The organism is Dokdonella fugitiva, assembly GCF_004342425.1.
GTDB classification, from domain to species: Bacteria; Pseudomonadota; Gammaproteobacteria; order Xanthomonadales; family Rhodanobacteraceae; genus Dokdonella_A; species Dokdonella_A fugitiva.
The window spans coordinates 875,567-989,145 of record NZ_SLWQ01000001.1 but is presented as its reverse complement, the minus strand read 5'-3'; the positions used below and the strand labels follow the sequence as shown (position 1 = coordinate 989,145).

The following is a 113,579-nucleotide window of genomic DNA, read 5'->3' as shown; positions in this document are numbered from 1 at the left end:
CGTCCGGCGTCAGCGCCCGGTCGCGGGCGGCGGCGCGGTAGACGTGCCGCATCGGCAAGGCCATGACCGGGTTGGCCTGGATCAGGCCACAGGTCAGCGCGTAGTCGAACATGCGCTTGAGCAGGCCACGCACCTGGCCAGCGGCGGCGTCGAAACCTTGCGCCTTCTTGCGCCAGATGACGCTGCGCACATCCTCGGCGGTGATGTCCCTGACCGGCTTGCTGCCGATGTGCGGCAGGATGTCCTTTTCCAGATAGCGCCGGGACATGGTCACGTTCTTGCGATCGCGTGACTGGATGTCCTTGAAGAAGCGCTCGGCGAACTCGGCCACGGTAGCGTCTTCTGCTCCAGCCACTTTCTCCTGCTGCTTCTTCTTTGCCGGCGACTCTCCCATCGCCACTTGGTGGGCCGCTTCGTCCCGCTTCAGCCGGGCGTTCTTCAGGGTAAGGGCCGGGTACTTGCCGAGTGTGAGCTTTTCCCGTTTGCCGTCCAGCCTATAGCGATAACGCCAGACGATGCTGCCACTCGGCAGCACCTCGACGTACAGCCCGCGATCGTCGCTGACGATGTACGAGGCGTCCTTGGGCTTGAGCGCCTTGAGTGCGGTATCTGTGAGAGACATGGACCCTCCTTTGGGTCCATGAAAGTCAATAGTCAGGCCATTCGGTGAACTTGCACCCATATATGGACCCGAACAGCGATGGCTTTGACTGCATCACCAAATCACTCAGTAGACAAAAATCCCTTTGTTTACGCGGATTACAGGCACATTAGCAGACTCCAGTAGATGTCCCTGGACCCAACCTCACTTCCCGATGCAGAACGACGAGAAGATCTCGCCGAGGAGATCGTCGGCGCTGACTTCGCCGGTGATCTCGCCGAGCGCGTCGTGCGCGCGGCGCAGGTCTTCCGCGGCCAGTTCACCGGCGTTGCGCTCGGCGAGCGCGGCGACCGCTGCGTCGAAATGCGCGCGGGCGCGCTCGAGCGCGGCGACGTGGCGCGCCCGCGCGGTGAACGCGCCGGCGTCGCTTTCGCCTGCTCCGGCATGACGTCGCAGTTCCGCGACGAGGCCGTCGAGGCCTTCGCGCGAGCGCGCCGACAACCACAGGTGGACGATGCCGTCGCGCTCCTCGCGATGCGCGCGCGTGCCGGCGAGGTCGATCTTGTTGTGCACGACGACGCGCACCGCACGCGACGGGATCGTGCGCAGCAGATCGAGGTCGCGCGCCGCATCGCCGTCGTCGCTGACGAGCACCGCGAGGTCGGCGCGTTCGAGCTCGCCGCGTGCGCGGCGGATGCCTTCGCGTTCGACCACGTCGGCAGCGTCGCGCAGGCCGGCGGTGTCGACCAGGGTCAGCGCGATGCCATCGAGGTCGATCGTTTCGCGCAGCACGTCGCGCGTGGTGCCGGCGACGTCGGTGACGATCGCGCGCTCGCTCGCGGCGAGTGCGTTGAGCAGGCTCGACTTGCCGACGTTGGGCCGGCCGACGATGACGACGTGCAGGCCGTCGGCGAGGCGCACGCCGCGGCGCGTCTCGCCGAGCAACGCGTGCAGGTCGCCGCGCGTCGCGTCGACTTCGGCAGCGAGTTCCGGCGCCTTCAGGAAGTCGATCTCCTCTTCGGGGAAATCGATCGCGGCTTCGATCCACACGCGCAGGCGCACGACGCGCTCGGCGAGCGCGTGCACGCGCGTGGAGAACTCACCCTCGAGGCTGCGCTGCGCCGCGCGCGCGGCCGCTTCCGAGCCGCTCGCGATGAGGTCGGCGACGGCTTCGGCCTGGGCGAGGTCGATGCGGCCGTGGAGGAATGCACGTTCGGAAAACTCGCCCGCGCGCGCGTGGCGCGCGCCGAGTTCGACGAGGCGCGCGAGCAGCATGCGCAGCACGACCGGGCTGCCGTGCGCCTGCAGTTCGAGCACGTCTTCGCCGGTGTAGGAATGCGGCGCGGGAAACCACAGCAGGATGCCGCGATCGATGACGCCGCCGTCGGCGGCGCGGAACGCGGCGTAGTGCGCGTGTCGCGCGCGCGGCGCGCGGCCGAGCACGGCGCGGGCGATCTCGCCGGCGCGATCGCCCGATACGCGCAGCACGCCGACGCCGCCCGCGCCGGGCGCGGTCGCCACGGCTGCGATCGTGTCGGCGCGCCCGCTCATCGCATCAGGCCGCGGCCGCCTTCTCGCCGGCGTCGATGCGGCGCGTGATGATCCACTGCTGCAGCAGGCCGAGGCCGCCGTTGACCGTGTAGTAGAGGACGAGGCCGGCGGGGAAGAACGCGAACAGCACCGAGAACACGACCGGCATGATCTTCATCATCTTCGCCTGCGTCGGGTCCATGCCCGCGCTCGGCGTGAGCATCGTCGTCGCGATCATGACGAGGCCGTTGAGCACGGGCAGCACGTAGTAGGGATCGGGCGCGGTGAGGTTCTGGATCCAGCCGATGAACGGCGCCTGGCGCAGCTCCACGCTCTCCAGCAACACCCAGTACAGGGCGAAGAATACCGGGATCTGCACCAGCATCGGCAGGCAGCCCGCGAGCGGGTTCACCTTTTCCTTCTGGTACAACTCCATCATCGCCATGTTCATCTTCTGGCGATCGTCGCCGTAGCGCTCCTTCAGCGCCTGCATTCGCGGCTGCAGCTTGCGCATCTTCGCGCCGGAGCGGTACTGCGTCTCGCTGAGCTTGAAGAACAGCGCCTTGATGATCAGCACGAGCAGTATGATCGCGAAACCCCAGTTGCCGGTGAGCTTGTGCAGTTGCGCGAGCAGCCAGTGCAGCGGCTCGGCGATCACCGTGAACATGCCGTAGTCGACCGTGAGGCTGAGGCCCGGGGCGATCTGGTCGAGCGTGCTCTGCAGCTTCGGGCCGACATAGAGGCGCGCGGCATCGGTGTAGGTCGCGCCCGGCGCGACGCTGATCGGCGGCGACTGCGTGCGGATGAGATAGCGGTTGGCCGCGCTGCCGTCGGCCGCGTGGGCGACGTAGGTCTTGGTCGAGTACTGGTCGTTCTCGCCCTGCGCGGGGATCCATGCCGCGAAGAAGTAGTGCTGCAGCATCGCGGCCCAGCCGTCGGCGATCGGCTTGTCGAGCGGCTCCTTGGCGAACTGGTCGAACTTGAGCTTCTGGAACTTGTCGGCCGGGCTGTACCACGCCGCGCCGACGAAGCTGTAGCGCTCGATGTTGCTGTAGCCCTTGATGCCGCTGGTGTCGATGACGGGCGGCACGCGCTGCAGCTGGCGATAGGCATTGCCGCTCCACGCCACGCCGCCCTTGTTGCTGATTTCCTGGCGCTGGTCGATGACGTAGCTGCCGCGCTTGAATACGAACACCTTGCGCACGGCGATGCCGGATGCATCGCTCCAGCTCAGCGGCACCTCGATCGTGTCGCTGCCGTCGGCGAGCGAATAGGCGTTCTTTTCCGCGCTGTATTGCGCCTGGTGGTCGGGCGCCGCGCCGCCCGCGCTGACGAGGCCGCTCTGCGCGACGAAGAAGCCCGCCGCGCTGCTGTCGAGCAGGCGCTTGGGATGGGCGTAGTCCTTCGGCTGCAGCGGGTAGGCGAGCAGGTCGGCGACGACGACGTTGCCGCCGCGCGTGTCGATCTCGACGCGCAGCACGTCGGTGGTGACGACGACGCGCTCGCCCGATGCGTTCGCCGCGGCGTCGGGCGTGGCCGGCGAGGGCGCCGGGGCGGCGCTGCCGCTCGCGCTCGGCACGTCGGCGCCATCAGGAACCGTGACCGGCGCGGTCGGCGCGCCGTCGACCGCCGCGGCAGGCGCGCCGGCGGTGGTGGCGGGAACCTTGTCGTAGTCCTCCTGCCACTGCATCCAGAGCAGGTAGCCGATGAACAGCAGGGCGATCAGCAGGAAGTTGCGCGGACTCGTCATAGGAACGTTCGGCCTGGGCATGTGGCGCCGGGCGGCAGGCGGTCGCGCGTCGCGCTGCCGTCACTGCCTGGGGGCTGGATCGAAAGTGCTCGCGCCTGAAGCGCGGCGCTGGAAAGTCAGTCGCGCATTGTGCCGGCCGCATCCGCGCCGTTCAACGCCGCGATGCGCTGCCAGAGGCGTGCGAACTCGGCGTGCAGGCTCGGGTTGTCCTCGAGGTCGGCACTGCTGCGCGCGATCACGAGGATGTCGACCGCCGGCAGGCTGTCGCGGTGGCGTCGGAAGCTGTCGCGCGCAATCCGCTTGATCCGGTTGCGATGCACCGCGCTCTTGGAAACCTTGCGGGAAACGGCGAGGCCGAGGCGCGCACCGTCCGTGTCGCGCGTGGCGACTTGGGCGGTGAGATGGCGGGTGGCGACGCGCCGGCTGTCGCTGCGCAGCCGGGCGAAATCACGAGGGGTCAGCAGGCGCGCCGCGCGCGGGAAGGTTGCGGGCGCCATCCGGAGCTTCGCGGCCGCGTCAGACGGCCAGGCGCTTGCGACCCTTGGCGCGACGGGCGTTGATGACCTTGCGGCCGCCACGGGTCTTCATGCGCGCACGGAAGCCGTGGTCGCGGACGCGCTTGAGGTTGCTCGGCTGGTAAGTGCGCTTGGTGGCCATGTGGGTACGCCAACTTGCTGAATGGAAAAGGGCGCGGATGGTAGGCGGCGGCCCGGGTCCGTGTCAAGGCGAGGGACCGGCGCGGCGCCGGTCTGCAGGCGGGTCCATGCCGGCGTGCTGCTAGACTTTCGCATCTTGCCCCATTCCCGCGCGAGCCACCGTTCCGGTCGGCTCGCTGCCCGCATCCGGAAATACACCCTGCAATGAGCGAACTTTGGCGCCGCTGTCTATCCCGCCTCGAGGCGGAATTCAGCGCAGAGGATCTGCATACCTACCTGGCCCCCCTGCAGGTCAGCGAGGAGGAGTCCGGCTTCACGCTGTGGGCGCCGAACGCGTACACGATGGAGACGGTGCGCGAGCGATTCCTGGCGCCGATCCTCGAGGTGCTCGAACACCTGTGCGACGGCCCGGTCGCCGTCGACGTGCAGGTCGGTGCGCGCTCGCCCGAGCGTGGCGTCGGCCGGCCCACGGCGCGACCGCGCAACGCGCCCGAGCGCGCGGCCGTTCCCGATTCCAACCTCGATCCCAATTACACGTTCGAGAACTTCGTCGAGGGCAAGTCGAACCAGCTCGGCAAGGCCGCCGCGACCCAGGTCGCGATGAATCCGGGCCGCGCCTACAACCCGCTGCTGCTGTACGGTGGCACCGGCCTCGGCAAGACGCATCTGATGCATGCCGCGGGCAACCTGATGCGCACGAACAAGCCGGGCGTGAAGATTCTCTACCTGCGCTCGGAGCAGTTCGTGAGCGGCATGGTGCGCGCGCTGCAGCAGAAGGGCATGGACGATTTCAAGCGGCGGTTCCGCTCCGTCGACGCCCTGCTCATCGACGACATCCAGTTCTTCGCCGGCAAGAACACGACGCAGGAAGAATTCTTCCACACGTTCAACGCGCTGTTCGAGGGCAAGCAGCAGATCATCCTGACCTGCGATCGCTACCCGAAGGAAGTCGACAACCTCGAGCCGCGACTGAAGTCGCGACTTGGTTGGGGCCTGTCGGTCGCGATCGAACCGCCGGATTTCGAAACGCGCGCCGCGATCGTGCTGGCGAAGGCCCAGGCGAAGGGCGTCGAGTTGCCGGAAGAGGTCGCCACGCTGATGGCCAAGCGCATGCGCTCGAACGTGCGCGACCTCGAGGGCGCGCTCAATACGCTCGTCGCGCGCGCGAACTTCGAGGGGCGCCGCATCAGCAGCGAATTCGCGCAGGAAACGCTGCGCGATCTGCTCACCGTGCACGCCCAGGCGATCACGATCCCTAACATCCAGAAGACCGTGGCAGACTACTACCAGCTGCGCCTGGCGGACCTCTTGTCGAAGAAGCGCAGCCGATCGATTGCGCGGCCGCGGCAGATGGCGATGGGACTCGCCAAGGAGCTGACCGAGCACAGCCTGCCTGAAATCGGCGACGCATTCGGCGGCCGCGACCACACGACGGTGCTGCACGCGTGCCGCACGATCCGGGACTTGCGGGAAACCGACGGCAAGCTGCGACAGGACTGGGAAAAACTCGTGCGCACGCTGACCGAGTGAAGAAGTACGGGCGTAGCCTGTGGAAAAGCTGTGCCGGACGGTCGACGCGAATATTATCCACAGTTGACCCACAGGCGGCACGGCAGGTTCTACAGTGCGTCATTTCTCCGTAAGCGTATGATTTTTACAGATTAATTGCGCTTCGGCAGGTTGTACACAGCACCAGCAGCCACCAACGCTCCACATAAAAACCAAAGACAGGAACGGCAGACCATGCGATTCAGCATCCAGCGCGAAGCTCTCCTCAAGCGGCTGCAACACGTGGTTGGCGTGGTGGAACGGCGGCAGACGCTGCCGGTCCTGGCTAACCTGCTCGTCGTTGTCGACGGCAGTGGCGTCGCGCTGACCGGAACCGACCTCGAAGTCGAAATGGTTGCGCGGACCGAAGCCGACGATCTCGACGCCGGCGAAGTGACGGTTCCGGCCCGCAAGCTGTTCGATATCTGCCGCGCGCTTCCTGACGGGTGCCGCATCAAGTTCGAGCAGAACGGCGAGCGCGTCACCGTGAGCGCCGGGCGTAGCCGCTTCACCCTTGCGACGCTGCCGGCGACGGAGTTCCCGACGATTGATTCGATCGAGCTCGTCGAACGGGTGGCGCTACCCGAAGCTACCCTGAAGGAACTGATGGACCGCACCAGTTTCGCGATGGCGCACCAGGACGTGCGTTACTACCTCAACGGCATGTTGCTCGACCTGCGCGAACAGGCGCTGCGCTGCGTCGCGACCGACGGCCATCGGCTTGCGCTCGCGGAAGCGAAGCTCGAGTCGAAAGTCGCGTCGCCGCGCCAGGTGATCGTGCCGCGCAAGGGCATCAACGAACTGCAGGGCCTGTTCGAAACCGGCGATGGCGTGGTCGAGCTCGAGTTCGCACGCAATCACCTGCGCGTGCGGCGTGGCGACGTCACGTTCACGTCGAAGCTCATCGATGGGCGCTTCCCGGACTACGAGGCCGTCATCCCGATCGGCGCCGACAAGGAAGTACGCCTGCAGCGCGACGAGATGCGCGCGGCGCTGCAACGAGCGGCGATCCTTTCGAACGAGAAGTACCGCGGCGTGAAGATCGAGGTTGCGCCGAACCGCGTGCGCGTCGTCGCCCACAATCCGGAGCAGGAAGAAGCGGTGGAGGAGGTCGAGGCACGCACCGGCGTGTCCGATCTCAGCGTCGGCTTCAACGTCAACTACCTGCTCGACGCGCTCGGCGCGGTCACGGGCGACGAGGTCCTGCTGTGCCTGCGCGACGGTCAATCGAGCTGCCTCGTGCGCAAGCCCGACTCCGACGACACGCGGCACGTGATCATGCCGCTGCGCCTCTGACGCAGGACGGCGCGCCACTTGGGGGCGCATGCAAAAGCGTGCGCCGCCCGGCATGAACCTGCGCGAACTACGAATCGAAAACCTGCGCGTCCTCGCGCGTGCCGAGTTCGCGCTTGCGCCGGGCTGGAACGTGTTCACGGGACCGAACGGCGCCGGCAAGACATCGCTGCTCGAGGCAGCGTATCTCCTGTCCCACGGCCGGAGCTTTCGTACCGCGGCGCGCGAGGCGCTCGCGCGCGACGGCAGCGGTGGTTACGCCGTCTTCGGCGAGGTCGAATTCGCGGGCGGGCGCAGCCGGGTGGGCCTCGCGCGCACCGCACGGGGGCTCGTCGCCAAGGTCGATGGTGCGGACGTCGCGATTGCCGACCTGCTGCGTCGGACCGCGGTGCTCTGCTTCGAACCGGGTTCGCACGAACTCATCGCGGGCGCATCGGATGAGCGGCGCCGCTACCTCGACTGGGGAGTGTTCCACGTGGAACATGCGTTCCTGTCGGTGTGGCGCCGATACCAGCGTGTGCTCAAACAACGCAACGCCCTGCTGCGCCGCCTGGTCGATCGGAGCGAGCTCGCACCCTGGGATCACGAGCTCGCCCGTGCGGCCGAGCCGCTCGCGGCAATGCGACGCGCCTATTTCGACACCCTCGTGCCGTATGTACGCGGGCTGCTGGTCGAGCTGTTGCCGGAACTTGGCGAACCGACGATCGAGTTCGAGCCGGGCTTCGATGATTCCGCCTCGCTGGAGCGTACCCTCGCCGACCGCATGGAGCGCGACCTCGCGCGCGGACACACGAGCCGCGGGCCGCACCGGGCGGACTGGTCGGTGGGGTTCGAGGCTGCTCGCCGGCGCGATCACCTTTCGCGCGGACAGCAGAAGCTCGGCGCGTTCGCTTTCGTGCTGGCGCAGGCGCGTCTTTTCGCCGCGCAGGAAGGGGAGTGGCCGATCATCTGTCTGGACGACCTCGCTTCGGAGGTCGATGTGGAACACCAGCGCCGCCTGCTGCGCTCGGTGGCCCGGAGCGGCGCCCAGGTGTTGCTGACGGGCACCGAGGAGCCTTCGGCCCTCGAAGGCATCGTGCCGGACCCGGCGAGGTTCCACGTGGAACAAGGTCGCGTGGAGCGGCTGTCATAGGCGCACGGCTGCTATAATTGTTCGATTGAATATCCGGCTTTGGCTCGCTACCGGCGGGCTGGGCCCGTCGCGCCCGGAGACCGAATGACCGACCAATACGATTCAAGCAAGATCAAGGTCTTGAAGGGCCTCGAGGCCGTGCGCAAGCGGCCGGGCATGTACATCGGCGACACCGATGACGGCACCGGCCTCCACCACATGGTGTTCGAGGTCGTCGACAACTCGATCGACGAGGCACTGGCGGGCTATTGCGACCACGTTGTCGTCACGATCCATTCGGATGGCTCGGTCAGCGTCGCGGATAATGGCCGCGGCATTCCCGTGGACATCCAGCCGGAAGAGGGCCGCTCCGCTGCCGAAGTGGTCATGACCGTGCTGCACGCCGGCGGCAAATTCGACGACAACAGCTACAAGGTGTCCGGTGGCTTGCACGGCGTCGGCGTCTCCGTCGTCAACGCGCTGTCCGACCACCTGTGGCTCACGATCTACCGCGACGGCCACGAACACCAGCAGGAATACGCGCTCGGCGAGCCGATGTATCCGCTCAAGGTCGTCGGTCCCTCGACGAAGCGGGGCACGACGGTGCGGTTCCATCCGAGCCCGGCGACGTTCTCGACGGTCGAATTCCACTACGACATCCTCGCCAAGCGCCTGCGCGAACTGTCGTTCCTCAATTCGGGCGTCAAGATCGAGCTCATCGACGAGCGCACCGACAAGTGCGACGTCTTCGAGTACGAGGGCGGCATCCGTTCGTTCGTCGAGCACCTGGCCCAGCTGAAGACGCCGCTGCATCCGCAGGTCGTCGGCTTCAGCGCGCAGCACGAGGGCACCACCGTCGACGTCGCCATGCAGTGGACCGACGCCTACCAGGAGACGGTGTTCTGCTTCACCAACAACATCCCGCAGCGCGACGGCGGCACCCACCTTGCGGGCTTCCGCGCGGCGCTCACGCGCACGCTGTCGAACTACATCGAGTCGGCCGGCCTGCAGAAAACCGCCAAGGTCGCGCTCTCGGGCGACGACATGCGCGAAGGCCTGATCGCCGTGCTGTCGGTGAAGGTGCCCGATCCCAAATTCTCGTCGCAGACCAAGGACAAGCTCGTCTCGAGCGAGGTCAAGGGCATCGTCGAGTCGATCGTCAACCAGAAACTCGAGGAATTCCTGCTCGAGAACCCGAACGAGGCGAGGGCGATCGCGGCCAAGGTCGTCGACGCGGCCCGCGCGCGCGAAGCGGCGCGGAAGGCGCGCGAAATGACCCGCCGCAAGGGCGCGCTCGACATCGCCGGCCTGCCGGGCAAGCTGGCCGACTGCCAGGAGAAGGATCCCGCGCTGTCGGAACTGTTCATCGTCGAGGGTGACTCGGCGGGCGGTTCGGCCAAGCAGGGCAGGAACCGCAAGAACCAGGCGATCCTGCCGCTCAAGGGCAAGATCCTCAACGTCGAGCGCGCGCGCTTCGATCGCATGCTGAGCTCGGCCGAAGTCGGCACCCTCATCACCGCGCTCGGAACCGGCATCGGCAAGGACGAATTCAACGTCGACAAGCTGCGCTACCACCGCATCATCATCATGACCGACGCGGATGTCGACGGTTCGCACATCCGCACGCTGCTGCTCACGTTCTTCTACCGCCAGATGCCGGCGCTGATCGAACGCGGCCACGTGTACATCGGCCTGCCGCCGCTGTACAAGCTCAAGCAGGGCAAGCAGGAGCTCTACCTCAAGGACGATACCGCGCTCAACGCGTATCTCATCTCGAATGCAGTCGATGGGGCCGAACTCGCCTACAGCGCGGACGCACCGCCGGTGAGCGGCGCCGGACTCGAGAAGCTCATGGGCGTCTACCGCGCGGCGCTCGACCAGATCGATCGCCTCTCCTTCCGCTTCGACGCCGCGTTCCTGCATGCGCTCATCGACGCGCCGTTCACGAGCGAAGGCTGGCAGGATCCCGTCGCGCTGCAAGCGTGGACCGACCGCCTGTCCGCCGCACTGTCGAGCTCAGGACTCGGTCGCCCGCGCTACACGTTGCGGGTCCAGCCCGCGACGGCCGAGCACGCCGCCGCGCTGGTCGTGGAGCGCGACCAGCACGGCCTGCGCCATACCCAGCTGTTGCCGGCGACCTTCCTCGCCGCCCCCGAGTTCCGGCCGATCGTCGATGCCGCGACTCAGCTCGCGGGGCTGATCCAGCCGGGTGCGCAGGTGCGCCGCGGCGGCAAGGTCCGCGCCGTCCCGAACTTCGGCGAAGCCTACGAATGGCTCATGGAGGAAGCCAAGCGCGGCCGGACGATCCAGCGCTTCAAGGGCCTCGGCGAAATGAACCCGGAGCAGCTGTGGGATACCACGGTCAACCCGGACACGCGCCGCCTGTTGCAGGTCAGCATCGAGGACGCGGTGGCCGCCGACCAGATCTTCTCGACGCTGATGGGCGACGTGGTCGAGCCGCGCCGCGACTTCATCGAACAGAACGCGTTGCGCGTCGCCAACCTCGACGTCTGAATGGGGGCGTGGCCGCATGCGGCCACGCTCCATGCTGCGCAGCAGCATGTGAAGTCCTGTATGCGTGCTTGTGCAGTTCGCGCGCACAGGGGTACCCTCTGCGCCCCGTTTTCGTCGCCCACTCATGGACGACGTCCTTCGTATGTTCAGGAGTGCATCGACATGAAACTCTCCAAGTGGCTCATCGTCGCGATATGCAGCGCCGCCATGGCCTGCGGCTCGGTTGCATTTGCCAAGGACAAGAAGGGAGAAAACAAGTACCCGAATGCGACGCGGCAGGAGCCGAAGGTCAGCATGTCGTCGGGCGACCAGCGCGCGCTCAACAAGGCGGCCGACCTCGTCAACGAGAACAAGCCCGACGAAGCGCTGCCGCTGATCCAGAAGGTCATCGACAACGGCAGCGCGAGCAAGTACGCGCAGGCCTTCGCGCATCAGCTGCTGGCGCAGATCTACTGGGACCAGGAGAAGGGCGCGCAGTCGATCGACGAATACAAGAAGGCGATCGCGTTCGACGCGCTGCCGAACGACGGCCAGTTCCAGCTCGTGTTCGCGCTCGCGCAGACGCAGATTCAGGAAGAGAAGTACCAGGACGCGCTGGCGACGCTCGCCGAATGGGAAAAGCTCACCGGCGCGCAAACCGCCGACGAGCTCGCGCTGAAGGCGAATGCGTACTACCGCGTCGACCAGTTCCAGCAGGCCGTCGACACGATGAAGAAGGCGCTGTCGATGACCGACAAGCCGAACGACAGCTGGACGCAGATCCTCATGGCGAGCTACTTCGAACTGAACCAGTTCGACCAGGCCGCCGAACTCATCAAGGGCCAGCTCGCCAAGGACCCGAACAACAAGAAGCTGATCAACCAGCTCGCGACCGTCTACATCCAGGGCGACAAGGAGCAGTTGGCGCTCGACCTCATGGCGAAGGCGAAGAGCCAGGGCCTGGTCACCACCAACGACGACTACGTCCAGCTCGCCAAGCTCTATGCGCAGGCCGACAAGCCGAAGGACGCGGCGGCGACCATGAAGGAAGGCTTCGCCAAGGGCGTGCTGCAGGGTACCTACGACAACTACAAGCTGCAGGGTGACGTCTGCACCCAGGCCGAGGACGACCCGTGCGCGATCGAGGGCTACGGCAAGGCCGCGCCGATGTCGAAGGACGGCAACGTCGACTACCAGCTCGGCTACCTGCTGTTCTATTCCGGCAAGTCGCAGGACGCCATTGCTTCGCTCGACAAGGCGATCTCGCGCGGCGGCCTGCGCCAGGAAGGCGAGGCCTACCTGCTGCGCGGCGATGCGAAGAACGACCTCGGCCAGGGCGCGGCCGCGGCCGCGGACTGGCAGAAGGCGGCCGGCTACGCGAGCACGAAGACGATGGCCGAGCAGCGTCTCCGGGCCGCCAAGGGCGGCGTGAAGATCAAGCGCGCCACCAAGTCGAAGAAGTGAGCAACGCGTTCCGCGCACGCGCTGCAACCCGCAATCGCGTGCGTGGAACGATAATGGGGACGAGGGCCGTCAAACCCCGCGCAGGGCTGACGGCCGTTGGAACCTGGGGTTCCACCGAAGAACGTTACACAACTCCATAATCACGTGCAGGTCGTCCGCTGCAACCGCTTGTCCTGAAGGCACTCGCTGTTGTACCGTGGCCAGCTCTCGCGCCTACGCCTCTCGGGGTTTGCAATCGGGGCGAAGCGACGGCGTCGCCACGACGGCCGCACAGACACAATCTCGTTGGTCAATACTGATGGCAGATACCAATCAATCTGGCGGCGATTTCAGCTGGCGACGCGTTACGGCGTTTGCAAGTGCATTCGCTCTGCACGCCTTCGCGTTCGCGATGATGATGGCCCCGGTCGCCCCGCCGCCGCCGAAGGACAAGACCATCGACAAGAAAGTGATGGTCGAGTTCATCGAGCCGCCGCCGCCGCCGCCGCCGCCGCCGCCTCCGCCGCCGGAGCCGCCGAAGAAGCCGCCGCCGAAGATCATCGAAAAGGTGCAGCCGCCGCCGAAGGCGCCGCCGCCGCCGCCGGCCCCGCCGATCGTGACGGAGGAAGCGACGCCGATGTCGACGCCTGCGCCGCCGCCGGCGCCACCGGCACCGCCGCCGCCGCCGGAAGATATCGCACCGAGCGAGAACATCAGCTACCGTAAGATGCGTCCGCCGCGCTATCCGCCGCAGGCCGCTCGCCAGCATCAGCAAGGCAAGGTGCTGTTGAAGGTCCTCGTCGGTGTCGACGGCTCGCCACAGGAAGTGACGGTCGAAAAATCCAGCGGCTCGCGCTTGCTGGACCAGGCAGCGATCGAAGCCGTGAAGACCTGGAAGTTCAATCCGGGCTCAAAGGGTGGCAGACCCAGTGCCGGGTATGCCTTGGTTCCCATCGAATTCAATTTGACCGAGTAAGGTAACGCCATGCAGCAAGATGCCTCTCAGACCCCCGCAGCGGCTCAGCCTGCTGTCGTTCCCGCTCCCGGCGGCGGCAGCAATGCCGCGGCCATGAGCCAGATGGGCTTCCACGATCTGATCCAGAACTTCGACGTGCTCGGCTGGATCGTCTTCATCACGCTGTGCGTGATGTCGATCTCGTCGATCTATTTCGTGGTCGCCAATTTCCTGCGCAACGGCATGATCCGTGCGCGCATGGAGAAGGTCATCAACACGTTCTGGGACACGCCGTCCGCGCAGGACGCCGTGCGCTTCCTCGAGGAACAGCCCAAGGGCGAACCGTTCTCGAAGATCGCGCTCGACGCCGCCCAGGCCGCCGCGCATCATCAGCGCAACGAAGGCAGCCGCCTCGTCGAGGCTCTGAACCGTTCCGAGTTCATCGATCGCTCGCTGCGCCAGGCCGTCGCCCGCGAGAGCCTGCGCCTCGAAGGCGGCATGACGGTGCTCGCCACGGTCGGTTCGTCGGCGCCGTTCGTCGGCCTGCTCGGTACCGTGTGGGGCATCTACCACGCGCTGATCAAGATCGCCGCGTCGGGCAACGCCTCGATGGAAGCGGTCGCCGGCCCGGTGGGTGAAGCGCTGATCATGACCGCGTTCGGTCTGTTCGTCGCGATCCCGGCCGTGCTCGCGTACAACTTCTTCGTGCGCCAGAACCGCGTGATCTACGCGCGCTTCGACGAGTTCGCGCACGACCTGCACGATTTCTTTGCGACCGGTTCGCGCGTCGACGGTGGCGCTGCTCCGGTTGCCGTCGCGAGGAAGTAAGCCATGGCAATGACCACGGGTGGTTCGGGCGGCGGCCCGATGGCGGAAATCAACGTCACGCCGCTCGTCGACGTGATGCTGGTGCTGCTGATCATCTTCATGATCACGGCGCCCCTGATGTCGCACAAGATCCGGATCGACCTGCCGCAGGCCAATCCGAACGTGCAGCAGGAAAACCCGCCGGAGCCGATCGACCTGGCCATCAAGGAGAACGGCGACCTGTTCTGGAACGACGAACCTGTCACCGATGCGATCCTGCAGGCCCAGCTGCGCGTCGCCGCGCAGAAGAGCCCGCAGCCGGAGCTGCAGATCCGCGCCGACAAGCCGACGCAGTGGCAGAAGATCGCCACCGTGATGGCGGAAGCGAAGGCGGCCGGCATGGTCAAGCTCGGCTTCATGACCACCGGCGGCAACGACCAGTAAGACGGTCGGCCAACACGGGAACTACCGAACGGCACCGCGGCAACGCGGTGTCGTTTTTTTTTCGTCCTTGATCGCAGCTTTGACGAACGGCATGACGAGGCGTGTAGCGCATCAGGCTCGTGGATCCAGAACGGCCATTGCTGGCCGCACATCTCACGAACAGCGCTTCGTCCTTGCGTCGGCGTCGTCGTCCGTGGCGTGGATGGCGCGATGCCGATTGCGTGGTCGCGAGCGGGAGGCGTAGGCTCGGGTTGCCCGACCACAGCCGACGGAGACGACGATGACGACCGATGCGTTTCGCTCCCACGCCGCCGCGACCCAGGTCGAGATCAATGTCACGCCGCTCATCGACGTGCTGCTCGCCCTCGTCGTGATCCTCATGGTCACCGCTCCGCTCGCCATCAAGCGCCTGCCGTTGCCGCTCGGCAGCCAGCCGATCGATGCGCCGATGCCGCGGACGCTCGGGCTGTCGGTGCTGTCGACCGGCGAGCTCTATCTCGAAGGCCACGCCGTGTCGCGTGCCGAGCTTGCCTCCGCGCTTTCGCTCGAAGCGCGGATGCCCAAGCCGGCCATGCTCGAGATCCGTTCCGATGCGGACACGCCCTACGCGAAAGTCGCCGACGCGCTCGCCGTCGCGCGTGGCAGCGGCATCGAGGGTATCCAGATCGAAGGAACCCGCGCGAAATAGGCGCGCGCGTCTGCGGCCGCCGCTGCGGCCGCAGCGCAGCACGAGATTCAATCGGCGAGGATCGCGAGGTACGCGCGCACGGTCGGCGCGAGCCCGGCGTAGAGCGCTTCGCCGATCAGCGCATGGCCGATCGAGACCTCGGCGAGGAACGGTATCGCGCGCTTGAGCGCGCCGAGGTTGTGCTGGCTGAGGTCGTGGCCAGCATTCGCGCCGAGGCCGCAGGCGCGCGCCGCCTGCGCGGTGCGCACGCAGGCATCGAGCTCGCGCGCGTGGTTGCCGTTCGCGTAGGCGCGTGCGTAAGGCTCGGTGTAGATCTCGATGCGGTCGGCGCCGGCTGCCGCGGCGCGTTCCAGGGCGGCGGCATCCGTGCCGGCGTCGACGAACAGACTGACGCGGCAACCGAGCGACTTGAGCTCGGCCACCACCGGCGCGAGGCGCGCGGCGTCGGCGGCGAGGTCGAAGCCATGATCGGAGGTGATCTGCGCGTCACCATCCGGCACGAGCGTGGCCTGCGCGGGGCGCGCGCGGCGGACCAGTTCGACGAAGCCGGGATAGTCCCCGCGCGGCGGCGCGAACGGGTTGCCTTCGAGGTTGTATTCGATGGCACGCCCCCGCACATGCCACGCGGCGATCTCCGCGCCGATGCGCGCGACGTCGTCGACGCGGATGTGGCGCTGGTCCGGGCGCGGGTGCACGGTGATGCCCTGCGCGCCCGCTTCGATCGCGACGCGCGCGGCGAGCACGGGATCGGGTTCGGCATGGCCGCGAGAATTGCGCAGCACGGCGATCTTGTTGATGTTGACGCTGAGCGCGGTCATCGGGAAATGATCGCGCAAGCGCGCGCACCTGTCGATGCGCGCGCCCGGTACTTCAGTGGCACGCCTCCGCGGTCTGCTTCCACGCGACCGGATCCCAGTAGGCGCCGTCCTTCCATTCGCTGCGCTTGTCCTCGTTGAGCCGCGCCGCGATCAACACGGTCGTGTCCGGCGGCACGTCGACGTCGAGGGTCTTGTAGCGGTCGGAGCCGATCGCCGAATTGCGCGCGCGGTCGTTGAACGACAGGTAGCGGCTCTCGATCTGCTCGGCGACCTTGATCGAATGCCGCCCCGCGCTGACGCGGAAGGCGCGCGTGCCGGTCGGGCCGGGTGACACGCCGTCGATGCTGATGATCTTGGCCGCATGCAGGTGTTCGCCACGCGGTGCGACGTCGAAATCGCTGAGTCGACCGCAGCCGGCTTCGCCCGCAGGCATCGCGCCGGCGCCGCCATTGGACGCGAGCCGCGTACCGTCGCCGACGGTCAGGTGCATCGCCGGCAGGTACACGCTCGAAGGCGTTCCCGCGAGCGTTTGCCGGCGCCCGTCACGCTGCACCTCGAAGGCAAGCCGCGCGCCATCGGGCAACTGCTCGATCGACTGGCGCAGCGTTGCCGCCGCGCCGTCCGTGTTCGCAAGGGTCGTGCCGTTCACCGCCAGCAGCACGTCGCCGCTGCGCAAGCCCATCTTCTCGGCTGCGCCACCGGGGGTGATTCCGAGCACATGCACGCCGTCGCGATCGTCGCGCGCGCTGTCGACGAGCAAGCCGAGGTTGCTCACGCGCTGGGCCGGCGCATCGATGTCGAGACGGATCTCGTGAGGCGGCGCCGAACCGAACGCGCCGCTCTCGACGAGCTCGGTCATCACTGCGCGCAGCTCCGCACGCAGTCGCTGCTCGGCGCCGACGCTCGCGGCGGCGTCGCCGCGCAAGGCTGCGCCGGCGACACTGCCGGCGAGCGGCGTGGCGGCGTCGGCGTGTGCGCCGCCCGCGGCGACGGCGAGCGCCAGCGCCAGGGTGCGCGCCGCAAGGCGGACGGTAGTGTGGTTCTGACTGCTCATTTCGCTACCTCTGTCCTCATTCACAACTGCGTGATGCTGGATGCGCGCCCGTAGGCGCCGTCCTGCACCGACGCGATCAATCCGCGCAGCGCACGGTTGCGCTGCTGCCACAATGCTTCGAGTTCGTCGGCGCCTGCGCCGCGATCGTAGGCGGACTGCAGCTCGGCGTCGATCGCCCGCAGGCGCGTGGAACCCAGCGCGGCCGCCTGCGCGCCGACGAGGCGATGCCACTCGCCCTCGAGCGCGCGCGACTCGTCCTGCATCGCGGTGGTCGGGGCGGGTGACCCGGCCGGCGCGACGGCGGAGCGTCCGCCGACCAGCAACGCTGCCGCCAGCGAAGCCGCGATCGCCGTGCCGACGACCGCAGTGCGCCAGCGGCGGCGCGCCATGCGACGTTGCTGGGCCGCGGCGATGCGGGTCCACAGCGCCGGGTCCGGAGTGAACTCCGGCAACTGCCGTGGATCGAACCGGCGCACCGTCGCACCTTCATGCCTCATCCTGCACCTCCCGCGATCCCGCCGCGTCGTCGTTGAGTCGCTTCAACGCGCGCGCGAGGATCGACTTCGAATAACTCTCGCTCTGCCCGAACAGGTCAGCCAGCTCCTTGTGCGTGTAGCCTTCGACCTCGTGCAGCACCACCACCGCGCGCGCGCGTGGCGGCAACCGCATCAGCAGCGACCACGCGTCGACGCCTTGCTCCGCATCCGGGCCCGCCGACGGCATCGCGTCGAACAAGGCCTCGACATCGTCGCCCTGGAAGCGCTGGCGCGAACGCAGCACGTCGATCGTCGCGTTCGCGGTCAGTCGCTTGAGCCAGGCGCCGAACGGCGCGTCTCCGCGGAACCCGCCCACGGTGGCGAACATCTTGAGGAACACATCCTGCACGATGTCCTCCGCCGCCGCGGGCTCGCCGAGCACGCGCAGCGCGAGCGTGTAGCAGGCACTGGCGAAGCGCTCATAGATCGCCGCGAACGCGCCCATGTCGCCGCGCCGCGCACGTTCCAGCGTGACCCGGTCGAGTGCCTGGCCGAAGCCGGACCCCGAAGGGGCCGTTTCCACGTAGCTGGTCTGTCCGTCTGCCATCTGATGCAAGGGACGGTCCACGGCGACGGAACGTCGCGTCGTCACGGCGCGAACCGTAGCCGCTGCACGATCCGCGGCGGGCCGCGCCAGGCGAGGCAGCCCACGACCCCGGGCACGGGCTCGAGCGGCCGCAACTGCCATTCGCGCGGCGAGCCGGCCTCGGCGGCGAGCCGGTCGAGGCCGAGCACGCGGCCTTCGTCCGACAGCGCAAACTCGATGCGCTCGAGACCGAAGCCGAGGCCATCGCCGAGCGCCTTGAGCACGGCCTCCTTGTGCGTCCACAGTCGGAGGAACGCGGGCTGGCGCCGCTGCGCTTCGATCCGCGCGAGCGCGGCGGCCTCGGCGGCACCGAAGAACCGCGCCGCGACGCCGTCGACGGCGATGCGCCGGTCGAGCGGCTCGATGTCGATGCCGAGCGGCTGGTCGCGCGCGATCGCGACGGCGACGTGCGACCCGGCGTGGCTGAGGTTGAACTGCAGCCAGGGCATCCCCGGCACGAACGGCTTGCCGTGCGCGCCATTCGCCATCGCGGGCGGCAGTTCGCCGCCCGCATAGGCGCGCAGCAGCCGCTCCAGCACGGCGCGGGCCGCTTCCCGTACCGCACGCGGCCGAAGCTCGCAGGTGTCATGGATCCAGACGTGGATCGCGTCATCGCCGAGCGGCGGCGGGCTCGCGAGCGTCAGGAACGGGTCGGCGTCGTTGGACGGCATGCGCCGATGCTTCGCGCGGGGCGCCATGCCGTCAAGTCGGGCCGATCGCGCGCGTGTCCGCATGCCGAAAAAAGGCCGGCTTGCGCCGGCCCAGGATTGGCTCGAGCGCCGTTCAGGCTGCGCGTTTGAACAGGCCGATGAGCACGAGCAGGATGATCGCGCCGATCGCCGCATTGATGATCGCCGCGACGAGTCCGCCGCCGATCATGAGCCCGACGCGCGGCAGCAGGAAGCCGGCGAGGAACGCGCCGACGATGCCGACGATGATGTTGCCGACCAGGCCGAAGCCATGGCCCTTGACGATCTGCCCGGCCAACCAGCCGGCGACCGCGCCCACGATCAGAAAGACGAGCAGCGATTCGATGGTCACGCCAACCTCCCGTCACGGCGTCGCAGGATGCGACACGGGCGATTCTGCGTCAGTGGCGGACGCGACGCACGGTGCGGTGCGGCGTGGCTTCAGCGTTGGGGCGGCGGAGGCGGGGAAGGCGGCGAGGGCGCCCGTGTCGCGCCCGCGGCCGGCGGGCGCTGCGCCGGGGGCAGCGGCCGCGCCACGGGTTTGCGCATCGCGGCGAGGTCGGCCGGCGATGCCATCGACGTTTCCGGGCGTGAACTCGCCGAGACACGGTCCGCGGCGAGCGCGAACATGAACCCGATGAAGCCGCCGATGCCGAGCAGCAGGCCGATGCCGAGCAGCAGCGGACTGCGCGTGGTGAAGACGAAGATGAATCCAAGTATCGTAGCGGCGAGGAGGAGCCAACGGGCCATGGAGCACCAGGAACGGCAGCGCGGACGAGGGCGCCACGCTAGCAGAAACCGCGCAGGCCGCGCGCGCCCGTCGGTCGGTCGAACCGCGCCGGTCGCGCGGGAGGCGCACGCCTGATGGACGCGCTCTCGCAACTCGCGCTCGCCGGCGGCCTCGCCTGGGCCAGCGGCATCCGCCTGTACGTCACGATCCTCGTCGTCGGCCTGCTCGGCCGCCTCGGCTACCTGCATCTGCCCGAGCAACTGCTCGTGCTGCAGCACACATGGGTGCTCGCGGCCGCCGCGATCATGGCGGTCGGCGAATTCCTCGCCGACAAGATCCCGGCATTCGATTCCTTCTGGGACGCGCTGCACACGTTCATCCGCATCCCGGCCGGAGCGTTCCTCGCCTGGGGTGCCATGGGCGACGCGACGCCGGCGGCGCAACTCGCCGCCGGCCTCATCGGGGGCCTCGTCACCAGCGGCACGCACCTGGCGAAGAGCGGCGGGCGCGCCGCGATCAACACCTCGCCTGAACCCTTCACCAACTGGACCGCGAGCGCGGGCGAGGACGGCCTCGTGCTCGGCGGGCTCTGGCTCGCGATCGCGCACCCGATCGCCTTCCTCGTCGCGCTCGTGCTGTTCCTCGCACTGGTCGCGTGGTTGTTGCCCAAGCTGTTCCGCTTCGTCCAGCGCATGCTGCGGCGCCTGCTCGGGCGCGGAGCGCCCGCGGCGCAGGGCGGAGCGTTCGACGCGGCGGTCAGCGCAGCCGGCGATAGTCGCCGCGCATGAATTCGACATAGTCGTCCTGACCCGCGAAGCGGTTCTCGATGCGGAACACGAAGGCATCGTCGCCGAGCGCGAACGTGTAACGCGCGGCGCCGCGCGGCGTGTGCTTTTCCATGCGCAAGATGTCGCCGTCCCAGCGACCGCGTGCCGGCGGCTCGGGGGCGAAGCCGAGGCTGTCGAACCACCACCAGGCGATGCCCTGCGTGAGCGGGTCGACGATGAACACGCCATGCCCGCGGAACGCGACCCGCCCGTCCTTCTCTTCCTCGTAGTCCTGCAGCAGCGCCATGCCATCGACGCCGACGCGGAACTCGAAGCGACCGCTGGCGCAGCCTCCGGGGCCCCACGGCGATGGCGACAGGCGTTCCTCCCCGCTCCATGCGCCGACGAAGCGGGCGAGGCGGCCGTGGTCCGGGCCGGGTCCGGGCATGTCCATCGTGCTCTCTGTAGTGGCAGGGCGCCGGCCGTCGCTCAGCGTTCGGAATGTCCTGCTTCCCAGTAATCCCGGCGCATGAACAGGCCGGGACGCACGAGGTCGACGAACGCGCGCGCCTCGCTGCTGAGGTACTTGCCCTTGCGCACGACGACGCCGTAGCTGCGCTGCGGAAAGTACGCGCTCATGTTGCGGACGGCCAGACGCGCGCGGTCCTCGGCGCCGATGCAGATGCCGGTCACGATCGAAATGCCGAGGCCGAGCGCGACGTACTGCTTGATGACTTCCCAGCCGCCGACCTCGATCGCCACGCGGAACGGCACCTTGCGCTGCTGGAAGATGAGATCGACGAGGCGATACGTCGTCAGTCGCTGCGGAGGCAGGATCAGGCCGTACGGTGACAGGTCCTCGAGGCGCACGTCGGCGAGCTTCGCGAGCGGATGATCCGGCGGCGTGATGAGCATCGGGTCGTACGACTGCACCGGCTCGTAGCTGAGGTCGTTCGGCACGTCGAGCATCGAACCGATCGCGAAATCGACCTGGTCCGAACGCAGCAGCGCGAGCCCGTCCTTGCCGGTCACGTTGTGCAGCTGCAGCTTCACGCCCGGATGCTGCTCGCGGAAAGCGGCGACGAAGCCCGGCAGCAGGTACTGGATCGTCGACGTGCCCGCGGCGACGTGCAGCTCGCCTCCGGCGAGGCCCGAACGCAGCGCGTGGAAGCGCTGGTCGAGCTGGTCGAGCCCTTCGACGAGCGGCAATGCGAGGTCGTACAGCGCCTGTCCCTCGCGCGTCGGCGCGACACGGCGGCGGCGGCGCTCGATCAGGGTCGCCCCGAGCTCCTGCTCGAGCGCGCGCAACTGCAGGCTGATGGATGGCTGCGACAGGAACAGCGCCTCGGCCGCGCGTGACAGCGTGCCGAGTTTCACGATCATCAGGAACGCACGCAACTGCTTGAGGCGGCTGCCTTTGTAGTAGAAGCGCGGCGGCGTGGGCGCAGCACCTGCGGGTTCCCGCCGTGCGCCGCTACGGCGTTCCACCTTGCGTGCGCCACGAGCCCGGCCACGCGGGTTGCGTTCATCCTGCTTCATGCGCTGATTCAAACACTTGTTCGATATTTGACAACGCCAATGTATCGCATTGAAACGTTTGCTTTGTCAAAGCAACCGTGCATTGCCTAGGCTGGCCTTCCAGCACCACGAGATCGCCGATGAACGCCACCGTCGAAAACCTGCCCGGGCCCCGCCTCCGCCATGGGCTCGACGCGCAGCAGGCGGGCCTGCTCCACGCCGACGCACTCGCCTTCCTCGCCGACCTGCACGAGCGCTTCGAAGGGCGCCGGCGCGCCCTGCTCGCCGCCCGCCGCGAACGGCAGGCCCGGTTCGACGCAGGCGAGCTGCCGGGCTTCCTGCCCGAGACGCGCGCGATCCGCGAAGCCGACTGGCGCGTCGCACCGATCCCCGCCGCGCTGCGGGACCGGCGCGTCGAGATCACCGGGCCGGTCGACCGCAAGATGATCATCAATGCGCTCAATTCGGGCGCGAAGGTGTTCATGGCCGATTTCGAGGACTCGACCGCGCCGACGTTCGCCAACCTCGTCGACGGCCAGCTCAACCTGCGCGACGCCGTGGCCGGCACGATCGACTATCGCGCGCCGGACGGCCGTGCATACGCGCTCGGGCCCGACCCCGCCGTGCTCGTCGTGCGTCCGCGCGGTTGGCACCTGCCCGAGCGACACCTCGAGATCGGCGGCGAAGCGATCGCCGGCGCGCTGTTCGACTTCGGCCTGTTCGCCTACCACAACGCGCTCGCCCTGCACGCGCGCGATCGCGGCCCGTACTTCTACCTGCCGAAGATGGAAAGCCATCGCGAGGCGGTGCTGTGGAACGACGTCATGGACCACGTGGAGGCCGTGCTCGGCCTGCAGCAAGGCGCGATGAAGGCCACCGTCCTGATCGAGACGCTGCCCGCCGTGTTCGAGATGGACGAGATCCTGCACGCGCTGCGCACGCGCGTGGTCGGCCTCAATTGCGGCCGCTGGGACTACATCTTTTCCTACTTCAAGACCCTGCGCGCGCATCGCGACCGCGTGCTGCCCGAGCGCGGCCAGGTCGTCATGACCGTGCCGTTCCTGCGTCACTATTCGGAGCTCCTGATCCGCACCTGCCACCGGCGCGGCGCGTTCGCGATGGGCGGCATGGCCGCGCAGATCCCGATCAACCACGACCCAGCGGCGAACGCGGCCGCGCTCGCGAAAGTGCGCGCCGACAAGCTGCGCGAAGTGAGCGCCGGGCACGACGGCACATGGGTCGCGCACCCCGCGCTCGTCGCCGTCGCGCGCGAGGTATTCGACGCGCACATGCCGACGCCGAACCAGCTGCACGTCGCGCGTGCGGATGTCGTCGCCGATCGCGACACGCTGCTCGCGCCGAGCACCGGCACGATCACGCGCGGGGGTTTCGACGCCAACGTCGAGGTCTGCCTGCGCTACCTCGCGGCGTGGATGGACGGCCTGGGTTGCGTGCCGATCCACCATCTCATGGAAGACGCCGCCACCGCGGAAATCGCGCGCGCGCAGCTGTGGCAATGGCTGCACCACGCGGACGGAGGCATCGCGCCGCCGCTCGCGTTCGACGACGGCGCGCCGATCGACTTCGCCACGTTCGACGCGGTGCTGGCCGCCACGCGCGATCGCCTCGCCGCGACCGCGATGCCCGGACAGGCGCGCATCGGCGACGCGGCGACGCTGCTCGCCCGCCTCACGCATGCCGATGCGCTCGCCGACTTCCTCACCCTCGAAGCCTACGCAAGCCTTCGCGATCCCTGACCACGCGCACCTGCGGCCGCGGCGGCCGCGTTCCCACTCCGATCCATCCATCGCCACGAGGTAAGCCATGAAGACGCCACTGCCGACCGCCGAACAGATCAAGCTGGACTGGAGCAACAACCCGCGCTGGCACGGCGTCACGCGCAACTACACGGCCGAAGACGTCGTGCGCCTGCGCGGGACCGTCGCGGTCGAGCATTCGCTCGCCCGGCTCGGCGCCGAGAAGCTGTGGACCTCGCTGCACAAGGAGCCGTTCGTCAACGCGCTCGGCGCACTCACCGGCAACCAGGCGATGCAGCAGGTGAAGGCCGGCCTCAAGGCGATCTACCTCTCGGGCTGGCAGGTCGCGGCCGATGCCAATGTCGCCGGTGAGATGTACCCGGACCAGTCGCTGTACCCGGCCAACTCGGTCCCGATGGTGGTCAAGCGCATCAACAACACGCTGCTGCGCGCGGACCAGATCGCGCACGCGGAAGGCGACGACGGCATCGACTACCTGCAGCCGATCATCGCCGACGCCGAGGCCGGCTTCGGCGGCGTGCTCAACGCGTTCGAACTCATGAAGGCGATGATCGAAGCGGGCGCCGCGGGTGTCCACTTCGAGGACCAGCTCGCCTCGGTCAAGAAATGCGGCCACATGGGCGGCAAGGTGCTCGTGCCGACGCGCGAGGCGGTCGAGAAGCTCAATGCCGCGCGCCTCGCCTCCGACGTCTGCGGCGTGCCCACCCTGCTCGTCGCGCGCACCGATGCCGAAGCGGCCGACCTCGTCACCTCCGACATCGACGACAACGACAAGCCGTTCATCACCGGCGAGCGCACCGTCGAAGGCTTCTACAAGACGCGCAAGGGCCTCGACCAGGCGGTCAGCCGCGGCCTCGCCTACGCGCCCTACGCGGACCTCGTCTGGTGCGAGACCGGCAAGCCCGACCTCGCCTTCGCGCGCGCGTTCGCCGAGGCGATCCACGCGAAGTACCCGGGCAAGCTGCTCGCCTACAACTGCAGCCCGAGCTTCAACTGGAAGAAGAACCTCGACGACGCGACGATCGCGAAGTTCCAGAAGGAACTCGCGGCGATGGGCTACCGCTTCCAGTTCATCACGCTGGCCGGCTTCCACGCGCTCAACTACTCGATGTTCAACCTCGCGCACGGCTATGCGCGGCGCCAGATGAGCGCGTTCGTCGAATTGCAGGAAGCCGAATTTGCATCGGCCGAACGTGGCTTCACCGCGGTCAAGCACCAGCGCGAGGTCGGCACCGGCTACTTCGACGCGGTGACGCAGACGATCCAGCAAGGCCAGTCCTCGACCACGGCGCTCACGGGCTCGACCGAAGAGGAACAGTTCCACGGCACCACGTCGCGCGCCGCCTGAGCGGCGCCGGCATGCGGGCACACGAAGGCCGCCGCGGGGAGGGCGGCGGGCTTCGTGTTTCCGGGAGAGAGGACCGGAAGGTGCAGCCGACCGGCATCGGAACAGACCGGGAGAGAGGGAACCCGGGCAGCTGGGGAGTGCCCCGGGTCGAGCCGTTCCGATGCCGGCCGTGCCCTGGGTGCCGTGAGAGCGGCCGGGAGCCAGGGCGGCTGGCGATCAGGCCAAGCAAGAACCGGGCCTAACCTTCCCGAGCCTGCCCGGCCGGCGGGACAACCTGGAGACGGACCCCGCGCCGCCACGTCGCCTGCGGCGCCCTCTCGCAATCCCTGCAACAGTGTTCGCACGCTCGACGGGCGCTTGGCTCACAGCCGGAATAGCTGTTTTCTTACGACACTCCTTGTCACTCCGTGCCAGCCCGCCGGTCACATGCGTTACCATGACCCATAGGTCGGGCCCCGAGGGGGGAGGTTCGAGTGTCCAGCAAGGCAGAGTCGACCAGCGAACTCGCACACGCGCTCACGGCGGCCCCGCTGCGCCCGTCGCTGCTGCCCCGGCAGCTGTCGGAGGACGAATTCGCGCTGTTCGCCCGCGTTGGCGTCGCGCGCGAGGTGAGCCAGGGCGAGGTCATTTTCCGCCGCGGCGAGCTCGGCCGCAGCATGTTCATCGTCGAGGCGGGCCAGGTGCAGCTCGAATTCGGCGACGGCCTGCCCGACAAGATCATCGGCGCGCGCGAGTTCTTCGGCGAGCTCGTGCTGTTCATCGGCAGCCATACGCGCGTCGCCAATGCCGTCGCGTTCGGCGCGGCGACCCTGCGCATCGTCGACCAGGAAACCTTCGAACACCTCATCGCGACCGAACCGCGCCTGCTCGCGCAGTTCATGCGCCGCTCGTTCTCCTACCTCGTCGCGAGCGAACAGCAACTCATCCAGAGCCTCAAGCGCCGCAACGAGGACCTCATGGTCACGCTGGATTCGCTGCGCCAGACGCGCACCCAGCTGTCGACCGCGCAACGCCTCGTGCAGACCGACGAACTGTCCGGCCTGTGCAACCGGCGCGGCCTCTACATGTTCCTCGAGCGGCTCGGCGAGCATCGCCTGCCCGGGACCGTGCTCGCGCTGCTGCTCGTCGACCTCGACCGGTTCAAGCAGATCAACGACCGCTGCGGCCACCTCGTCGGCGACCAGGTGTTGCGCGCGATCGCCGAGGAAGTGCAGAACGCGGCCTCGTCCGTCGATGTGCCGTGCCGCCTCGGCGGCGACGAATTCGCCCTGCTCATGCAGGTCACCGGCGAAGAGGAGCTCTGCGCACGCGCGACGCAGATCATCGGCGCCGTGCGCGCATTGCGCTTCCCCGGTTGCAAGGAAGGCCTCACGGTGACGGTGAGCATCGGCGGCAGCCTGTGCGGAGAGCATGCCGACTGGGCGGTCTGGTACAGCGATGCGGATGCCGCGCTGTACGAGGCGAAAGGTCGCGGCGGCGATGGTTACCACGTGGCGGTGCCCGGCAGCGTGCGCTGCGTCGTCTGACACGAAGGCTCCCTGCGCGCGGGAGCAAGAGCGGACCAGCGCGCAACGCGGCGGACGCCGGCCTCGGGCCCGCATCGCCAATGCACGAATCCGGTGGCGTCGCATGCCCCGTCGCACCGGATCAGGGACGCGCGGCTCGCGCAGCGCGCTGGAAGGCAGCCAGGCATGAATGCATTGCTCCAACCGTCAGCACCGACACCGCACCCCGCCGCGATCCCGCTGCTGCGCACGCTCGTGCTGTGCGACCTCGTCGACTCCACGGCGCTCACGCAGCGTCTCGGCGACCAGCGCGCCGCCGACCTCTTCCGCAAGCACGATCGGCTCGCCCGCGCGCTGCTGCCGCTGCATGGCGGCCGGGAAATCGACAAGACCGATGGTTTCCTCTTCATGTTCGAGCGACCGGTACAGGCGGTCGCCTTCGCGCTCGACTACCAGCGTGCGCTGCGTGACCTCAACGAGGCCGAGGGCTCCGCGCTCGCCGCGCGCGTCGGCATCCACGTCGGCGACGTCTTCGCGTGGGACAACAGCCCCGAAGACATCGCGCGCGGCGCCAAGCCGATCGAAGTGGAGGGGCTGGTCAAGCCGATCACCTCGCGCCTCATGCAGCTCGCGCTGCCGAACCAGATCCTGCTCTCGGGCGTCGCGCAAGCGCTCGCGCACCGCGCGCAGGGTGAACTCGGCGATCGCCTCGAAACCGTGCGCTGGCGCACGTACGGCCGTTATCGTTTCAAGGGCGTGCCGGATCCGATCCCCGTTTTCGAGGTCGGCGACGAAGGCTTCGCGCCGCTGAAGCCGCCGCCCTGGTCGGGAAAGGCGCACCGCGAGGTGCCGTTCTGGCGCCGTCCGGCGACGCTCGGCATCGAAGTGGCCGCACTGCTGCTGATGCTCGCGATACCCGCGTGGTATCTGCTCCGTCCGGCGCCCGCGATCGCGTTCGCCGAGCGCGACTGGGTCGTCGTCGGCGACCTCAACAACCTGACCGGCGACGTGCGTTTCAACGATTCGATCGACACCGCGTTCCGTATCGGGCTCGAGCAGTCGCGCTACGTCAACGTGCTGTCGAACCTCAAGGCACGCGAGACCGTCGCGCTGATGCAGCGCGATCCGGCCAAGACGGCGATCGACCGCTCGGTCGGCGCCGAGATCGCGCTGCGCGACGGCGCGCGCGCGTTGATCCTGCCGACCATCGCCGAGATCGGCGGCCGCGTGCGCGTGACCGCCGAGGTGGTCGACCCGAATACGCAGACCACCGTATGGTCGGAATCGGCCGACGGCATCGGCGTCGAGTCGGTATTGCCTTCGCTCGACCAGGTGAACCAGAAGCTGCGCGTCCGCCTCGGCGAGGCGCTTGCGACCGTTTCGTCCGAATCGAAGCCGCTAGACCGCGTCGCCACCGGCAACCTCGATGCACTGCGCGCCTACAACCTGGGGCAGCGCGCGTTCGACGTCGGAAACCTCAAGGACGCGCTCACGTTCTTCAACCAGGCGATCGCGCTCGATCCGCAGTTCGCCTTCGCGCATCTCATGAGCGCGCAGACCCATGGCGATCTCGGCGACAACGCGGCCGCGACGGCGGCGGTCGAGGCGGCCTGGGCGCTGAAGGACCACCTGCCTGCACGCGATGCGATCTATGTCGAAGCGATGCACAAGGAATTCACCGCGCCGAGCCTCGCGATCGGCGAGTTCCGCAAGCTGTCGAGCCTCTATCCCGACTATTTCTCCGCACACGGGCACCTCGCGTACCTGCTATGGCAGTACGCGAACGATTACGACGGCGCGATCGCCGCAGCGGAAAAGAGCGCCTCGGCGCAGAATCCCTATCGGAGCGTCAGCGAATACCTGCTGGGAACGCTCGAGCTCGGGCAGGAACGTTTCGCCGAGGCGGCACGGCACTTCGAGGCGTCGGGTGAGTTGAAGACGAACCTGCGCTGGTTGCCTGTCATGGTCGACGTCGCGCGTGGCACCACGAGCCCCCGGGCGGCGCTCGAACGCGAGAAGGCCAAGGCGCGAGGCGACGATTGGAGCGCCATGGCCGCGCTCGCCGCCGACGGCGGCGATCTCGCCGCGGCGCGCGCGATCATCGCCGACGCACGCGGCAAGTCGAAGCTCGCCGACGCGTTCAAGCTCGACGTCGTCGAGCGCAGCCTGCATTCGGCATTCGGCGCCGGCGAGGCGGTGCAGCGAGTGGACCAGGCTTCGGCCGCATCCACGCCCGGTGACTCGGCCCCGGATCGCGCCGAAGCCGCCTTCCGTGCCGCCTTCGACGCGTACGTGGCGGCGCGCGAAAAGGGCGCGCCGCGCACGAAGACGGCGCTCGATGCGAAGCCCGGCGACGCGCCCACCGTGGCGACGATGAAGACGCTGGCGCGCGCGCAGATCGCGCTGGCCCAGGGAAATGCGCAATCCGCGCTCGACATCCTCGCCGGCATCGCCATCGATGGCACGGAGTTGTACGTCGTGCATGTGGCGCGGATGGACGCTTACGCGGCGCTCGGTGACCACGCGAAGGCACGCGACGAAGCACTGTGGCTCATCGCCCACCGCGGCCGTGCGTATACCGAATACAACGCCGACTGGGTCGCGCGTCCCTTCAACGTCGCGCAAAGCAACCTCGCCTGGCTCGTCGCCGCCGAGCAATCGATCGCGCTGGGCGACAAGGCGAAGGCGCGCGAGTATTCCGCCGGTTTCAGCATGCGCTGGCCGACCGCGGGTCCCGCGTTCGCCGCCCGCATGCGCAAACTGGAAGCGACGCCCTGAAGCGGGGCGACTACTTGGCGTCGAGCCGCAAGTGCGGCGTGATCATCGTCAGGGTGGCCTGGGCGCCACCTTCGGCCGCGAAACTCTTCAGCGCGGCCTGGAACACCTCCGGCGAGGCGAGGCGCATCGGCGCGAGGCAGGCCGCATTGAGGTTCACCACCGTTTCGTGCGGAATGCCGAGTTCGACCAGGGCTGCCGCCGGCTTTTCCTGGAAACGTTGCCGGAAGCCGCTGTTGCTGGACAATTCGCGCAGCAGCTTCTGCGCTTGATCGTTCGTCAGTGATGCGTCGCTCATGGCCGATTTCCCCTGGTTTGCAGCGGAATCCGCGGAGATCTCGCGCGGACCAGGCTGCAAAACGCATGGTATGGCGCGCATAAGGCTTGCGCAAGGCTCGGCCGATCCGCAATTCTGGCGCGTCTTTTCCCGTGGGGGAGCCGGGTGCGACTACGCCGCTGCGCGCATTTGCTGGTCGAGCCGCGCGACACGCTGAGCTTCGACCTGGCCCTCGTCGCCGCGGGTGGCAGCGGCGTGCGCCATGCGACCGAGCTGGTCGCGCGCGCGCCGCACCTGCGGGACGATGTCGTGCTCTCGCCGGCCGAAGTCGCGACGGTCTTCGCCGTCTCGTCGTCGCAATGGCAGGCGCTCGACGAGCTCGAGCGCATCCACCCGCCCCCGGTGCTCGAGGCGCTCAGGGAGAAGGCGCTGCTGGTGGTGGAAGGTACGCACGCGGCCGCGCGGGACGAACGCGTGCGCGACACCCATTGGCGCGCGCCGGCCGCGGCCATGCATTACTCCTCGCGATGGCAGGGGGTGGACACCGAGGCCGCATTGCAGTCACTCCCGGAAGACGCACTGCGCGACCATCTCGGCGCGGCGCCGCCGCCCGTGCGCGAGCGCACCCCGCCGACCGGGCGCGTGCCGCTGCCGCAGGCGCGCGCGACCGCGCTCGACGGCCTGCTCGATCGCCGCGTCACCTGCCGCAACTTCGATCGCACGCGATCGCTGTCGCTCGCCGACTTTTCGTCGGTGCTGTATCGCGTCTACGGCGCGCGCGCCCTGACGGAATACGCGCCGGGGGTCCACCTGCTGAAGAAGGGCGTGCCCTCGGCGGGCGGATTGCATCCGACCGAAGCCTACCTGCTCGTGCAGCGCGTCGATGGCGTGCCGACGGGCCTTTACCACTACCACCCGGTCGACCACGCGCTGGAACCGCTGCGCGCGCTCGATGCCGCCGAGGCCGCGACGCTCGCCCGGCGCTTCGTCGCTGCCCAGGCCTGGTTCGTGGATGCGCACGTGATGGTGATGCCGACCAGCCGCTTCGGCCGCACGTTCTGGAAATATCGCAACCATCCCAAGGCGTATCGCGCGCTGATCCTCGATGTGGGGCACCTGTCGCAGACCGCGTACCTCGCCGCGACCGAGCTCGGCCTCGGTGCATTCGTCACGGCGGCGATCAACGAGGTCGACATCGAAGAGGCATTCGGCCTCGATCCGCTGGAAGAGGGTCCGCTCGCGGTGACCGGCTTCGGCCCGCGCGGGCCCGAGCGCCATGAAATCGAGTTCGATCCCCTCAACGCGGTGTGGCCGGCCCCCTGAAGCGTCGTCGCGGCATCGAGCGTCGTCGCCCGCCCGCGAGTGGCCGTAATCGTTTTCACGCCGGAAGCTGGCCATCATCGCCGATTGGGCGCAAAATGGTGCGAATGCAGCAAAGGGGCGGCCGGCAGGGTGACCGCTGACGAATCAGCACGGATCGACGGCCTCACCGGCAACACGACGTCGGTGCTGCGTACGCTCGTGCTCAGCGATCTCGTCGACTCGACCTCGCTCGTCGAACGCCTCGGCGACCAGCGCGCCGCCGACCTCATCCGCAAGCACGATCGCCTCGCGCGTGCGTTGATGCAACAGCACGGCGGCCGCGAGATCGACAAGACCGACGGCTTCCTGCTGGTGTTCGAGCGTCCGATCCAGGCCGTCGCCTACGCGCTCGCCTACCAGCGCGAACTCGCCGACCTCGGCGCGCAGGAAAAGATCGAGCTCGCCGCGCGCATCGGCATCCACGTCGGCGACATCGTCGTCTGGGACAACAGCGCCGACGACATCCGCCGCGGCGCCAAGCAGACCGAGGTCGAAGGCCTCGTCAAGCCGGTCGCGGCGCGCCTCATGGGCCTCGCCCTGCCGCGCCAGATCCTCATGTCGGGCACCGCCTACGACATCGCGCACCGCGCCCAGGGCGAACTCGGCGAGAAGCTCGCGCGCGTGCGCTGGCGCACGCACGGCCGCTATCGCCTCAAGGGCGTGCCCGACCTCGTGCCGGTGTTCGAAGTCGGCGAGGAAGGCATCGCGCCGCTGCGCGCGCCGGCATGGACCGGCAAGGCCCATCGCGAGATGCCGGTCTGGCGCCGCCCCGTGGCGGTGGCCGGCGAACTTCTCGCGCTGCTCCTCCTCGTCGCGGTGCCGGCCTGGTACTTCTTCAAGCCCGCACCGGCGATCGCATTCGCCAACCGCGACTGGGTCGTGGTCGGCAGCCTCAAGAACCTCACCGGGCACAAGGCGTTCGACGATTCACTGGCGACGGCCTTCCGCATCGGCCTGGAGCAATCGCGCTACGTCAACGTCATGCCGGAGCTCCAGGTTCGCGATGTGCTCAAGCGCATGGAGCGCGATCCGACCGCAACGGTGGTCGACCGCGTGATCGGATCGGAAGTGGCGTTGCGCGAAGGCGCGCGCGCTCTCGTTTTGCCGACGGTCGCCGAAATCGGCGGGCGGGTACGCCTGACGGCCGAGGTCGTCGATCCGCACACGCAGACGTCGGTGTACAGCGACTCGGTCGAAGGCGTGGGAGAGGCGGCCGTATTGCCTGCAATGGACGACCTTCTGAAGAAGATGCGTGGCCGACTCGGCGAGTCGATCGCGAGCATCGATGAGACGAGCGCGCCGCTCGCCGAGGTGACGACGCGCAACTTCGATGCGCTGAAGGCGTACTCGCTCGGCTTGCAGGCACTGGCCGGCGGTCGCGGTGGTGAGGCGCTCACGCTGTTCGACCAGGCAGTGTCGCTCGATCCACACTTCGCCCAAGCCTATCTCGGCCTCGCCAATGTCTACTACAGCACGAGTCAGAAGGCGAAGGCCCACGACGCCGTATCCAAAGCCGTTCGCGACCTCGACCACCTGAGCGTGCGCGAGCGCCTGAACGCGCAAGGGTATGCCGCGTTGTTCGAAACCCCGGACAGCATGCGCGAAAAATGGTCCATGCTGACCAAGCTATATCCCGACGACATGGCGGGCACGCAGAACCTCGCGATGGTGCTCTGGCAGTACGACAATGATCGCCAGCAGGCGGCGCAGTATTTCCGCAAGGTGACGGCGAGCCAGCATCCGCGGCGTGGCTACGCATGGCTGTATCTGGGCGACATCGAAGTGGCGACGGAGGATTTCGCGGCCGCCGCGAAGAGCTATGCCACGGCGCGGCAAATCGGTTCGCCGCAGAACTACCTGGATCCGGTCAATCTGCCGATCGCGCGGCGCGATGCGGCGGCGGCGAAGGCGGCATTGGCCAAGGAAGACACGCACCGTTATCCGTTCTTCGAGGTGGAAGCGGAGCTGCGCAAGGCCGCCATCGAAGTCGGGCAAGGACGCCTCGCCGACGCGCGCGCGGCGACCGACGCGGCCATGGCGATCGCGGGCCAGGCGAAACTCGAAGCGTCGCGCCAACGCGCGCGACTCGCGGGCGTGGCGATCGCTCTGGCGCAGGGAGATGCCACGGCTGGCGAGAACCTCGGGGCATTCGTCGCCGACGAGCTGCGTCGCCTGAAGGACGCACCATCCACCTACGACTTCAGTAGTCAGGTCCATCTCGGTCTCGCGGCAATGCTGGCGCTGCGCCATGGTGACTCCGCGCTCGCCGCGCGCGTGCTGGCCGCGCTGGGTCCCGCCGCGGACGCAAGCGGTTACCGCAACCTGCAGCAGCTCGCGCGCGCTGCCGCGTGCGAGGCGCGCATCGACAAGGAAGTGGTTGTCGCCGTCGGCTGCCTCGAAGCCTTGCTCTCCGAGCACGCCTACTACCAGACGCGCGTCGCCTTGTTGCGCGCGTACCGGGCCGCGGGCCGCGACGAGGATGCCCTGACGACCGCGCGTTGGCTCGCCGGCCACAGGGGTCTCGCTACGGCGGACTTCATCGGTGAATTCGCAAGCCAGGTACCGAACCTGCTGGCGTCGGACGAAGCACTGGTCGACGCCTCGGAACTGGAACTGAAGACCGGGCGCAAGAACGATGCGAGGAAGACGCTGGGCGAATTCAAGGCCGCATGGAATTCGTCCGACCGCGGCCTCCCGCTGTCGCGGAAGGCCGCGCGCGTCGACGCGTCACTTGCTCAGTAGGAACCAGCCCATACCGACGGCGCCATCGACCTTGGCGCGAATCTCCGCGCGCTGCGATTGCAAGGCTTCCTTCGACGGAAGGTTGCGCACGGCCGGTACGGAACCGGGGTCCACCTGCACGCCGTGTTCGGCGAGCGCCGCAGCGGGATCGCCGAGAAACTTTTCGCGGAACTGGTCGTCGGTGCCGAGCCGATCAAGCAATTGATCGAGCTGTTCGGACGATGCGATGCCCTTGCCCATTGTTCCCTTCCCCTTGTGTCTGTGCCGGATTGTGAAGCGGGGCTAAGCTTAGGCGGTCGCGCAGGACAACTCCAGCGCCAGCGAATCCAGGATGTCCAATGCAAAGCGAGTTTCGCCTGCGCCGATGCAGCGTCCTTTTCGTCGAGCCGCGTGAGACCCTCGACCTCGACCTTGCGGGCCTGCTGGCCGGTGGCGATGCCTTGGCTTCCCGCTGCCGCTGGGTGGCGCTCGCGCCACACCTCGGCGCGGAAGTCGAGATCGACGACGACGAACTGGCAGCCCTCGGGAGAATCGGGGAAACACCGTGGCGACGCCACTCTGACCTCGCCTCGACCACGCGACCGGAGGTGCTGGCGCGCTTGCTCGACCTTGGCCTCCTGATCAGCGACGCCGCTCCGCACGAAGCCATGCGCCGGCGCGACGACCTCGTGCGTGGCACGCACTGGCGAGCCCTTTCCGCCGTCGCGCACATGTTCAGCCGCTGGCGCGGCACCGACGTCGCGGACGACGCACGCATCACGCGCGACCGCACCCTCGCCGATCTCGTCGACGAGTACGGGCTGCCGCCGCCGCACCGCGTCCAATGCGGCGAAGCGCGCATCGACCTTCCGGATTGCGAGGCGACGGCGCTCGATCGCCTGCTGCGTTCACGTACGACCTGTCGCAATTTCGATTCGCGCAGCGAACTCGCGCCGGCGGATTTCGCCGCGGTGCTGAAGCGGGTCTTCGCGTCGCACGCCGTCAGCGAGCCTCTCGCCGGAGTGCGGGTCATCAAGCGCGCCAATCCTTCCGGTGGCGGGCTGCACCCGCTGGAGGCATACTTGCTGCTGCGTGGCGTGCAAGGGGTTGCCGCCGGCTTGTATCACTACGATGTCGTCGGTCATGCGCTCGAACCGCTTGCCTTGCTCGACGCCGCCACCGCGACGGCGCTCGCCGAACGCTTCGTCGCAGGCCAGACGTACCTCTCCGGCGCGCACGCCCTGGTCGTGATCGCGGCACGCTTCCAGCGGACCTTCTGGAAGTACCGCAATCACGCCAAGGCCTATCGCGTGCTCCTGCTCGAAGCAGGCCATGTCTCGCAGAACATCTACCTGGCTGCGACCGAGCTCGGGCTCGGCGCGTTCATCACTGCGGCGATCAACGAGGGCGACATCGAGCAGGCGTTCGGCCTCGATCCCCTTGAGCAGGGGCCGATCGCGGTTTGTGGCTTCGGAATCCGCGCACGGCGCTGCGACGTGCCCGAATTCGATCCTCTCGGCGTCGTGTGGGACGAATCCGGGACGCAGCGCTGACCGACGTGCCCGAAAGCCTGCGAGCGAGCCATCCCCCGACCTTCCCGGTCAGGTGCAGCTCGCCTCCGAAACGGAAGAGCAGAAGTCCGTTATTGCCGTATTCGCCGCCGCCAAGTGAATCTCGGCGATCGCAGCTCGTAGCATCCCACCGGCCCACGAGAGTGGGCTGGTGATTGCGGGAACCGAAAGTTGCTTGTCGAAGCATGAAATCCCCTACAGCAGGACAGGCTGCGATCTTCTGCAGGGCCGCATCTTCGTCTTCGGACGACCTCCCGGAAGCCGCGAGCTGCATCGAATCGGTGGCCGTTTCCGGCGCCGATTGGTTGCGGCAAGACGGCGCCGACACGCGACGGCACTTCGAACACGCATTGGGTCGGCTGCAGCGGTCGGCGACATTGGGTCGCCTCGTTTCCGGCGAGATATCCAGGCTCGCACACGACGGCGCGTACATCCCCGAACGCGTCGTTCCGGGACGCCTGTCGCTCTACGAGAACGCCGACTGTCGCCTCGACCTCGTGACCACGCGCACGAGCGCCGAGCAACCGTCGACGTTCCTGTATTCGAACACCACGAGTCTCGTGCACGTTTCACTCGACGATTCGGCGCGCGTCTCGATCTCGGCCTACCAAGCGCCTCGCGTCGAGCGCAACGACACGTTCGTCGCCGGAGCGACGCTCGAGTTGATCGAGCAGCGGAACCTCGGCCGCTATGACGCTATCCGCGCGTCGGCGGACGGCCTTACGGCGCACGACCTGTGTAGCGACCGACCTTCGGTCCTGCTCCGTATCGCGCTGAAACGTGAGCTTCCTTTCGTTTGGGGATTCGATCGCGAAGTACTGGCTGCGAAGTTCTACTACCCGAGCGACGTGGGAGCTTCGAGGAGGGCGCTCGCCATCGATTTCCTCCTCGCCACGTCCCACCCGCGGCTTGCCGAGTTGTGCTCGCTGTTGCGAGCCAGCCAATGGCATTTCCTGCGCTGGCGCGCGATCCAGGTCATGGCGAGGGAGGGTTTCGCCACTGTCGACGAGCTGATGCAGGGGGCGTGCGGCGACGATCATCCCGAGATCCGCGCCGCGGCCCGCGATGCGCTCGATCAGATGGCGCAGGCGTAGGCCGATGCCCGCCAAGATCCCTTCGGTTGCGTGTCGACCGGTTTCCCTGGCCGAGTACGTCGAACACATCGAGGCAGAAGTCGACTTCCGGGATCGTGACTCGATCATCGCGTCGGCGCCCATGCTGCAACGGCTTGCAGCGAACAAGAACTTCTTAGGCGATTGGCTGATCGACCAGCTGTCCGCCGACGCGAGCGAGTTCCAGCGCGGCAATGACTACAACTACCAGTCGATCGTCCTGCGCGTCACCGACGACTATATGCTCAGGGTCAATTTCTGGGTCCCCGAAGCGCACATCGCGAAGCATGGAGCACGCGAAACGATGGCGTTCGGCTACGACGCGTACCACAACCACAACTTCAATTTGCTGACCGTCGGGTACAGCGGTTCGGGTTACGCGACCGACATCTACCGCATGCGTGAACCTTTCCGCGCGCACGAGATCGGCGACGTGCCGGAGCTCGCAGCACTCGGAAGATGGCATCTTGGCCGCGGCGAAGTCATGTTCTACGACGCGTTCGCGGACGTGCACTCGCAGATCGCACCCGCGGAGTTGTCCGTGTCGATCAACCTCATGACTCATTCGACGCGCGACACCTGGCCGCAGTACATGTTCGACACGCGGACAATGGCGATAACGGGAATCGTCGGATCGCCCCTGGATGCGCGTATACATCTGCTGACCCTTGCCAAGCCCATGGTTCCAGGAGTCGCGAACGAAGCCCTGCAGGAACTCGCAAGGACCGACCCGTCTCCCAGGCTGCGAAAACTTGCTGCGGACGCATTGGATGATCGCTTCACTGGTTGGCGCTAGACGAATCTCTGGGCTCGCGGTCCATGAAAACACGGTTGCGCACACGGTGGTCGATGGTTCGAAGCGCTCGGCATCTCGCCCGCCGCAAGGCAGCGCTAGAACGCTCTATGCACGCTGCTCGGCCAGCCCGACGATGATGCTCTCCGGACCACGGACGTAGCAAAGCCGATTTAGATCCTTGTATTGCGCAACTTCGCCGACGAGTCGAGCGCCATGGGAATGCAGGCGTGCTAGGACATCATCGATGTCGTCGACGACGAACATGACACGCCGTATGCCTAACGTATTTACCGGAGCGTTCTTCGGCTCACCGTGGACCACCGCTGGTGCTCGGAACTTGAGCAGCTCGATCCGACCGTGGCCGTCCGGGGTCTGCATCATCGCGATCTCGCATTTGACGCCCTCGAGTCCAACGACGACATCCACCCATCGCCCCTCGAGAGGCATCTCACCTTGCAACTCCATACCAAGCTCTACAAAAAAAGCTTTCGCGGCCTCAAGGTCCTCGACCACGAGGAGAACGTTGTCCATCCGTCGAAGCGCCATCTTCTTTCCACCGCTGTCAGAGAGATTGTCCCAGGACGTAATTCAGATGCGGCTCGATAGAGAAAGCGTGTTTGTGCGACCGGGAATTTCGATCATGAACTATGGGCCCCTGACGTGTCGTGGATTCAAACCATGCGGAACGGCAACGAGCGCAACCGCTTGCCGGCGAGCGCGAACAACGCATTGCCGACCGCCGGTGCGATCGGCGGCGTGCCGGGTTCGCCGCAGCCGCCCATCCTGTCCGTGCTCGGCACGATGTGTACCTCCACCTTCGGCATCTCCGGCAGGCGCAGAGCGACGTAGTCGTTGAAGTTGTTCTGCTCGACGCGGCCGTTCTTCAACGTGAGCTCGCCGTGCAGCGCCGCGGAAAGGCCGTACACGATCCCCGACTGCATCTGTGCTTCGACGGTGAGCGGGTTGACCACCGGCCCGCAGTCGATCGCGCAGACGACGCGATGCACGCGCACCTTGCCGTCCTCGACCGACACCTCGGCGACCTGCGCGACGTAGCTGCCGAACGACTGGTGCACGGCGATGCCGGCCGCGTGGCCCTGCGGCAGCGGCTTGCCCCAGCCGAACTTCTCCGCGGCGAGATCGAGCGCGCGGCGTTCGCGCGCGTCCTTCGGCAACAGCGCGCGTCGATACTCGAGTGGATCCTGTTTCGCCGCGTGCGCGAGTTCGTCGATGAAGCTCTCGACGACGAAGCCCGTGTGCGAATGCCCGACCGAGCGCCACCAGAGCACCGTCACCGGGCTCTTCGGCGAATGCAGGTCGACGCGGTGCACGGGAATCGCCACGAGGTACGGCGAATCGGCGGCGCCTTCGACCGACGTGGCATCGACGCCGTCCCTGACCATCATCGGCTCGAACGGCGTGCCGGCGAGGATCGACTGGCCGACGAGCGTATGCGCCCACGCGACCGGCTTGCCGTCCGGCCCGAGCGTCGCGCGCAGGCGCGACAGCCACATCGGCCGGTAGTAGCCGCCGTGGATGTCATCCTCGCGCGTCCAGATCACCTTGACCGTGCGCTTCGCCGCCTTGGCGACGAGTGCGGCCTCGACGATGAAATCGGACGCGGGGTTTGCGCGCCGGCCGAAGCCGCCGCCGAGGAACGTCGTGTGGATGCGCACCTGGCCGGGCTCGATGCCGAGCGCCTTGGCGACGTTCATCTGGTCGACGCTCTGGAACTGCGTGCCGGTCCAGACGTCGCAGCCGTCCGCACCGATCGCGACCGTGCAATTGAGCGGTTCCATCGGCGCGTGGGCGAGGAATGGCACTTCGTATTCGGCCTCGATGACATCCTTCGCACCCTTCAGCGCGGCCTCGGCATCGCCGGCGGCCTTGGCGGTCGCGCCGGGCGTCGCCGCGAGCTTGCGGTATTCCTCGCGCAGGCTCGCGGTCGAGGCCTGCGCGAACGCGCCTTCGTCCCATTCCAGCACGAGCGCATCGCGGCCCTGCTTCGCGGCCCAGAAATGCGTGCCGAGCACCGCCACGCCACTCGGTACCTCGACCACGTCGAGCACGCCCGCGACCGCCTTCGCCTTCGTCGCGTCGAATGTCTTCAGCTTCGCGCCGAACACCGGTGCGCGCGCGACGAGCGCGACCGCCATGTCCGGTCGCTTCACGTCGATGCCGAATTCCGCCGTGCCGGTCGTCTTCGCCTTGCTGTCGAGGCGGCGCGTCGGCTTGCCGATCAGGGTCCAGTCCTTCGGCTCCTTGAGCGTCACGCCCGCCGGCATCGGCAGCTTCGCCGCGGCCTCGGCGACCTCGCCGTAGCGGATGCGCCGCTTGCCATGTACGACATGGCCGTTATCGACGCGGCAGTCGGCCGGCTTCGCGCCGAGTTTCGCCGCGGCGGCCGCGACGAGCAGCTCGCGTGCCATCGCGCCGGCCGTGCGCAGCTGGTCGAACGATTCCCACGTGCTCGTCGAGCCACCCGTCATCTGCATGCCGAACGCGGTGTGCGCATACTCGGGCGCGGCCGGCGCATGTTCGACGCGTACCCGGTTCCAGTCGCAGCCGAGTTCCTCGGCGACGACCATCGGCAGCGACGTCCACACGCCCTGGCCCATTTCCGAATGCTTGAGCAGGATCGTCACGCTGTCGTCGGGCGCGATGCGGATGAACGCGTTCGGCGACACCGGCGCCTTCGCGCCCGCCGCAGGCTCGGCGGCGAACGCGCGGCGCGCCGCGTGCGGCACGAAACACGCGACGACGAGCCCCGCCGCGGCGGACTTCACGAAGGCGCGGCGGGTAAGCCCCGACGGCGTCGCTGCGGTGGACTGGAGGGAACCCGGAAGCTGCATGCCTTCACGCCACATGGCCGCCCTCCTTCGACGCGAGTTCGGCCGCGCGATGCACCGCGCCGCGGATGCGCTGGTAGGTGCCGCAGCGGCATAGGTTGCCGGCCATCGCGGCATCGATGTCGGCGTCGCTCGGCGCGGGCTTCTGCGCGATCAGCGCCGAGGCACTCATGATCTGGCCGGACTGGCAGTAGCCGCACTGCACGACGTCGAGTTCCTGCCATGCGCGCTGCACCGGATGCGAGCCGTCCTTGGACAGGCCTTCGATCGTCGTGACCGACTTGCCCGTCGCGGCCACCGCGGGCATCACGCACGACCGGATCGCCTGGCCGTCGAGGTGCACCGTGCACGCGCCGCACTGGGCGAGCCCGCAGCCGAACTTCGTGCCGGTCAGGCCGAGGATGTCGCGCAGGACCCAGAGCAGCGGCATGTCGGCCGGCACGTCCACCTCGTGCGGCTGGCCATTGACGACAAGCTTCATCGGCGTCTCCGGTGCAGGGCGGGGCACTCAGGCTACTCCGGCGCCGGCGCGCCTGCCAGACGGTTGCACGATCGGACAAGAACCGCGCACGAACGGGCAAGCGGCGCCCGATCCGCCGCCGATCCGCGGGCCGGCCCGCGACATCAATGGAACCGCTCGAGATCGTCCGGCGTATCGAGATCGCGTGCGAGTGCAGGTGCGGCGACCGCGACCACCTCGCCTGCGCGCGCGCGCAGCAGCGCACGCGCACCCGTGTCGCCCTGCAGCTGCATCGCGTCCGCGAACCATGTGCGCGGCAACAGTGCGGGCACGCCGAGCACGCCCGCGTACGCACTCGCAGCCGCACGCGCGGGTGTCGCGCGCCAGGCATCGCGCAACGCCCGCAGGTGCGCGCCATCCAGCGCAGGCTGGTCGGTCAGCGCGACGAGCGCGCCTTCGCATGCCGCCGGCAGCGCCGCGATGCCGGCGCGCAGCGAAGCGGCAAGGCCCTCCGCGTGATCGCGCGCAACGATCCGCTGCAGCGGCAAGTCGGCGGCGCACGCGCCGAGCGCGTCCGCGTCGTGGCCGAGCACGACGACGAGGGAGTGCGGCGAAGTGTCGAGCAGCGCGCGCGCGGCGCGGCGCAGCAGGGGCTCGCCTTCGACTTCGATCAGTTGCTTGGCGCGACCGAGCCGCGTCGATGCGCCCGCGGCGAGCAGGATCGCGCCGTGAACGGGCTCATGCGCGCGTCGCACGCGCGAATTCCTGCTGCAGCTCCGCGACGACCGCAAGCGCGATCGCCTCGGCGCCCTCGCCGCCAAGGCGCAGGCCGATCGGTGCGTGCAGGCGCGGTTGCAAGGCATCACGCACGTCGGCGATTTCCCCGAGCAGTTCGTCGCGCCGCTTCGCGGGACCGAGCAGGCCGACGTAGGGCACGGCCGTCGCCGCGAGCGCACGCAGGCAGCGCGCATCGAGGTCGAGGTTGTGGTTCATCACGAGCGCGGCGTCGAAGCGCGTGGCGGCGACGACGCCTGCGAGTGCATCGGGGCCCTCGCGATGCTCGGCGTCGACGCCGCTGCCCGCGGCGAAACGCAGCCAGCGCTCGCGATGCTCGGCGAGCTCGACGCGCCAGCCGAGCAGGCGCGTGAGCGCGAGCAGCGGCCGCGTTTCCGGACCCGCGCCGAGCAGCAGCACGCGCGGCGCCGGCGCGATGCGCACGTGGCGGTCCGCGGCGAATGCGTCATCGTCCCCGGCGACGCCGCCGCGTTCATCGAAGCGATGCCGCTCGTCGGCGACGCGCGCCTCGCCGCTGCCGAGCCGCGGGCCGGCGGCGACGAGGTCGAGCGCGACTTCGAGATCCTGCGCATCGGCTGCGCGCAAGGCACGGCGCAACGGCGCGGCACCGGCCGGCAGCGGCAGCAACAGCACTTCGACGGAACCACCGCAGCCCGTGCCGGAGCCGAACACGCGGTCCTCGTCGCCGCTGGTGTCGAAGCGCGCCGCCTGCGCGCTGCCGTTGGCGAGCACGTCGCGCGCGCGCGCCTCGAGTTCGGCTTCGAGGCAGCCGCCCGACAGCGCGCCGACGCGCACGCCGGCCGCATCGAGCAGGATCAATGCGCCCGGCTTGCGATAGGTCGAGCCGCTGCTGCCGACGACGACGCAGAGCACGCCATCGCGGCGCGCGGCCGAGAGCGCCTCGACGCCGGCGACGAGTGCGCGCAAGCCGCCGAGCGGCGGCATGGAAGGCGATGGGTCGGCGTCGGGCGACATGCGGGTCACGTCCACGGGAGTCGCGCATCATAACGACGCCGATCGCCTGCCGACGCAGACCGCGTCACACGCCGCTCAGCGCGCGACGAAGCGTTTCGGCAGCAGGCGCGCGAGCCAGGGCCGTCGCACGAGCACGTTGCCGAGCCGTTCGAGCTTGAGGCCGACCTTGCGCACGCCCTCGTCGTCGAGCTCGCGTGCGACGAGGCTCACCGGACCGAGGCGCACGCGATCGCCGACCTCGACCGTATGTTCGTAGCGACGTGCGAAATGCTCGGCGAGCGTGAGCGGCGCGTCCTTGGCGCGCACCGGTACCGCGTAGAACTCGGCGACGTCGGCGAGGCGCACGTCGGCGTCGAAACTGAATTCGCCGAACATCTCGCGTTCGGCCTCGCGCGCTTCCTCTGGCGGCGCGAACAGCCAGTCCAGGCGGTACACGCGCCCGGGCGGCGCGAGCAGATAGGCGTAGTCGCCACCCTGCAGCGCGCCGGCCGTCTCGGGCATGAGGATCTCGCCGCCGCGCACGATCATCGCGAGCTGCGCCCAGCCGGGCAGGCTCGCGTCGCCGAGGATCGCCGCGCCGGGCGCGACCGCGTAGCCGACCATCTCGCGTTCGAGCGAACCGGGGAGGTCGAGCTCGACGCGGCGCACCGCGCGGTCGCGATGCGGCAGCGCGACGTCGAGCAGGCGCGCGGCCAGCCCGAGCGTCCAGCCCTGCACGAGCAGCGAGGCGAGCACGACGATGAAGGCGACGTTGAAGATCAGTTGTGCGTTCGGCAGCCGCATCAGCATCGGAATCGAGGCGAGGAAGATGCCGACCGCACCGCGCAGGCCCACCCACGCGACGAAGCCGATCTCGCGCTTGCCGTAGCCGAACGGCGCGAGGCACAGGGTGACCGCCAGCGGGCGGCCGACGACCATGAGGAACGCGGCGACGCCGAGCGCGGGCAGCAGCGCGGGGCCGAGCGTATGCGGCGTCGCGAGCAGGCCGAGCACGAGGAACATCGCGATCTGGCACAACCAGGTGCCGGCATCGAGCACCGACAGCAGGTGGGAGAAGCCGGGCACGTTGCGGTTGCCGACGATGACGCCGGCGAAATACACCGCGAGGAACGCGCTGCCGTGCAGCCATCCGGTCACCCCGAACACGAACAGCGCGGCCGCGACGAGGAACAGCGCGGCGAGGCCGCCGGACAGCGGCAGCTTGCGCATCGCCACGGCGATCGCGAAACCGCCGAGCGCGCCGCCGAGGGCACCGACGCCGAACTGCAGCGCGAGCTCGAACACGATATCGCTGCCGGCGACGCCACTCGGCGCGGCGAGGTACTCGGCGAGCAGGGTCGTCAGCAATACGGCGACCGGGTCGTTCGCGCTCGATTCGATCTCCAGCGTCGCGCCGACGCGCGAACGCAGCTGCAGGCCGCCCGCGCGCAACAGGAAGAACACCGCGGCCGCGTCGGTCGAAGCGACGACCGAGCCGAGCAGCAAGGCCTGCACGGGCCCCAGACCGAGCAGCGCGCGCGCGGCGAGGCTGGTCAGTGCCGCGGTCACGACGACACCGACCGTCGCGAGCAGCAGGGTGGGCGCCGAGACGCCGCGGAAGCTCTCGCGGCGCGTGCGCAGGCCACCGTCGAACAGGATCACCGCGAGCGCGAGCGAGCCGATGCGGTAGGTCGTGCCGATGTCGTCGAAATGGATGCCACCGGGGCCGTCGACGCCGGCGAGCATGCCGACGACGAGGAACACCAGCAGCAACGGCGCGCCGAACCGGCGCGCGATCAGGCTCGAGCCGATGCCGACGAGGACCAGCGCGGCGGCACCGGCGAGCAGCCAGTAAGTGTCGTGGATTGCATTCATTCGTCGTGTCCCGGGCATGGATCATAGCCGGGCCGAACCCTGCCAAGGCGTGTGACCCGCTCAGCCGCCGAATCGGCGGTACTGGATCGCCTCGGCGAGGTGGACTTCCTCGATGCGCCCGCTGCCGGCGAGGTCGGCGAGCGTGCGCGCGACGCGCAGCACGCGGTGGTACGCGCGCGCGGAGAGGCCGAGCCGGTCGACCGCGCGGTCGAGCAGGGCATGCTGGCGGGCATCGAGCGCGCAGTCGCGTTCGACCTCGCGGTTGCCGAGCCATGCGTTCGGTTTGCCGGCGCGCTGCAGCTGGCGCAGGCGCGCGGCGACGACGCGTGCACGCACGGTTCCGCTGTCCTCGCCCACCACGCCGTCGCGCAGCTCGGCGTGGGCGACGCGCGGCATCTCGAGCTTGAGGTCGATGCGGTCGAGCAGGGGACCCGACAGGCGCGCGCGATAACGCGCGACGACGTCGGGCGTGCACCGGCAGCGGCCCGATGGATCGCCGGCGTAGCCGCACGGGCACGGGTTCATCGCCGCCACGAGCTGGAAGCGCGCGGGAAACTCGGCCTGGCGCGCCGCGCGCGAGATCGCGATGCGGCCGGATTCGAGCGGTTCGCGCAGCACTTCGAGCACGTGCCGGTCGAACTCGACGATCTCGTCGAGGAACAGCACGCCATGGTGCGCGAGCGACACCTCGCCCGGTCGCGGCAGCGTCCCTCCGCCAACGAGCGCGGCGGCCGAGGCGGTGTGGTGCGGCGCACGGAACGCACGCTGCTTCCAGTTCGCGACGTCGGTGTCGTGCCCTGCGACCGAACGCACCGCGGCGAGTTCGAGCGCTTCGTGCTCGTCGAGCGGCGGCAGGATGCCCGGCAGGCGGCTCGCGAGCATCGTCTTGCCGGTGCCGGGCGGCCCGACCAGCAGCAGGTTGTGCGCACCCGCGGCGGCAACCTCGAGCGCGCGCCGCGCATGCGGCTGGCCGCGCACGTCGGATAGGCACGGCAACGGGCTCGCGCGCCCGTCGTCGATGCCGCCACCCTCGGCACGCGGCAAGTCGATGCGGCCGGCCAGGTGCGCGCACACCTCCAGCAGCGAATCCGCGACGCGCACGTCGGCGTCCTCGACCAGCGCGGCTTCGCGCGCGTTGTCGCGCGGCACGATCACGCGCCGGCCGCGACGCGTCGCCTGCAGCACCGCCGGCAGCACGCCGTGCACGCCGCGCAGTTCACCCGACAGCGCGAGTTCGCCGATGAATTCGCAGCCGTCGAGCGCGTCGCGCGGCACGCGGCCGTTCGCGGCGAGCACGCCGAGCGCGATCGGCAGGTCGAAGCGCCCGCCGTCCTTGGGCAGGTCGGCCGGGGCGAGGTTCACGGTGACCCTGCGCTGCGGGTATTCGAGCTGTGCATTGAGGATCGCCGCGCGCACCCGGTCCCGCGCTTCCTTCACGGTCGTTTCCGGCAAGCCGACGATCGACGTACCCGGCAGGCCCCCCGACAGGTGCACCTCGCACGAGACGAGCGGCGCGGCGATGCCGACCTGCGCGCGGCTGTAGACGACCGCGAGGCTCATCGGTGCACGCGCGCGAGGGAATGAAAAGAGCCCGCTGCCCGCGCCATGGGGTGAACTACGGCGGACAGCGGGCGTCCCGGGAAACCCGTTCGGTGGCGTTCCATGCGAGCGGCCTCCTTGCCGGGGGCGAGCATGCCCGTCGCCGCCAAGGCGCGGGCAGATGACTGGCGTCGGGCTCGCCGGCGCCGGCGAGGCCCGTGCAGCCTCAGTGCTTCGGCGCGGCGTTCGCGGCCAGCGTGCGTTCCAGCGCGAGCACCTGCTGTTCGAGTTCTTCGATCTTCTCGCGCGTGCGCAGCAGCACGCAGCGCTGCACGTCGAATTCCTCGCGCGTGACGAGGTCGAGTTCGCGCAGTCCCGACTGCAGCGCGCTGCGGAAATTCGCCGTGAGGTCGGCGCGCGCCTCCTGCAGGCCGGGTGGCACGAGGGCCGCGAGGCGTTGCGCGAGCGTGTCGATGGCTTGGACGTGGATCATGCGTTCACCCTTGCATGCTGATGATGGCGTACATCGTAGCGGCGGACCGCAACCTGTGCCGGCCGTTCGCGTCCGTCGCGCCGCGCCGCCTCCATGCGGACGACCGGTGGCGGACGCGATGCCCGCCACCGGCCGGAGCTTCCGTGCGGCGCCGTTCCGTCGGCGCACCTCCCCGCAGCGGGCAGTCTAGGCAGGGTGCATGTCGCCGCCATCCGCGGAATTCGGAATGCGCTGTAGGAAAACTCCTACCGGGTGATCGGCTATAGTCGCGAAGCTGAACCAGCCACCGGGAGACCGCGATGCAGATGGTCATGGCGATCATCAAGCCGTTCAAACTCGACGACGTGCGCGAAGCGCTCGCCGAGGTCGGCGTGCAGGGCATCACCGTCACCGAGGTACGTGGCTTCGGCCGCCAGAAGGGTCATACCGAGCTCTATCGCGGCGCCGAGTACGTCGTCGATTTCCTGCCCAAGATCAAGCTCGAAGTCGCGGTCCCCAACGACCAGCTCGAGCGCGTCGTCGAGGCGATCAGCCAGGCGGCGAACACCGGCAAGATCGGCGACGGCAAGATCTTCGTCTGGCAGCTCGACCGCGTCGTGCGCATCCGCACCGGCGAACTCGACGCCGACGCGCTCTGACCCGGGCATCGCGCGCGGTCAGCCCGCGCCGGCGGCGCCGCCCACTTCGCCGACGAACACGAAGCCTTCGGCGACGCCTGCTTCGACGCGCGCGCCGACCACGCGATCGCGGCCGCCGCACTTGGCGCGATACAGCGCCGCGTCCGCGAACGTGATGACCTGATCGACGCCGTGGCGGCGCGGTGCCTGCGGGTCGAACGGGAACGCGGCCCAGCCGATCGAGCAGGTGACCGGCAGCAGCGTGCCGTCGATGGCGAACGGCGTCGCCGCGATCGCCTCGCGCACGCGTCGCGCCGATGCGAACGCGCGCTCCCGCCCGGTGTCGCGCAACACGACGAGGAACTCCTCGCCGCCCCAGCGCAGCGCGACGTCGCCGCTGCGCAGCAGCGCGCGCAGGCGCCGGGCGAACTCGACCAGCACGGCGTCGCCGACGGCGTGGCCATGGTGATCGTTGATGCGCTTGAAATGGTCGACGTCGGCGAGCACGAAGACGAGGTCCGCATCACGCTCGCCGCGCGCGGCACGGCGGATCGTGCGCTCGCACTCGGGCGGCAGCTCGAGGCCGAAATAGCGGCGATTCCACAGGCCGGTCAGCGCGTCGGTCAGCGATGCGTGCGCGAGCCGGCGGTTCGCTTCGGCGAGGGCACGCGTGCGCTCACCGACCTCGCGCTCGAGCGCATGCGCGCGTGCCGCGAAGGCGCGCGCGCGCAGCCGCCCGGCGTACAAGCCGAGCAGGATCATCGCGATCGCATACGACACGAATGCCCACGGACGGCGCCACCATGGCGCGTGCACGCGGAACGCGCGCGTCACCGGGCCGCTCTCGACGCCATCGGCGGCGCGCGCCCAGGCGCGGAATTCGTAGCGTCCGGGTGGCAGGCGCGTGTAGCTGCGCCGCGGGTCGTCGTTCCATTCGCCCGGTTGCGCCTCCAGCCCGACCAGCTGCGTGCGGTAGCGCGAACGGTAGTCGCGCTGGTAGGCGAGCAGGCCGAGTTCGAACGCGACGTTGCCGTCGGCTTCGTCGAGGTCCGCGCCCTCGCCGAGCTCGCGGCCACTGCGTTCCTCCGTCGCCGCGAGGATGCGCAACGGCCGCGGCGCGGCGGGCGGGCGTTCGGCGGCGGGATCGTACATCGCCACGCCTTCGATCGTGCCGCCCCACAGGCGACCCTGCGCGTCGACCAGCGAGGCGCGCGTGAATTCGAGGTCGGGCAGGCCGTCGGCGAGGTCGAAACGCTCGATGCCGGCATCGCCGGGACCGCGATGGCCGGCCGGCAGGCGCAGCACGCCATAGGCGCCGAACAGGTACATGCGGCCGCTCGCATCGAACTGCAGCTGGTAGATCGACATCGTGTCCGTATCCACCGGCAGCACGACGCGGTCGCAAGCGAAGTCGCGATCGAGGTCGATGCGCAGCACGCCGTCGAACGTCGCGGCCCAGAGCACGTGGCCACGACCCGGCGCGCCGCGCTCGCGCAGGTCGAAAACCGCCGTGTCGCCCATGCCGTGGCAATCGAGCAGCCGCCAGGCGTCGCCGCGCATGAAGTACAGGCCGCGCTCCGCGCCCGCCCACAGCGTCGTCGTGCCGTGCACATCGCGCGTGTCGCGCAACACGCGCACGAAGAAGTCCGCCGGTTCGCCGGACACGGGTGCGCGCTCGAGGCGGTCGCCGCGCATGCGCGCGACGCCGCCGCGCGTACCGAGCCAGAGCGTGCGCGCGCCGTCGTCGTCGTGCTGGAGGTGCAGGCCGAGCACCGTGTCGTCGGGCAGCGCGGAGTTCGCGCTCGTGTACGCGCGCACGCCGTCGCGCGTGACGCGCAGCAGGCCTTCGCGAGTCGCGGCCCAGAGGCCGTCGCCGTCGCGCACGAGGTCGAATACTTCGCTGCGCGCGTACGGCGCGGGCAGCCATGCCCGCCATTCGCCGCCGTCGCGGCGCACGCTGCCGCTGCTCGTGCCGATCCAGACGGTCTCCTTCCCGTCGGGGAACCGCGTTTCGCCGAGGCCGACGACGACGCGACTGGGCAGGCCGGCGCGCTCGCCGAAGGCGGACCAGGCCTGCGGTTCCCCGCGCAGCACGCCGCTATGGCCGGAGGCGAGCCAGAGCACCGGCGCAGGCTGGTCCGCGTCGGTGACGAGCGCGCTGTTGATCGCGTTTTCCGGCAGCCCGTTGGCGGTCGTCGTGCGCCGCCAATGGCCGTCTTCGTCGAACTCGGCGAGGCCGCCCGCCGGCAGCGTCGCGACGAGACGCTCGCGGCCGTCGCCCTGCGGCATGCGCACGAAGCGGCTCGCGCCGCCGGGGAAGCCGGACCGACCCGCGTACACGGTGAGGGTCGTGCCGGAAAGGCGCGCGACACCGCGGGCGGTGCCGACCCAGAGGTCGCGCCCCTCGGCGCCGCCCCATTCGGCAAGCGCGATGACCCTGTCGTCGGGCAACCCCTCGGCGCTCGCGAGTCGCCACTCGGCCCGATGCGCGGCGCGGTGGGTGTCATCGATGCGCAGCACGCCCGCATCGGCCGTGCCGACGTACAGCGAGCTCGAGCCGCGCGTACGCAGCAGGCTGCGCACGGCGAGCCCGCGTGCGGCGTCGAGCGCGCGGCAACCGTCGGCGCTGCACCGTTCGACGCCTTCGTCCGTGCCGACCCAGACCACGTCGGCATCGGCGAACAGGCTGGTGACGTTGCGCGCACTGCTGCGCGGCACGCGCGCGAGGCGACCGTCCCGGTACACGTGGAGGCCCGCGGTGTCCGTGCCGACCCAGACGACGCCGTCCGCGCTCGCCGCGAGCGCGGTCACGTAGGGTTGTCGCGTCGGGGAACCTTCCGCGAACGGCAGGTTTGTCCAGCGCCGCCCGTCGTAGCGCGCGAGTCCTTCCTCGGTGCCCGCATAGACGAAGCCGGCCCGATCCTGCGCGAGCGCGGTCACCCAGTTGCGCGGCACGCCCTCGCGGCTCGCGTAGCGCCGATAGCCTTGCCAGCGCAGCGCCGCCTCGGCCGTCGGCGCCGGGCCATCGACGGGCACCGGCGGCGCGGCGCCGGCATCGGCGCCGCCGAGGGCGAGCGCGAGCAGGGCAGCGCCGCGACACCAGTCATGCCAGCGGCGCATACGACGGCAGATTGGCAACATGGAACAAACGATCGTGCATCTCCGCTTCGCCGGGTCGTCACCGCGTCCTGGCCGCGGCGGCCTCAGCGCAGCAGGATCCAGGCTCCCAGCGCCGCGAACAGCAGCGCTGCGCCGATGCGCGCGGCGCGCAGCGGCAGCTTCGACGCGAAGCGCGCGCCGAGCAGGACGACGGGAACGTTTGCAAGCAGCATGCCGAGCGTGCTGCCGGCGACGACCTGCCACAGCGGCGAGTACTGGGCCGCGAGCACCACCGTCGCGACCTGGGTCTTGTCGCCCATCTCGGCGAGGAAGAACGCGACCAGCGTCGCGACGAGCACGCCATGCCCGGCGCCGCGCTCGGCCTCGGCCTCGTCGGCGGCATCGGGCTTGAGCGTCCACAGCGCGACCGCGAAGAAGCTCAGCGCGACGATCCACTTGAGCGCCTGCGGTGAGAGCCAGTGGGCGACGAGTGCCCCGGCGGAGCCCGCGAGCGCGTGGTTGACGAGCGTCGCGAGCAGGATGCCGAGACAGATCGGCCAGGGCCGGCGGTACTTCGCGGCGAGGATCAGCGACAGCAGCTGGGTCTTGTCGCCGATCTCGGCGATCGCTACCGCGGCAGTCGAAACGAGCAGGGTCTGCATGGGAACTCCGGGCCGGGACATGGACGCGATGGATCGCGCACGCAGTCCCGGCCGGGTGCTGCCTGCACGAACCAAAGGTCTTGCCGAAGGTCCCGTCGGACCCCGCGCGCGCCATGGCCTGCCGGCCAAGTGTGTTGACGCGCGCCACGCGCGCTGCGCGCGGCTACTCCCCGATGGAGCGCGCGCAGTGTAGCGGCACGGGCGCGCGGCGGCCAGCCACGCGCCCGTGCGTCGTTCAGTCGAAGCCGTCGGCGAAGATCGCGTCGGCACCGGCGCCGACCTGCATCGTCACCGGCACGACGAGCGTGGTCGTCGCGCTCGCGAGGCACATCGAACCGCCGTAGACACCGTCGCCGTGGCTCGTGGCATCGAACAGCGCCTGCAGCGGCTGGATCGCGTCCGCCTCGATGTGCCCGCCCGCGGGCGCGAGCGCGAGCCAGTCGACCGGCACCGCGTTCGCGCCGCACGGGTCGCTCGCGAGCGTATCGAGTTCGAGGATCAGGTGGACCCAGTCGAAGCCGACCTCCGGGTAGGCGAGCGGCTCGTCGATGCCGCAGTCGTGCGCGGCCCAGTAGGCCGGCGCGCTCTCGCCGTCGCTGTTGCCCCCCGGAAAGAACGTGCTCGCGCCGGCCACGCCCGAGGGCACGTGGATCTCGGCGACGAGCACGCTGTCGCCGGCGACGTGCAGCGGCGTGTCGAACGTGACGCTGATGCGCTCGAGGCTCGTATCGGCGACGTCGATCGTCTTCTCCGCGAGCAGTTCGAGGTTGGCGAACGTGAACTCGCCGTGCAGCGCGTGCACGCGCACCGTGACCGGCTGCGATCCCGCCGCCGACATCGCCGAGTCGACCGCGAACGTGACGCCGCGCACCGTCGTTTCGAGCGCGGGCCCGCCACGTGCGGCGAGGTCGAAGCGGCGCAGGTAACGGTTGTCGAGCGTGTAGCCGGTCGGCGGGTTGATGCAGGCGAAGCTCGTGTCCTGCGTCGGTGTCGGGCTCGTCGTCTGCACGAGTGGTACCGGCGAAGGCACGGCCGGATCGCCGCCGACGCGCAGGCTCCAGTCGGTCGCTGCGGCGCCGGAGTTGAGCAGGTCGAACGCGAGCGATGCGGCCTGGCCCGCCGCGACGGTGCCGACCGGTGCCGCGGGATCGGTACCCAGGCACGGCAGAAGCGCGCGCAGGTCGATGTCTGCGGGCGTGTCGTTGCCGGCGACGACCGCGAACGCCTGCGTCACGGGCTGATGCGCAGGCGCTTCGACGGTGAGCGTGAACGGTCCGTGCGAGGCCTCGACCCAGTAGCGGTACGCGCCGTCGTCGCCCGTCGGTGTCGTGAAGGTTTCGCCGGTCGCGGCATGGATCGCGATCGTCGCGCCCGCGAGTGCGGCCGGATGCGCATTGCATGCACCGAGGCCGCGCACGACGCCGACGAGCGCGCCGTAGCTCGCCGGTGCGGTAACCGTCATCGTCGCTTCGACGTCGCCGAACGGCCAATCGTACGGCGTGTCTTCGGCGACGCGGATCGGCACGCGGTACACGCCCGGCTGCGCGAGTTCGCGCGCATCGAACAGGACGTCGAGTGCACGGCTCTCGCCCACGCCGAGCGCGCCGTGGTCAGGCGTGATGTCGACCAGCGCATTCGCATTGATCGACTCGAACAGGTGCACCTGGTCGACGATCACCGAGCCCCACGGCGGCGTGCCCGTGTAGTGGAAGCGCACGCGCACGTCGGACGCGCCGGCGAATGCGCTGAGGTCGAGCTCGATCAACGCGCCGGGCCCGCTGCCGTTGTTCTCGCGCGTTTCGCTGTGCACCGTCGTCCACGTCGCGCCGCCGTCGGCCGAGGCATCGATGTCCAGGCGTGGCGCGTTGTCGGCACCTTCGAACAGCGACAGGAAGAAGCCGAGCGATGCGGTGTGGCTGGCCGAAAGATCGAGCGGCGGCGACACGAGCGCGCTATCGGACGCTTCGCCGCCCCAGCATGGATAGAGGTCGACCATCGCCGCGCGCCCGTCGCCGCCCGCGGTGTTCCACGCCTGCGCGGGATCGAGCGCGCTCCACGGGCACCCGTCGCCGACCGTGACGATATCCCAGCCCGCGGGTGGGAACGTCGCGCCTTCGAAGTGCTCTTCGATCGCAGGGCCTTCGAAGCCGAACGCGAGCGGCGCGGTGCCGCTGTTGTCGGCGGTCAGAGATGCATGCGCGATGGTGCCGAGCTCGACCGTCGCCGACGGTGCCGCCGGATACAGGCGCAGCCGTCCTGCCGGCAGTGCGAGGTCGGCGCGCGACGTGGCGCCGTTCGTGACGTTCGCCGACACCGTCGCATCGCCGTAGCCCGCCGGCAGGGTCCCGCGCGTCGCGGTCACGCCCGGCGTGCCGCCCGGTGCGTGCGCGGCGAAGAAGCCGTCGCCGACGCCGGGATCGTCGCTGCGCACGGTTGCGACCGCATTGCCGCCGGCGATGCGCACCTCGGCGCCGACGAGGCCGATGCCGGTGTTCGCGTCGCGCACATGGCCGACGACGAGGCCGCCGCTCGCCGGCGGCATGCACGCGCCGACCACGCGCACGTCGTCGATCGCCCACGGTCCGCCGAGGCGCGGCTCGCTTTCGCTGCTGCCGTCGTCGGAATGGAAACGCAGGCGCGCGCCGTTCGCTGCCGCGGCCGACAACGAGAGCGTCTCTTCGGTCCAGGCGCCGAGCTCGTACGCCGACTTCGGCGCGCCGAGCGCGATCCAGCTGGCGCCGCCGTCGGTGCTCGCCTCGACACGCGCGTGGCCGCCGGTGTCGACGTAGTAGCTGCGATAGCGCAGCACCGGATGCGCGAGCGCGAGACCCAGCGGCGGCATTTGCAGGTAATCGCTGCGGCCGTCGTTGTCCCAGCCTTCGCCGGCGCCGAGTTCGTCGTTGGCGGCGGCGAAACGGCCATGCGCGGGAATCGGGAAGATCGCGGCACTCGTTTCGCTGCTGTCGCCGAACAGCCAGCCGAGGCCCGCGCTCGAGCGGCTCCATCCAGGCGGCGGCGCGCTGCCGTTGTCTTCGAACGTTTCGGCGAGCACGTTCGACGCGTAGGTGTAGCCCGGCGCCTCGCACGCGACGAGGTCGGCGTCGAGTGCAAAGTCCTGCTCCGCGGCCGCGCCGACCGAAGCGAGTTCGCGCGATGCCGCGCGATAGCCGGTGACGTCGCTCGCGACATCGAAGCGATAGGGGCGGCCCTCGGGCAGGCGCACCGAATAGCGCCCGCTGACGGGATCGCTCCACACCGGCCCGTCGGGATGGCCCGAGATCGTGATCTTCGCGTGCAGCGGCCACCCGGTCGCCGCATCGACGACGCGGCCGGACACCTTGACCATCGGCGCCGTCGCGAGCACGACGTCGTGCAATGTCGTCGCATCGGCCTGCACGCGCACGCCGGTTTCGCTCGACGGCAGGTAGCCGTACGCGGAGACGCGCACGGTGTAACCGCCGCCTGCGTCGACCGGCATCCGGCGCACGTAGCTGCCGTCGATGCCGCTCGTCGCCTGGAAGACGCGCACGTTCTCGTCGACGAACACCTCGATCTTCGCGCCCGCGATCGGCGTGCCCGTGGCGCTCGCCACACGGCCGCGGATGAATCCCTGCGGTCCGCACGCGTGCGCGGCTGCGTCGACCGCGCGTGGCGCGTCGACCTCGCCCCAGCCGGTCGCATAGTTCGGCAGGTTGCCGATGCCGGGCGGCGGCGAGCCGCCGCTGGCGTAGTCGATCGGCCGCGCGGTCTGCATGAGGATGCCGCCGAGCGCCGCGTAGTCGCCGCGCAGGCATTCGCCCGCTTCGAGCATGAGCGCGACGAGGCCGGCAATGTGCGGCGCGGACATCGATGTGCCGGTCATCGTCGCGTAGCCATTGGCGCCGTCGATCGCGGAAAGGATGTCGACGCCGGGCGCGACGACCTGCGGCTTCATCGTCGGATAGCCGCGCGGATCGGGATAGTCGGGCAGGCCCGCGCTCGCCTCCAGGCCAGGGCCCCACAGCGAATGCGGTGCGTAGGCGCCGTCGTGGTTGCCGGTCGAGCCGACCGCGAACGCGCTGCCGAGCGAAGCCGGGCTCGTCACCGTCGACAGGCCCGGGGGCTCGGGCAGTCCGCAATTGCCCGCGTTGCCCGCGGCGAACACCGGGAAGATGCCTGCGGCGACCCAGGCCTCGACGACGTCGCGGTAGAAGTCGTCGGCGCTGCCGTCGCAGAGGGAGTAGCTGCCCCACGAGTTGTTGACGACCTGCGGGCGCAGGTCCGGGTTAGGCGCGCTGCCGTCGGTTTTCGTCGGCGCGAGCATGAACTCGCCGCACGCGGGCAGCGCGAACTCGCTGCCCTTGATCGGCAGGCCGAGGCACGCGATCCAGCGCGCGCCGGGCGCGACACCGGTGCGGCGGCGCAGCTGCGCGTCGGCAGCACCGTTGTCGCCGACGACCGTGCCGGTCACGTGGGTGCCGTGGCCCTGGCCCTGGGAGCCGTCGGGTTCGGTCGTCTCCAGCAGCGGCGCGTACCAGTTGTAGTCGTGCACGAAGCCGCCCGCGCCGAGGTTGCCGCGATACGCCTGCACGATCGCTTCGTGGCGGTAGAACACGCCGTCGTCGATGATGCCGACGGTGACGCCGTCGCCGGTGGTGCCGTCGTTCCAAGCGTGATCGGCGCCGATCCAGGCGACGTTGTCGGTCGTGCCGTCGGCGTCGTGGGGCCGCGCCGCGGTGCGCACGGCCGGATGCTCGGGCGCGATCAGTTCGGCCTTCGGCAGTTCGCGGATGCGTGCGACGCCGGGTGATTGCGCGACGCGCTGCAAGGTCTGCATGTCGCCCTGCTCGACGAGGATCGTGTTCTTGATCCAGTACGCATGAAACGCGACGCCGCGCTCGCGCAGCAGGCGCCGCACGACCGCCTGGGTGCGCTCGGCGGTGTCGCGCAGGCGTTCGTAGACGTAGCGGCCGCGCGCGGTCCAGTCGAGCGAGCGTGCGGCGGAAAGGTCCGCGCGCTCGCGGAACTCGATCGCGAAGCCGCTGCGCTCGCCCGCGGCGAGCCGGCGTTGCAGCGCCGGTGCAATCTCGATCGCGGTCGTCGCGGGGCTGCCGGGTATGGCCGCGCTGCCGCGGATTTGCGCCGCGGGCGTGCGGACCACGCCGGTCGAGGCGAGCAGGCCGTTGCAGAACACGAGCAGGGCGGCGCCGAGCATCGGCGACAGGAAGCGGCCGGGCGGGCGCGGGCGGCGGGCGCGCGCCGGGCGCGCGGGTGCGACATCGTGCATGGAACTCTCTCGTCGGTTCGGCGGCGGGACGCGCATGTCGACGTGGGCGCGATGCCGATCGTCGCCGAGTCCCGGTCGCTGCAGGCTAGGCGAGCGGACCTGCGCTTCGCATTCGCGAACCCTTTGCGTGCCCTGTGCTGCCGCTGAAAAGCAGCATCGACAACGCTTTAGCGCGCGGCGGTGCGCACCGGCTCACGCGTGAGCTCGACCGGCACGACGCGTTCGCCGGCGAGGCGACGCGCCTGTCCGAGTGCCTCGCGCCAAGGTTCGACCTGCGCGAGCGCGTGGTAGAGGCGCACCTGCAGCAGCGCGGCGTCGTAGCTGCGTGCCGCCCAGCTCGCCGTCCGCGCGGCGACGGGCCCGGCGCGGGCGAGTTCGCCCCGCGCGAGCATCGCCTGCGCATAGGCCATGCTCACGCGCAGCACGTCTTCGGGCACGCGCTGGCGCTCGGCCTGCGCGAGCGCGGCGGCGAAATCCGCATCTGCCTGCGCGGCGGCGCCGTTCGCCGCGGCATGTTCGGCACGCGCGAGCACGCCATAGAGCCGGGCGACCGGAGCTCCATCGCGTTCGGCCCAGCGTGCGAACGCGTCGACGTCGTCGCGTGCGGCCCCGATATCGCCCCGCGCGAGGCGCGCGCGTACGAGCGCGAGCCACGCGCCGGCCTGCTCGCGCGGCGTCTCCGCCTGCCAGCTCGTCTTCAGCACGTCGGCCGCCTCGTTCGCCGCGTGCGCCGCATCGCCGCGGGCGAGCGCCTCGCGCGCCGCGATGATGCGCGCGGAGCCGAGCAGCGGCGCGTCGCCCGCGCGCGTCGCGTCCGCGATAACGCCGGCGAGCAGCGCCTGCGCCTCGCCGAGCCGGCCATTCGCCGCGAGCACGTCGACGCGGGCGAGCGTCGCGTAGCGCTTCCATTGCGGATTCGGTTCGCGTTCGACGAGTTCGCGCAGGCGCACCTCGCCGGCGAGCGCGGCGACCATATCGAGCTGGTAGAGTCTGGCGTAGGCCGCCGCGACGCGCGCGAACAGCTCGCTGGTGAGGTCATGGAAATTCGCGAGCTGGTCGGCGCCGCGCTCGAGCAGCGGCAGCGCTTCGGCATAATGGTCGCGCCGCGCCTCGAGGATGCCGAGGTTGGCATCGATGCGCGCGAGGCCGAGCCGGTCGCCGACGCTCTCGAGCACGACGCGCGCCTGCGCGAAATCGGCGACCGCTTCGTCGAAGCGGAACAAGGCGCTGCGCGCGATCGCGCGCCCGGTCAGCGCGCGGCCGAGTTCGGGCGACGGCGCCGAATCGCCGAGCAGGGCGACGACGCTGCCCGCGATGCGTTCGACCGTCGCGTAGTCGTCGCGGCGCAGCGCGACGTTGCCGAGGCCATTGAGCACGCGCGCGCGGAACAGCGGGTCATCGCCGGACGATCCCGCGGCGAGCAGCGACTCGAACGTCGCCTGCGCGGCATCGAGGCGGCCACTGCGGAAATCGATGCCGGCGCGGCGGAAGCGCACTTCGGGGCGCGCGGCCTGCTCCGCATCGAGCGTGTCGAGCAGCGCACGCGCGGTGTCGGGCTGGTCGGCGAGCATCGCCGCTTCCGCCTGCTGCAGCACGCCGTCGAGCGCGCGTTCACGCGGCGAGCGGGGGTCGTCCTCGCGCGGCGGCACGAGGCCGAGCTGGGTCGCGGTGCGATCGGCGGCGATGCGTGCGGCTTCGAGCAGGTCGCGCGCGTCGCCTTCGACGAACAGTGGCGGCGTGCGTCCGAGCAGGCTCGTTACGCTCACGCGCCAGGAGCCGCCCGACTGGTTTGCGCGTGCACGCAACACGAGCGCGGCGGCCGATGCGCCGGCCATCGCCTGTAACTGCGCCGCGTCGGGTTCGTTGCTGCCGAGATCGCGCGCGAGCGGGACCACGTTGTCGCTCGGCACCATCGCCTGGCCCGCGCTGCGCAGCCTATCGGCGATGAGTTCCATCGCGCCGAGCCGCGCCCAGGCGTACTTCGCATCGGCGTCGACGGCGACCGGCAGCAGCAGGGCAAGGTTCGCGTGTGTGCGCGGTGGTGGCGGTCTGCGCGACCACCACGCCGCAGCAAGCGCGAACAGCAGCACGGCCGTCGCGCCGGCGAACATCGCCGCGCGCACGCCGCGTGCGCGTCGCGCGTGCCCGGTCGGGACAGCTGCATCATGCACCGCATCACGTTCGCCGGCATCGATCGCAGGCGCTGGAGGCGTTTCGCGCGCCGTCGCCGCGCCCGTTTCGGCAACCCGCGCGGCGCCGATCACCTCGACCGCCGCGACCCAGGCGTAACCGAAGCGTGGCACCGTGCGGATCATCCGCCGCGCCTCGTCGGTATCGCCGAGCGTGCGCCGCGCGCGCAGCATCACCTGGTCGAGCAGGTTGTCGCTGACCTCGCTGCGCCCCCACACCGCGGCCATGAGCTCGTCGCGCCCGACCGCGCGCTCGCGATGTTCGATCAGGTAGGCGATGCAGTCGAACGCCTTCGGCGGCAGCGCGAGCAACGCATCGCCACGCCAGAGTTCGCGCCGCGCAGGATCAAGCCGGAAATCATCGAAGCGGAACTGGTGCAAGCGCGGCGATCCCGACGGTCGTGTTCGAAGCGGGCAGACGTTACGCGCACCCGGCAGCGGATGGTAACGGCGAACCGTCCGTTCGGCTCCCGCATGGCGTGGCGAGGGCGGCGGCCTTCGGCGATCCCAGGCACGACGACCACGGATGGCATGTCGGTTTGCGCTTTTCCAACGAATCCCTGGCGCAGGCCGTGCGCGGTGAGGACGAGGGCACCGAGGCGTATACGCCTCAGCGTACCCTGCGAATCAACGAGTTGACATTCAAATGAGAATCATTATCATCAATCGCGTCCATAGAACGGAGCGATGGCCATGCTCGACTCGATTGCTGCACAGGCGCCGTCCGCGGAGCCGACCGTCACCTTGCCGGATCGACCGGCCGCGCCGCTGCGCGCGGCACGCATCAGCAGTGGTGTGCTGCTCGGTCGCGGGCGCGAGCTCGTGATCGAGCATGCGGGGCAGGAATACCACCTGCGCCTCACGCGCAACGACAAGCTCATCCTCACCAAGTAGCGCGACCGCGCGCTCGCCTCGACCTGACGCCCATGAGCAGCTTCGACGATCGCAGCGATGCCGATGGATGCCTGCCGCACGAGGGACCGCCGTACGCGCCGCCTGCCGTGTGCACATCGCGCGGTCTCGACCTGGCGCGACTCGCCGACGCCCTGCCGAAGCTCGGCACCGTGCTCTGGCTCGAGCGACGGCCGCCCGCAGCGGCGCCCGCGCCAGGCCTGCTGCCGCGCGGCGTCGTGTTGCTCGATCATCCTGCACTCGCGGTGCTCGCGCGCTGCAGCGACGTCAGTGCGTGCGAAGCGGTCACGCCGAATGGGCCGCGCGAGTGGCTCGCATTCGCGAGCGCCGACGGCGAGCCGCGCGCGAAGCTGTTCCTGCTGCCCGACAGCGACTATCTCGCCTGGGACGAGATGACCGCGCAATGCCGCAGCGTGGGCAGCCGCGACCCTGCATCACGCTGGAGCGCGCACGCGGCCTTCCTGCGCAACGCGCTCGCACGCATCGCAGGCGGCTGGCGCGCGCGCCTGCTCGCGTTCGAACAGCGGCGCCTGCCGTGGTTGCGCACGCTCGATGCGCGCCCGCCCTTGCGCATCTCGCTGCTCGGCCTCGACCTCGCGCGCGCGATCGCGCGCGACGAGGGTGCCGAACTCGTCTCGCCGCTGCACGCAGCCTGACATCGACGTGCGCCAATGCGCCGTCGTTCACGCGCCGCGATCGCAGTGCAACGCGCGCGTCGCGCGTCGATCACCCGCGGCACGCCGCCCGACCAGCACGCCGAGCGCGACGATGCCGGCGATGACGAGCACGGCACCGACCACGGCCCAGCCATGCGGCACCGCTTCGCCGAGGAACAAGACGCCGAGCAGGCTCGAGAACAGCAACTCGGCCGCCTGCATCGCCTCGACCGCGCCGAGCGCGGCGGGATCGTCCTGCACCATCGCGGTCGCGCGGAAGAACAGGATCGTCGCGATCGTGCCGGTGAGGAGGGCCACACCCGCCGCGAGCAGCACCTGCGACCACGGCGGCACACCCGCGGCGTGGCCCGCATACGCGGCGACGCACCACCAGAACGGCTGGCTCGCGAGTGTCATGCCGAACACGCGCTGGGTCGCGTCGAGCTGTTCGCCGGTACGTTCGAGGTGCAACAGGATCGCGCGGTTGCCGAGCGGGTAGAGGAACGCGGACAACGCGACAGCGCCGAGCGCGAGCCAGGCGTCGCGATCGAGCCGGCCGTGGAAGTGCGCCCCCTGCATGAGTGCGACACCGAGCACGATCAGCGCGCCGAACGCGAGCGCGGCGAGCGGCAGGCGCGCACGCGCGTCGCGATACAGCAGCGGCGCGAGCAGCATGCCGGCGATCACGGTGAGCTGGAACGTGCCGGCGACGAGCCACGCCGGCGCGTACGCGGCGGCCCAGGTCAGGCAGACGCAGAAGAGGCCGAAGCCGACGCCGCTCCATGCGAGCCAGGCGAGCGGATGCGCGCGCAGCGCCGACCACACCGCGCGGAAGCCGCCGCGCCAGGCGAGCACGACCCCGAGCATCGGCAAGGTCAGCAGGTAACGCAGTGCCGCCGACCATGCCCAGTGGCCGCCACCGGTCGCCATTGCGCGGTTCAGCACGTACGTCGCGGTGAAGAACAGCGCCGCGGCGAGGCCGAGCGCCACCGCGACGAGCGCGTGCCCGCGTCGCGCACTCATCGACGCCGGCTGCCGCGCAGCCGCTCGATCGGGAAGCTCGCGATGTCGCCGCCGCTTTCGCGGCGCGGCTGTCCGGGCGCCGGCGCGCGCGCGATCGCGTAGACGACCTCGTAGGTCGCCGGCAGCACGCCGTCGGCGCGGAATGGCTCGTAGGCCGCCTCCACGCGCGCGAGATGCGCCTTGCCGGTCAGCGTGCGCTGGCGCTGCACGTCGGCATTGGTCGCACCGATCGCACGCAGCTCGCGCATGAGCCCGCGCAGGTTGGCGTAGGTGAGCACGAAATCCTCGCGCTCCATGACCGGATCGCGAAAGCCGCTCGCGAGCAGGCCGTCACCGATGTCGTGCATGTCGACGAAGCGGCTCACGTGCGGTGTGCGGTCGACCTCGGCGAACGCCGCGCGCAACTCCTTGAGCGTGTCCGGCCCGAAGGTCGAGAACAGCAGCAGGCCTTCGGGCCGCAGCACGCGGCGGAACTCCGCGAGCGCGAGCCCGGGATCGTCGCACCACTGCAGGCACAGGCTCGAATGCACGAGGTCGACGCTCGCATCGGCGAGCGGCAGCGCCTGCGCATCGGCGCCGACGCGCGGGAAGGAGCGATCGACTTCCCGCAGCATCGGCAGCGCGAGGTCGAGCGCGATGATGTCCGCGTCGGGAAAGCGTGCGCGCAGCGCAACGCAACCTTCGCCCGGACCGCAACCGACGTCGACGATGCGCCGCGGCGCGAAGCCCGCGACTTCGTCGAGATGCTCGCGCAGGCGCAGCGCGACTTCCGCCTGCAGCGGCGAATGCGCGGCATAGCTCGCCGCGGCGCGGCCGAAGGCGCGGCGGATGTGCGCGCGATCGAGGCCCGCGCTCATGCCGGCAGCTCCGCCGCGAACGCGACGAGCGCGTCGGCGATCGCGGGCGCGAACTCGAGGAACGGCGCATGGCCGCTGTTGAACTCGAGCGCGCGCGCGTGCGGCGCGTGCCCGGCCGCCCACTGTACTGCACCGGGCGGGACCAGGCGGTCGCGCCGGCCGCCGATCCACAGGCTCGGCATCGCGAGCCGGCCGAGCGCGTCGCGCAGGTCGTTCGCATCGAGCGCCGCGAGGCCGTCGCAGAGTGCTTCGAGGCGCGGCTCGCCGCGCGCGAACACGATCTGGCGCAGCTCGCGCAGTTGCGCCTGTGCGTGCGGCGAGCCGAGCGTCTCGAGCGCGAGGAAGCGCTCGATCGCATGCCGGTAGCGCGCATGCAGTTCGTCGGCGAACTCGCCGAACACGGTCGCGGCGACGCCGTGCGGCCAGTCGGGCGCGGCGACGAAGCGCGGGCTCGAGGCGAGCATGACGAGGCCGCGCACCCGTGCCGGAACGTCGAGCGCGGCGCGCAGCGCGACGAGGCCGCCGAGCGACCAGCCGACCCAGAGCGCGCGCGGCGTTGCCGCGGCGATGCGGCGCGCACTGTCGGCGACGTCGAAGCGCACTTCCCCGCGCGCGAGGCCGTGGCCGGGCAGGTCGACGAGGTGGACGCGGAAGTGCGGCGCGAGCGCGTCGAGCAGCGGCGCGAAGATGCCGCCGTGCATCGCCCAGCCGTGGATGAGCACGAGGTCGGGACCTTCGCCGTGGATTTCGATGTGCATGTCGTCGCGGTCAGGCCTTGCGTCCGCGGCCGCGACGCGCGCGGGCCCGAGGCAAGGGAGCGGGAGTGGAGGGAGTCTCGGGCACCGCGGTGTCGGCCGGCAGCGACGCGCCAGCGGATGCGAGCGCATCGAGCAGCCGCTCGACGTCGCCCTCCGCGTGGCGCACCGACAGCGCGACGCGCAGGCGCGCCTCGCCTTTCGGCACGGTCGGCGGGCGTATCGCCGGCACGAAGAACCCGGCCTCGGCGAGCTGCCGCGACAGCGCGAGCGCGGCCGCGCTGTCGCCGACCCGCACCGGCTGGATCGGCGTGCGCGATTCGAGCAACGCGATGCGGCGCGCGTGGGCGCCGGTGCGGAAGTGCGTGACCAGGCGCCGCAGGTGGTCGCGGCGCCAGCCTTCGTGGCGCGCGATGTCGATCGCGACGCGCGTCGCCGCGGCGAGCGCGGGCGGCAACGCGGTCGTGTAGACGAAGGTGCGCGCCGATTGCACGAGGCCGTCGACGAGCGCCGCACTGCCGGCGACGAACGCGCCGGCGACGCCGAGCGCCTTGCCGAGCGTGCCCATCAGCACCGGCACGTCGTCCTGCGACAGGCCCGCCTCGGCGACGCTGCCCGCGCCGTCGGCGCCGAGCACGCCGAGGCCATGCGCGTCGTCGACCATCAGCGTCGCCTGCCGTTCGCGCGCGAGGCGCGCGAGTTCGCGCAGCGGTGCGATGTCGCCGTCCATGCTGAACACGCCATCGGTCGCGAGCAGCGCGGCCGCGTCCGGCTCCGTGTCGAGCTGGCGCGCCGCGCTCGCGACATCGCCGTGCACGTAGCGCTTGAAGGTGCAGCCGGCGAGGCGCGCGGCGTCGATCAGGCTCGCGTGGTCGAGCTTGTCCTGCACGCAGAGGTCGCCGGCGCCGAGCAAGGCGGCGACGACGCCGAGATTGGCCATGTAGCCGGTCGAGAACAGCAGTGCGCGCTCGCGCCCGGTCCAGCGTGCGAGCGCGGCTTCGAGTTCGGCATGTTCGTCGCGATGCCCGCCGAGGAGGTGCGCCGCGCCGGCACCGACGCCCCAGCGCGCGGCCGCGCGTGCGAGGGTCTCGCGCAACGCCGGGTGTTGCGCGAGGCCGAGGTAGTCGTTGCTGGCGAAGTCGAGCAGGCGGCGGCCTTCGACGACGATCGTCGCGCCCTCGACCGCATCGACCGTGCGCAAGCGGCGCAGCAGCGACGCGCGCGCGCGTTCGGCCTGCGCGTCGGCGAGTCGGGCGAGCAGGTCGGGGCGCATCGGCGTCGCCGGCGATGGCAGGCGCGGATCAGGCGGCCGCTTCGGCCGCGCAGCGCTCGACGATATCCGCGTGCACCGTGGTCGATTCGACCTCGACGTCGAGCGCGTGGATGCCGAGGCGCGCGAACAGTGCCTGGTCGTGCTCGACGTCGGGATTGCCGGTGGTGAGGAGCTTCTCGCCGTAGAAGATCGAGTTCGCGCCGGCGAGGAAGCACAGCGCCTGCAACTCGTCGCTCATCTCGGCGCGGCCGGCCGAAAGGCGCACCATCGACTTCGGCATGACGATGCGCGCAGCCGCGATCGTGCGCACGAACTCGAATGGATCGAGCATCGTCGTGCCCGCGAGCGGCGTGCCGGCGACCTGCACGAGGCGGTTGATCGGCACCGAATCCGGATGCGCGGGCAGCGTCGCGAGTGCATGCAGCAGCCCCGCGCGCTGCTCGCGCGATTCGCCCATGCCGACGATGCCGCCGCAGCAGGTCTTGAGGCCGGCGTCGCGCACGTGGCCGAGCGTGTCGAGGCGGTCCTGGTACTCGCGCGTGTGGATGATCTCGGAGTAGAACTCGGGCGCGCTGTCGAGGTTGTGGTTGTAGTAGTCGAGCCCGGCGTCCTTGAGCGCGTGCGCCTGCGGTTCGCTGAGCATGCCGAGCGTCGCGCAGGTTTCCATGCCGAGCGCCTTCACCGCGCCGATCATCGCCGCGACCTTCGGGATGTCGCGGTCCTTCGGCGAGCGCCAGGCCGCGCCCATGCAGAAGCGAGTCGCGCCGGCGGCCTTCGCCGCCTTCGCCTTGGCGAGCACGGCGTCGAGGCCCATGAGCTTTTCCGCGTCGACGCCGGTCGCGTAGCGCGCCGCCTGCGGGCAGTAGGCGCAGTCCTCGGGGCAGCCGCCGGTCTTGATCGACAGCAGGGTCGACACCTGCACCGCGTTCGGGTCGTGGTGCTCGCGATGCACGGCCTGGGCGCGTGCGAGCAGGTCGGCGAACGGCAGGTCGAGCAGGGCGAGGATCTCGGCGCGGGTCCAGTCGTGGCGCAGGGCGGTCATGCGGAATCCGGAAAGTCGTACGGGACGGGTGGGCCGGGCGCGATTCCGATGCGGGTGCCCGGGATTGAGGCTCGGCAGTCTCGGCATGCGGCAGGAGGCTGTCAACCACATGCGTACCCTCGCGGTTGACGGCTGGATCGGGCGCGCGCTGCGCGTGCTGCTGCCGCCGTGTTGCCTGCTCTGCGGCGGCCGGGGCGCGGGCGTGCGCGACCTCTGCGCCGGCTGCATCGCGGACCTCGCTGCGAACACGCCCAGCTGCCCGCTTTGCGCGCTACCGCTGGCGACGCCGGCGCCCGCCTGCGGCGCCTGCCTCGCCCGACCGCCACCGTTCGCGGCGGCGTGGGTGCCGCTGCGCTACACGCACCCGCTCGACCTGCTCGAAGCGCGCTTCAAGTTCCACGCCGACCTCGCCGCCGGCCGCGTGCTCGCCGAGCAGCTCGTCGAGTGCGCGCGGCGCGACGCGCCTGTATTGCCGCTGCTGGTCGTGCCGGTGCCGCTGCACGGCGGGCGCCTGCGCGCGCGCGGCTACAACCAGGCGCTCGAACTCGCGCGTCCGCTCGCCCGGGCGCTCGGCGTGCCGTTGCGCCACGACGTGCTGCTGCGCACGCGCTCGACGCCCGCACAGACCGGCCTCGATGCGAAAATGCGCCGGCGCAACCTGCGCGGTGCGTTCGCGGTCGCGCCCGGCTTCGCCTGGCCCGATCACGTCGCCGTGTTCGACGACGTCATGACGACCGGCGCGACCCTGCACGAAGCCGCGCGCACGCTGCGCCGCGCCGGCGTCGCACGCGTCGACGCGTGGGCCCTCGCACGCGCGCCGCGCCGCTGACGTTTCGCGGCGGGACTCGCCGCTGCGCGGCTGCGTCCCACCCCGCGACCGCGTTGTCGCAACCGTGCGCACCGAACATCCCGGGGAGGCGGACGCAGCGGCGCGAATTCTCATGTGCATGCGGGGCGCCGGCCCGCGTTGTCCCACCGGACACCGCACCCGCCACGCCGCACCATCGGCGCGGCGAAACGAACGACCTTGCCGATCAGCGGATCGCCAACGCGAACAACAACCCGAGCCATATGACCAACCCGACGAGGTTGTTGTTGCGGAACGCCGCGAAGCACGCGTTGCGCGCGCGGTCGCGGATCAGCCACTGCTGCCAGCCGAACAGGCCCGCCGCGCCGGCGAGACCGGCGAAATACGGCCAGTGCAGGTGCACGCGCGTGCCGGCGAGCAGCATCGCGAACAGGAACGTCGCCATCAGCACGCCGATGATCACGCGATCGGCGTCGCCGAACAGGATCGCGGTCGACTTCGCGCCGACGCGGATGTCCTCGTCGCGGTCGACCATCGCGTACTCGGTGTCGTAGACGACCGAGAACAGCACGTTGGCGAGGAACAGCAACCAGCACAGCTGCGGCAGCGAGTTGGTCACCGCCGCGAACGCCATCGGGATCGACCAGCCGAACGCCGCGCCGAGCACGACCTGGGCGAGGTGGGTGACGCGCTTGGTGAACGGATACACCGCGGCGAGCGCGGCGCCGACGAAGGCGAGCTTGACCGTCAGCGCATTGGTGAAAAGCACGAGCAAGAACGCGAGCGCGAGCAGGCCGGCGAACAGCAGCAGCGCCTCCTTCTTCGTCACGCGCCCCGCCGCCATAGGCCGGCCGCGCGTGCGTTCGACGTGCGCGTCGAGCCAGCCGTGGTCGGCATAGTCGTTGATCACGCAGCCGGCGCTGCGCATGACGAACACGCCGAGCGTGAAAATCACGAGCGCGCCCGGCGGCGGGAAGTCATTCGCCGCGAACCACAGCGCCCACCAGGTCGGCCACAGCAGCAGCAGCGCGCCGACCGGGCGGTCGAGGCGCATCAGCACGAGGTACTCGCGGATGCGCGCGCGGTGCGCGTCCGGCACGTAGCCGAGCAACCAGTCGATGACGCGCGCGCTGCGCGTCGACGTGTCGGCCGGGCGCGCGGGCGCGGCGGCGCGCGGCGGCGGTGCCACCTTGCGCGCGAACGAGGGCACGATCGGCGGCGGCTCGCCGGCTGCAATCGTCGGCGCGGGTTCCGGCGCCGCAATGGCGGACCGTGGTTCCGCGCGCCGGGCCGGCGGCGCGGTGGGTCCTGCCGGCGCGCGCGTACCCTCGCTCGTCGGCGCGCCCGCATCGGCCGAGGCGGGCTTGCGCGTGCGCGGCGCGCGCTTCGGCGCAGCGGCATCGGCAGGCGCCGTGCTGCGCCGCGTCCGCGGTGCCGCCGCCGGCATGTCGCTGGCGGCTTCGCCTTCGGTCGGTTTGCGCCGTCGCGGCGGCTTGGGACGCTCGCTTTCTTCCATCCGCCGAGTTTATCCCGCAATCGCGGGCGTGGAACCCGGCTATGCTGCCGCTTCATGCTGCGATTCGACCCGGAGTTGCCGATGGAACAGTGGCTGCCCTCGCGCTATCTCGCCTTCATCGCCTGCGTGCTCGTCTGCGCGCTCGCCTTCGCCGGCTGGGAGCTCGGGCTCGGCGTGCGCCTCGTCGCGCTCGCCAGCGCCGTGCTCGTCGTCATCGGCCTCGCCGACCTTGCGCAGAAGCGCTCGACCCTGCGGCGCAACTACCCGCTGATCTGCCACGTGCGCTTCTTCTTCGAGTACGTGCGGCCGATGCTGCGCCAGTACGTGGTCGAGTCCGACAACGAGGAAGTGCCGTTCTCGCACGTGCAGCGCGCGGTGGTGAAGCAGCGCGCGAAGAACATCCTCGACGTGCGTCCGTTCGGCAGCGAACTGGACATGTACGCCGAGCGCTACGAATGGCTCAACCATTCGATCCGGCCGAGCCGAATCGACGACCACGACTTCCGCATCGACGTCGGCACGCAGTGCGCGGCGCCGTACTCGGCGAGCGTGTTCAACATCTCGGCGATGAGCTTCGGCGCGATCTCGCCGAACGCGATCCGCGCGCTGAACGAGGGTGCGCGCCGCGGCCGCTTCTACCACGACACCGGCGAGGGCTCGCTGTCGGCCTATCACCGCGAGAACGGCGGCGACATCGTCTGGGAACTCGGTTCCGGCTACTTCGGCGCGTGCGAGCGCGCCGGGGTTTTCAGCGAGGCGAGGTTCGCCGAGAAGGCGGTGCTCGACCAGGTGAGGATGATCGAGATCAAGCTCTCGCAGGGCGCCAAGCCCGGCCACGGCGGCGTCCTGCCGGCGCCGAAGGTGAGCGCGGAGATCGCCGCGACGCGCGGCGTCGCGATGGGCGAGGACTGCATCTCGCCGGCGCGCCATTCCGCGTTCGACACGCCCGAGGGCCTGTTGCACTTCGTGGCGCGCCTGCGCGAACTCTCGGGCGGCAAGCCGACCGGCTTCAAGCTCGCGATCGGCCATCCGTGGGAATGGTTCGGCATCGCCAAGGCGATGACGACGACCGGCATCCTGCCCGATTTCATCGTCGTCGACGGCGGCGAAGGTGGCACCGGCGCGGCGCCGCTCGAATTCACCGACCACGTCGGCGCGCCGCTGCGCGAGGCGCTCATGCTCGTGCACAACACCCTGGTCGGCCTCGACCTGCGCGAGCGCATCCGCATCGGCGCGAGCGGCAAGGTGATCACCGCGCTCGATCTCGCGCGCACGCTCGCGATCGGCGCCGACTGGTGCAACGCCGCGCGCGGATTCATGTTCGCGCTCGGCTGCATCCAGTCGCAGAGCTGCCATACCGACCGGTGCCCGACCGGCGTCGCGACGCAGGACCCGCGCCGCTGGAACAAGCTCGACGTGCCGGACAAGGCCGCGCGCGTGGCGAGCTTCCACGACAACACGCTGCGCGCGCTGAAGGAACTGTTGCAGGCGGCCGGCCTCGAGCATCCGTCCGAACTCGGGCCGGAACACGTGATCCGGCGCATCTCGTCGAACCAGGTGCGTTCGCTCGCATCGCTCTACCGCTTCCTCGAACCGGGCGAACTGCTCGGCGGCGACGTGCCCGAGCACGCGGTGTTCCAGCGCTTCTGGCGCGTCGCGCGGCCGGATACGTTCGCCGCGCCGGAAGAGCTCAGCGCGCGGCGGCGCAGCAAGTCGCGCTGACCCGCGCAACGCCCGGGGCCAACCGTGCGCGTCAGTCGCGGTTGGTGCGCGCCTGGCAACGCGCGAGGTCGCGGTTGTCGATGCGCCAGATGCGGTCGGCGCCGCACAGCGAGACGTCGCGCACGATGCATTCGTTGTCGTCGTCGTCGACCATCTTCACGTCGTACTTGTCGCAGGCGATGCCGGTCAGCGTGAACGTACCGTCCGGGTGAACGGAATGGCGGCCGAGCTGGTTCGGGCCCCAGTGATCGCTGCCGACCGGCGCGAAATAGAGCTCCTGCAGCGACCATCGCGATTGATTGCGCAGCTCGACCTGCGAATCCGACGGCCGGTCGTCGCCCTTCATCTTCGCCTCGAGATCGGTTTGCGCGAAGGCGGGCGCGGCGACGAACGAGGCCGCGAGGGCGAGCTGCGTGGCGCGGTGGATGAACATGTGCATGGTGCCTCCTCGATGATCGATGGGAATGCGACGTCGGCGATTAGCCCACTCCCGCGCGGCGCGCCGCAAGAAACGCGCGCTGAATGTTCAGTCGGCGGACACGTGCGCCGCGGTCCGGATTCAGCGGGGGGTTCTTCGCGCGGCCTCGATCGGTGCGATCGCGTTCCCGCCAACGGACTGCCGTCGCTCGGCCTCGGGCTCGCGCGCCAACTCGGCCCGCGACCCTAAGTCCGCGTGCGCAGGCCGACGGCGCCTGGCGCGCCGCTTGCGCGCGCGCGTGAACGGGACACAATGCCGTGTCCGATCGCGGAACGCGGGTTCCGCGCATTTTCCGACGGCGCATGCGCCGCCCTGCCTCCGGGAGAGATCGCCATGAAGCCGGGATCCCTGTTCACGCTCCGCCTCGCATTCCTCGCACTCGCCGGTTCGTTCGCCGCGGCCGGGCACGCGCAATGGTCGTCCGACGCGGCGGACAACCTCGTCGTCGGTGACGCCGCCGGCGGCACGACGCAGCCGAAGATCGTCGCCGCGCCGGACGGCGGCTTCTACGTGAGCTGGTTCGCCGATGCGAGCGGCTACGACGTTCGCCTGCAACGTCTCGATGCGGGTGGCCACGAGCTCTGGCCGCACGACGGCGTGCTCGTCGCCGACCGCGACTACAGCTTCACGTACGACTACGGCCTCGCCGTCGATGCGGCGGGCAACGCCTACGTATCGTTCAACTGCTGCGCCAACGGCGCCGACGACGAACACATCGCAGTGAGTAGGGTGCTCGCCGACGGCACGCCCGCGTGGGGCGCGAATGGCCTCACCGTGTCCGCACCCGCATCGACCGAAGCGGTCTACAACGCCTACGTCACGGCGACCACCGACGGCGACATCGTCGTCGCCTGGTCCGCCGATGGCGGCGTGCGCGCGCAGAAGCTCGATCCCGCCGGCAACGCGCTATGGGCGGCAAACGGCGTGCTGCTGGACCAGCCGGGTGGGGTCAAGCTGCTCGGTGGCGTGCAGCCCGGCCTCGGCGGCGATGCGATCGTGTCGTGGTCGAACCAGAACGGTCCGACGCGCATCCTGCGCGCGCAGAAGCTCGCCGCGGCCGACGGCGCTCCGCAGTGGGGAGGCGGCACCGCGGTGCGGGTGTTCGGCGTCGGCAACCTGCAGGCCGGCTACTACCCGCCCTCCATCGCCGACGGCGCGGGCGGCGGCGTGTTCTGGGATTACGATGCGATCGGGCTCGTGCAGAACGCGCGCGTGCAGCACATCGATGCGGACGGCAACCTGCTGCTCGGCACCGACGGCGTGCTCGCGACGACCGACACCACGAGCGCGCACCTCGGCACCGTGGCGAGCTGGGACGCCGCGAGCGGCAGCATCTACGTGGTCTGGAACGACTACCTCAATTCCGGCGGCGCCGATTACGACGGCGTCTCGGCGCAGCGAATCGACAGCAGCGGCGCGCGCGCCTGGGGCGACACCGGCAAGGTGCTCGTGCCACTCACCGATGCGACCGACGGCACGCACGTGATCTCGCAGCTGACCGCCTTGCCGACGCCGGATGGCGTGCTCGCGGGCTGGGTCACCGGCGCGATCCCGGCCGCGAACCAGCCGTTGACCGTCGCGCGCCTCGACGCCGCGGGCGACTACGTCTGGGCGACGCACACCGTCGCGGTGAAGACCGACCGCTATACCGGCCGCATGACCGGCACGGTCGGCAGCGACGGCTTCGCGGCGTACGCGTGGCAGGACGGCGGCAACGGCGACGATGCGACGATCCGCGTGCAGAACCTCAACCTCGACGGCACGCTCGGCGTGTCGATCATCGACGAGATCTTCGTCGACGGCTTCGACGGCTGAGCGCAGCCCGCGGGGCCGGCGTTCGCGCGCGGCGCATGCCGCGTGCTGCAGTGCGCCCTGAGCGCCAGGCGGCGTTGCGGCTATGATCGGCGCTTCCGTCCAGGGGAATGCCGCATGAGCCTGCTCGCGCAACTGACGCGTCACAAGCCGATCGAACAGCTGCAGGCCGAGCTCGGCTCGCGTCGCGACTTCCGCCGCGTGCTCGGCGTCTGGCAGCTCACCGCGATCGGCCTCGGCGGCATCATCGGCGTCGGCATCTTCGTGCTTGCCGGCCAGCAGGCCGCCGCGAACGCGGGCCCGGCGGTCGCGCTCTCGTTCATCATCGCCGGCATCGCAAGCGCCGCCGCGGCGCTGTGCTACGCCGAGTTCGCCGGCCTCATCCCGGTCACCGGCAGCGCCTACACCTACAGCTACGCGACGCTCGGCGAACTCGTCGCCTGGCTGATCGGCTGGGACCTGCTGCTCGAATACGCGCTCATCGTCGCCGCGGTCGCGAGCGGCTGGTCCGGCTACGTGCTGAACCTCCTCGACGCGTTCGGCCTGCACCTGCCCGAGGCCTTGCGCGGCGCGCCGCACTCGGGCGACGGCCGCGTGTTCAACCTCATCGCCGCGCTCGTCGCGATGGCGGTCGCGCTGCTGCTGACGATGCGCACCGAGTGGGGCGCGCGTGCGAACACGCTGATCGTCGCGATCAAGGTGGTCGCGGTCGTCGTCGTGATCGGCGTCGGCGCCTTCCACGTCGACCCGGCGAACTGGCATCCGTTCGTGCCCGAGCGCGTCGTCGGCGCCGACGGCGTCGGCCATTACGGCTGGCAGGGCGTCGTCACCGCCGCCGCGGTCGTCTTCTTCGCGGTGTTCGGCTACGACACGCTGACCACCGCGGCGGAGGAAGCGAAGGACCCGCAGCGCGACTTGCCGCGCGCGATCCTGCTCTCGCTCGGCGTGTCGATGACGCTCTACATCACGATCACGCTCGTACTCACCGGCATGGTCTCCTACACCCAGCTCGGCAACGACGCGCCGGTCGCGCACGCGTTCCAGGCGCTCGGCATGAAGTGGATCGGCGCGGCGATCTCGGCCACCGCGGTGGCGAGCATCCTCAGCGTGATCTTCGCCTTCATGCTCGCCGCGGCACGCATCTGGTTCGCGCTGTCGCGCGACGGCCTGCTGCCGGCCTGGTTCGCCAAGGTGCATCCGAGCTATGGCACGCCGCACCGCCCGACGCTCGCACTCGGCCTCTTCACCGCGCTCGTCGCCGGCCTGTTCCCGCTCGGCGAGGTGGCCAAGCTCGTCAACATCGGCGTGCTGTCGGCGTTCATCGTGATCTGCAGCGCGGTGCTGATCCTGCGCCGGCGCAAGCCTGACCTGCCGCGCGCGTTCCGCACGCCGTGGGTGCCGGTCGTGCCGGTGATCGGCATCGTGTTTTCGGTCTGGCTGCTGTCCGAGCTCGCCGCGATCACCTGGGCCGTGTTCGTCGGCTGGGTCGCGCTCGGCCTCGTCATCTATTTCGCCTGGGGCATCCGCCACAGCCGCCTCGCGCCGCCGCGCTGAGGCGCGGTACACTCGTATACGCGTCGGCACCGCGCCGGCGCGGGAGTGCGCCATGGCCGGTCCGATCCGCGAGTATCCGCTCGATCGCTGCGACCTGTTCCTCGCCCGCTGCAAGAGCCGCAGCAGGGCGATCAAGGTGTTCGCGACCGGCGATTCCTGGCTCGCCGCGCCGGGTGGCTGGTGGCGCGGCGCGTCGGTCGTCAACCTGCTCAACGACGACGACTGGGTGCGTGCGATCGATCCGACGCACCCGGGCTTCAACGTGCTGTCGATCGCCAAGGTCGGCTTCGAGATGAAGCAGATGCCGGGCGACCACGACCTCGTCGCGCTCGATTACGTGCGCAGCGAGTTCGCGCGCCAGCAGCGCCCGTTCGCGTTCGACGCGTTCATGGTCAGCGGCGGCGGCAACGATTTCATCCCGAAGATCCAGAGCTACGTCAGCGGCGGCGACGGCGAGGCGACGATCGACGCTGCCGCGCTCGACGCGATCTTCGACCAGATCGCCAGCCGCTGGAGCGCCCTGCTAGCGCGCCTCGTGCCCGGCAGCGCACCCGTGCTCACCAACGGCTACGGGCCGATCATCCCGACGCTCGAGCCGGGCTCGACCTGGCTGCCGCTGCTCGGCATCGGCCCGTGGGTCGGGCCGTGGCTGTTGCAGCACTGCGGCCTCGACGCGGTGCATGCACGCGCGATCGTCGACGAGGTCATGAACCGCTTCAATGCGCGCATCGCGGCCTTGCCCGGCGTCACCTATTTCGACCTGCGGCCGGTCGTCGCGGCGATGCCCGCGTCGTTCTGGCACGACGAGATCCACTTCACCGCCGCCGGCTGGGAACGCGTCGCGCAGCGCTGGATGGAGGAACTCGACGCACGCGCCGGGCGCACGCCGCAGGTACCGGCGGCGAGCCTGCGCGGCGTGCGCATGCCGGCGCTCGCCGGCGCGCGGGCGACGCCGGAGAAGAAGGCCGCGCGCGCGCGCAAGCCAGGCGCGAAATCCACGCGCGGTCGCTCGCGCCGGCCGCGTTGACGCATCCTCTTCTTGATGCTGCCGCAGTGTGCGCACCTGCGATGGCGCGTGCAACGCGAATGTGCTGCACTGTCGCACGGTTTTCGTGAGGAGAACGCCCGATGCCGTACCTTTCCCTGCGCCTCGTCGCCGCCGGCGTCGCGGTCGGTCTCGCGTGTGCCGGATGCGCGCCGGCGACGCCGCGCGCCGATGCGGGCGGGAGCGCCATCGACGTGCCCGTCATCCGACATCCGGATGGCGAGACGCCCGACTGGTGGTTCCGCGCCGGCGCGGCCGCCGTGCATGCGAACCTGCCGCGGCCTGCGCACGCGAAGAACGTGATCGTGTTCCTCGGCGACGGCATGAGCATCCCCACGATCACCGCCGCGCGCATCCTCGACGGCCAGCGCAAGGGTGGCCCGGGCGAGGAGAATCGCCTCGCGTTCGAGAAATTCCCCGCGAGCGCGCTCAGCAAGACCTACGAGACCGACCACCAGACGCCGGACTCCGCCGGCACGATGACCGCGATCATGACCGGCGTGAAGACGCGCTTCGGCGTGATCGGCGTCGACCAGCGCGCGACGCGTGGCGACTGCGCCTCGAGCAAGGGCACCGAGCTCGTCAGCGCGCTCGAACTCGCCGCCGCGGCCGGGCTCGCGACCGGCGTCGTCACGACCACGCGCATCACCCACGCGACGCCCGCGGCAACCTACGGCCACCTGCCCGAGCGCAACTGGGAAGTGGACGCCAAGGTTCCGGACAAGGATCGCGCCGCCGGCTGCATCGACTTCGCGCGCCAGTTCGCCGATTTCCGCATCGGCGAGGGCATCACGGTCGCGTTCGGCGGCGGGCGCACCGAGTTCATGCCGGCGAGCCAGCACGATCCCGAATACGCGCAGTTGCCCGGCAAGCGCCTCGATGGCCGCGATCTCATCGCCGACTGGAAGCGGCAGCCCGGCGCCGAGTACGTCTGGAACAAGCAGCAGCTCGACGCACTCGATCTCGCCCGTACGCGCCGCGTGCTCGGCCTGTTCGACGTCGAGCATCTCAAGTTCGAGCACGAGCGCGCGAAGGATCCGGCCGGCGAGCCGAGCCTGTCGGAGATGACGCGCGCGGCGCTGACCGTGCTGCAGCAGCGCCCCAACGGCTACTTCCTCATGGTCGAAGGCGGTCGCATCGACCAAGGCAGCCATGCCGGCAATGCGTTCCGCGCGCTCAACGAGACGATCGAGTTCGCGCACGCGGTCGCGGTCGCCGACGAGATGACCTCGGCCGACGACACGCTGATCCTCGTCACCGCCGACCACAGCCACACGCTCACCTTCGTCGGCTATCCCGCCCGCGGCAACCCGATCCTCGGCAAGGTGCGCGGCGCGAGCGGCGAGGGCGCGCCGACCAACGACTATGCGCGCGACGCGACCGGCCTGCCGTATACGACCCTGCAGTATGCGAACGGCCCTGGCTACGCGGGCGCGAGCGCGCGCCAGCCGGAAGGGCCCAAGCGCTACCCGCACGACGGCAGCGGCTATCGCCGCGCCGAGCATGGCCGGCCGGATCTCGAGCACGTCGACACCGAAGCCGAGGACTACGAGCAGGAAGCCATGGTCCCGCTCGGCGCGGAAACGCACGGCGGCGACGACGTCGCGGTCTACGCGCGCGGGCCGGGCTCGGCCGCGGTGCACGGCTCGATGGAGGAGAACGCGCTGTTCCACGTCATCGCGCAGAATGCCGACGCGATCCGCACAGAACTCTGCCGCCTCGGCAGCTGCGACGCGAACGGCGTGCCGGTGCAGCGGCCTACGCGCGCGCAACTGCTCGCCGCCACGAAGACCCCGTAGGCCGTCAGCCGTCGAAGCCGTCGTCGAAGATCGAGTCGTCGCCGATCGGCGTCGCGATGAAGCTGCCGACCTCGAAGTCGCCGACGCGGCCGACACCGACGATGACGCCGTGGTCGTTGATCGCGGCAGCCTTGAGCAGGTACGGGAAGCCGGCGTCGTCGTCGCACTGCGCGAGCAGGTCGTAGGCGACGCCGTCGGCGTAGACGAATGCCTTGAAGCTCAGCGTGGCGAAATCCTGCGCGCGGCCGACGATCGTGCCGGCGGCGTTGATGCCGTAGGCCGCGCCGGTCGAAAGGCCGAGCAGCGCACCAGGGATTTCGGTGGCGATGCCGCCCTCGAACACGACGGGCACCGCGTGCCCATCGCTCGCGATGTCCATCTCGCCGACCGCGGTGCCGCCCTCGTCGATGCCATGCGCCATGCTCGCGACGTCGTCGACGCCGGCCGCGATCGGCAGGATGCCCGGCATGCCGAACGTGCCGGTGGTCGCGTGCGACGCGGCGAAGATCGCGTTCCAGCCGCCGACGATCGTGCCGGCGTCGTTGATCGCCGACCAGTACGCCTGCGTGTCGGGGCCGTTCGGCGGCACGCCGTCATCGACGAGGCCGCCGGCCGCGCTCCAGCTGAAGGCGCGGAACGCGCCGTCCTGCGACGCGAGGCCGACGACGACGCCCGCATTGTTGATGTCGGCGGGGTCTAGCTTGTTCGCCTGGTCGTCGCCGATCACGACGTAACTGTCGGGCTGCGCCGCGTCCCACAACAGCGCGGTCGTCTGCGCGCCGTCGTCGGTGATCGTCGTGGCATAGCCGACGATCTGGCCGAGGTCGTTGATCGCGGTCGCCATCGCCTCGTCGCGGCCGGCCGGGCGCGCCAGCGTGATCACCTGCTGGCCGTCGAACAGGAAGGCCTGGTTGGCGAAGTCCGCGTCGACGTAGTAGCCGACCGCCTGGCCGGCTTCGTTGATGTCGGCGACGTAGACGCCGTTCGCACCGGGGATCGTGATCGGCGCGAGATGGTAGTGCGGTGCGGGCGTGCCCGCGGTGGCGCTCCCGGCCGACAGGGCCGCGAGGATGAACAGGACAGGTCGAAGATGCATGGAAGCCTCGTGAACGATGGTGCCGCCCCGAGCGGGGCCGCATGAGCCTGCCGCCGCGCGCCGGGCGAGGCGTTCGAATCGGATGCGAATACCGTTCGGATCGCGTTCCGAAGCCGCATTCGCGGCGCGGGAACTCAGCCGGGCGGAGTGCCGAGCGCGCGCGGGATCGCGCGTTCGCCGGCGAGGCGGCGCGCGGTGTCGAACGCGGCCTGCCAGGCTTCGCGCCGGCCCTGCGCGCGGGCGAGCGCGAGTTGCACGAGCGCCGCGTCGTAGTCGCGGTCGGCCCACACGGCGACCTGGCTCGCGATCGCGGCGGCTTCGGCGACGCGCGTGCGCGCGAGCAGGTAACCGACGTAGTCCGCGGCGACGCGCACGATCGCGAGCGGCACGCCCTGCGCCTGGGCGAGTGCGAAGGCGGAGGCGAACGCGCGCGCCGCGTCGTCGTCGCGGTGTTCCGCCCAGGCCCGGTTGGCCGCGGCCAGCCGGCGCAGCGGCGTGCGCGCGTTCGTCGCCGCGTCGGCGGGCGGCTCGGGCGCGCCGGCCGTGGCCCGCGTGCGGCCGAGCGAACGCTCGATGCGCGCGCGCAGCAGTTCGACGTCGGCGCGGATGATGTCGCTGTCGGCGGAGGCGAGCGCCCCGGCCGGCACGCCGGCGAGCTCGGCGAGCGCGCCCTCGCCGTCGCCGCGACGCCAGGCGAGCTCGGCGCGCAGCAGGCGGATGCGTTCGTTCTCGGCGACGTCGGCGGGCCGGCCGTCGTTGGCCGGGTCGTCGAGCAACTCGCCGGCTTCGTTGTGGCGGCCCTGCTGCAGCAGCTGCTCGACGCGATAGAGGCGCATCGACAGGCGCGAGTAGCGGCTCGGCACGCGCGCACGTTGAGACCATGAGGCGTCCATTGCTTCCCAGGCGCGCGCGTTGTCGAGCTGCGCGCGGCGCGCCTCGAACAGGAGCTGCAGTTCGCCGATGCGCTCCTGCACGAGCCCGAGCGCTTCGAAGCGCGCGATAGCGGCGACGAGGTACGGCTCGGCCTGCGCCGGATGCGCGCGCAACAGTTCCATCGCGCCGATGTTGCCGTCGACGCGCGCGACGCCGCCTTCGTCGCCGGCGCGCTGGAATGCATCGCGTGCGATGCCGTAGTCGAGCAGCGCGGCCGGATAATCCTCGAGCGAGGTGCGGCTGACCGCACGGCCGTTGTGCAGGCGGCCGCGCAGTTGCGGCTCGGCGGCGTCGCCGAGCGCATCGATGCCGTCGCCGAACCAGCGCCCGGCCTCGGCGTATTCGCCCGATCGCACGGCGATGAGGCCGCGCGCGGCGAGCACCTGCGCGCGGAACACGCCCGCGGTCGCCGGCGCGGCGAGCATTCCGTCGAGCGAGCGGCGCGCCTCGTCGAGCCGGCCCGCGCGGATGTCGACCTCGGCCAGTTGCAGGCGCAGGCGCGGCGTGTCGCGCGCGAGGCGCGCATCGCCGAGCAGGATCGTGCGCGCGGTGTCGGGTTCGTTCGCGAGCAGCGCCGCTTGCGCGCGCTGCACCGTCTCGCTGACCGGGTCCGCCTCGGCGGTGCCGGCAGGCACGTGGCCGAGCGCGGCCGCGAGGCGGTCGGCCGCGCCGCGCACCGCGGCGATCGGGCTGGCGTCGTCGCCGGTCGCCGCCAGCGGCGGCGCGGTGCCCGCGCGCAGCGCACGCAGGTGCACGAACCAGCGACCGTCGCGCTGCATGACGTCGCCTTCGACGAGCGTCGCCGCCGGCGCGGCGCGACGCATGGCCGTCGTGTCGTCGCCGCCGGCTTCCCCGAGCGCGCGCAACTGGCCGACGGTCTGCTCGCTCGGCTGCACGACGAGGCCGCTGCGGCGCAGCCGGTCGGCGACGAGATCCATGCCGCCGAGGCGCAGCCAGCGTCCGTCGCCGTCGCCGGCGGCGAGCGGCAGCACGACGACGCGTGCGCGCGATGCATCGGCGACCGCCGGCGCGGCGTGGCGCTGCGACCAGGCCCAGGTGATCGCCGTCGCGACGACGGCGAGCAACACGACGCAGGCGAGCACGGCGCTCGTGCGGCGCCGCGGGCGCGGCGCAGTGATCGACTCCGCCGGCGCGGCCGCCGCGCGATCGTCCATGCGCGCGGGCGCGGCATCCGCCGGCGTCGCGTCGGGCACGACCGTCGGCGCGACCCACTGGTAGCCGAAGCCGGCGACGGTGCGGATCGCCCACTGCGTCTGGCCGTCGTCGTCGAGCGCGCGCCGGCATTGCACGACGAGCTGGCCGAGCTGCACGTCGGTGGCGGCGCCGTGGCGCCACAGCGCGCGGATGAGTTCGTCGCGATCGACCGCGCGCTCGCGCCGCTCGACCAGCATGAGCAGGCAGCTGAACGCGCGCGCGGGCAGGGCGACGCGCGCACCGTCCTTGCGCAGTTCGCGCGCCGCCGCATCGAGCGTGAACGCGCCGAAGCGATACGCGCTCATGCGCGCGCCGGCAGGCACTCGAGCGCGGCGACCGAGCGCGAGAGGCGCGGCGACAGGTACGCGTGCGAGCCGCAGGCGAGCAGGCCGGCGGCGGCGAAGCGCGCGCGATACCACGCCGGCGCGCGCGCGATGAAACCCTGCGTGTCGCCGCCCGGATCGTCGCGCGCGGTGAACACCTCGATGAAGGCGAGCCCTTCGAGCAGGTCGACGAAGCCCGACAGGCCGCGCGCGACCTCGCGCGCGGGCACGTAGTGCAGCATGTCGCTGCAGACGACGAGGTCGTAGCGCTCGTCGAAGCGCAGCTCGGCGAGCTGGCCGAACGTGGCGAGGCCGATGTTGCGCGAGCGGCCGTAGCGCGCGACCACGTACTCGCTCGCGTCGAGGCCGCGATAGGCGAGCTTCGGCCGCAGCTGCAGCAGCGGCGCGCGCCACGCGGCCTCGCCGCAGCCGACGTCGAGCACGTTGCGCAGCGGGCGCGCGAGGTAGTACTCGGCCAGGTGCACGACCATCGCGACCTTGCGCGCGAGTTCGGCGCGCGAGCCGACGCGGTGCGCCGGGCTGCGGTACCACTTGTCGAAGTAGGCGCGGTCGTACGTTTTGCTCATGGCAGGCGGAACACGGGCACGGGAACGCCCATGGTAAGCGACACGCGCGCGCAGGCTGCAGCGGGCGGACAATCGGCGGCGCGGGAGGGGTGATGGGCAAGCAGCGAGCGAGGCAGCGCGTGGCAGCAGCCAGGGCGCCGGCGCCGGACCCACCGGTGAGCGGCTGGCGCGCATTCCTGCTCGGCCAAGCGGCGGGCCTCGCGATAAGCCCGCTGATCCGTTTCATCGCCGCCTTCCCGCTCGGTTTCGCGATCGTGCTGCTCGGTACCGGCTGGCTGGTCGGACCGGCGCGCCTGCTCGATGCGTGGCACTACCGCAGCTACACCGCGTCGGCCGAAGGCCGCATCGTCGATGCCTGGCTCGCGCTCGACTTCGACGCCGCGGCGCAGGGGGATCGCGGCAACTGGGCTGGCCCCGCGCGCGCGACGCATTGCGCGGTGGTCGCCTACGAGGGCGAGTGGGGCGACCCCCTGCGCCGCGCCTACTGCGGCAACCGCCTCAACGTCCATGGCGAGGAAACCCTGCCGATGCTCGTCGACGACGTGGCGATGGCGCCGGGCGTGCCGTTCGCGATGCCGCGCGACACGCGCGGTTTCGCCGTGCCGACGATCCGCCTGGGCGCGGCCGAGGCCGCATGGCTGAAGGCGCATCCGCCGTTCAGCGGCTTCGACGCGCGCGTGTCGCGCACCGCATGGGATGCGCTGCGCCTGCGCCTCGACCGCCCGCTCGATGCGGCGCTCGCCGGCTGGAGTGCGCCGATGCCGGCATTCCCGCTCGCGCTCGACCCGCGCGATCCGGCCGGTGCGATGCCGGCCGCCTGGGTCGACGCGAAGCGCCATCCCGGCCATCCCGGCGCATGGGCCGCCGGCGCGCTGCTGCTCGCGGCGGGCAGCTGGCTCTGGTTGCGCGGCATGGCCGTGCTCATGGGCGGCCTGCCGCGCGCGGCGATGCTGTTCGCCGCGATCGCGCCCTTGCTGCTGCTGCCGTGGTGGGGCGAGCGCATGCCGCGCGCGCTCGCCCACGTGCAGCCGCAGGTCGCCGACGTCATCGCCGACGTGCTCGCCGACATCGACGTCACCGGCCGTCTCGTCGCCTCGTCGCCGGATGCGGCGCAGCTCGCCCACGGCGGCGAGCAGCTCGCCTGGCGCATCGGCGAAGGCACGTACGCCGATACGCTCGGCCCGGTCGACTGGGGCTCGCCGCCGGCACCGCCCACGGACGCGGCGAAGGCGCTCGCGGCGCTCGTCGCGCGCGTCCGCGCGCGCGTCGACGCACTCGCGCCGGAGCGGCGCGAGGCGCTCTTCGCCAGGCTGCGCGAGGACAAGGAAGCCGATCGTTACGGCGGCGGCCTGCTGTTCGTCCCCGTCGCGGCCGCGATCGCCTGGGATGAATCGCGCGGTGTCGGCGAGCGGAACGCGGCCGAGCGCTTCCTCGACGCCTGGGTCACCTCGCCGGTCGAGACGCCGTTGCCGGGCGACGTCGGTTTCGCCGCGCGCGTCGAGCTGTTCCGCCGCCTCGGCGACGTGCCCGACGCGGCGATCGCGAACCGCGCGCGCTCGATCGCCGAGGGCGCGCAGCCGCACTGAAAACCTCAATCGCGTTCGAACGCCGCGAGTTCGTCGAGCGCCGCCTGCGCGCGACGGATGCTGCCGCCGGCCGCGGCGTCGTCGAGCTTGCGGCCGAACGCGGCGCGTTCGGGCCGGTTCGCCCAGCGGTGGAACCACCACGTCCCGAGCAGCCCGATCGCGCCGATCGCGAGCTGGACCAGGGCGACGCCGGGCGCGTCCTCGAGCATGCGGCCGTCGCCGAGCACGACCAGCAGCGGCACGTAGATGAACCACCAGGGCAGGCCGACGACCATGCCGCCGATCACGTAGGCACGACGCAGCGCGAGCAGCCGCCGCTGGATCGCGAGCACGGGTTCGGCGTAGTCGATCGCGGCGATGCGCGCCTCGACGACCGCGCCGACGATGACGAGGCCGAGGCAGTACGCGTGCAGGACGAGGCCGCTGGCGAGCAATGCGGGTTCGTGCAGGTGCCGCACCCAGTACGGCGCGAACACGAGCATGCCGGCCGCGCCGATGAGCATCTGCAGCGCCTGGCCCCAGGCGAGCGGGCGCAGGCCGCGTCGCGCGCTGTCGGTACGGCTGCTCTTGAGCAACTGGAAGCCCAGCGCGTTCTGCTGCCGCAGGCGGCGGTCGAGGGTCTGCCACGCGTGCTTGAGGTCGTCGAGTTCCATGGTCGTTTCCATTTTCATGCTCCCAGTTCGTCGCGGATGCGCATCTTCAGGCGGCCGATCTTGGTCGCCACGTTGGTTTCGGAGAGGCCGAGGATCTCGCCGATCTCGCGCTGGCTGCGTTCGTCCAGGTAGAGCAGCATGAGCGCGCGGTTGAGCGGGTCGAGCCGCTCGATGCAGCGGTACAGCGCGCGCACGCCGTCGTCGGCCTCGCGCGCGGCGTCGGCATCGTGCCCGGGCTCGACGCCGGCTTCCTCGAGCGGCAGGTGCCGCCGCTCGCCGGCGCTGCGCGCATGCGAGATCGCGACGTTGAGCGCGACGCGGTACATCCAGGTCGAGAACGGCCGGCCGCGGTCCCACGCCGGCAATGCCTTCCATAGCTGCGCCGCGATCTCCTGCGCGAGGTCGCGCCGGTCCTCCGTGTCGCGGCAGTACGCGTGCGCGATCTTCAGCACGATGCCCCGATGGCGTTCGAGCAGCTGCTCGAACTGCGCCTGTCGCGCCGCCGTCGTCATGGTCGCCCCTGCAATGTCCACCCGCGCCCCCGATCCTGCCTGATGCCGAGGTGATACGCGCGTGGGCGGCCGACATCACACGGCGCACCGGCCGGCGCGCGGACCCGGCCGCCCGGCGCGCAAAGGCGCGGGCCGGGTTCGCGGGTGGACTAGACTGCGCACCTTCCGAGGACAGGAGCCTGCAATGGAGAACCGACGCGCGCTCGTCACCGGCGGCAGCGGCGACATCGGCGGCGCGATCGCGCGCGCGCTGGCGGCGGACGGCTGCGACGTGCTCGTGCACGCGCACGGCGGCCTCGAGCGTGCGCAAGCCGTGGTGGAGGCGATCGTCGCGGCCGGCGGCCGCGCGCGGGCGATCGCGTTCGACCTCGTCGACGGCGAGGCCGCGCGCGCCGTGCTCGAAGCGGAACTCGCGCACGGGCCGATCCAGGTCCTCGTGCACAACGCGGGCATCCACGACGACGCACCGCTCGCGGGCATGCGCGAGGAGCAGTGGCGGCGCGTCATCGACGTGTCGCTGCACGGTTTCTTCCACGTCGTGCAGCCGCTGCTGCTGCCGATGGCACGCACGCGCTGGGGTCGCATCGTGTCACTCTCCTCGGTCGCCGCGGTGCTCGGCAACCGCGGCCAGGCCAACTACGCGGCGGCGAAATCGGCGCTGCACGGCGCGACGCGTTCGCTCGCGCGCGAGATGGCTTCGCGCGGGATCACCGTCAACGTCGTCGCTCCCGGCGTGATCGCCGGGCGCATGATCGGCGATGCGTTCGACGAGGCGCAGCTGAAAGCGATCGTCCCGGCCGGGCGCGCGGGCAAGCCGGAGGAGGTCGCCGCGCTCGTGCGTTTCCTCTGCTCGGACGCGGCCGGCTACGTCAACGGTCAGGTCATCGGCATCAACGGCGGCATGGGCTGAAGACGGCCACGGCACCCGTCGGCGCATCCTGAACGCCGGAATGTGACGCCGTTCGCCCTGCGCTTGCCGCATGCATCGCGGCATCGCGTGCCGGCGACGCGCACGATGCGGCCACCCAACGAGGAGTGCCCGCATGAACCTGCTCGCCCGTTCACTCACCGCCGCCGTCGCCAGCCTGTCGATGTCGGCCGCCTTCGCCGCGAACCCGGCGCCGCGCGCGATGGCCGACGACGTGTACTGGACCGCCGACGTGCCCGCGCCGCCGTCGCAGGCCGCGGTGCGCAGTGCCGCTCCTGCCGGCCCGGCCGCGTCGCCGGGTGCCGACGACGTCGGCGATGCCGATTCGTTCGGCCGCAACCTGACCTGGCTCGGCCTCACCGACGGCGCGATCGAACTCTCCCCCGACTGCAGCAGCGGCGCCGAACATTGCCAGATCCTCGCGCCCGCGCCTGCGGCGACGGCGTATTCGTTCCACGACGTCGGCCGCATCAAGCTGCCGAAGAACGCGACGAACTCGCTGCTCTGCTACTGGTTCTCGCCCGTGCTCTCGGTCAGCTACGACAATCCGACCGCGTCGCCGGTGGTGGCTCGACTCACCGTCGTGCCGAGCGTGACGGTCGAGAACCCCGTGCTCGACGACCCGTCGCTGATCGACCCGAACACCGGCCTGCCGTTCGGCGGCAGCCTGCTCACGGCCGTCACGTCGTCGGAGCGCTTCGAAGTGCCGCTCACGCCGGGCCAGCACCTGTTCCAGCGCGAGCGCGATTCGGCGGTGTGCATCGCCGGCCTCGTCAGCAAGCAGTCGCTGATGCAGAACTACGGGCTCAGCGAGGCGCAGGCACGCCAGTTCTTCAAGAAGCCGACCACGCTGCGCCTCAATGTCGAGGGCAGTGCGCAGTTCGTCGGCGACGCCTCGCTCTACTTCGGCCTGCGCGTCGTCGGCGACTGAGGCGCCGGCGGGCCGCGGCGTCGCTACTCGCGCGTCGCCGCGGCCTGCGCCCGGGCATCAGCGCGGCGCAGGCATGCGGCGAGCATCGGCGCCGCCATCAAGGTCGTCACGATCGTCATCGTCATCAGCAGGGTGAACAGGCCCGCGCCGATCACGCCGGCGGCGCGACCGACCTCGAGCACGACGAGTTCCATCATGCCGCGCGCATTCATCAACGACCCGACCGCGAGCGACGAGCGCGCGTCGAGCCCGGCGATGCGCGCGCCGGCACCCGCGCCGACGATCTTGCCGAGCACGGCCGCGGCGAGGATCAGCAGCAGCGCCCACGCGCCCGCGCCGGTGAACGCATCCACGGTCGTCGAGAGGCCCGCGAGCGCGAAGAACACCGGCATCAGCATGAGCACGGCGACGTGTTCGAGGCGCTCGACGAGGGTGTCGAGCAGGCGGTCGTCGCGCGGCAGGCAGGCCCCGAACAGGAATGCGCCGAACACCGCGTGCAGGCCGAGCCACTCGCTCGCCGCGGCCGTCGCGCAGGTGCCGACCAGCAGCGTGCCGAGCACCGCGCCGCCCGGCCGGCCGTCGTGCGCATGCCGCGCGAGCAGGCGCGCGAGCAGCGGGCGCAACACGCCGAAGGCGACCGTGCAGGCGAGCGCGAGCCCGCCGATCGTGCGCACGAATGCGCTTGCGCCGTGCGCCGCGATCGACGCGACCACGAAGGCGAGCAGGATCCATACGAGCACGTCGGCGAACGCGGTCGCGGCCAGCGAGAGTTGGCCGATCGGCGAGCGCGTGAGCCCGCGGTCCTTGAGGATGCGCGCCATCACCGGGAACGCCGTGATCGCGAGCGCTGCGGCGAGGAACGCCGCGAACGGCCAGGCACCGACGCCCGCGGGTGCGTAGTCGCGGTGGAGCACCGGTGCGATCGCGAGACCGAGCACGGCCGGGAGCAGCACCGCGGGAATGCCGACCCATGCGGCCGCGACGAGCCGCGCGCGTGCCCCGTCCGCCGCGCGCAGTTCGGCGCCGACGATGAACATGAACAGCACGGGGCCGAGCTGGCCGAGTCCGTGCAGCGCGGCGAGGCCGCCCTTCGGAAACAGCGCCGCGTGCCATTCCGGCGCGACTGCGCCGAACACGACCGGGCCGAGCACGAAGCCGGCGATCATCTCGCCGATCACCGCGGGCTGGCCGAGCCGGCGCAGCAGCAGTGCGAGTACGCGCGCCGTGGCGAGGATGACGCTCAGCTGCAGCAGCAGGTGCGGCATCGGCGCTTGCTACCCGGCGGCGGGCGGATCGTAGATCAGTGGCGGGCGATCGTGGCCGCGGCGGTAGCTGTCGACGATGCGGCCGTAGTGCAGGATGCGGCGTACCGTGTACATCGTGATGCGCGTGACGTCGCGCACCGGGCGGAAATGGCTGAGGCGGAACTCGCCCTGGTAGCGCGAGTCGATCGGCACCGACACGACGCCGAGCCCCTTCTCGCGCGTCGCCGCGATCAGCAGCGCCGCTTCGAACACGAAGTCGTCGGCCTCGAGGTCGGCGAGTTCGAGCGCGGCGAGCGGGTAGTAGCGCTGGCCGCTCTGCGTATCGGCGATCGGCAGCGCGCAGCCCCAGGAGATGCCCCAGTCGGCGACCGCGTTGGCGCGGCGGCGCGCCTTCGGCTGGTTCTCGCGATGGCGGATGCGCGCGCCGATCACGATGTGCTCGGGATGGCGTCGCGCGGCGGCGAGCAGGCGCGGGATGTCTTCGGCGAGGTGCTGGCCGTCGCCATCCATCGCGATCACGGCGTCGAAGCCGAGTTCGCGCGCCTTGCGGAACGCGTCGCGCAGGCCCTGGCCCTTGCCGAGCGGCGTCGCATGGCGGATCAGCGTGTGCGGCAGGTCGGCGATGCATTCGACCGTGCGATCGGTGGAACCGTCGTCGACGACGATCACGTTCGGGCAGATCGCAAGCACGGATTCGACCACGCCGCGGATCGCGCGCTCCTCGTTGAGCGCGGGAATCACCACGACGACGCGCGCGGGATCGGTCGCACTCATGCGAGCACCTCGATCGCGAGCGCGCTGCCGGCGCCGGCGGGCAGGCGCAGTCGCGCGCAATGGCCGTGCGCGAGCGCGCCGAACAGTGGCAGCAACGCGGCGTCGAACCAGCTTCCGCGCAGCGCCGGCGCGTCGTCGCCGTCACCGTCGTGGCGCAGCCGCAGGGCGGCGACGGTGTGCGCGCTGCGTTCGGGATTGAGCACGAACGCGACGCCGATGCTCGCCTCGGCGCGCATTGCGCCGGCGAGCGCGCCGCAGGCGCCGACGTCGTAGGCGGTGAACAGGATGGGCGCCTCGTTCGCGTGCGCTTCGACAGCGGCCTCGAACAGGCCCGCGGCGAAACTCGCGCCGGACGCCGACAGCGCGTTCGACGCGGCATGGCATTGGGTGGCGACGGTCCAGTAGCCGGCCGCGGCATTGAGCACGGAGTTGTGGAACTTCGTCGGCGAGAGTTCGAGCGGGTTCGCGGCGAGCGTCATGCACATATGTTCGGTGATCGCGAGGTCGCCGTGCATCGAGGCGAACACGCAGGGAAGGTGGGCCGGCTCGCGCGCAGCCATCGTGCAGGCCTGGCCGGCGACGTCGCAGGCGAGCCGCACGGTTTCCGGCGCGCGCCGGCCTTCGTTCGGCGGCAGCACCGCGGGACTGGCCCCGCTCGCGCCGAGCAGTGCGGGCGAACCACCGTCGCGCAGCAGCGCGCGGGCGGCGGCCCAGTCGGCGAGGCCGGGCGACCGCCAGCCGATGCCGTCGACGTGCACGGTGAGCATGCCGTTCATGCGGCGCACCCGAACGCGAGCGTGCAGTTGTTGCCGCCGAAGCCGAACGAGTTGCTCAAGGCGACGCGCACCGCGCGTTCCTCGTTGGCGAGCGCGAGCTGCGCGCTGCAGGCCGGCTCCGCCACCTCGGTATTGAGCGTGCCCGGCACGAAGCCGTGCTCGATCGCGAGCAGGCTGATCACCGCTTCGAGGATGCCGGCGGCGCCGAGCGTATGGCCGGTCCAGCCCTTGGTCGAACTCGCGCGCGTCGTCGGCGGGAACATGTCGGCGAGCACGGCCGCCTCGACTTCGTCGTTCTTCACCGTCGCGGTGCCGTGCAGGTTCACGTAGTCCACTTCGCGCGCGTCGATGCCGGCGCGCGCGAACGCGTCGGCGAGCGCGAGGCGCGCACCGAGGCCGTGCGGATGCGGCGTCGACATGTGATGTGCATCGGAGGATTCGCCGTAACCGAGCAGGCGCGGCGCGCCAGCACCCTCGCGCTCGAGCAGGACGAAGCCGGCCGCTTCGCCGATCGAGATGCCGCGGCGGGCGACGTCGAACGGCCGGCAGGCGTCGGGTGACACGAGCTCGAGCGCGTTGAAGCCGAACAGCACGCTGCCGCACAGCGTGTCGACGCCGGCGAGGATCGCCGCGTCGACGATGCCGAGGCGGATCAGGCGTTCGGCCTGGGCGAAGATCTTCGCGCTCGACGAACACGCGGTGGCGATCGTCGAGCATGGCCCGCGCGTACCCAAGGCCTCCTGCAGGAACAGGCCGAGCGAATGCGGCGTGTGCAGCACGGGTGCGGCGAGCGCGGCCGGGAAGCGGCCGTCCTCGAGCGAGCGGAATGCCGCTTCGGTCGAGCCGATGCTCGCCGTCGACGTGCCGGCGAGCAACGCGACGCGCCCGGCGCCATGGCGCGCGATCGCCTCGCGTGCGGCGTCGAGGAATGCGTCGGCGCCGAGGCCGAGCCAGGCGAGGCGGTTGTTGCGGCTGTCGTGCGCGGCCCATTCCGTCGGCAACGGCGACGCTTCCAGTCCGTCGACGCGACCGATCGCGCAGGCGAGCGGCGTCGTCGTGAAATCGTTCGCGCGCAATCCACTGCGGCGACCTCGCAGCGCCTCGACGTGGGCGTGCCGGCCGCGGCCAAGCGCGGACGTTGCGGTGTACGCGGTGATGGCGAGCGGCGGGATGCGGCTGGGCACGCGGCGATGGGGTGGATGAATGGCCGGAAATTATGACACAGGGTCGCAGGCAGGCCGGCGCCGCGTGCCCCGCGGTACCATCGCGGCGTTCCGAGCTGCCGCGCGAGGCGCCGATGGTCGACCCCTTCATCCCCCACGGCGATCCCGCCCCCGAGGTCCGGGTCGATCTCGTGCATGCGTTCCTGACCGGCCTGCAGGATCGCATCTGCGAGGCGCTCGAGGCGGCCGACGGCAGCGCGCGCTTCCTCGAGGATGCGTGGCGGCGGGGGGAGGCCGTGCCGGGCTCATCCCCTCCGCCATCCGCGGCGCGGGACGGGGACGAGAGCGGTCGGCCTGCGGCCGCCGCGGCGCTCTCGGGTGGCGGCCGCACGCGCGTGCTCAAGCAGGGCGCCGTGTTCGAGCAGGCCGGGGTGAACTTCTCGCTCGTCTCGGGCGCGCGCCTGCCACCCGCGGCGAGCGCCCACCGGCCGGAACTCGCCGGCGCGCCGTGGACCGCGCTCGGCGTGTCGCTGGTCGTGCATCCGCGCAATCCATACGTGCCGACGACGCACATGAACGTGCGCTATTTCGAAGCGCGCCCGGCGCAACCCGGGGTCGATCGCAACTGGTGGTTCGGCGGCGGCTTCGACCTCACGCCGTACTATCCGTTCGACGAGGACATCGTGCACTGGCACACGATCGCGCGCGACGCGGTCGCGCCGTTCGGCGACGACGTCTATCCGCGCTGGAAGCAGTGGTGCGACGAGTACTTCTTCCTCAAGCACCGCAACGAGACGCGCGGCGTCGGCGGCCTGTTTTTCGACGATCTCGCCGCCGGCGGCTTCGATCGCTGCTTCGGCCTCACGCGCAGCGTCGGCAACGCGTTCCTCGAGGCCTACCTGCCACTCGTCGCGCGACGCAAGGCGACGCCCTTCGGCGAGCGCGAGCGCGAATTCCAGCTGTACCGGCGCGGCCGCTACGTCGAGTTCAACCTCGTCTACGACCGCGGCACGTTGTTCGGCCTGCAATCGGGTGGGCGAACCGAATCGATCCTCATGTCGCTGCCGCCGCGCGTGCGGTTCGAATATGCGTACGCGCCGGAGCCCGGCAGCGACGAAGCGCGCTTGGCCGATTACCTTCGGCCGCGCGATTGGCTCGCGTGACGGTGTCCGCGGCTCGCGCTTCGCGCGCCCCGCCGCTCAGGGCCGGGTAGGGCGGTACGAAGCGCGCGGGGCGCATGATTCGCGCGAGGCGTGCCGTTCGCGAGTGCCGCCGTCCGCGCGCACCGCCGCTCGGGGCCGGGTAGGGCGGTACGAAGCGCGCGAGGCGCATGATTCGCGAGGCGTGCCGTTCGCGCGCACCGCCGCTCGGGGCCGGGTAGGGCGGTACGAAGCGCGCGGGGCGGATGATTCGTGCGAGGCGTGCCGTTCGCGAGTGCCGCCGTCCGCGCGCACCGCCGCTCAGGGCCGGATAGGACGGTACGAAGCGCGCGAGGCGCATGATTCGCGCGAGGCGTGCCGTTCGCGAGTGCCGCCGTCCGCGCGCACCGCCGCTCGGGGCCGGGTAGGGCGGTACGAAGCGCGCGAGGCGCATGATTCGCGAGGCGTGCCGTTCGCGCGCACCGCCGCTCGGGGCCGGGTAGGGCGGTACGAAGCGCGCGGGGCGGATGATTCGTGCGAGGCGTGCCGTTCGCGAGTGCCGCCGTCCGCGCTACTTCCACTCGTACAGCGAGTAATACACCGGCGACACCGGTCCTTCCTTCGGATCGCGCACGAGGCGACCGCTGCCGTCATTGGTCATGAAGGTCTGGCTCGGGCCGGTGACCGGGATGATGCGGATCATCCAGATGCGGCCGTTCTGGCGATATTCCTCCACCGTGTCGTCGCCCTGCTTGCGCTTGGTCACTTCGCTGCGCGCGATGCGGTCATCCGTCGCGGCCTTGTCGCGCGAGGCCTTGTCGCGCACGAGGCGCGCGTCGGGCTTCGGCAGCGGCGCGAGCGGATCGTCGGCGGCAGGGGCGGCGGCCGGCTCTTCCGCGGCCGCCGGGGTTGCGGTGGTGGTCACGCCGGGTTCGTCCATGCCCGGCGGAGGCGGTACGTCCGCCTTGGCGGGCGGGCGGTCCGCAGCGGTCGCCACACCCATCACGGCGACGAACAGCACGGATGCGAGCGATACGATCGGCTTCATGGCGTCACCTCGAAGGGTCATGCGCGCAGCCTAGCAGACCTGCATGAATGCGCGCGCGAAGCGCATCGCAGGCCGCAGCGGTGATTCAGCGCAGGCCGAGCTGCTGCGCCGTCCGCTCGGCCGCGGCGCGGTTGATCTCCTGCGGCAGCATCGCCTCTCGCAGCACCGGCAGGGCGGGCGCGAGCAGCGCGCGCGCCTCGCCGCGGTCGCCGGCGCGCAGGCGCACTGCGGCGAGTTCGCTGCGCGCGATCGACAGGTCGATCGGCTGCGCGCCGACGGCTTCGAAGCCGGCCACTGCAGCGCGCAGCTCGCGCTCGGCACCGGCGACGTCGCCGCGGTCGAGCGCGAACGCGCCGCGCGCGCGGCGCATGTGCAGGAAGATCGGATGCTCGGCCGGCGCGAGTGCGTGCCAGAGCCGCTCGGCCTCGTCGAGCAGGGCCAGCCCGTCGTCGGGGCGGTGCATGTTGCGCGCGAGCACGACCAGCTGCCAGGTCAGCATCGCGTATTCGCCGGACGCCTCGCCGTCGATGCGCAAGGCGCGCGCGCGCAGGTCCGTCAGGCGTTCGAGCGCGCGTGCATGCCCGCCGGCGAGGCCGAGCGTGCGCGCCTGTTCGCGCTCGATGCGCCGGCGCACCTGGTGGTCGGCGCCGACGCCGGCGCCGTCGAGCAGGGCGAAGGCGTTGTCGTAGTGGCCGATCGCAGTGGCGTAGTCGCCGGCGTTTTCCAGCACCGCGGCGAGGTTGCCTTCGGACACCGCGCGATCGGCCGCGCCGTCGATGCCCGCGCCGGCCATGTGACGGTCCGACTCGCGCAACAGCTCGGCGGCCTCGCGGTAGCGGCCGAGGTCGTTGACCGCGATCGCGAGGTCATTGGTGAGCTCCATCATGCGCGCACCGCCCGGGTCGACCACGCGCTGCTGCAGCGCGATCGCCTCGCGCAGCAGCCGCTCGGCCTCGGCGGGCTCGCCGCCCGCACTCTTCGCGTTCGCCTTGGAGCGCAGCAGCAGCACGTGCTCGGGCGATTCGCGGGGCCGTTCCGCATCGACGCGGGCGAGGCCCGCTTCGGCGATCGCGAGCGCCTCGTCCGCCTCGCCGGCGGTCGCGAGCAGCGCGGCGAGCGCCTGCGTGATGCCCGTGTAGAGCTCGAGCGGCGTCGAGGGCAACGCCTTCGCTTCGGCGAGCGCCTCGCGCAGCAGCGCGATCGCGCGTTCGTCGTCGCCGCCGCGGTGGTACACGAGCGCGAGTGCCTGCCGGCTGCGCAAGCGTTCGACGCGATCGTCGGGCGCGAACCGCGCGCGCCAGTCGGCCGCGCGTTGCGCCGCGTCGAGTGCGGCGTCGACGTCGCCCTTGATGCCGAGTTCGCTCGCGTATTCGTCGTAGTCCCCGGCGAGGCGCAAGGCTTCGGCGCGGTCCGCCGGCTGCGCGTCGCGCAGGCCGTCGCGCATGAGTTGCAGGGCGGTGCCGACGTCGCCGAGATCGCCGTAGAGGTGCGCGAGCAGGCGTTGCATCGGCCGCACGAGCGCGGGATCGTCGCGCGCAGCGAGCTTCGCGCGCGCGGCGTCGAGCAGGTCGCGCACGCTGACCTGGCGGCTCATCGCGACGTCGGGCGCCGCGGCCGAGATCGCGTCGCTGAGGAAGTCGAGCGACGCACGCGCGCGGCTCGCCTCGCGCTCGGCCGAGGCTGCCGCCTGCTGCGCCGCCGCTTCGGCCGCGAGCGCGCGCGTGCGCTCGCGCTCGAGCCGCCAGACGAAGGCGCACGCGACGAACACGGCGAGTGCCGCGGCGGCGAAGCCGAGGCGATGGCGCGCGACGAACTTGCGCAGGCGATAGCCGTGCGTCCAGCGCGCCGCGCGCACCGGCCGGCCTTCGCGCAGGCGGCGAAGGTCGTCGCGGAACTCGGTCGCGCTCGCGTAGCGGCGCGCCGGATCGGCCTCGGTCGCCTTGGCGAGGATGCCGCGCAGGTCCGCGTCGAGGCGCAGCGGCGTGATCGGCGAAGCGCGCAGGTCGCCCGCATCACGGCGCCCTTCGAGCATCTCGCGCAGCAGCACGCCGAGGCTGTAGATGTCGCTCGCGGTGGTGATGGCGAGCCCCTGTTCCTGTTCCGGGCTCGCGTAGCCGCGGCTGAACACCCGCGTCGAGGTTTCGCGGTGCGATTCCTCGCCCGCTTCGACGAGGCGCGCGATGCCGAAGTCGAGCAGCTTGACCGTGCCGTCGGTCGCGACCATCACGTTCGCCGGCTTGATGTCGCGGTGCACGACCAGGTGGCTGTGCGCGTGCGCGACCGCATCGAGCATCGCTTCGAACAGGGCGAGGCGATCGCGCAGGGTCGGCGCGTGCAGCGCGACGTGTTCGAGCAGCGGCACGCCGTCGACATATTCGAGCGCGAGCCAGGGCTGGCCCTCGGCGGTTTCGCCGCCGTCGAGCAGGCGCGCGATGTTCGGATGGTCGAGGCCGGCGAGGATCTGCCGTTCCTGGCGCAGGCGGCGCGTCGCCTCGCGCGTCGGGAAGCCGCGCAGCAGCTTGATCGCGACCTGGCGCTCGAACTGGCCGTCGGCGCGCTCGGCGAGGAAGACCGTGCCCATGCCGCCGGCGCCGAGTTCGCGCACGAGGCGCCAGGCGCCGAATTCGCGCGACGTCGACTCGTGCAGGCGCGCGGCGCCGCGGGCGATCGCATCGGCGAGCGGGTCGCCCCCGGCGTCGTCGGCGGCGAGCAGGCGCGTGAGGCGCGTGCGCGCGGCGGCATCGAGCGGGAGCTCGTCGATCTCGGCCGCGCGTTGCGCCGGATCGAGCGCACGCAGGCGCTCGAAATGCGGCGCGAGGGCGTCGAGCAGCGGCGCGTTCATGCCTCGAGCGCGGCGCGCAGCCACGCGCGCGCGAGGCGCAGGTCGCGGTCGACCGTGCCCTCCGATACCTGCAGCGCCTGCGCGACCTCGATCCGGCTGAGGCCGCCGAAATACACCAGTTCGATCATCTGCGCGCGCCGTGCGTCGCTCTGCTGCAGGTCGCGCAAGGCGTCGTCGATGCGCACGAGCTCGGCATCGCCGTCGTTCGCGGCGACGCCGAGCGCGGCGTCGAGCTCGACCTTCTCGGCGCCGCCGCCACGCTTGGAGGCGAGGCGCTGGCGCGCCGCGTCGACGAGGATCTGCCGCGTCGCCTGCGCGGCGACGTGGAAGAAGTGGCGCCGATCGCTCCAGGCCGCGTCGCTGCCGAGCAGGCGGATCAGTGCTTCATGGGCGAGGTCGGTCGCGCTCAGCGTCGCGCCCGGCATCTGCCGCAGCGACTGCGCCGCGATCGCACGCACGTTGGCGTAGACGCGCTCGACCAGCGCCTCGCGCGCGCCCTCGTCGCCTTCGCGCCAGGCGGCGATCAGGCGCGTGACCTCGTGGTCGGCCGGCGCTTCAGCCATGGCCGCGCATCGGTCCACGCGCGCGCCGGGCCGGCGCCCGCTGTGCCCGGGCATGAGGGCTTTCGGCGCGGTTTGTCGTACCTGTCATCGAAGTTGCCATCGGAGCGTTGCCGTGATCATACGACCTCGACGTATCGCCTGGACTGCGGCAGGGTTCGCACTGGCCCTGTCGACCGCGTTCGCGCAATCCCTGCCCGTGCCGACGCCGACCGGCCCGCTGTCGCTGCCCGGCCCGGACATGGTCACGCCGTGGTTCAACGGCGTGATCACGAGCATCGGCTCGGTCTGGGCCTGCGGCAGCAATCCGCCGATCTACGGCACCCGCGTCATGGGCTACACCGGCTTCAGCCATCCGCCGCCGAACTACTCGCCCGCGATCGGCGAGGTGTTCTACACCCATCTCGTGCTCGGTCATCCGGGCAACCCGTGCGGCGGCAGCGTGGTCGGCCTCGAGCTGATCCTGCCGCCCGGCGTGGAAACCGCGGTCTCGGCGAACAACCCGACCTTCTGCTTCGCGATCCTGCCCAACCCCGACCGCCTGCACGACATGGACGCCGACCCCGACTACGGCTGCCCGACCACGTTCCCGCAGGGCCTCGAAGGGCTCGCCGTGCGTCCCTTGCGTGGCGGCTTCCAGAACAGCAGCGCCTGGGGCATGGCGCAGGGCTTCTGGCTCGAGATCCTCATCCCGCTGCGCGCGACCCAGGTTCAGCTCGGCAACCAGTCGATCCGCTGGCGCGTGAACCCGGGCATCGCCGAGGTCGGCTACGCCGAGGTGCCGGCCTTCGTCAACGGCGACGTGCTCTTCCGCGACGAGATGGAGAACACGCTGCTCCTGCTCGACTTGTGCACGGTCAATCCCGCGCCGCAGGGCTGCTGAGCACGGCCGTGGCGTTGCAATGCGGGCGGGCGCGCGCGAAGCTGCGCGCCCGCCGTCCTGCAAGCCCGCCATGCCCCGCCTCGTCCTCATCGACGGTTCGTCGTACCTGTATCGCGCGTTCCACGCCCTGCCGCCGCTGACCAACGCCGCCGGCGAGCCGACCGGCGCGCTGTTCGGCGTCGTCAACATGCTGCGCACGATCCTCAAGCAGCGCCCCGACTACGTCGCGTTCGTCGCCGACGCGCCCGGGCGCACGTTCCGCGACGACCTCTACGCCGAGTACAAGGCGAACCGCCAGGCGATGCCCGACGACCTGCTCGCGCAGGTCGAGCCGATGCATGCGATCGTCGGCGCGCTCGGGTTCCCGATCCTGCGCGTCGACGGCGTCGAAGCCGACGACGTCATCGGCACGCTCGCGCGGCGTGCCGTGGCCGAGGGCATCGACGTCACGATCTCGACCGGCGACAAGGATTTCGCCCAGCTGGTCATGCCCGGCATCGAGCTCGTCAACACGATGACCAACACGACGCTCGACGCCGCCGCGGTGTTCGACAAGTTCGGCGTGCGCCCGGACCAGATCGTCGACTACCTCGCCCTCATGGGCGACAGCATCGACAATATCCCGGGCGTGGAGAAATGCGGGCCGAAGACCGCGGCGAAATGGCTCGCGCAATACGGCAGCCTCGACGAGGTGATCGCGCATGCGCACGAGGTCGGCGGCAAGATCGGCGAGAACCTGCGCAAGGCGTTGCCGCAACTGCCGCTGTCGCGCCAGCTCGCGACGATCCGCACCGACGTGCCGCTCGCGCAAGGGCCGCGCGACCTGCACCTGCGCGAACGCGACACCGACGCGTTGCGCGAGCTGTATCGCCGCTACGAGTTCAATGCCGCATTGAAGGAACTCGACGCCGGCACGGAGCCGGCCGCGCGTGCCGCACCCGACCTGCCCGCGGCGGAGCTGCCGCAGCGGCGCGAGTTCGGCGTGCGCGGCATCTCGCCGCCGCCGGTGCCGAGCACGGATCCCGAACTCATCGGTCCGGGCCGGTACGAACTGGTGACGACCGAGGCGCAGCTCGACGGGTGGCTGGCGAAGCTCGCCACAGCCGGACTCGTTGCGTTCGACAGCGAAACCGATTCGCTCGACCCGCTGCAGGCGCGCATCGTCGGCGTGTCGATCGCCGCGGCGCCGCGCGAAGGCGCGTACATCCCGCTCGCGCACGACTATCCCGGCGCGCCGGCGCAGCTCGATGCCGCGCACGTGCTGGCGCGCCTGAAGCCCCTGCTCGAGGACGCCACGCAGCCGAAGGTCGGCCAGCACGCCAAGTACGACATCAACGTGCTGTCGACCCATGGCATCGCCCTGCGCGGCGTCGCGCACGACACCATGCTCGAGTCGTACGTGCTCAACTCGACCGCTTCGCGCCACGACATGGACACGCTCGCCAAACGCCATCTCGGCTACGAGACGGTGCCGTACGAGCAGGTGGCCGGACGCGGCGCGAAGCAGATCCCGTTCTCGCAGGTCGACCTCGACACCGCGTGCCGCTACGCGGCCGAGGATGCCGACGTGACCTTGCGCCTGCACCGCGCGCTGTGGGCGAAGCTCGAGGCGGAGCCGCGCCTGCGCCACGTCTACGAGACGATCGAGATGCCGCTCGTGCCGGTGCTCGCGCGCATGGAGCAGCGCGGCGTGCTGGTCGACACGGTCGCGCTCAAGCAGCAGAGCCACGAGCTGGCGCGACGCATGCACGAGATAAACGAGCGCGCGCACGCGATCGCCGGCCGCAGCTTCAGCCTCGATTCGCCCAAGCAGTTGCAGGCGATCCTGTTCGACGAACTGAAGCTGCCCGCGCTCATGAAGACACCGAGCGGACAGCCGTCGACGAACGAGGAAGCGCTCGAGGCGATCGCCGACCAGCACGAACTGCCGCGCCTGATCCTCGACTACCGCGGCCTCGCCAAGTTGCGCTCGACCTACACCGAGAAACTCGCCGACAACGTCAACCCGCGCACCGGGCGCGTGCACACGAGCTACAACCAGGCGACCGCGGCGACCGGCCGCCTCTCGTCGGTCGAACCGAACCTGCAGAACATCCCGATCCGCACCGAGGAAGGCCGGCGCATCCGCCAGGCGTTCGTCGCACCGCCGGGCTGGAAGGTCGTCGCCGCCGACTATTCGCAGATCGAGCTGCGCATCATGGCGCACCTGTCCGGCGATCCCGGCCTGCTCGCCGCGTTCCACGGCAACCAGGACGTGCACCGCGCGACCGCGGCGGAAGTGTTCGGGTTGCCGCTCGAGCAGGTCGACGCGAACCAGCGCCGCGCGGCGAAGGCGATCAATTTCGGGCTCATGTACGGCATGAGCGCATTCGGCCTCGCGCGCCAGCTCGGCGTCGGCCGCGGCGAGGCGCAGGACTACATGGCGCGCTATTTCTCCCGCTATCCGGGCGTGCGGGACTTCATGGAGCGCGTGCGCGAGCAGGCGCATCGCGACGGCTGGGTCGAAACCGTATTCGGCCGGCGCCTCCACCTCGACTACATCCATTCGCGCAACGCGGCGCAGCGCGCCGGCGCCGAGCGCGCGGCGATCAACGCGCCGATGCAGGGCACCGCGGCCGACATCATCAAGCGCGCGATGATCTCGGTCGACGCCTGGCTGCTCGAGCACCAGGACGCCGCCCACATGCTCATGCAGGTGCACGACGAACTCGTGTTCGAGGTGCGCGCGGAGGCGGTCGACGCGATCGTCGCAGGCGTGCGCGAACGCATGGCCGGCGCGGCCGAACTCGCCGTGCCGCTGGTGGTCGATGTCGGCGTCGGCGCGAACTGGGACGAGGCGCACTGAGCGTGCACGAGGTCTTCTGGCCTGCGACGTGAGGCCGCATCGAAGCGAGCTTCAGGTTGAAGGCGCGGTCACGGCCGGTCGCTCTGGCCGAGCGCGTGCGCCCGCACAACTACCTGCGCTTGCTGCACCCGCCATCCACGGGGTGCAAAAAAGAAATGCCCCGAGGGCCAGGGGGAGCCCTCGGGGCGGGGAAGCCGATCTGGGGAGGGATCGGTCTTCGCGGGTTGCACTCAGGGAGGTGAGTCAACCAGGGTGCCGTTGCGTGCACCCGGAAACATAGATCGGGATCGAGGCTGAAAGTTTCCAGTGCGTCGCGGCTGTCGTTTAGCGGGCATTCATGCTCGCGTGAGTTCGTCCGCCAATGGCATGCGCAGGCCCCGCGGCGCGTTTGCAGGGCTTGGCGGCGATCCAGGGCCGCACTTTCGACGCGAAGCACGCGCCGACCTGGGCACGGATCGGGGCCAGGTCCATGGTCGCTCCGAGCAAGCGGGTGGGCGCCTGCCCTGCGCGCAATTTCGGCAACCTCGGGGTGGGGCACAACCCCTTCGAAACGCTCGAGGCCTGTGGAGCAGCGCGGCGCGCGTCGCGCGTCACTCGCGCAAGGCGGCGAGCAATTGGGCGCGCGGGAGCTTGCCGGTCTCGTTGCGCGGCAGCGCGGCGACCTTGCGCAGCGGGCGCGGCAGGAAGGCGGCGTCGATCGCGGTGCGCAATTCCTGCAACAGCTCGGCTTCGCATCGATCCGGTGCGACGACGAGCGCGGCGATGCGGCGCACGCCGGTCGCATCGGCGTCATCGAGCTGGAACACGACCGCATCCTCGACGCCGCGCAAGGCGCCGACGCGGCGCGTGAGGTCGCCGAGCGAGGCGCGCTTGCCGGCGATCTCGACGAGGTCGGCGTGCCGTCCGCGCAGGCGGAACGCGGGGCCGGGCAGGAGCTCGACGAGGTCGGCGAGCACGACCGGCGCGGCGAAGTGCGCCGCGTCGACGAGGGTGCCGTCCGGTTGCGGCCGGAGCGTGACCCCGGGGTAGGGGCGCCAGTCTTCGCCGAGCGCGCAGCGGCGTTGCGCGATCACGCAGGTTTCGGTCGACCCGAACAGTTCGAGCACGGGCGCGCCGTAGCGCGCTTCCGCTTCCGCCGCGAGTTCCTGTGGCAATGGCGCGGTCGCCGAGGTGATCGCGGCGAGCGGCGGCAGCACGAGCGGTTCGCGCAGCAATGCGCGCAGATGCACCGGCGTCGTCACCAGCACGCGCGGAGCCGGCACCGCGGCGAGTGCGTCGGCGACGTCGGCCGGGAACAGCGGGCGGCCCGCATGCACGCCGAACGGGCCGAGCAGTGGCAGCAGGATGGACAGTTCGATGCCGTACATGTGCTGCGGCGGCACGGTCGCGACGATGTGCGCGTCGCCCGCGCCGGCCAGCGCCGGCAGCGCGGCGAACGCAGCGACGTTGAATGCGGTGCTGGCGCGGAACGAGCCCCAGGTCTTCGGGTTCGGCTTCGGCTGGCCCGTGCTGCCCGAGGTGTAGCCGATCACCACGACCTGGTCGGCAGGTATCATCGGCACGTCGTGGCGCTCGCCGTGCACGCCGAGCGGGGGCATGCGCACGACGCGGCCGTCGAACGCGGGCGGCGCGGCGTCGGCGAGCGCGTAGCTGCCCGGATGGCCGGCGAGCATTTCGCCGATCGCCTGCGGCGTGCGCGCGGAAGGCAGCAGGTTGGTGCGGCCGCGGCAGGCGACCGCGCACAGCGCGACGAGGAACGCGTAGCGATCCTCGCAAAGATTGATCGCGTCCGCATGCGGCGGCAGGACCGCGGCGACGGCAGCGACGTCGGCGAGAAAGGCGGCGGCGTCCACCGCGCGGCCATCACGCCAGGCCAGCGTCCGCGACAGGTCGGCGCGCGCGAGCAACGGCAATGCCGCGCTCGTTGCGACATGGCCTTCGGGTACCGCCGACATGGATGTCCTCCCCTCTCGCCTGCGTTGCCGTCCAAGCCGCCGGGCGCCGCGCCCGCTAGCTCCGCACACTCTCCCCGGTGATAGCGTCGCGGATCGGCGTCGGCCGCTCAAGTCCCCCGGTTTCGCCGTTCAGGATCGCATCGATGCCGGTCGGAAAGGCATGCTGCACGTCCTCGCTTCGGCGCGCCGGTGGCTCGCCATGGCGATTGGCGCTGGTCGACACGAGCGCGCCGCCGAACGCGCGGCACAATGCGGCCGCCGGCGGATGCGCGGTCACGCGCAGCGCTATGCCGGCATGGCCGCCGGCGATCCACTCCGGCACGTCCACCGCGCGCGGGAAGATCCAGGTGTGCGGACCGGGCCAGCTTGCCCGGGCGCGTTCGAGCGCGGACGCCGGCGTCGCGGCGAGGTCGATGTACGGCGCCACATGCGCGAATTCGGCGCCGATCAGCAGCACGCCCTGCGTCGGCGGGCGCTGCTTGAGCGCGAACAGGCGCGCGAACGCGGCATGGTCGTGCGGGTCGCAGCCGAGGCCGAACACGGCCTCGGTCGGGTAGGCGACGACGCCGCCGCGACGCAGCGCGTCGACCGCTTGCGCGAGGTCGTCACCGGACGAAACGGCCGGCGGCGTCATGGCGATGTCAGCCCGCCGACTTCTTCGCCGCACCCGCCTTCTTGGCGGCTGCCTTCTTCGCCGACGCCCTCTTCGCAGTGGCCTTCTTCGCCGCCTTCTTCGCGGGCGCCTTCTTCACCGCCGCCTTCCCGGGTGCGTCGGAAGCGGGCGCCTTCGCCGTCTTGACCACCTTCGTGGCCTTCGCCGGTGCCTTCTTGCCGAAGCGACCGCCGCGCTTGGGCCGGTTCGGCGCCGCCGCGAGCAGTTCCATGCACTCGGCCTCGGTCAGCTCGCGCGGCTCCTTGTCCTTCGGGATGCGCGCGTTCTTGTCGCCGTCGGTGATGTACGGGCCGTAGCGGCCGTTCAGCACCTGGATGCCGTTGCCGAAGTCCTTGATGATGCGGTTGGCGATGAGCTCGGCCTTCTCGCGCACGAGTTCGAGCGCGCGCGGCAGTTCGATCGTGTACGGATCGTCCTCGGGCTTGAGCGAGGCGTACATCGAGCCGTGCTTGACGAACGGGCCGAAGCGGCCGACGCCGACCGTGATCTCCTCGCCGTCCTCGGCCTGGCCGAGCTTGCGCGGCAGCTTGAACAGCTCGAGTGCTTCCTCGAGCGTGATCGTGTGCATGCTCTGCCCGGGCCGCAGGCTCGCGAACGTCGGCTTGTCCTCGTCGTCCTTGCTGCCGATCTGCGCGAACGGCCCGTAGCGGCCGAGGCGCACCTGCACGGGCTTGCCGCTCTTCGGGTCGATGCCGAGTTCGCGCGCGCCGGTCGCTTCGGAGCGGTCGACCGTCTCGCTCTTCTCGTCGACGGTCGCCTTGAACGGTTTCCAGAACTTCTCGAGCAGCGGCACCCAATCCTCTTCGCCGCGACTGACTGCATCGAGCTCGTCCTCGAGCTTGGCGGTGAAGTCGTAGTCGACGTACTGGGTGAAATGGCCGGACAGGAACTTCGCGACCGCGCGGCCGACGTCGGTCGGCCGGAAGCGGCGGCTGTCGAGCGTGACGTATTCGCGGTTGAGCAGCACCTGGATGATGCTCGCGTAGGTCGACGGGCGACCGATGCCGTATTCCTCGAGCGTCTTCACCAGCGAGGCCTCGGAATAGCGCGGCGGCGGCTCGGTGAAATGCTGCTCGGCGTCGACCGCGGCGAGCGGCACCGCTTCGCCGATCTGCATCTTCGGCAGCTTGCGGCCTTCGTCGTCGTCCTCCGCGCTCTTCGCATCGCGCCCTTCCTCGTAGACGGCGAGGAAGCCCGGGTCGACCACGGTCGTGCCGCTCGCGCGGAACAGCGAGTCGCCGCCGGCGTCGAGGTCGACGCTGACCGTGTTCAAGGTCGCGTGCTGCATCTGGCAGGCGACCGCGCGCTTCCAGATGAGGTCGTAGAGCTTGCGCTGCTCGTCGTTGAGGTACGGCGCGACGTCGCGCGGGCGGTGCAGCGCGGAGGTCGGCCGGATCGCCTCGTGCGCTTCCTGCGCATTCTTCGACTTGTTGCGGTAGTAGTGCGGCGCCTCCGGCAACGCCTGCGGACCGTAGTCCTTGGCGATCACGTCGCGCAGTTCGTGGATTGCCTCGGCCGACAGGTGCACGGCGTCGGTACGCATGTAGGTGATGAGGCCGACCACGCCCTCGTCGCCGAGCGCGACGCCTTCGTAGAGGCCCTGCGCGATCTTCATCGTGCGGCTGGTCGAGAAGCCGAGCTTGCGGGCGGCCTCCTGCTGCAGCGTCGAGGTCGTGAACGGCGGCGCCGGGCGGCGCTTGCGCTCCTTCGACTCGATGTTGGCGACGACGAGGCGGCCCTGCGCCGAGCGCTCGAGCGCGCTGCGCGCTGCCATTGCATCGGCTTCGTTGGTGAGGTCGAACTGCTCGAACTTCTTGCCGCGCAGTTTGAGCAGGCGCGCCTTGAAGCGCGTGTCCGGGTGCGCGCAGTCGGCTTCGATCGTCCAGTACTCGCGCGCCTTGAACGCCTCGATCTCCTCCTCGCGCTCGACGATCATGCGCAGCGCCGGCGACTGCACGCGGCCCGCGGACAGGCCGCGCTGCACCTTGCGCCAGAGCACCGGCGACAGGTTGAAGCCGACCAGGTAGTCGAGCGCGCGGCGCGCCTGCTGCGCGTTGACGAGGTCCATCGACAGCTGGCGCGGGTGCGCGACCGCTTCCTTGATGGCGCGCGGCGTGATCTCGCTGAACACCACGCGGTGCAGCGCCTTGCCGTCGAGCAGCTTGCGCTGGCGCAGGATCTCGGCGATGTGCCAGGAAATCGCCTCGCCTTCGCGATCCAGGTCGGTCGCGAGGTAGAGCGCGTCGGCCGCCTTGGCCGCCTTGGCGATCGCGTCGACGTGCTTCTCGTTGCGATCGATGACCTCGTAGTTCATCTGGAAGTGGCGATCGGGGTCGACCGCGCCCTCCTTCGGCACGAGGTCGCGCACGTGCCCGTAGGACGCCAGCACGTGGAAATCCTTGCCGAGATACTTGTTGATCGTCTTCGCCTTGGCGGGCGACTCGACGATCAGGAGGTTCTTTGCCATTTGGGATCCTTGGCGGGTGCGGGCGCGGCGCCGGCAGGGCGCGGAGCGGGTCGCCGGCGCGGGCCGGGACGAGGGCGCGCCGACGGCACGCAGTCGTTCTCTTCTTTTAGTGGAAACACGCCGCGTGCCGGCCTGTCAAGCCGATCCCGCGCGGCGCCGGCCGCGGCCGGCGCGGGCCGTGGATGCGGCCGGTTGCGCGCAACACAAGCCGGCGGCGGGGTTTTTCCTCACGCACCGGAGCCGGCCCGGCGGGCGTAGCCGCCCCGTTCGGCGACCACCTCGCCCTCGAGTTCGAGCATCAGCAGCATCGAGGACAGGGCCGCGACGGGCAGGCCGCTGCGCCCGGCCAGCACGTCGATGCCGAGCGGCTCGTGGTCGAGTGCCGCGTACAGGCGGGCATAGTCGGGATCGTCGGCGTGCGCGGCCATGGTACGCCGCGGCGGGTCGGCGGCGCCCCCGGCAGGGGCCTGCAGGCGCTCGCGCAGGCTCGCGCCTAGCCGCCGGGCGAGTGGGGCGAGTTCGGCGACGATCTCCTCGGCCGTTTCGACCAGCTTGGCGCCGCTGCGGATGAGCTGGTGGCAGCCGCGCGCGAGCGGGTTGTGGATCGAGCCCGGGATCGCGAACACCTCGCGCCCCGCCTCGGCGGCCTGGCGCGCGGTCAGCAACGAGCCGGAGCGCAGCCCCGCCTCGACCACGAGGGTGCCGAGCGCGAGGCTGGCGATGATGCGGTTGCGCCGCGGGAAGTGGGTTGGGTGCGGCGGCGTGCCGAGCGGGAACTCGCTGACCAGCGCGCCGCCGCCGGCGAGGATGCACGCGGCGAGGTCGTCATGGCGAGCCGGGTAGACGACGTCCGCGCCGGTGCCGAGCACCGCGATCGTCGTGGCGCCCGCGTCCAGCGTGGCCGCGTGCGCGGCGCCGTCGATGCCTTCGGCGAGGCCGCTCGTGATGGCGAAACCCGAGGCGGCAAGTGCGCGGGCGAACGCCGCCGCATTCGCCTGGCCGGCCTGGCTCGCGTTGCGGCTGCCGACGATGGCGAGCTGGGGCTGCCAGAGCGCTTCCGCGGCGCCGGCGACGAACAAGGCGGCTGGTGGCGGTGCGGCGTCGTCGAGCAGGGTGGGGAAATCGGCTTCGTCGCAGGCGAGCAGCGCGTGCCCCGGCTGCGCGAGCCAGGCGAAGTCCGCTTCGATGAGCGCGGGGTCGGGCGCGCGCAGCCACGCGCGGCAGTCGGCCTCGCGCGTGCGTTCGTGGGTGCCGCGGCGCGCGGCCGCGAGAGCGCGCGGCGCATCGCCGGCGGCCGCGAGCAGCTCGCGCAGGGTCGCGGGGCCGAGGCCGGGCGCGCGCAGCAGCACGAGCCAGGCTTCGAGCCGTGTCCGGTTCGCGACGATGTCCATGGGGCCAGCCTAGCGGGCGCCGGAAAGGCACGCGGCGCGATGTTGCCATCGCGCCGCGTGCGAAATCACCACGTCCGGAGGCGTGCCGCGCACGCCGCCGCGGTCAGGGCGTCTTGTCCGGGTCGAACAGGAACTGGCCGATGTTCACCGGCTTCACCGCGTCCATCACGAGCCCGTAGCTCACGCGCTGGAAGGTGCGGAAGATCATCACGTGGCCGATGAATTCCGGCGGCAGCGTCGCGCGGGCGTCACGCGGGTGGAAGAAGCGCTTCACGCTGCCTTCCGGATAGTCCGTGTTGTCGACGACTTCCTCGCCCTCGGCGTAGATGCTGAAGGTCTGGCCGTTCTCGATGCCGTCCTCGCTGCCGCGCGACAGCGCGACGACCTGGCGCGGGCCGACCGCGTCGAGCGCGTCGGTGAATGCGATCACGCGCATGTTCTCCGGCACCTGCGCCGGCGCATGCGGCACGTATTCGTCGTCGTAGGGGCGCGTGTCGATCGGCATCAGGTAGTCGCCCGCCTTGACCTCGAAGTCGGAGCTGACCACCAGCGCGGAGGACACGTCGGCGCTGCGCGTGACTTCGACGACGCCGAAATCGCGCACCTCGTAGCCGAGGAAACGCACGTTGCCCGACAGCGTGAATTCATTCGGGCCGTGGCGCCAGAGCATGTCCGGGCGGCGATCGTGGAAGTCGTCCTTGGCCTGGCGATGGACTTCGCGCGGGCGGCCGTCGTCCTCGGGCGGCATGTCGTAGTAGCGGCCGCTCGGGCGCACGAGCGCGAGGCGCGTGCCCGGCTGCGCGGCGAGGCCGCGGACGTAGACGAGCTGGCCCGGCGAACCGAGCAGCTGGTTCTCTTCGACGCCGATCACGTGCGGCGCTTCGCGCAGGTCGTTTTCGCCGATGATGCGCGTGTTCCGCAGCCACTGCTTGAGCGCGGACAGCGGGATCGGCGGGATCGCGTCCTCGTACGCCGACGCGCGCACGTGCGGACCGAAGCCGCCTTCGGTGCCGAGGCGGTGTTCGTTGATCACGAGCACGTCGCCCGGATAGATGAGATGCGGATTCCTGACCTGGCCGTTGTCCTGCCAGATCTCCGGCCAATGCCACGGCTTCTTCAGGAAGCGTGCGGAAATGTCCCAGAGGGTGTCGCCTTTCTTGACGACATAACGGTCCGGATGGTTGTCCGCCCACTCCGTCGTCGCGGCGTACACCGTCAGCGTCAGCAGCAGGCCCGCCGAAACCGAAAGGAGTTTTTTAAGCATGACTGCCAATCCCCCGATCCCCAAAGGTTTTCCCGAGTGTAATGGAAAAGTTAGGCGCAGGAAAACGAACTGCGTCGCAGCCCCGGAACGCCACCGCAGGCGCTCCCGGCGGGTGGTCGCCAGGCGGCCGGGGCTGCCGTGGGCGGGCCCGGCCGGCTAGAATGGCTGGCCCGGCCCTTGCACCCGTCCGCCCCGGCCGCATACTGGGACTGCCATGGCCCTGCTTCCGATCCTCGAATTCCCCGATCCGCGCCTGCGCACCAAGGCGCAGCCCGTCACCGTGTTCGACGCCGCGCTCAGGCAGCTCGTCGCCGACATGTTCGAGACGATGTACGCGGCTCCGGGCGTCGGCCTCGCCGCGACCCAGGTCAACGTGCACCAGCAGCTGCTCGTCGCCGACATGTCGGAGAACTCCGACCAGCCGATCGTGCTGGTCAATCCGCGCATCCTCGAGAAGGACGGCGTGCAGGTATTCCAGGAAGGCTGCCTGTCGTTCCCGGGCATCTTCGCCGACGTCGAGCGCGCGCTGCACGTGAAGGTCGCCGCCCAGGACGCCGACGGCAACGCATTCGAACGCGACTTCGAAGGGCCGCTCGCGGTGTGCATCCAGCACGAGATGGACCACCTCGTCGGCAAGGTCTTCGTCGACCACCTGTCACCGCTCAAGCGCTCCCTGCTGCTGAAGCGCCTCGAGAAGAAGCGCCGCCAGACCGCCTGACGCCGCCGCCGGCCGGGTCGAAAAGCCTTCGACACGAAGGACACGAAGGACACGAAGGAGAGATCGGTTTTTCCCTTCGTGTCCGTCGTGTCCTTCGTGTTTCAATCTTCCCGCTTTCGCCTTCCTGCCCGATCGAATTGCCATGCCCCGACCGTTGCGCCTCGTCTTTGCCGGAACACCCGAGTTCGCCGTGCCTTCGCTCCGGGCGTGCCTCGCGAGCGGGGCGGAGGTGGTCGCGGTCTACACGCAGCCGGACCGGCCGGCGGGGCGCGGGCGCAAGCTCGCGGCGAGCCCGGTCAAGCAGGCGGCGCTCGCCGCGAACGTGCCGGTGGAACAGCCGGAGACCTTGCGTGACGCAGGCGCGCGTGCGCGCCTTGCCGCGCATGCGCCCGACCTCGTCGTCGTCGTCGCCTACGGCCTGATCCTGCCCAAGGCGGTGCTCGCGCTGCCGCGGCTCGGCTGCTGGAACGTGCATGCGTCGCTGCTGCCGCGCTGGCGCGGCGCGGCGCCGATCCAGCGCGCGATCCTCGCCGGCGACGCCGAAACCGGCGTCGACCTCATGCAGATGGAAGCGGGGCTCGATACCGGGCCGGTGCTGCTCGAGGCACGCACGCCGATCACGCCGGAAGACACCGGCGGCAGCCTGCACGACCGCCTCGCCGAACTCGGCGCGCGCACGCTCGCCGACGGGCTCGCGCGCGTGTTGCGCGGCGAGACCCTGATGCCGATTCCGCAGCGCGCCGAAGGCATCGAATACGCGCACAAGCTCGACAAGGCCGAGGCGCGCCTCGACTGGAACGAACCCGCACTCGCGCTCGCGCGCAAGGTGCGGGCGTTCGACCCGTGGCCGGTGGCCGAAGCGGTCATCGACGGCGAGCGCCTGCGCATCTGGGCCGCGCAGGCGGTCGACGGTGCCGCGGGTGGCGCGCCGGGCGAGGTGGTCGCGCGGCACCGCGACGCGATCGACGTCGCGACCGCTGCCGGCGTGCTGCGCATCACCGAGCTGCAACGCGAAGGTGGCCGCCGCATCGCGGTGCGCGACTGGCTCAATGCGCGCCGCGACGGCGTCGCCGCGTGAGCCGCCCGCCGCAAGGTTCCCCGCGCCGCGCGCGTGCGCAGGCGGTGCCGCCCGGCGCTGCGCTGCGTGCCGATGCCGCCCGTGCGCTCGCGCGCGTCGCGCTCGACGGCGCTTCACTGCGCAGTGCGCTCGCCGAGGCGAACCCGCGCATTGCCGATGCGCGTGATCGCGCGCTGTTCGCCGCCACGCTGTTCGAAGCTTCGCGCTGGTGGCTGCGCTTCGATGCCGCCCTCGCGCGCCTGCTCGACAAGCCATTGCCGCCGAAGGCGCGCGAGGTGCGTGCGCTGCTCGTGCTCGCGTTCGCCCAGGTCGCCGTGCTCGGCCTGCCCGAATACGCGGTCGTCGCGGCTTCGGTCGAAGCGGTGCGCGCGCTCGGCCAGCCGCAGTACGCCGGCCTCGCCAACGCGCTGCTGCGGCGCTTCCTGCGCGAACGCGCCTCGCTCGAGGCCGAACTCGATCGCGATCCGGTCACGCGCCACGCGCATCCGCGCTGGCTCGTCGATGCGATCGAGCGCGACTGGCCCGGCCAGGCGGCGGCGATCCTCGCCGCGAACAACCGCGAGGCGCCGCTGACCCTGCGCCTCAACCGCCGCCGCACGACGCGCGAAGCACTGCTCGCGCGGCTCGCGGACGCGGGCATCGCGGCGCTCGCACCCGACGCGCTCGCCGATGCGATCGTGCTCGCAGCGAGCGCCGACGTGACGCGCCTGCCCGGCTACGCCGAGGGCGCCTTCTCGGTGCAGGACGGCGCCGCGCAGCGTGTCGCCGACCTGCTCGCGCCGGCCGCCGGCATGCGCGTGCTCGATGCCTGCGCCGCGCCGGGCGGCAAGAGCGCGCACCTGCTCGAGCGCGCCGACATCGACCTCGTCGCGCTCGATGCCGACCCCGCGCGCCTGCCGCGCGTGCGCGAAAACCTCGACCGCCTCGGCCTCGCCGCGACGATCGTCGCCGGCGACGCCGGCGAACCGGAAGGGTGGTGGGATGGCAAGCCGTTCCAGCGCATCCTCGTCGACGCGCCGTGTTCGGCGACCGGCATCGTGCGGCGCCAGCCCGACATCAAGCTGCACCGGCGCGGCGCCGACGTCGCGCCCCTCGTCGCCACGCAGGCGCGCCTGCTCGCCGCGCTGTGGCCGCTGCTCGCGCCCGGCGGACGCCTGCTGTACGCGACCTGCTCGCTGCTGCGCGCCGAAAATGAAGGCGTGCTTGCCGAGTTCCTGCGTGGCCGGGATGATGCACGCGCGGTGCCGCTCGACGACGGCCATGGCCATGCCGCCGGCGTCGGTCGCCAGAACCTGCCGGGCGAGGGCGGCATGGACGGCTTCTACTATGCACTGGTCGAAAAGCAGTCATGAGTGGATCCGGCGCGGCGCGCGCGTGCTCGCCGCCGGCGCGCTCGCGGGCATGCTCGCCGCCTGCGGCCTGCTCGCGCCGCCCGGCGCGCTCGGCGTTCGCGGCGCGCAGCTCTACCCCGGCGTGACCGGCGCCGTGCTCGAACTCGGACTCGACTGCCGCCTCAGCGGGCCGATGCAGGACGCACTCGATCACGGCATCCCGATCACGTTCGCGATCGACGTGCGTGCCGGCGACTGGCCGCACGTGCAGGCACGGGCGACGCGCGCGATCGAGCTGCGCTACTACCCGCTGTCGCGCCGCTACCAGCTGCGCGTCGGCGACAGCGACGACGTGCGCAGCTTCGCGACCCAGGCCTATCTCGTCTCCGCGCTCGGCTCGCTGCGCATGGGCCTGCCCGAAGCCTTCGCGCGGCTCGCTCCCGATACGCCGCTGCACGTGCGCGCGGCGATCGATCCCACCGCGCTGCCGGGCGCGCTGCGCCTGCCGGCGTTGTTCGAGCCGGCGTGGCGCCTCGCCTCCGCGGACAGCACATGGCCGGCCGCGACGCGCTGACCTTCCTGCTGCGCCGCGTGCTGCCCGCGCTCGCGGTCGCGGCGCTGCTGGTCGCCTCGCTCAAGCTCGCCGAAGACGCGGCCGCCGACAGCGCGCGCTTCGCCGCGCACTACCGCTGGGTGCTCGGCGCGGCGCTGGTCGCGCTCGTCGTGCTGGTCGGCGCGATCGCACTGCGCCTGTGGCGCCTGCGCGCCGACGTGCTGCGCGGCGCGCCGGGCGCGCGCCTCAATCGGCGCCTGCTGCGCCTGCTGATCCTGCTCGCCTTGCCGGCGAGCGTGGTCGTCTACGGGTTCGCGCTGCGCTTCCTCGACGCGACGATCGACAACTGGTTCAACCTGCGCCTCGAGCAGGCGCTCGACGACGCGCTCGAACTCGGGCGCGTCGTCATCGACGAGCACCTGCACCGCGACGAGGGCGCGAGCGCGCAACTCGCGCAGCGGCTCGGCGAGGAACCGGCCGAACGCGCGCAGGAGCTGCTCGACGGTGCGATCGACGCGCTCGGCGCGATCCAGCTCAGCGTGCTCGGCGCCGACGGGCGCATCGAGGCGAGCGCGAGTTCCGATCCGCGCTACCTCGACCCGCCGATTCCCGACGGCGCGGTACTGCTGCGCGTGCAGGGCGATCGCCGCTACGCCGCGGCCGAACCGTTCGGCAACGGCCTCGCCTTGCGCGTCGTGCTGCCGATCACTACCGCCGGCGGCGTGCAGGCGCAGGAGCGGCTGCTGCAGGGGCTGTTCCCTCTGCCGCCGCGGCTGCAACCGCTGACCGCGCGCATCGAACGCGCGAACTTCGACTTCCAGCGCCTGAAGTTCCTGCGCGGTTCGCTCAAGCTCACGTTCGCGCTGATCCTCACCTTCGTGCTGCTGCTGTCGGTGCTCGTCGTCGTGCTCGCCGCGTTCGGCCTCGCGCGCCGGCTCGTCGCGCCGATCGGCCGCCTCGCCGCGGCGACGCGCGCGGTCGGCGCGGGCCGCTACGACACGCCGCTGCCGACGCCGAGCGACGACGAGTTCGGCTTCCTCGTCGCCTCGTTCGCGCAGATGACGCGCGAACTCGAGTTCGCAGGCGCACGCGCGCAGAAGAGCGCGCGCGAAACCGAGCAGCAGCGCGCCTGGCTCGAAGCCGTGCTCGAACGCCTGTCCGCGGGCGTGCTCGGCTTCGACCGCGATGGTCGCCTGCGCGTGGCCAACCGCGCCGCCGACACGATCCTCGGCGTCGACTTCGAACAGCATCTCGGCGCGAGCGCCGGCGAGATCGGCAAGCACCACCCCGCGCTCGCGCCGTTCACCGAGCCGCTCGCGCGGCACCTGCGCGACGACGTGCGCGAGTGGCGCGAGGAAGTCGTGCTCGACACCGCGCAGGGCCGGCGCAGCCTCATGGTGCGTGGCACCGCGCTGCCCGCGCAGGCCGGCTACGTCGCCGTGTTCGACGACCTCACCGTGCTCAACCGCGCGCAGCGCGACGCGGCCTGGGGCGAAGTCGCACGGCGCCTCGCGCACGAGGTGAAGAACCCGCTGACGCCCATCCAGCTCGCCGCCGAGCGCCTGCGCCGGCGCTTCCTCGGTCGCCTCGCGCCGGAGGAAGGCGAGCTCATCGATCGTGCCACGCACACGATCGTGAGCCAGGTCGAGGCGCTCAAGACGATGGTCAACGCGTTCGGCGACTACGCGCGGCCGCCGCAGCTCGCGCCGCGCCCGCTCGCGCTGCACGCGCTGCTCGGCGAAGTGCTCGACCTGTACGAGAACGACCAGCGTCTGAGCCTCGCGCGCCGCTTCGCTGACGGCGAGCCGCGCGTGCGCGTCGACGCGGTGCGCCTGCGCCAGGCGCTGCACAACCTCATCAAGAACGCACTCGAGGCGATCGGCGACGTGCACAAGCCGCAGCTCGTCGTCACCACGCGCGTGCTCGACGAGGACGCAGAACCGTGGGTCGAGCTGTCGGTGGCCGACAACGGCCCGGGACTGCCGGCGGACTTCGGCGAACGCTGGTTCGAGCCGTACACGAGCAGCAAGGCACGCGGCACCGGGCTCGGCCTCGCCGTGGTGAAGAAGATCGCCGAGGAGCACGGCGGCAGCGTGCGCGCGGAGAACCGCGCCGAGGGCGGCGCCCGCTTCACCGTGCGGCTGCCGCTCGACACCTCGGCGGATTGAGGCAGCCGCGGCGGGTGGCGACCGCCGGCATGGCATCGCGTGCAGCGCTCGCTCGCGCTATCCTCGCTGTCTCCTTTTTGCAACGCTGGAACGGGCGATGGCCGCAGCCGCACGCGTACTCGTGGTCGACGACGAGCCGGACATCCGCTCGACGATCCGCGACATCCTCGAGGACGAAGGCTATGCGGTCGATCTCGCCGAGTCCGCCGCGGCGGCGCGCGAAGCCCGCCGGAGGCAGCGGCCGGACGTCGTGCTCCTCGACATCTGGATGCCCGACCTCGACGGCGTGAGCCTGTTGCGCGAGTGGAACGAGCGCGGCGGCCTGCCGTGCCCGGTCATCATGATCAGCGGCCACGGCACCGTCGAAACCGCGGTCGAGGCGACGCGGCTCGGCGCATGGGACTTCATCGAGAAACCCATTTCGCTTGCCAAGCTGCTGCTCGTCGTCGGCCACGCGCTCGAGGCCGGCCGCCTCAAGCGCGAGAACGAAGGCCTGCGCCGCCAGCTGCCCGCACCGGGCGACCTCGTCGGATCCGGCCGCGCGATGCAGGCGCTGCGCGCGCAGATCGACAAGATCGCCGCGCACGACACCGGCGTGCTCGTCGTCGGCGAGCCCGGCACCGGCAAGGAAACGATCGCGCGCGCGCTGCACGACCGCAGCGCGCGTCGCGCCGGTCCGTTCGTGACGGTCGCCGCCGGCGCGATCGCGCGCGAGACCGCCGCGCTCGCGCTGTTCGGCGCCGAGGATGCGAACGGCGTGCAGCACGGCCTGTTCGAGCAGGCGAACGGCGGCACGCTCTACCTCGACGAGGTCGCCGAACTCGACCCCGAACTGCAATTGCGCCTGTCGAGCGTGATCGAACGGCGCGCCCTGATCCGCTGCGGCGGGCATGAACCGGTCGCGCTCGACGCGCGCGTGATCGCCGCGACCGCGCACGACCTCGGCGCCCTCGTCGCGGCGGGACGCTTCCGCGAGGAGCTCTACTACCAGCTCAAGATCGTGCCGCTCGCCGTGCCGCCGCTGCGCGAGCGGGGCGACGACATCCCCGAACTCCTGCGCTACCACACCGACTGGTTCGCCAACCGCGACCAGCTGCCGTACCGCAATTTCCCGGTCGCGGTGCAGAACCGCCTGCGCCACTACGCGTGGCCGGGCAACCTGCGCGAGCTGCGCAACCTCGTGCAGCGCCTGCTCGTGCTCGGCAGCACGAGCGAGGTCACGCTCGAGGAAGTGGAAGCCGCGCTCGGTTCGGGCGGCGCGGTGGCGGCGCCCGTGCCCGGCGTCGCCGGCATCGATTTCTCGCTGCCGCTGCGCGAGGCGCGCGAGCAGTTCGAGCGCGCCTACCTGCTGCACCAGCTCGACGCGGCCGGCGGCAGCGTCGGCAAGCTCGCCAAGGCGGTCGGCATGGAACGCACGCACCTGTACCGCAAGCTCAAGGACCTCGACATCGACCCGCGCATGCCCGCGCGTGAAGGCCAGGGCGTGCCGACGCCGTGAACCCGGGCCGGCCCGGCCGCAACGACGCGGCGGGCGGAATCGACGAGGCACGCGCCGGCCCGTGACGCCGTCCGGGCGTTCAGCTATCGTTTTGCTGCAGTGCGGAACTTCCGCCTCGTTGCCCGGTCCTATCGATCAGCTTCAAACACACTCCCCTGGGCGCCGTCGTTTTCCGCGACGGACGCCCTTTTTTTTCGGCGCGATGCGCCCCCGGAATGAAGGAAATCCCATGCGACTCGACGGCAAAGTGGCAATCGTGACGGGTGCAGCCAGCGGCATCGGCAAGCGCATCGCCGAGGTGTACGCGGCGAACGGTGCCGCGGTCGCGATCGCCGACCTCAACCTCGCCGGCGCCCAGGCCACCGCGAAGGAACTGGTCGACAAGGGCGGCAAGGCGATCGGCATCGCGATGGACGTGACCGACGAAGCGGCGGTCGACGCCGGCGTCGACGCGGTCGTGAAGCAGCTCGGCGCGGTCGACATCCTCGTCTCCAACGCGGGCATCCAGATCGTCAATCCGGTCGACAAGTTCAGCTACGCCGACTGGAAGAAGCTCATGGCGATCCACGTCGACGGCGCGTTCCTCACCACGCGCGCCTGCCTGCGCCACATGTACGCGCGCGGCAAGGGCGGCGCGATCATCTACATGGGTTCGGTGCATTCGAAGGAAGCGTCGAAGCTGAAGGCGCCGTACGTGACCGCCAAGCACGGCCTCATCGGCCTCGCCAAGGTCGTCGCGAAGGAAGGCGCCGATCACGGCGTGCGCGCCAACGTGATCTGCCCCGGCTTCGTGCGCACGCCGCTCGTCGAGAAGCAGATCCCGGAGCAGGCGAAGGAGTTCGGCATCTCCGAGGACGACGTCGTGAAGAAGATCATGCTCAAGGACACCGTCGACGGCGAGTTCACGACGGTCGACGACGTCGCCGCCTGCGCGCTGTTCTTCGCCGGCTTCGAGACCAATGCCCTGACCGGGCAGAGCATCGTCGTCAGTCACGGCTGGTGCATGCAGTGACGCGCCGGGCGCCGGTCGCCGGCCGCCGGGCATCGAACGCGCGCCCGGCGCGCGGCGCGACGCCTACGCCGCTGGAATCGGCACGGCGCTACGAAACGGT

General features: G+C 70.7%; 94 protein-coding genes and 1 riboswitch (1 of these 95 cut by a window edge). Of the genes, 42 read left to right on the top strand and 52 right to left on the bottom strand.

The features are described 5' to 3' along the window. The 5 genes from EV148_RS18830 to rpmH all read right to left on the bottom strand — a co-directional run. On the bottom strand, positions 1-622 hold a 622-nt coding region (locus EV148_RS18830), incomplete at its 3' end, for a tyrosine-type recombinase/integrase (protein ID WP_241987964.1). A 183-nt stretch (positions 623-805) separates the two neighbouring features. Beyond that, a complete protein-coding gene (gene mnmE, locus EV148_RS04180) occupies positions 806-2,152 on the bottom strand; it encodes a tRNA uridine-5-carboxymethylaminomethyl(34) synthesis GTPase MnmE (RefSeq protein ID WP_131993853.1) in 1,347 nt (448 codons plus the stop codon). 4 nt (positions 2,153-2,156) lie between these two features. Beyond that, on the bottom strand, positions 2,157-3,881 hold the full coding sequence (yidC, locus tag EV148_RS04175; RefSeq protein WP_131993850.1) for a membrane protein insertase YidC: 1,725 nt from the start codon (positions 3,879-3,881) through the stop codon (positions 2,157-2,159). 116 nt (positions 3,882-3,997) lie between these two features. After that, positions 3,998-4,378 carry a ribonuclease P protein component gene (gene rnpA / locus EV148_RS04170; RefSeq protein WP_131993847.1) on the bottom strand — a complete coding sequence of 127 codons (381 nt, stop codon included), beginning with the start codon at positions 4,376-4,378 and terminating at the stop codon, positions 3,998-4,000. 19 nt (positions 4,379-4,397) lie between these two features. Continuing rightward, complete coding sequence (gene rpmH / locus EV148_RS04165) at positions 4,398-4,538, bottom strand: 50S ribosomal protein L34 (RefSeq protein ID WP_131993844.1); 141 nt, start codon at positions 4,536-4,538, stop codon at positions 4,398-4,400. A 203-nt stretch (positions 4,539-4,741) separates the two neighbouring features. Between rpmH and dnaA the strand changes: the two genes are divergently transcribed. The 9 genes from dnaA (at position 4,742) to EV148_RS04120 (ending at position 15,319) form a co-directional block, all read left to right on the top strand. Continuing rightward, positions 4,742-6,067 carry a chromosomal replication initiator protein DnaA gene (gene dnaA / locus EV148_RS04160; protein ID WP_131993841.1) on the top strand — a complete coding sequence of 442 codons (1,326 nt, stop codon included), beginning with the start codon at positions 4,742-4,744 and terminating at the stop codon, positions 6,065-6,067. 213 nt (positions 6,068-6,280) lie between these two features. Next, entirely contained in the window at positions 6,281-7,381 is a 1,101-nt protein-coding gene (dnaN, locus tag EV148_RS04155; protein WP_131993838.1) for a DNA polymerase III subunit beta, read from the top strand. Positions 7,382-7,433: 52 nt separating this feature from the next. Then, positions 7,434-8,510, top strand: coding sequence for a DNA replication/repair protein RecF (recF, locus tag EV148_RS04150; RefSeq protein ID WP_131993835.1), 1,077 nt, complete (start codon positions 7,434-7,436; stop codon positions 8,508-8,510). Between the two features lie 84 nt (positions 8,511-8,594). Then, positions 8,595-11,003 carry a DNA topoisomerase (ATP-hydrolyzing) subunit B gene (gyrB, locus tag EV148_RS04145; RefSeq protein ID WP_131993832.1) on the top strand — a complete coding sequence of 803 codons (2,409 nt, stop codon included), beginning with the start codon at positions 8,595-8,597 and terminating at the stop codon, positions 11,001-11,003. A 162-nt stretch (positions 11,004-11,165) separates the two neighbouring features. Next, positions 11,166-12,446, top strand: coding sequence for a tetratricopeptide repeat protein (locus tag EV148_RS04140; protein ID WP_131993829.1), 1,281 nt, complete (start codon positions 11,166-11,168; stop codon positions 12,444-12,446). 298 nt (positions 12,447-12,744) lie between these two features. Then, positions 12,745-13,401: an energy transducer TonB gene (locus EV148_RS04135; RefSeq protein WP_131993826.1), complete on the top strand. Its 657-nt coding sequence runs from the start codon at positions 12,745-12,747 to the stop codon at positions 13,399-13,401. Between the two features lie 93 nt (positions 13,402-13,494). After that, positions 13,495-14,208: a MotA/TolQ/ExbB proton channel family protein gene (locus EV148_RS04130; protein WP_131993823.1), complete on the top strand. Its 714-nt coding sequence runs from the start codon at positions 13,495-13,497 to the stop codon at positions 14,206-14,208. A 3-nt stretch (positions 14,209-14,211) separates the two neighbouring features. After that, entirely contained in the window at positions 14,212-14,631 is a 420-nt protein-coding gene (locus tag EV148_RS04125) for an ExbD/TolR family protein (RefSeq protein WP_131993820.1), read from the top strand. Between the two features lie 280 nt (positions 14,632-14,911). Continuing rightward, complete coding sequence (locus EV148_RS04120; protein ID WP_131993817.1) at positions 14,912-15,319, top strand: ExbD/TolR family protein; 408 nt, start codon at positions 14,912-14,914, stop codon at positions 15,317-15,319. Between the two features lie 47 nt (positions 15,320-15,366). On the opposite strand, the gene EV148_RS04115 is transcribed toward EV148_RS04120, so the two are convergent. The 7 genes from EV148_RS04115 to EV148_RS04085 all read right to left on the bottom strand — a co-directional run bounded on the left by EV148_RS04115 (position 15,367) and on the right by EV148_RS04085 (position 19,752). Continuing rightward, entirely contained in the window at positions 15,367-16,137 is a 771-nt protein-coding gene (locus EV148_RS04115) for a pyridoxine 5'-phosphate synthase (RefSeq protein ID WP_131993814.1), read from the bottom strand. 52 nt (positions 16,138-16,189) lie between these two features. Then, positions 16,190-17,191 carry a PDZ domain-containing protein gene (locus EV148_RS04110; RefSeq protein WP_131993811.1) on the bottom strand — a complete coding sequence of 334 codons (1,002 nt, stop codon included), beginning with the start codon at positions 17,189-17,191 and terminating at the stop codon, positions 16,190-16,192. A gap of 20 nt (positions 17,192-17,211) precedes the next feature. Beyond that, complete coding sequence (locus tag EV148_RS04105; RefSeq protein ID WP_131993808.1) at positions 17,212-17,688, bottom strand: hypothetical protein; 477 nt, start codon at positions 17,686-17,688, stop codon at positions 17,212-17,214. Then, entirely contained in the window at positions 17,678-18,274 is a 597-nt protein-coding gene (locus tag EV148_RS04100) for an RNA polymerase sigma factor (protein ID WP_241987978.1), read from the bottom strand. The genes EV148_RS04105 and EV148_RS04100 overlap by 11 nt, the downstream gene beginning before the upstream one ends. 41 nt (positions 18,275-18,315) lie before the next feature. Next, entirely contained in the window at positions 18,316-18,984 is a 669-nt protein-coding gene (locus tag EV148_RS04095) for a 4'-phosphopantetheinyl transferase family protein (protein WP_158287313.1), read from the bottom strand. Between the two features lie 112 nt (positions 18,985-19,096). Then, entirely contained in the window at positions 19,097-19,354 is a 258-nt protein-coding gene (locus tag EV148_RS04090) for a GlsB/YeaQ/YmgE family stress response membrane protein (protein WP_131993799.1), read from the bottom strand. Positions 19,355-19,443: 89 nt separating this feature from the next. After that, positions 19,444-19,752, bottom strand: a complete 309-nt coding sequence (locus EV148_RS04085; RefSeq protein WP_131993796.1) for a hypothetical protein — start codon at positions 19,750-19,752, stop codon at positions 19,444-19,446. A 114-nt stretch (positions 19,753-19,866) separates the two neighbouring features. On the opposite strand from EV148_RS04085, the gene EV148_RS04080 reads away from it, so the two are divergent. After that, on the top strand, positions 19,867-20,520 hold the full coding sequence (locus EV148_RS04080; protein ID WP_131993793.1) for a DUF4126 domain-containing protein: 654 nt from the start codon (positions 19,867-19,869) through the stop codon (positions 20,518-20,520). Here EV148_RS04080 and EV148_RS04075 read toward each other — a convergent pair. Together EV148_RS04075 and EV148_RS04070 are read right to left on the bottom strand one after the other, a co-directional pair. After that, positions 20,489-20,947: a DUF1579 family protein gene (locus tag EV148_RS04075; protein ID WP_158287312.1), complete on the bottom strand. Its 459-nt coding sequence runs from the start codon at positions 20,945-20,947 to the stop codon at positions 20,489-20,491. The two genes, EV148_RS04080 and EV148_RS04075, sit on opposite strands and share 32 nt — an antisense overlap. A 41-nt stretch (positions 20,948-20,988) precedes the next feature. Continuing rightward, positions 20,989-22,038 carry a LysR family transcriptional regulator gene (locus EV148_RS04070; RefSeq protein WP_131993787.1) on the bottom strand — a complete coding sequence of 350 codons (1,050 nt, stop codon included), beginning with the start codon at positions 22,036-22,038 and terminating at the stop codon, positions 20,989-20,991. 119 nt (positions 22,039-22,157) lie between these two features. Between EV148_RS04070 and aceB the strand changes: the two genes are divergently transcribed. The 4 genes from aceB to EV148_RS04050 all read left to right on the top strand — a co-directional run bounded on the left by aceB (position 22,158) and on the right by EV148_RS04050 (position 29,426). Next, the gene (aceB, locus tag EV148_RS04065) at positions 22,158-23,774 is read left to right on the top strand and encodes a malate synthase A (RefSeq protein ID WP_131993785.1); all 1,617 of its coding nucleotides are present in this window, start codon (positions 22,158-22,160) and stop codon (positions 23,772-23,774) included. Positions 23,775-23,841: 67 nt separating this feature from the next. Then, the gene (aceA, locus tag EV148_RS04060; RefSeq protein ID WP_131993782.1) at positions 23,842-25,143 is read left to right on the top strand and encodes an isocitrate lyase; all 1,302 of its coding nucleotides are present in this window, start codon (positions 23,842-23,844) and stop codon (positions 25,141-25,143) included. A 473-nt stretch (positions 25,144-25,616) separates the two neighbouring features. Continuing rightward, positions 25,617-26,669 carry a GGDEF domain-containing protein gene (locus EV148_RS04055; RefSeq protein WP_131993779.1) on the top strand — a complete coding sequence of 351 codons (1,053 nt, stop codon included), beginning with the start codon at positions 25,617-25,619 and terminating at the stop codon, positions 26,667-26,669. 165 nt (positions 26,670-26,834) lie between these two features. Next, positions 26,835-29,426, top strand: coding sequence for a putative peptide modification system cyclase (locus tag EV148_RS04050; protein ID WP_131993776.1), 2,592 nt, complete (start codon positions 26,835-26,837; stop codon positions 29,424-29,426). Positions 29,427-29,436: 10 nt separating this feature from the next. Here the strand turns inward: EV148_RS04050 and EV148_RS04045 are convergent, their stop codons facing one another. Then, entirely contained in the window at positions 29,437-29,721 is a 285-nt protein-coding gene (locus EV148_RS04045) for an NHLP-related RiPP peptide (RefSeq protein WP_158287311.1), read from the bottom strand. A 144-nt stretch (positions 29,722-29,865) separates the two neighbouring features. Here EV148_RS04045 and EV148_RS04040 point away from each other — a divergent pair, with 144 nt between their 5' ends. Continuing rightward, positions 29,866-31,023 carry a putative peptide maturation dehydrogenase gene (locus EV148_RS04040; protein WP_131993770.1) on the top strand — a complete coding sequence of 386 codons (1,158 nt, stop codon included), beginning with the start codon at positions 29,866-29,868 and terminating at the stop codon, positions 31,021-31,023. 129 nt (positions 31,024-31,152) lie between these two features. Continuing rightward, on the top strand, positions 31,153-33,804 hold the full coding sequence (locus EV148_RS04035; protein WP_158287310.1) for a putative peptide modification system cyclase: 2,652 nt from the start codon (positions 31,153-31,155) through the stop codon (positions 33,802-33,804). On the opposite strand, the gene EV148_RS04030 is transcribed toward EV148_RS04035, so the two are convergent. After that, on the bottom strand, positions 33,790-34,044 hold the full coding sequence (locus EV148_RS04030; RefSeq protein ID WP_131993764.1) for an NHLP-related RiPP peptide: 255 nt from the start codon (positions 34,042-34,044) through the stop codon (positions 33,790-33,792). The genes EV148_RS04035 and EV148_RS04030 overlap by 15 nt on opposite strands. Positions 34,045-34,142: 98 nt before the next feature. Between EV148_RS04030 and EV148_RS04025 the strand changes: the two genes are divergently transcribed. From EV148_RS04025 to EV148_RS04015, 3 genes are all read left to right on the top strand, one after another. After that, on the top strand, positions 34,143-35,336 hold the full coding sequence (locus tag EV148_RS04025) for a putative peptide maturation dehydrogenase (protein ID WP_131993762.1): 1,194 nt from the start codon (positions 34,143-34,145) through the stop codon (positions 35,334-35,336). A gap of 173 nt (positions 35,337-35,509) precedes the next feature. Beyond that, a complete protein-coding gene (locus EV148_RS18370; RefSeq protein WP_158287309.1) occupies positions 35,510-36,448 on the top strand; it encodes a hypothetical protein in 939 nt (312 codons plus the stop codon). A gap of 4 nt (positions 36,449-36,452) precedes the next feature. Further along, the gene (locus tag EV148_RS04015) at positions 36,453-37,262 is read left to right on the top strand and encodes a hypothetical protein (RefSeq protein ID WP_131993756.1); all 810 of its coding nucleotides are present in this window, start codon (positions 36,453-36,455) and stop codon (positions 37,260-37,262) included. A 105-nt stretch (positions 37,263-37,367) separates the two neighbouring features. On the opposite strand, the gene EV148_RS04010 is transcribed toward EV148_RS04015, so the two are convergent. The 8 genes from EV148_RS04010 to ubiK form a co-directional block, all read right to left on the bottom strand. After that, entirely contained in the window at positions 37,368-37,793 is a 426-nt protein-coding gene (locus EV148_RS04010) for a VOC family protein (protein ID WP_241987963.1), read from the bottom strand. 140 nt (positions 37,794-37,933) lie between these two features. Continuing rightward, entirely contained in the window at positions 37,934-40,129 is a 2,196-nt protein-coding gene (locus EV148_RS04005) for a xanthine dehydrogenase family protein molybdopterin-binding subunit (protein ID WP_199222708.1), read from the bottom strand. Continuing rightward, on the bottom strand, positions 40,119-40,592 hold the full coding sequence (locus EV148_RS04000) for a (2Fe-2S)-binding protein (RefSeq protein ID WP_131993750.1): 474 nt from the start codon (positions 40,590-40,592) through the stop codon (positions 40,119-40,121). Before EV148_RS04000 ends, EV148_RS04005 begins: the two co-directional genes overlap by 11 nt. A 143-nt stretch (positions 40,593-40,735) precedes the next feature. Beyond that, a complete protein-coding gene (locus tag EV148_RS03995) occupies positions 40,736-41,326 on the bottom strand; it encodes a nucleotidyltransferase family protein (protein ID WP_158287308.1) in 591 nt (196 codons plus the stop codon). Beyond that, positions 41,310-42,341 carry an XdhC family protein gene (locus EV148_RS03990; protein ID WP_131993744.1) on the bottom strand — a complete coding sequence of 344 codons (1,032 nt, stop codon included), beginning with the start codon at positions 42,339-42,341 and terminating at the stop codon, positions 41,310-41,312. Before EV148_RS03990 ends, EV148_RS03995 begins: the two co-directional genes overlap by 17 nt. Positions 42,342-42,416: 75 nt before the next feature. Next, on the bottom strand, positions 42,417-44,195 hold the full coding sequence (locus tag EV148_RS03985) for a potassium/proton antiporter (RefSeq protein ID WP_158287307.1): 1,779 nt from the start codon (positions 44,193-44,195) through the stop codon (positions 42,417-42,419). Positions 44,196-44,255: 60 nt separating this feature from the next. Further along, positions 44,256-45,755, bottom strand: coding sequence for a YifB family Mg chelatase-like AAA ATPase (locus tag EV148_RS03980; RefSeq protein WP_131993738.1), 1,500 nt, complete (start codon positions 45,753-45,755; stop codon positions 44,256-44,258). A 205-nt stretch (positions 45,756-45,960) separates the two neighbouring features. Continuing rightward, the gene (gene ubiK, locus EV148_RS03975) at positions 45,961-46,227 is read right to left on the bottom strand and encodes a ubiquinone biosynthesis accessory factor UbiK (RefSeq protein ID WP_131993735.1); all 267 of its coding nucleotides are present in this window, start codon (positions 46,225-46,227) and stop codon (positions 45,961-45,963) included. Between the two features lie 299 nt (positions 46,228-46,526). On the opposite strand from ubiK, the gene EV148_RS03970 reads away from it, so the two are divergent. Then, positions 46,527-46,865, top strand: a complete 339-nt coding sequence (locus EV148_RS03970) for a P-II family nitrogen regulator (protein WP_131993732.1) — start codon at positions 46,527-46,529, stop codon at positions 46,863-46,865. 18 nt (positions 46,866-46,883) lie between these two features. Here EV148_RS03970 and EV148_RS03965 read toward each other — a convergent pair whose 3' ends face one another. The 4 genes from EV148_RS03965 to EV148_RS03950 form a co-directional block, all read right to left on the bottom strand. Further along, positions 46,884-49,964 carry a ligand-binding sensor domain-containing diguanylate cyclase gene (locus tag EV148_RS03965; RefSeq protein ID WP_158287306.1) on the bottom strand — a complete coding sequence of 1,027 codons (3,081 nt, stop codon included), beginning with the start codon at positions 49,962-49,964 and terminating at the stop codon, positions 46,884-46,886. Positions 49,965-50,047: 83 nt separating this feature from the next. Beyond that, positions 50,048-50,605 (bottom strand): TMEM165/GDT1 family protein, encoded by a 558-nt coding sequence (locus EV148_RS03960; RefSeq protein WP_131993726.1) that lies wholly within the window; start codon positions 50,603-50,605, stop codon positions 50,048-50,050. 85 nt (positions 50,606-50,690) lie between these two features. Further along, a riboswitch (yybP-ykoY riboswitch) is annotated at positions 50,691-50,781 on the bottom strand. A 59-nt stretch (positions 50,782-50,840) separates the two neighbouring features. Next, on the bottom strand, positions 50,841-55,871 hold the full coding sequence (locus tag EV148_RS03955) for a S8 family serine peptidase (protein ID WP_158287305.1): 5,031 nt from the start codon (positions 55,869-55,871) through the stop codon (positions 50,841-50,843). 167 nt (positions 55,872-56,038) lie between these two features. Further along, the gene (locus tag EV148_RS03950; protein WP_131993720.1) at positions 56,039-58,441 is read right to left on the bottom strand and encodes a winged helix-turn-helix domain-containing protein; all 2,403 of its coding nucleotides are present in this window, start codon (positions 58,439-58,441) and stop codon (positions 56,039-56,041) included. 312 nt (positions 58,442-58,753) lie between these two features. Between EV148_RS03950 and hemP the strand changes: the two genes are divergently transcribed. Continuing rightward, complete coding sequence (gene hemP, locus EV148_RS03945) at positions 58,754-58,954, top strand: hemin uptake protein HemP (protein WP_131993717.1); 201 nt, start codon at positions 58,754-58,756, stop codon at positions 58,952-58,954. Between the two features lie 32 nt (positions 58,955-58,986). Then, positions 58,987-59,628, top strand: coding sequence for a hypothetical protein (locus EV148_RS03940; protein ID WP_131993714.1), 642 nt, complete (start codon positions 58,987-58,989; stop codon positions 59,626-59,628). Positions 59,629-59,655: 27 nt separating this feature from the next. Here EV148_RS03940 and EV148_RS03935 read toward each other — a convergent pair whose 3' ends face one another. Genes EV148_RS03935 through bioB form a run of 5 tightly spaced genes read right to left on the bottom strand, consistent with a single transcriptional unit; the run spans position 59,656 to position 64,578 of the window. After that, positions 59,656-60,651, bottom strand: coding sequence for a multidrug resistance efflux transporter family protein (locus tag EV148_RS03935; RefSeq protein WP_131993711.1), 996 nt, complete (start codon positions 60,649-60,651; stop codon positions 59,656-59,658). Next, the gene (gene bioC / locus EV148_RS03930; RefSeq protein ID WP_131993708.1) at positions 60,648-61,508 is read right to left on the bottom strand and encodes a malonyl-ACP O-methyltransferase BioC; all 861 of its coding nucleotides are present in this window, start codon (positions 61,506-61,508) and stop codon (positions 60,648-60,650) included. Before bioC ends, EV148_RS03935 begins: the two co-directional genes overlap by 4 nt. Then, complete coding sequence (bioH, locus tag EV148_RS03925; protein ID WP_131993705.1) at positions 61,505-62,266, bottom strand: pimeloyl-ACP methyl ester esterase BioH; 762 nt, start codon at positions 62,264-62,266, stop codon at positions 61,505-61,507. The genes bioC and bioH overlap by 4 nt, the downstream gene beginning before the upstream one ends. A gap of 10 nt (positions 62,267-62,276) precedes the next feature. Beyond that, on the bottom strand, positions 62,277-63,536 hold the full coding sequence (bioF, locus tag EV148_RS03920; RefSeq protein WP_131993702.1) for an 8-amino-7-oxononanoate synthase: 1,260 nt from the start codon (positions 63,534-63,536) through the stop codon (positions 62,277-62,279). A gap of 28 nt (positions 63,537-63,564) precedes the next feature. Further along, positions 63,565-64,578: a biotin synthase BioB gene (gene bioB / locus EV148_RS03915; RefSeq protein ID WP_131993699.1), complete on the bottom strand. Its 1,014-nt coding sequence runs from the start codon at positions 64,576-64,578 to the stop codon at positions 63,565-63,567. A 109-nt stretch (positions 64,579-64,687) separates the two neighbouring features. On the opposite strand from bioB, the gene EV148_RS03910 reads away from it, so the two are divergent. Beyond that, positions 64,688-65,407: a ComF family protein gene (locus EV148_RS03910; RefSeq protein ID WP_131993696.1), complete on the top strand. Its 720-nt coding sequence runs from the start codon at positions 64,688-64,690 to the stop codon at positions 65,405-65,407. Positions 65,408-65,612: 205 nt separating this feature from the next. Here EV148_RS03910 and ubiA read toward each other — a convergent pair whose 3' ends face one another. Beyond that, positions 65,613-66,596 carry a 4-hydroxybenzoate octaprenyltransferase gene (gene ubiA, locus EV148_RS03905; protein ID WP_241987961.1) on the bottom strand — a complete coding sequence of 328 codons (984 nt, stop codon included), beginning with the start codon at positions 66,594-66,596 and terminating at the stop codon, positions 65,613-65,615. Between the two features lie 387 nt (positions 66,597-66,983). Here ubiA and EV148_RS03900 point away from each other — a divergent pair, with 387 nt between their 5' ends. After that, positions 66,984-68,624 carry an FMN-binding glutamate synthase family protein gene (locus tag EV148_RS03900; protein WP_131993693.1) on the top strand — a complete coding sequence of 547 codons (1,641 nt, stop codon included), beginning with the start codon at positions 66,984-66,986 and terminating at the stop codon, positions 68,622-68,624. Between the two features lie 31 nt (positions 68,625-68,655). On the opposite strand, the gene EV148_RS03895 is transcribed toward EV148_RS03900, so the two are convergent. After that, the gene (locus tag EV148_RS03895) at positions 68,656-69,063 is read right to left on the bottom strand and encodes a hypothetical protein (RefSeq protein WP_131993689.1); all 408 of its coding nucleotides are present in this window, start codon (positions 69,061-69,063) and stop codon (positions 68,656-68,658) included. A gap of 372 nt (positions 69,064-69,435) precedes the next feature. Here EV148_RS03895 and EV148_RS03890 point away from each other — a divergent pair, with 372 nt between their 5' ends. From EV148_RS03890 to EV148_RS03875, 4 genes are all read left to right on the top strand, one after another. Beyond that, positions 69,436-70,917, top strand: a complete 1,482-nt coding sequence (locus EV148_RS03890; protein ID WP_131993686.1) for an NHL repeat-containing protein — start codon at positions 69,436-69,438, stop codon at positions 70,915-70,917. Positions 70,918-71,031: 114 nt separating this feature from the next. Then, positions 71,032-72,468, top strand: coding sequence for an amino acid permease (locus tag EV148_RS03885; RefSeq protein WP_131993683.1), 1,437 nt, complete (start codon positions 71,032-71,034; stop codon positions 72,466-72,468). Positions 72,469-72,520: 52 nt separating this feature from the next. Then, entirely contained in the window at positions 72,521-73,495 is a 975-nt protein-coding gene (locus tag EV148_RS03880; RefSeq protein WP_131993680.1) for an SGNH/GDSL hydrolase family protein, read from the top strand. 101 nt (positions 73,496-73,596) lie between these two features. Continuing rightward, positions 73,597-75,312, top strand: a complete 1,716-nt coding sequence (locus EV148_RS03875; RefSeq protein WP_131993677.1) for an alkaline phosphatase — start codon at positions 73,597-73,599, stop codon at positions 75,310-75,312. 4 nt (positions 75,313-75,316) lie between these two features. Here the strand turns inward: EV148_RS03875 and EV148_RS03870 are convergent, their stop codons facing one another. From EV148_RS03870 to EV148_RS03860, 3 genes are all read right to left on the bottom strand, one after another. Then, positions 75,317-76,408 carry a hypothetical protein gene (locus EV148_RS03870; RefSeq protein ID WP_131993674.1) on the bottom strand — a complete coding sequence of 364 codons (1,092 nt, stop codon included), beginning with the start codon at positions 76,406-76,408 and terminating at the stop codon, positions 75,317-75,319. 134 nt (positions 76,409-76,542) lie between these two features. Continuing rightward, on the bottom strand, positions 76,543-78,861 hold the full coding sequence (locus EV148_RS03865) for a winged helix-turn-helix domain-containing protein (RefSeq protein WP_131993671.1): 2,319 nt from the start codon (positions 78,859-78,861) through the stop codon (positions 76,543-76,545). After that, positions 78,858-79,466 (bottom strand): methyltransferase, encoded by a 609-nt coding sequence (locus EV148_RS03860; RefSeq protein WP_131993668.1) that lies wholly within the window; start codon positions 79,464-79,466, stop codon positions 78,858-78,860. Before EV148_RS03860 ends, EV148_RS03865 begins: the two co-directional genes overlap by 4 nt. Positions 79,467-79,585: 119 nt before the next feature. Here EV148_RS03860 and EV148_RS03855 point away from each other — a divergent pair, with 119 nt between their 5' ends. Next, positions 79,586-81,052, top strand: coding sequence for a hypothetical protein (locus tag EV148_RS03855; protein WP_131993665.1), 1,467 nt, complete (start codon positions 79,586-79,588; stop codon positions 81,050-81,052). Between the two features lie 5 nt (positions 81,053-81,057). Here the strand turns inward: EV148_RS03855 and EV148_RS03850 are convergent, their stop codons facing one another. Both EV148_RS03850 and EV148_RS03845 read right to left on the bottom strand, forming a co-directional pair. Continuing rightward, a complete protein-coding gene (locus EV148_RS03850; RefSeq protein ID WP_131993662.1) occupies positions 81,058-81,717 on the bottom strand; it encodes a hypothetical protein in 660 nt (219 codons plus the stop codon). A 2-nt stretch (positions 81,718-81,719) separates the two neighbouring features. Further along, positions 81,720-82,217, bottom strand: a complete 498-nt coding sequence (locus EV148_RS03845) for an RNA polymerase sigma factor (RefSeq protein WP_131993659.1) — start codon at positions 82,215-82,217, stop codon at positions 81,720-81,722. Positions 82,218-82,401: 184 nt separating this feature from the next. On the opposite strand from EV148_RS03845, the gene fabG reads away from it, so the two are divergent. Next, on the top strand, positions 82,402-83,127 hold the full coding sequence (gene fabG, locus EV148_RS03840; protein ID WP_131993656.1) for a 3-oxoacyl-ACP reductase FabG: 726 nt from the start codon (positions 82,402-82,404) through the stop codon (positions 83,125-83,127). 133 nt (positions 83,128-83,260) lie between these two features. Beyond that, positions 83,261-84,076 (top strand): hypothetical protein, encoded by an 816-nt coding sequence (locus tag EV148_RS03835; protein ID WP_131993653.1) that lies wholly within the window; start codon positions 83,261-83,263, stop codon positions 84,074-84,076. A gap of 23 nt (positions 84,077-84,099) precedes the next feature. Here EV148_RS03835 and EV148_RS03830 read toward each other — a convergent pair whose 3' ends face one another. From EV148_RS03830 to EV148_RS03815, 4 genes are read right to left on the bottom strand one after another with little or no spacing between them, the layout of a single operon-like run. After that, a complete protein-coding gene (locus EV148_RS03830) occupies positions 84,100-85,341 on the bottom strand; it encodes a cation:proton antiporter (RefSeq protein ID WP_131993650.1) in 1,242 nt (413 codons plus the stop codon). A gap of 9 nt (positions 85,342-85,350) precedes the next feature. After that, positions 85,351-86,115: a glycosyltransferase family 2 protein gene (locus EV148_RS03825; protein WP_131993647.1), complete on the bottom strand. Its 765-nt coding sequence runs from the start codon at positions 86,113-86,115 to the stop codon at positions 85,351-85,353. Further along, a complete protein-coding gene (locus EV148_RS03820; RefSeq protein WP_241987960.1) occupies positions 86,112-86,891 on the bottom strand; it encodes a beta-ketoacyl synthase chain length factor in 780 nt (259 codons plus the stop codon). The genes EV148_RS03825 and EV148_RS03820 overlap by 4 nt, the downstream gene beginning before the upstream one ends. Further along, the gene (locus EV148_RS03815; protein WP_182517300.1) at positions 86,888-88,075 is read right to left on the bottom strand and encodes a beta-ketoacyl-ACP synthase; all 1,188 of its coding nucleotides are present in this window, start codon (positions 88,073-88,075) and stop codon (positions 86,888-86,890) included. Before EV148_RS03815 ends, EV148_RS03820 begins: the two co-directional genes overlap by 4 nt. Before the next feature lie 113 nt (positions 88,076-88,188). On the opposite strand from EV148_RS03815, the gene hemF reads away from it, so the two are divergent. Then, a complete protein-coding gene (hemF, locus tag EV148_RS03810) occupies positions 88,189-89,217 on the top strand; it encodes an oxygen-dependent coproporphyrinogen oxidase (protein WP_131993644.1) in 1,029 nt (342 codons plus the stop codon). A 547-nt stretch (positions 89,218-89,764) separates the two neighbouring features. Here hemF and EV148_RS03805 read toward each other — a convergent pair. From EV148_RS03805 to EV148_RS03795, 3 genes are all read right to left on the bottom strand, one after another. Next, positions 89,765-90,241, bottom strand: a complete 477-nt coding sequence (locus tag EV148_RS03805; RefSeq protein ID WP_158287304.1) for a DUF2782 domain-containing protein — start codon at positions 90,239-90,241, stop codon at positions 89,765-89,767. Positions 90,242-90,326: 85 nt separating this feature from the next. Next, complete coding sequence (locus EV148_RS03800) at positions 90,327-93,083, bottom strand: serine/threonine-protein kinase (protein WP_131993638.1); 2,757 nt, start codon at positions 93,081-93,083, stop codon at positions 90,327-90,329. Beyond that, positions 93,080-93,646 carry an ECF-type sigma factor gene (locus tag EV148_RS03795; protein ID WP_158287303.1) on the bottom strand — a complete coding sequence of 189 codons (567 nt, stop codon included), beginning with the start codon at positions 93,644-93,646 and terminating at the stop codon, positions 93,080-93,082. Before EV148_RS03795 ends, EV148_RS03800 begins: the two co-directional genes overlap by 4 nt. Before the next feature lie 112 nt (positions 93,647-93,758). On the opposite strand from EV148_RS03795, the gene EV148_RS03790 reads away from it, so the two are divergent. Together EV148_RS03790 and polA are read left to right on the top strand one after the other, a co-directional pair. Continuing rightward, the gene (locus EV148_RS03790; RefSeq protein ID WP_131993632.1) at positions 93,759-94,526 is read left to right on the top strand and encodes a hypothetical protein; all 768 of its coding nucleotides are present in this window, start codon (positions 93,759-93,761) and stop codon (positions 94,524-94,526) included. Positions 94,527-94,596: 70 nt separating this feature from the next. Beyond that, entirely contained in the window at positions 94,597-97,371 is a 2,775-nt protein-coding gene (gene polA / locus EV148_RS03785; protein ID WP_131993629.1) for a DNA polymerase I, read from the top strand. 590 nt (positions 97,372-97,961) lie between these two features. Here the strand turns inward: polA and EV148_RS03780 are convergent. The 5 genes from EV148_RS03780 to EV148_RS03760 form a co-directional block, all read right to left on the bottom strand. Then, complete coding sequence (locus EV148_RS03780) at positions 97,962-99,326, bottom strand: AMP-binding protein (RefSeq protein ID WP_131993626.1); 1,365 nt, start codon at positions 99,324-99,326, stop codon at positions 97,962-97,964. A gap of 55 nt (positions 99,327-99,381) precedes the next feature. Next, entirely contained in the window at positions 99,382-99,960 is a 579-nt protein-coding gene (gene tsaC / locus EV148_RS03775; protein ID WP_131993623.1) for an L-threonylcarbamoyladenylate synthase type 1 TsaC, read from the bottom strand. A 7-nt stretch (positions 99,961-99,967) separates the two neighbouring features. Beyond that, on the bottom strand, positions 99,968-102,466 hold the full coding sequence (locus EV148_RS03770; RefSeq protein WP_131993620.1) for a DNA topoisomerase I: 2,499 nt from the start codon (positions 102,464-102,466) through the stop codon (positions 99,968-99,970). A gap of 227 nt (positions 102,467-102,693) precedes the next feature. Then, entirely contained in the window at positions 102,694-103,857 is a 1,164-nt protein-coding gene (dprA, locus tag EV148_RS03765) for a DNA-processing protein DprA (protein WP_131993617.1), read from the bottom strand. Between the two features lie 103 nt (positions 103,858-103,960). Then, positions 103,961-105,121: a LysM peptidoglycan-binding domain-containing protein gene (locus EV148_RS03760; RefSeq protein ID WP_131993614.1), complete on the bottom strand. Its 1,161-nt coding sequence runs from the start codon at positions 105,119-105,121 to the stop codon at positions 103,961-103,963. Positions 105,122-105,335: 214 nt separating this feature from the next. Here EV148_RS03760 and def point away from each other — a divergent pair, with 214 nt between their 5' ends. The 8 genes from def to EV148_RS03720 all read left to right on the top strand — a co-directional run. Next, positions 105,336-105,839 carry a peptide deformylase gene (def, locus tag EV148_RS03755; RefSeq protein ID WP_131993612.1) on the top strand — a complete coding sequence of 168 codons (504 nt, stop codon included), beginning with the start codon at positions 105,336-105,338 and terminating at the stop codon, positions 105,837-105,839. A gap of 142 nt (positions 105,840-105,981) precedes the next feature. Continuing rightward, positions 105,982-106,917 carry a methionyl-tRNA formyltransferase gene (gene fmt, locus EV148_RS03750; protein ID WP_199222707.1) on the top strand — a complete coding sequence of 312 codons (936 nt, stop codon included), beginning with the start codon at positions 105,982-105,984 and terminating at the stop codon, positions 106,915-106,917. Next, entirely contained in the window at positions 106,914-108,269 is a 1,356-nt protein-coding gene (gene rsmB, locus EV148_RS03745) for a 16S rRNA (cytosine(967)-C(5))-methyltransferase RsmB (protein WP_425479835.1), read from the top strand. The genes fmt and rsmB overlap by 4 nt, the downstream gene beginning before the upstream one ends. Beyond that, positions 108,244-108,822 (top strand): DUF4390 domain-containing protein, encoded by a 579-nt coding sequence (locus tag EV148_RS03740; protein WP_158287302.1) that lies wholly within the window; start codon positions 108,244-108,246, stop codon positions 108,820-108,822. Before rsmB ends, EV148_RS03740 begins: the two co-directional genes overlap by 26 nt. After that, positions 108,801-110,969: a sensor histidine kinase gene (locus EV148_RS03735; RefSeq protein ID WP_131993606.1), complete on the top strand. Its 2,169-nt coding sequence runs from the start codon at positions 108,801-108,803 to the stop codon at positions 110,967-110,969. Before EV148_RS03740 ends, EV148_RS03735 begins: the two co-directional genes overlap by 22 nt. A gap of 97 nt (positions 110,970-111,066) precedes the next feature. Next, a complete protein-coding gene (locus EV148_RS03730; protein ID WP_131993603.1) occupies positions 111,067-112,467 on the top strand; it encodes a sigma-54-dependent transcriptional regulator in 1,401 nt (466 codons plus the stop codon). A gap of 229 nt (positions 112,468-112,696) precedes the next feature. Next, the gene (locus EV148_RS03725; protein ID WP_131993600.1) at positions 112,697-113,479 is read left to right on the top strand and encodes a 3-hydroxybutyrate dehydrogenase; all 783 of its coding nucleotides are present in this window, start codon (positions 112,697-112,699) and stop codon (positions 113,477-113,479) included. After that, positions 113,476-113,579: the beginning of a patatin-like phospholipase family protein gene (locus tag EV148_RS03720; RefSeq protein WP_131993597.1), read on the top strand. 1,123 nt of this gene lie beyond the right edge of the window; 104 of the gene's 1,227 nt are visible here — the first part of the coding sequence; its start codon is at positions 113,476-113,478; the stop codon falls past the right edge of the window. The genes EV148_RS03725 and EV148_RS03720 overlap by 4 nt, the downstream gene beginning before the upstream one ends.

Bases quoted from the DNA above. Each gene is read 5' to 3' on its own strand.
- mnmE (WP_131993853.1), bottom strand. From the start codon at position 2,152: ATGAGCGGGCGCGCCGACACGATCGCAGCCGTGGCGACCGCGCCCGGC.
- yidC (WP_131993850.1), bottom strand. From the start codon at position 3,881: ATGACGAGTCCGCGCAACTTCCTGCTGATCGCCCTGCTGTTCATCGGC.
- rnpA (WP_131993847.1), bottom strand. From the start codon at position 4,378: ATGGCGCCCGCAACCTTCCCGCGCGCGGCGCGCCTGCTGACCCCTCGT.
- rpmH (WP_131993844.1), bottom strand. From the start codon at position 4,538: ATGGCCACCAAGCGCACTTACCAGCCGAGCAACCTCAAGCGCGTCCGC.
- dnaA (WP_131993841.1), top strand. From the start codon at position 4,742: ATGAGCGAACTTTGGCGCCGCTGTCTATCCCGCCTCGAGGCGGAATTC.
- dnaN (WP_131993838.1), top strand. From the start codon at position 6,281: ATGCGATTCAGCATCCAGCGCGAAGCTCTCCTCAAGCGGCTGCAACAC.
- recF (WP_131993835.1), top strand. From the start codon at position 7,434: ATGAACCTGCGCGAACTACGAATCGAAAACCTGCGCGTCCTCGCGCGT.
- gyrB (WP_131993832.1), top strand. From the start codon at position 8,595: ATGACCGACCAATACGATTCAAGCAAGATCAAGGTCTTGAAGGGCCTC.
- EV148_RS04140 (WP_131993829.1), top strand. From the start codon at position 11,166: ATGAAACTCTCCAAGTGGCTCATCGTCGCGATATGCAGCGCCGCCATG.
- EV148_RS04135 (WP_131993826.1), top strand. From the start codon at position 12,745: ATGGCAGATACCAATCAATCTGGCGGCGATTTCAGCTGGCGACGCGTT.
- EV148_RS04130 (WP_131993823.1), top strand. From the start codon at position 13,495: ATGAGCCAGATGGGCTTCCACGATCTGATCCAGAACTTCGACGTGCTC.
- EV148_RS04125 (WP_131993820.1), top strand. From the start codon at position 14,212: ATGGCAATGACCACGGGTGGTTCGGGCGGCGGCCCGATGGCGGAAATC.
- EV148_RS04120 (WP_131993817.1), top strand. From the start codon at position 14,912: ATGACGACCGATGCGTTTCGCTCCCACGCCGCCGCGACCCAGGTCGAG.
- EV148_RS04115 (WP_131993814.1), bottom strand. From the start codon at position 16,137: ATGACCGCGCTCAGCGTCAACATCAACAAGATCGCCGTGCTGCGCAAT.
- EV148_RS04110 (WP_131993811.1), bottom strand. From the start codon at position 17,191: ATGAGCAGTCAGAACCACACTACCGTCCGCCTTGCGGCGCGCACCCTG.
- EV148_RS04105 (WP_131993808.1), bottom strand. From the start codon at position 17,688: ATGAGGCATGAAGGTGCGACGGTGCGCCGGTTCGATCCACGGCAGTTG.
- EV148_RS04100 (WP_241987978.1), bottom strand. From the start codon at position 18,274: ATGGCAGACGGACAGACCAGCTACGTGGAAACGGCCCCTTCGGGGTCC.
- EV148_RS04095 (WP_158287313.1), bottom strand. From the start codon at position 18,984: ATGCCGTCCAACGACGCCGACCCGTTCCTGACGCTCGCGAGCCCGCCG.
- EV148_RS04085 (WP_131993796.1), bottom strand. From the start codon at position 19,752: ATGGCCCGTTGGCTCCTCCTCGCCGCTACGATACTTGGATTCATCTTC.
- EV148_RS04080 (WP_131993793.1), top strand. From the start codon at position 19,867: ATGGACGCGCTCTCGCAACTCGCGCTCGCCGGCGGCCTCGCCTGGGCC.
- EV148_RS04075 (WP_158287312.1), bottom strand. From the start codon at position 20,947: ATGCCCGGACCCGGCCCGGACCACGGCCGCCTCGCCCGCTTCGTCGGC.
- EV148_RS04070 (WP_131993787.1), bottom strand. From the start codon at position 22,038: ATGAAGCAGGATGAACGCAACCCGCGTGGCCGGGCTCGTGGCGCACGC.
- aceB (WP_131993785.1), top strand. From the start codon at position 22,158: ATGAACGCCACCGTCGAAAACCTGCCCGGGCCCCGCCTCCGCCATGGG.
- aceA (WP_131993782.1), top strand. From the start codon at position 23,842: ATGAAGACGCCACTGCCGACCGCCGAACAGATCAAGCTGGACTGGAGC.
- EV148_RS04050 (WP_131993776.1), top strand. From the start codon at position 26,835: ATGAATGCATTGCTCCAACCGTCAGCACCGACACCGCACCCCGCCGCG.
- EV148_RS04045 (WP_158287311.1), bottom strand. From the start codon at position 29,721: ATGAGCGACGCATCACTGACGAACGATCAAGCGCAGAAGCTGCTGCGC.
- EV148_RS04030 (WP_131993764.1), bottom strand. From the start codon at position 34,044: ATGGGCAAGGGCATCGCATCGTCCGAACAGCTCGATCAATTGCTTGAT.
- EV148_RS04025 (WP_131993762.1), top strand. From the start codon at position 34,143: ATGCAAAGCGAGTTTCGCCTGCGCCGATGCAGCGTCCTTTTCGTCGAG.
- EV148_RS04015 (WP_131993756.1), top strand. From the start codon at position 36,453: ATGCCCGCCAAGATCCCTTCGGTTGCGTGTCGACCGGTTTCCCTGGCC.
- EV148_RS04010 (WP_241987963.1), bottom strand. From the start codon at position 37,793: ATGGACAACGTTCTCCTCGTGGTCGAGGACCTTGAGGCCGCGAAAGCT.
- EV148_RS04005 (WP_199222708.1), bottom strand. From the start codon at position 40,129: ATGTGGCGTGAAGGCATGCAGCTTCCGGGTTCCCTCCAGTCCACCGCA.
- EV148_RS04000 (WP_131993750.1), bottom strand. From the start codon at position 40,592: ATGAAGCTTGTCGTCAATGGCCAGCCGCACGAGGTGGACGTGCCGGCC.
- EV148_RS03990 (WP_131993744.1), bottom strand. From the start codon at position 42,341: ATGTCGCCCGACGCCGACCCATCGCCTTCCATGCCGCCGCTCGGCGGC.
- EV148_RS03985 (WP_158287307.1), bottom strand. From the start codon at position 44,195: ATGAATGCAATCCACGACACTTACTGGCTGCTCGCCGGTGCCGCCGCG.
- EV148_RS03980 (WP_131993738.1), bottom strand. From the start codon at position 45,755: ATGAGCCTCGCGGTCGTCTACAGCCGCGCGCAGGTCGGCATCGCCGCG.
- ubiK (WP_131993735.1), bottom strand. From the start codon at position 46,227: ATGATCCACGTCCAAGCCATCGACACGCTCGCGCAACGCCTCGCGGCC.
- EV148_RS03970 (WP_131993732.1), top strand. From the start codon at position 46,527: ATGCAGATGGTCATGGCGATCATCAAGCCGTTCAAACTCGACGACGTG.
- EV148_RS03965 (WP_158287306.1), bottom strand. From the start codon at position 49,964: ATGCGCCGCTGGCATGACTGGTGTCGCGGCGCTGCCCTGCTCGCGCTC.
- EV148_RS03960 (WP_131993726.1), bottom strand. From the start codon at position 50,605: ATGCAGACCCTGCTCGTTTCGACTGCCGCGGTAGCGATCGCCGAGATC.
- EV148_RS03955 (WP_158287305.1), bottom strand. From the start codon at position 55,871: ATGCACGATGTCGCACCCGCGCGCCCGGCGCGCGCCCGCCGCCCGCGC.
- hemP (WP_131993717.1), top strand. From the start codon at position 58,754: ATGCTCGACTCGATTGCTGCACAGGCGCCGTCCGCGGAGCCGACCGTC.
- EV148_RS03940 (WP_131993714.1), top strand. From the start codon at position 58,987: ATGAGCAGCTTCGACGATCGCAGCGATGCCGATGGATGCCTGCCGCAC.
- EV148_RS03935 (WP_131993711.1), bottom strand. From the start codon at position 60,651: ATGAGTGCGCGACGCGGGCACGCGCTCGTCGCGGTGGCGCTCGGCCTC.
- bioC (WP_131993708.1), bottom strand. From the start codon at position 61,508: ATGAGCGCGGGCCTCGATCGCGCGCACATCCGCCGCGCCTTCGGCCGC.
- bioH (WP_131993705.1), bottom strand. From the start codon at position 62,266: ATGCACATCGAAATCCACGGCGAAGGTCCCGACCTCGTGCTCATCCAC.
- bioF (WP_131993702.1), bottom strand. From the start codon at position 63,536: ATGCGCCCCGACCTGCTCGCCCGACTCGCCGACGCGCAGGCCGAACGC.
- bioB (WP_131993699.1), bottom strand. From the start codon at position 64,578: ATGACCGCCCTGCGCCACGACTGGACCCGCGCCGAGATCCTCGCCCTG.
- EV148_RS03910 (WP_131993696.1), top strand. From the start codon at position 64,688: ATGCGTACCCTCGCGGTTGACGGCTGGATCGGGCGCGCGCTGCGCGTG.
- EV148_RS03900 (WP_131993693.1), top strand. From the start codon at position 66,984: ATGGAACAGTGGCTGCCCTCGCGCTATCTCGCCTTCATCGCCTGCGTG.
- EV148_RS03895 (WP_131993689.1), bottom strand. From the start codon at position 69,063: ATGCACATGTTCATCCACCGCGCCACGCAGCTCGCCCTCGCGGCCTCG.
- EV148_RS03890 (WP_131993686.1), top strand. From the start codon at position 69,436: ATGAAGCCGGGATCCCTGTTCACGCTCCGCCTCGCATTCCTCGCACTC.
- EV148_RS03885 (WP_131993683.1), top strand. From the start codon at position 71,032: ATGAGCCTGCTCGCGCAACTGACGCGTCACAAGCCGATCGAACAGCTG.
- EV148_RS03880 (WP_131993680.1), top strand. From the start codon at position 72,521: ATGGCCGGTCCGATCCGCGAGTATCCGCTCGATCGCTGCGACCTGTTC.
- EV148_RS03875 (WP_131993677.1), top strand. From the start codon at position 73,597: ATGCCGTACCTTTCCCTGCGCCTCGTCGCCGCCGGCGTCGCGGTCGGT.
- EV148_RS03870 (WP_131993674.1), bottom strand. From the start codon at position 76,408: ATGCATCTTCGACCTGTCCTGTTCATCCTCGCGGCCCTGTCGGCCGGG.
- EV148_RS03865 (WP_131993671.1), bottom strand. From the start codon at position 78,861: ATGAGCGCGTATCGCTTCGGCGCGTTCACGCTCGATGCGGCGGCGCGC.
- EV148_RS03860 (WP_131993668.1), bottom strand. From the start codon at position 79,466: ATGAGCAAAACGTACGACCGCGCCTACTTCGACAAGTGGTACCGCAGC.
- EV148_RS03850 (WP_131993662.1), bottom strand. From the start codon at position 81,717: ATGGAAACGACCATGGAACTCGACGACCTCAAGCACGCGTGGCAGACC.
- EV148_RS03845 (WP_131993659.1), bottom strand. From the start codon at position 82,217: ATGACGACGGCGGCGCGACAGGCGCAGTTCGAGCAGCTGCTCGAACGC.
- fabG (WP_131993656.1), top strand. From the start codon at position 82,402: ATGGAGAACCGACGCGCGCTCGTCACCGGCGGCAGCGGCGACATCGGC.
- EV148_RS03835 (WP_131993653.1), top strand. From the start codon at position 83,261: ATGAACCTGCTCGCCCGTTCACTCACCGCCGCCGTCGCCAGCCTGTCG.
- EV148_RS03830 (WP_131993650.1), bottom strand. From the start codon at position 85,341: ATGCCGCACCTGCTGCTGCAGCTGAGCGTCATCCTCGCCACGGCGCGC.
- EV148_RS03825 (WP_131993647.1), bottom strand. From the start codon at position 86,115: ATGAGTGCGACCGATCCCGCGCGCGTCGTCGTGGTGATTCCCGCGCTC.
- EV148_RS03820 (WP_241987960.1), bottom strand. From the start codon at position 86,891: ATGAACGGCATGCTCACCGTGCACGTCGACGGCATCGGCTGGCGGTCG.
- hemF (WP_131993644.1), top strand. From the start codon at position 88,189: ATGGTCGACCCCTTCATCCCCCACGGCGATCCCGCCCCCGAGGTCCGG.
- EV148_RS03805 (WP_158287304.1), bottom strand. From the start codon at position 90,241: ATGAAGCCGATCGTATCGCTCGCATCCGTGCTGTTCGTCGCCGTGATG.
- EV148_RS03800 (WP_131993638.1), bottom strand. From the start codon at position 93,083: ATGAACGCGCCGCTGCTCGACGCCCTCGCGCCGCATTTCGAGCGCCTG.
- EV148_RS03795 (WP_158287303.1), bottom strand. From the start codon at position 93,646: ATGGCTGAAGCGCCGGCCGACCACGAGGTCACGCGCCTGATCGCCGCC.
- polA (WP_131993629.1), top strand. From the start codon at position 94,597: ATGCCCCGCCTCGTCCTCATCGACGGTTCGTCGTACCTGTATCGCGCG.
- EV148_RS03780 (WP_131993626.1), bottom strand. From the start codon at position 99,326: ATGTCGGCGGTACCCGAAGGCCATGTCGCAACGAGCGCGGCATTGCCG.
- tsaC (WP_131993623.1), bottom strand. From the start codon at position 99,960: ATGACGCCGCCGGCCGTTTCGTCCGGTGACGACCTCGCGCAAGCGGTC.
- EV148_RS03770 (WP_131993620.1), bottom strand. From the start codon at position 102,466: ATGGCAAAGAACCTCCTGATCGTCGAGTCGCCCGCCAAGGCGAAGACG.
- dprA (WP_131993617.1), bottom strand. From the start codon at position 103,857: ATGGACATCGTCGCGAACCGGACACGGCTCGAAGCCTGGCTCGTGCTG.
- EV148_RS03760 (WP_131993614.1), bottom strand. From the start codon at position 105,121: ATGCTTAAAAAACTCCTTTCGGTTTCGGCGGGCCTGCTGCTGACGCTG.
- def (WP_131993612.1), top strand. From the start codon at position 105,336: ATGGCCCTGCTTCCGATCCTCGAATTCCCCGATCCGCGCCTGCGCACC.
- fmt (WP_199222707.1), top strand. From the start codon at position 105,982: ATGCCCCGACCGTTGCGCCTCGTCTTTGCCGGAACACCCGAGTTCGCC.
- EV148_RS03740 (WP_158287302.1), top strand. From the start codon at position 108,244: ATGCACTGGTCGAAAAGCAGTCATGAGTGGATCCGGCGCGGCGCGCGC.
- EV148_RS03735 (WP_131993606.1), top strand. From the start codon at position 108,801: ATGGCCGGCCGCGACGCGCTGACCTTCCTGCTGCGCCGCGTGCTGCCC.
- EV148_RS03730 (WP_131993603.1), top strand. From the start codon at position 111,067: ATGGCCGCAGCCGCACGCGTACTCGTGGTCGACGACGAGCCGGACATC.
- EV148_RS03725 (WP_131993600.1), top strand. From the start codon at position 112,697: ATGCGACTCGACGGCAAAGTGGCAATCGTGACGGGTGCAGCCAGCGGC.